The following is an 85,945-nucleotide window of genomic DNA, read 5'->3' on the forward strand; positions in this document are numbered from 1 at the left end:
AGCTGGCCCGTTTTTATTCCGGATTCTAAATCCTAAAACCTCGTCGACCTGATCTCCACTCCTACTATATGAAAATAGTACCACAGGACCTGGCCGGGTCCTGTGGTACTAATCTTAGTATGTTTTTGTTGCGGGGTGATTGATTGGGGCAACTCGCCTTCGTTTGGGCGACGAACGAGAATTAGAACGTTAACTCGCCTTCGTTCCGGCGACGAACGGGAATTGGAACGTTAACTCGCCTTCGTTCCGGCGACGAACGAGAATTAGAACGTCAACTCGCCTTCGTTCCGACGACGAACGGGAATTGGAGACTCAACTCAAATTTGAGAGGGTTTCTTCTCATATCTTGATTTATACTGCTTGATTGCCAATAATTCTTCAAGATAGTGTGTTTCGACAGTGTATGCTGCATGTTTGCCTCTTTTTATGGCTATGCAATATTTCGTCAGGGCGTGTTCTATACATCTGAGCCCAACCTGATCGGCAAGCATCCACCGGATCTGCTTTTTATCCATGGAAGCATCGGGAAATAGATTGGAATGATCGACTATAGCGCGCACGACCAGCCGCTCGGTGGTTTCGTGGTGGCCGCACTGCCGGCATTCGACTGCATACCTTTTTATCGATAAATCAACAGCGCTACAGCGGGCACAGCGAATCCCTGGCTTTATACGGCTGGGATCGAGTTCTGGGACGCGCATCGGGTCATCGATGATACATGACTTGATGGTCTCGGCGACGTCCGATGCTTCTCTACTGGCATACCCTGCTGCAATATCCGCCATATAGGGTTTCAGTATTGTTCGGTTGATGATATGCCGGTCATCTGTTTCTGAATCAGAGGTGAGGTTAAAGTCGGGATTGATGAAAATGACTTTCCCGTCAATCTGAAATGAATGCCCGCCTTTCGACCTTATATGTGTCAGCTTGCCGACAGTCCGCCTCACCTGGGCGACCGGGTCTTCAGAAATACGGTAGCCGTTGACTGACCATACAGCATTTTCCAGCCGATATAACCCTGAATAATTTTTTATCTCATTCACAGTCACTTGGCCGTCATCAATAATAAGCACATCTGCCTGGAGCACTGCATTTCCGACCTGTAGCCAGATGTCCCGGAAAATCAACAGGTGATCATGGCCGGCCGCTTCCCACAGCGCGTCATAGGCCCTCTCACCTTCGAAGCCCCGACGCAATGCCCTAAGCCTTTTCACTTCCTGTCCCGTCAAGCTACAGCGCACTTCCAACGCTTCGTAAAACAGTAGTTCCTTTGATTTTCTTCTATCTGTTATAAACATGACATGCACCTCCTACATAATATATGGAGGAAAATGCCTGATTTGCTCTTTTTATTTTGACTAATTTTACACTTTGAAGATAAAAAGCGGCACCCCATGCGATTCCCCGGAATTTTGGGGCATGGACTGCCGCAGTTTTTCTATTCTCTTATCCTGTCGTAACGCTTCAGGGAGTCTTCCATAAATTCAAGCAGTTCATCGCGCATATCGGATTTAAGCGCATATTCCATCGTCGTTTTGACGAATCCGGCCTTGTCGCCGACGTCGTAACGTGTGCCTTCGAAATCAACGGCATGGACATCGCCGCCCGACTCGATGATCGCCCGGATGGAATCGGTCAGCTGGATTTCACCGCCTGCTCCAACTTCCCCTTTTTCAAGATGATCAAAAATCTCAGGCGCAAGAACGTAGCGTCCCATGATGGCGAGTGTGGAATCTGTTACGCCCGGGCCCGGTTTCTCATGCATATCGGTCAGATGGTAAAGGTTATCCTCTTGGCCATCGTATTCGACTATCCCGTAGCGGGAAGTCTCCTCTGCCGGCACCTGCTTCACACCGATGACCGAACTTTGGCATTCTTCGTAATGGGCGATCAGCTGGCCGATGGCGGGCTTTCCGCCTTCATTATCGACGATATCATCCCCGAGCAGCACGGCGAACGGTTCGTCCCCGATGAACTGCTTGGCAGTATGTATGGCATGTCCGAGCCCTTTAGGGGATTTTTGTCTGACATAGAAGATATTTGCAAGTCCGGTCGCATGCTCAACCTTCTCAAGCAACTCGTACTTCTCCTTCTCTTTCAAGTTCATTTCAAGTTCCAGCTGATGATCGAAATGATCTTCAATGGCACGCTTGTGCTTGCCGGTGACGATGATGATATCTTCAATACCCGCTTCGACCGCTTCCTCCACTATATACTGGATCGTCGGCTTATCGAGGATCGGCAGCATTTCCTTTGGCATGGCCTTGGTCGCCGGCAGGAACCGGGTACCGAGTCCAGCCGCTGGGATGACCGCTTTTCTTACTTTTTTCATTTATGAAGCCCCTCCTTTTCCTATATTGTACTATACCAGATATTCACCTTGCAGGTACATTCTGGATAAAATAACCAGGCACAAAAAAGAAGGCTCCTAGAGCCTCCTTTTAAGCTGCTTCTGCCTTTTCCGCTTCTTTTTTGGCGGTGCGCCGTTCTTTGCGCCTGACCAGTACAATACTCACTTCATAGAGGCCGATCATCGGCAACAGAGTGATGATATGCGTGAAGAAGTCGGGTGGTGCGATGATGGCTGTGACGACCATCAAGGCGAAATATGCATACTTCCTTGATTTCCGCATGAACTCTGAGTCAAGCAGTTCAATATGACTCAGGAACAGGACCACTATCGGCAGCTGGAAAATCAGACCGAAGGGAATCGTGGTAATAAGCAGGAAGGACATATATTCATCCGCCGTCACGAGCACATCGAAATTGACCTGCCCCATCTGGATCAGGAAGAAATAGCTGATCGGGTGCACGACGAAATAGCCGAACGACACTCCGATAACGAATAGCACGAGCATGATCGGCAGGGACCCCTTCAGGAATTGGGTCTCCTTCTCGACCAGGCCCGGCCGTACAAACTGCCATAGGAACCAGCATATGAACGGAATGCTCAGCCCAAGGCTGATGGCTGCTGAGGTCTGGATGTAGAAGCGGATCACTTCAAACGGTCCAAGCACTACGATATCCGCGCCCTTCGACACTACCGGGAACCACCATCCGACGGTGGAGAATATGGTGAAGAACCAGATGACGAACACTATGGCCGACTTGAGGAGCATAGACCTCAGATCTTCAATATGGTCCATAAGCGGCGCAAAAGGCTCTTCATGCGTCACCCGCTTACGCTTCCGCGGTGGTTCTTCCGGTGGTGTCGGGGTATTATTGTCCGACCCGTTCCCATTTCCACCACCGCCCCCCGCTCCAGCGCTTTTATTTTTCTCTGCTTTGCGCTTATCGGAGGGGCTGATGTTCATATTCTGATATGGATCCATTTATATCACCTACTTATCTTCAAGACGTCCGCCTTCCTTGGCGAATCGGATCACCCCTTCAGCACAGCGGTATGCAAGTGCGCCCACAGTACCGGTTGGGTTATATCCACTATTATGCACGAAATTTCCCGCGCCGACTACAAAAAGATTATCGCGATCCCAGTGCTGCAACCAATTGTTGACGACACTCTTCTCGGGATCATCCCCCATGATCGTGCCACCTGTATTATGCGTGGACTGGTATGGAACGATGCTGTAGTCACCGAGTTCTGCAGCTTTCGATACTTCTTTCGCACCCATCTCTTCAAGCACTTCAGCCGAACGTTCAGCGAGGTGCTGGTGACGGGCACGATCCTGATCTTTGAAGTTGTATGTCAATTTGACGAGTGGCACATCGTAGTCATCCTTATACGTTTCATCGATATCGATGTAATTGTCCTTATGCGGCAATGTTGCACCTTGACCTGACACACTCAATGTACGCGTGTAGTTTTCAATGGATTCCTTTTTGAATTCACTGCCCCATGACGGCGTGTCTGGACGGATGGGATTGTTCGCAATCGGACGGCTGCCTGTCTGTGTGACCGAAATATTGCCGCCATGCAGGAAGTCGAGGTCTGAGTGGTCGAAGTTATCGCCATTGTGGTCATCGAATGCCATTCCAAGTGCACCGGCTCCCATGAACGTATTGAATTGTTCATCGAAAAAGCCCGTTGCCCCGCCGAATATCTGATAGCAATAGCTGCGTCCAAGTGTTCCTTCTTCGGTCTCCGGATCATACTGCTTGCCGATGTCCGATACTCTGAGGAGCTTGTAGTTGTTGAATACATAGCTGTTCAGTACAACCACATCCGCTGGTTGGATAAACTCCTCACGTGTACGCGTATCGACGTATTTGACGCCGGTCACGCGGCTATCATCGTCCTCATCTGTAAGGATTTCTACGACATTGGAGTGTGTACGCACTTCAAAATTGCCGGTCTCCCGAGCGGTTGGTATCACCGTGATTTCAGGAGAAGACTTCGCGCCGTACTCACAGCCGAAACGTTCACAGAAAGCACAGTATTGGCAAGCCTGGATCTTTTGGCCATCCGGGTTTTCGAATGCTTCACTCAAATTTGCTGAAGGCATCATGATAGGGCTGTAGCCGAGGCCGGATGATGCTTTTTCGAATTTCTTAAGAATCGGCGTCTTGATCATCGGGGGTGTCGGATAGGCATCCGAACGCTTGCCGCCCAATGGATTCTCTTCACCGGAAAGGCCGCACGTCTTCTCAAACCGGTCAAAATAAGGTTCTAGCTCATCGTATGTAATGCCCCAGTCCTGAAGTCTGTAACCGTCATCTTCCATCAGTTTATCCTCACCGTACTTCTCTTCCGTCATGCTGCGGATTTCGAAGTCGTAAGGTAGAAAACGCCATGTCTGCCCATTCCAGTGCGTCCCCGCCCCACCAAGGTTTTCACCGAGTAGGAACGATCCCAGCTGGCGCATCGGCAGCGCCCGCTGATCAGGTGAATTTCTGAACGTCAGCGTCTCTTTGGAGACATCCTGCATCAATTCGTAGCGTATCGCGTATTTGTATTCATCATGGATATTCTGGTAATCTTCCGTACCACGTTCCTTACCGCGCTCCAACCCCACTACTTTTAGTCCTTCCTTGGCTGCTTCAGCTGCTATGATGCCGCCTGTCCATCCAACACCAACCGTCAATACATCTACCTTTTCAAGTTCTTTTGCCATCAGCTCTTACCTCCATATAGAGATTGCGGTTTGATATCCTCAAATTCCCCGCTGTCGATCTTATCGATATACTGGTGCTGGTGTCCCGGGAACTGCTTCATCTTCCATCCTTCCATACCACGGTTGCCGCGGTACATCGGATCGCAGTAGACCCCTTCGATTGTCGCAGAACGCAGCAGGTTGAAGAAGTCCTCTGACTTTGCTGTCGCCGGGGGTACCCCCATATCCGCTTCACCCTTTTGGAAACGCGTCAGCACTTCGTCCATGTCTTCCCCGTCGAGTTTTGAAAAATCATCATCAAATGCCTCATTCGCTTCCGTATCCAGGCGCTCTATGCCTAAAGTGAACAGTTCCGCCCGCGTCAGCCGTGACTGGTAGCCCTGGGTCGGTTCCCCTTCATAGAACGGCCCTTTCATATATTCTTTGGAGTTGTTGCCGTATGCGCCTGCCAGCTGCATATCAAGGAAATACGGTGCACCGAGCTTGATTGCGCCAGGCCCCATATCATCTTCCGGATAAATGCGCTCCATAGCCTGTGAAATCGTTTCGAACTGTGCATCATTATGGAAGAAGATCCTGCCCGGGTTCTCTGCGCTGCCGTCTGCCGCGCCCTCACCCTTGTTCTCGCCACTGGTGTCTGACGCGGTGTCGCCATCGTCCAAATTATAGCCGACAAAGCCACCAAGCAAAGAGCCGCCTATGATGCCTCCTGTCGCCACACCGGTCGTTTTAAGGAAATCGCGTCTCGAAAACTGTTTGTCATCCGATCCTTTCTGAGCCATATAAAACACCCCTTTGAATTAAATATGTATACAGTATATAATAAACTCACAATCTTTTGAATAGTTAGGGGGAATATTGTGAATTTTTTTAAGTATCTGACATGGAATAACAGTCATATGGACTTGCGTTATGTCGAAAATCCATATGGTGGAGATATCAGGATAACAAAACTCTACCGGGATCCGTCTGCGATAGACCTTGAACGCATCAACCGTGAATATAGCGAGGAGGTCGCCACAGCCCAACGGGCGATAAGCGGCAATCGCATGGGCATGCTCCTCATCTTCATGGCCCTCGTCTTCATGCCGGCGCTCGTTTTAAGCGTCATCCAATCGAATGTGCTGCTGATTGCAGTTATCATCATCTATTCCATCATTGCATACTTCGTTGTGGAAGCAATCAACCAGGTGGAGATCAATCGGGTATTGTATCAGATTGATTCAGAGGAGCGGCGTACTTCAGATGCCGCATAAAAAAGGATGGACCCTATTTGGGGTCCATCCTTTTTTGTTGCGTATATAAAATTTACACCTTCTATATTTCAACTTGCATGCCGACTTCGGCCAATCTAACATTTTTAATGGAATGCTGATTGGCACTATCAAGCAACACTTCCAACGCCCCGTGGTGGGGCAGATTTGTCAGTATCGTCTTGGAGGTGTCTGCCTTAGACGCCAGGCGTCCAGCCTCTTCTGCATTCATATGACCTTCCACTTTGCCGTCATGGCCCTCATACAGTCTACAGTCGGTAATGAGCAGGTCCGCCCCGAATGCAAAACGCACCAGGCTGCCCCGGTAACATGTATCCGACGTATAGACGAGGACGGCACCGGTATCATCCGTCACCCGTATTGCATAAGTTTCCGTACTGTGTTCGTTGCGGTGGAACTCCAGTTTGAAGGGACCGACTGTATAAGTCTTTTGAGCCCGGATGGGCTGGAATGTACTATATTGTGCACGGCGGATCTCGCGTACGGGCAGACCGCCTTCCGGGCCATATATCTTCAGGTTACGGTTGGTCCTTTTATGTTCCCTGGTCAATTTGCGCGCCAATACGAAAGCTTGGATATCCCCTGCATGATCATGGTGGTAGTGCGTCAGGAATATGTGGTCGATGGCGTGGATATCAACATACTTCTGTATTTGGCCGGCTACGCCACTGCCTGCATCGATCAGCAGATTCACACCATTCTTTTGCACCAGGCAGCCGGATGTCGGTTCCGAATACTTCGGGAAACCGTTCCACATGCCCACTATTGTCACTTTCATGGCATCATCCCCCATCAGGATTATTCCATTACTTATACCCGTTTTTACACCAGACAAGCGGCAATACGGCATTTCATCATCAAAAAAGACGGGGGAATACCCCGCCAGGTCTAGGTGTTGCGCGGTTCCGACAACATTGTATTTTTGATGTTGGCACGGTAATTCCATATATTCCTGATGACAGTTTTGATCACCGCATAGGTCGGTATCGCAATCAGCATGCCGATGAATCCGGCGATGTTGCCCGCTGCGAGGACGACTGTTATGACAGTTAGTGGATGAAGGTTGAGCGTCTGTCCCATGACGTTCGGCGTGATTAGATTGCTTTCAATCTGTTGGGCGACCAAAGTAATCAGAGACACCCATATCAGCATGAATGGATCCTGAATCAACGCGAGCATAGCAGCCGGGATGAAAGCCATCCAAGGTCCGATGAATGGAATCAGATTCATGAACAATGCGAATATCGCAAGCAATAGTGCATATTCAAGCCCAATGGAGATGTATCCGATATAGAGGATGATGCCAAGGATGAAACTAACCAGCATCTGGCCTTGGATGAATGCACGTAAAGTATTGTCTATATCATGCAGCAGCTCGGTTATGAACTGCTTGAATGTGCCTTTGAATGGAGAGACCATTGCCGGCACGAATTTCTCATGATCCTTCAGCAGGAAGAAGAAGAAGAACGGAATCAGAATGAACGTAATCAGGACACTGACCGTACCTGATAGGATAGCCATGACATTGCTCGCTACGTTCGACAGCATCTCCGAACCGCGGTCCAGGGCGTCCTGGATATATTTCTGCGGATCGAACGGCAATTTATCCCGCTGGGAAAGTGCATAATTGAACAGCTGTTCTATCTCATTCTGAATTACTGGGGCACGGGAAATCAGATTCTGAACCTGCTGCGTCACCATCGGTACGATCAGGATGGTGAGGAGAGCAAGCACTAGCAGGATGATGACGAAAACTGCCAGGATGCTCGTCAGGCGCCCCGCACGCCGTTTTTCCAAGAAGCGCTGTATCGGCTCAGTTATATAATACAGGAGGCCACCCAGCAGAAGCGGGAAGAAAATCGTCGCTACTACCGTGAATATCGGTTCAAAAATGACCTGGACCCTGATGACCAGCATGATGATCAGCAGCGTAATGATGATTGCAATACCAGTTTGGAACCATACTTTATTAGTCATTGGCATAATCTCCTTACGGGTTGTTAAAGTAGAACCCATTGTATCATAAATTAGAATATCTAATAATATTTATATGGACAAATGAAATGTATACACGTAATATTGATGTTGTCAGAATCTTCAGGACAAAGGGGAAGGGGAAATATTATGCAGACAATCGTTGATTTTCTTAATGGCCTCGTTTGGAGCTCGCCTCTTGTATACGGCCTGCTGGCTGTAGGACTGTACTTCAGTTTAAGGATGCGCTTCTTCCAGATCAGACACTTCAAAGAAATGATCCGGCTTATGTTCCAAGGGGAGAAATCACCGGTCGGAATTTCCAGTTTCCAAGCCTTGGCGGTATCTTTATCCGGCCGTGTAGGTACAGGAAACATTGTCGGGGTTGCTACAGCCATCTACATCGGGGGCCCAGGTGCGATATTCTGGATGTGGCTCATTGCCTTCTTAGGGGCAGGCAGCGCATTTGTAGAATCCACTCTGGCGCAGATCTATAAGCAGAATGAAGACAATCAGTACCGCGGTGGTCCAGCGTACTACATAGAAAAGGGGATAGGTGGGAAATTCGGTAAAATCTATGCCGCAGTTTTCGCGCTTGTAACGATTCTTGCCACCGGCTTCCTGCTTCCGGGCATCCAGTCCAACTCTATAGCAGGTTCCATGACAAACTCGTTCACCATGCCACACTGGGTAATCGGTGCGATTCTTGTAGTGCTCGTCGGCCTGGTCATCTTTGGCGGTATCAAATCAATCGCCAACGTTGCAACGGCAGTGGTTCCATTTATGGCTCTTGTATATGTGTTCGTAGCCATCATCGTGGTCATCATGAACATCCAGGAAGTGCCTGCCATGTTCGCTCTTATCTTCAAAAGTGCCTTTGGCATGGAGCAGCAGTTCGGCGGTATCATCGGCGCAATGATCGCAATCGGCGTCCAACGCGGCATCTACTCCAATGAAGCCGGTCAAGGAACCGGTCCTCACGCAGCAGGTGCAGCTGAAGTCTCACACCCTGCCAAACAAGGACTTGTACAGGCATTCTCCGTATATGTTGATACACTTTTCGTATGTACGGCGACAGCCCTCATGATCCTCATGACAGGCATGTACAACGTTTCAGATGGTGATGGTGGCCTCCTAGTAGACAGTGGTGTCTATCAGGAAACGCCGGGTGGCGAGCAGAACGTAGAAGGCACAGTGGCCTATACACAGGCCGGCCTCGATAAGGCATTCAGTGGCCAGGATACTTTCCAGGCTGGTTTCGTCGGATTCGGCTCTTATTTCATCTCATTTGCACTTCTATTCTTCTGTTATACTACAATACTTGCATACTACTACATCGCAGAGACGAACCTCGTCTATCTGACGAAAGGCCGCTGGCCGATCGTGAAGACTCTGCTCGGCGTGCTGCTGATCGGCTCGGTATTCTACGGCACGATCAACTCGGCAGGACTGGCTTGGGATATGGGTGACCTTGGTGTAGGTCTCATGGCGTGGCTGAACGTCATCGGCATACTCATCCTGCAGAAGCCGGCCATTGCCGCACTGAAGGACTTCGAGAAGCAGAAGAAGGAAAAGGGATCAGGAAAGTACGCAATCTACTCTCCAGACCCAGCCACAGTCAAATCGGCAGATTTTTGGCATGTGGACTACCCGAAACGTCTTAAAGAGGAAAAGGAATATAATATGAATTACGGCGATGATGAGCGTTAAATATCATCATTGATGTTTCACACTTGCCCCCTTGTTGGTAGAATAACCAAGAGGGGGTAATTTTTATGGAAATGACACCAGGAAAAATACACAGTATTGATTTCAAATCCGAAATTTTAGGTGACACTTATGAAATCCAGTACTATATACCAAAAAACTTTTCAGACCTTTATAAACACAGGGTCATCATTACATTCGACGGCCAGGATTTCTTCCGCTTCGGACAGCTTGAACAGACGTATGAAAAGCTGCGTGAATCAGAAGAGATAGACCGGGCTATTATTATCGGGGTACCTTACCCTGACGTCGACTGGCGTTATGACTACTTCAGCCCGAACGGCAAGCACCATGAGAAATTCGTTTCTTTCACTGCCCATGAGCTGATGAGTTGGATTGATGAGCATTTCCCGACACTAAAGGTCGGCACTTCCCGAACATTGATGGGGGAATCGCTCGCTGCAAGCTTCGCATTGTCGGTCGCCATCACCTATCCGGCGACATTTTCCAACGTATTGGCACTCAGTCCATACGTAGATGATGATTTCATCAACCGCTTCGAATCCCAAAGTGCACTCATGCATCTCGACATGTACCATACTATAGGATTGGAAGAGGATGATTTTGAAAGCATCTCGAAAGATCGTGCGGATTTCCTGACGCCGAACCGTAAACTGCATGAGCATCTTTCCACCCGGCTGCTTGAATATAAATATGAAGAGTTAGACGGAGGCCACATCTGGAAAACGTGGAAACCAATTTTGGAACCAGCAATGAAACACTTCTTAAGTTAGAATATTATGGCATTTTGAGAAAACTTTGATATACTTAAGGTATAACAAAGCAGGGAGGAATTACGATGAATTTCGGAATAGCTATGTTTCCATCTAAACAGCTTCAAGATAAAGTCAACCAATATAGAAAAAGATATGATGCGCATTATGCACTGATCCCCCCACACATCACTCTAAAAGAAAAATTTGAAGCGGACGAATCCGAAAAAGAAAAAATTTCACAACACCTGAAAGAAATTGCTAAAAAGCACAAACCAACTGACATTGAAATCAAGAAAGTTTCAAGTTTTTCACCGAACTCTCTAGTCATCTATTTCAAAGTAGAAAAGAATGACGAATTGGTTGCACTGCATGACGATTTGAATGATGGCGAATTCTACGGCGAAAACAGCCATCCTTTCGTGCCACACCTGACGATTGCCCAAGGACAGACTACCCAGGAGTACGAAGACATCTTCGGCCAACTCAGCATGATTGGCATCGATCACCAAGAAACACTCGATAAAATGAGTCTCCTCTACCAGCTCGACAATGGTGTCTGGCAGGTATATGAAACATATAAACTCGGCGAAGGCTGAGTTGCAAAAAGCGTTCCAATATATTTGGAACGCTTTTTTTATTGCTTCCTTAAGCTGTATAACGTTCAGTTTTAATGTAACTCCCGTTCGTTTGCTTGACGAATGAGAATTAACACCCCAACTCCCTCTCGTCCGCTCGACGAACGAGAATTAACTCCTCAACTCGCCCTCGTTTGCTCAACGAACGAGATTTAACGCCACTCACCTCAACAACCGATACATCTCCAAATAAAAAAAGCAACACCCGGAGGTGCTGCTTCAACTATATTAAGCCATGATATGATAACCGGAATCGACATGGAGGACTTCTCCTGTGATGCCGCTCGCCAAATCACTGAGCAGGAATGCAACAGTGTTGCCGACTTCCAGCTGATCAACGTTGCGCTTAAGTGGCGCACGTTCTTCAATTTCCTTCAGGATGGATTTGAAATCTCCGACCGCTGAAGAGCTCAAGGTACGGATCGGGCCGGCTGAAACGGCGTTGACGCGGATGCCGGACTCGCCGAGGTCGAGTGCAAGGTAGCGTACGCTGGATTCGAGGGCTGCTTTAGCAACACCCATGACGTTGTAGTTCGGCATTGCGCGCTCTCCGCCGAGGTAGGTCATTGTTGCGATGCTACCGCCTTCATTCATGATTGTTTTAGCATGCTTTGAAACCACTGCCAGTGAATACGCACTGATGTCGAGGGCATTTTTGAAGCCTTCGCGGGTCGTATCGCTGTAGCCGCCTTGGAGTTCATCTTTTCCAGCATATGCGATCGCATGCATCAGACCATCGATGCCGCCTGTCTTCTCGCCGATTTCCTTGAACGCTGCTTCTACCTGCTCATCGTCCGTGACATCGCATTCCACGATGATGTCGTGGTTGCCTTCTAGGTCACCCAAGATTTTCTCCAGTTCGCGCCTGAAGCGTTCATTCAATATTGTAAACACCAGTTTTGCACCCATTTTATCGAGGGCCCGTGCTGCACCCCAGGCGATGCTGCGCTTATTGGCAACACCCATGATAACAAAAGTTTTACCTTCGAGATTCATAAGTCGTAAACTCCCTTTTTCATCACACATGGATCCTTATCCATGCGCTTATGATTTAATGTTAGTACCTACTACTAATCTACAGTTTTTCATCTCCGAATGCAACAAAAAAGAAAGGAGAGGCTCATAGAGAAAAATGCACCCCGAAGGGTGCATTCATTAATACAGTTCAAGTTCGCGCTTCAATTCTTCCACATACTCCCTAGATCCCGTCATAAATATACGGTCATCCACTTGGAGTCTGGTGTCCCCGTGGGGCACAATCGATTCCTGTCCACGCATGATCCGTAGGAAGATGATATCTGCAGTGAACGGGAAGTCACGGAGGATCATTTCATCGTAACGATAGTTATTCATCTGTATTTCATAGATGGCCGTCTCTTCATCTGTCAGTAGATCCATCATATGTGGAGATTCGATCAATCCACGCAGCAGCGTCTTCGAGCTTAGCAGTGCAGAGAAAGGCTCATACCCATGTTCTTTGATGGCCTGTTCCCTTGTCGGATCTTCGACTCTGTAGATGATCCGTTCCACTCCCCGGTTTTTAGCCATCTCCGCGACACGCCGATTGATGTCTGCCGCATTCGCTCCGACGACCACAATGTCGCTGTCGAATGCATCGACTGCATCTAGGGCCTCTTCGGAATACTCCGGTATTTCCTGGAATGAGAGGTTCTCTGTATTCCTTTCCCTGGAGTCGGAAAAGTTCTTGTGGAAAATGAGCCTGACGTTATACAGACCGCCGGCGATACTGTGCGCCACCGGCACCGTCAGCTGGTTGTTGCCGAAAATCGTCACGTTGATGACGCGGTCTTCATTCTCACCTTCCGGATAGAGCTGCTTGAAGACGACCGGAGTGATGATGCAGGCGATTACGGCACTCAGGATGAACATACCGCTCTCGGAATTCGTTATCATACCGATCTGCTCAGCGATGACTGCCGCTGCGATGATGAGTGACAGCGTCGAGGTCAGCAGGAAGCCGGCTGCCGTGACGCGCTTCAAGTCAAAATAACGCAGCAGAAATGCCACAGGGATCAGTTTGCTGAACAGAAAAGCAAACAACAGTACCGGAATCAGTACGAACACGCGACTATCCGAAAACAGCGCTGGCAGATTCAACTCGACTCCGACCATGATAAAAAATATCGGAATGAAGAATCCGTAGCCGAACGAATCCAACTTATGGACAATATCCTGATCCGGTTTCAGCAGGCTGACGATACAGCCGGCGATGAAGGCACCAAGGATATTCTCGGCACCGACGCCCTCAGCCAAGGCGACGAGCATGATGATAAGCGCAAAAACGCCACGCATCCCGATCTGCATCGTACCGTTATTCAGAGATTTGATGAACTCCGAACCGTTCATGACACGACCGAGGAAATAGAACAGGATGGCGAAGGCCACAAGTATCCCCATCAGCCACAACGGCTTACTTGCATCCGCGTAGAGCTGGGAATAGAGGGCGAGCATTATCATCGTCGTCAAATCTGCAATGACTGCAATCAACAAGATGATCTGCCCCATCCGGGTGCTGATCAGATTCGCTTCCTTCAAAGTCGGCACCACGACGCCAAGCGAAATGGTTGAGATTATGATGACGAGCAGAAAAACATCGTCAAATATCCCAAAGCCCCGCATAAGCAGTGCAAATAAGAGGCTTAGGCCAAGCATGGCTGAGAATATGCCCATTGTCAGCACCAGTATGTTCGGCAGAGGCCTTTTTAGAATCTTGGATTTCTTCTGGCTACCCGATTTCTGTGTAAAGGCGTCAAAATCAATCTCAAGTCCACTCAGGAACATCAGGAAGATGAAACCAAGTGTAGACAATATCTTCAGCCAAGGGTCGTTGCCATCGACGATATCGAAAAAGGAGTCGCCGATGATGACACCTACGATAATCTCCGCCACGACGACCGGCAGGAAGCTGACTTTCAATCTACTGATGAGTATAGGGGTCAGTAATGCCGCCAGCACAACAATGGCCAGCGACACTACGGATGGTCCGTGTTCCATAAGCTACTCCTTATATGAGGTAAGACATTAGTGCATTTGCAAGTGTGAAATAGATGAGCAGGCTGATGATATCGTTGGACGTGGTGATAAACGGCCCGCTCGCCACTGCCGGATCGATATTCAAGCGATCCATCACCAGTGGGACGAGTGTGCCGAGCAGTGTCGCCAACGTCATAGCGATCAGCAGACTGAAGCCCACGATCATACCAAGAATTGACGAATCATACAATAAGGTAATGATGGTGAACAGAAGAATGCCGCAGACCGACCCTGTTATCAAGCCAGAACCCATCTCACGGAAGGCAAGTTTAACCTTGCTTGATTCCTTTATTTCACCAGTCGCAATCCCCCGCACCGCAACCGCCAATGATTGTGTGCCGCTATTTCCGGCCATCCCGCCGATGATCGGGATGAATGCACCCAATATGGCGACCTGCGCCAGCGTGTCTTCGAAGCGTGTGAGCATAGTGGCGGTGATCATCCCCATGAAGGTCAGGCCGATCAGCCACGGCAGGCGCTTTTTGGCTGTGGAGAGGGAAGAATCCGAAGTCGGCTCGATTTCGCTCATACCGGCGAGTCTCGAGTAGTCCTCACTTGCCTCTTCATCGATGACGTCCATTATGTCATCGGCTGTAATGATCCCAACCAGATGACCCTGGTAGTCGACGACCGGCATCGCCAGGAAGTCATAGTCGCGCATAATCTGCGCCACTTCTTCCTGATCGTCCGAAACGCGGGCGGAGACGACACGCTCGATCATGATATCACCGATATAGGCATCATCATCCGCAATGATCAGTTCACGCAAAGAGAGGATACCCGCCAACTTGCGCCCTTCATCGACGACGAACAGGTAGTAGATCGTCTCCGAATCCGGTGCCTTCAGCTTGAGGTGACGCATTGCTTCCCTGACAGTCATAAGTGAAGTGAGGCTGACGAACTCCGTCGTCATGATACCACCTGCAGTATCTTCCTCGTAATTCATCAGCTTACGTATTTCCTGCGCGTCCCTCCTCGGCATCAACGTCAGAAAAGAGGTCAGCTTTTCCTTTGAAACGCCGCTCAATATATCAACTGCGTTGTCGTACTGCATCTCTGCAAGCATATCTGCAGCGTAGCGGGCGTCCATCGTTTCGAATATTTCATCGTATTCGTCCGCATCAAGCTCCAGACTGTCGAAGAACTCCCCTACCTCTTCCGGACTGAGGAAATGATAGAGCCGTTGCCGATCCCCTTCTTCAAGCAGAAGATAAAATTCACTCTGATCATAATTATGCAGGTCCAGGAAAGCCTCCCGGAAGTCATCTATACGTTCATTCCTGAGATGATCCAGGAGCACATCGTACTCCATCTCCATCTCAGTCTTCTCGATTGTCTCAACCATTTTGCCACCACCTGTTCATATTGAATTTCATTCTACATCAAAACAAAAGAAAAAAGCACCCTGCTAGTGCTTTTCCTACGATATGAAAGAATCGTGCACCCGTTTCCAGAATGGGAACGGACGGAAGCGGGCAAATCTCACTTTTTCATCAGCAACCCTGAATTGTATCGATTTGACGCCTTTATGCACAAGATTTATGTGATCGATCGTCATCTGGTAGACTTCGCTGTTGACCGGCAGCACCTGACATGTATGATGCTTAGGCAACACCAGCGGTGAACCTACGGTCCGGAAGACCCGGTTGTTGATCGACGCGATTTCAGTGATCTGGATTGCTTCCAGTGAAGGGTGGATCAGTGCACCGCCGAGCGCCTTGTTGTAGGCTGTCGAGCCGGATGGGGTCGAGATGCACAACCCGTCTCCACGGAAACGTTCGAAATGCTGGTTCCTGAGGTCGACATCCATCACCAGGGTCGTGCCGTCATCCGTCCTGAGCGTCGCTTCATTGAGTGCCAGATACCTCGTTTCGGTTCCTTCCGATTCATATCGTATAATCGTTTCAAGCAGTGGATATTCTATGACTTGGAATTCATCATTTTGGATGGCGATGATGAGCCGTTCCACTTCGTGGGGCAGCCAGTCTGCATAGAAACCGAGATGCCCGGTATGTACACCGACGAATGCCGTATGGTCGAGCAGATGTTGATAGCTGTGGAAAGCCTGCAGCAGCGTGCCATCCCCGCCGACGGAAATGACGATATCCGGCTTCTTGTCATCCAGTTCCATGTTCATATCAATCATATAGTTCATCATCTTATCTTTAAGTGCGTTCGATTTCGTGTCCCCCTTGGACACTATGAAGAACTTCATGTGTCACCCCGCCTTTCTATAGAGCGCTAGCGCATGCTGCGTTTTTTTGTGTAGTATTTTTGTGCATCCTGTATCTCTTCACGTATTTCGGACATCTCCTGATCGAGCAGATACGCCGCTTCAGCTGCATTCTGCAGACGCTTCTTGATTTCCGGTGGATATTCCCCGCTATACTTATAGTTCAATGTATGCTCAATCGTCGCCCAGAAGTTCATCGCCAAGGTGCGGATCTGAATCTCTGCTAATATGATCACCGGTCCGCCGATCCGTTCGACCGGATATTCCACGATGAGGTGGTACGAACGGTAGCCGCTTTCCTTGGTATTCGTCACATAGTCCCTTTCCTCGACGACTTTCATGTCGGTGCGGTTGCGGACTTGACTGCATATCAGCTCGATGTCGTCCACGAACTGGCACATGATTCTGACTCCTGCAATGTCATACATCCCTTCTTGCAGCTTGTCATAAGGTATATTGCGGACACTTGCCTTTTCTATTATGCTCTGTACTGGTTTAACCCGCGCCGTTACAAATTCTACAGGGGAGGCTTGGCGGTTGAGCTGGTAGTCCCGTCTCATGCCTTTGAGCTTTATCTTAAGTTCCTCCACTGCCTGCTTGTACGGTGCGAGGAACTTCTCCCATTGTTCCATCCTCTACACTCCAGTCTTAAAACGCTTCTATTGTTTGAATGTTTCCTTGACTGCCCTTTCGAATGCTTCCCCGTAGTTGTTGCCTTCGATGGTATCGACCAGGTGATCCAGCTGATCCCAGAAGTCAGTCAATATGACATCGGTGTTCAAAATGATTTCGCTGCCATGGTGATCGCGCAGCATGTGCCACGTCTTTTCTCCAAAATGCACTCTTCTGAATGCTTCGCCGTCGTCCAAAAGATAAATCAGACTCTGATCTTCCGAACCGACAGTCATGCGCGCCGCCGCTTGAAGCCCTTCCGTCTGCTCTTCAGACAAGCATTTGAGCGCTTCATCTTCGAATTTGATTTCATTAACATAAATGTCCATTTCCTCACTCCTTGCGCACCTTATTCTACCATAGTAAGTGGTATTTGATAACGACATAAACTGTTTACTTTACAGTCCTTTTCAATTTATAGATAATGTACATTAAGGAGTGGATTTAATGAAAGAACTCGAGATCGAATTCAAAAATCTTTTGACCGGCGATGAATATGGCCGGTTGGATAAGGCATTCTTCCAAAATGCCGAACCGGTCATACAGACCAATTTCTATATAGATACCCCGGATCTGGATCTTAAACACAACCGCCTATTGCTCAGAATACGTGCAGCGCGCGGCAGCCAGGTCATGACCCTCAAAGAACCGACCGATAAAGGCGTCATGGAATATCATGGGGAAGTGGATAGTGACCTAAGCTTCGACCAGAACATCCGCCAAGAGGAACTGCCCACAATAATCTGCAACGAACTGGAACGCTTCAATATCGATACGACGCAGCTCAGGATATATGGCGCTTTATCGACCGAGAGACGTGAAGTGCCGTATAAGGATGGGCTGCTTGTTCTGGATAAGAACAATTACCTTGATACAGAAGATCTGGAGTTGGAATATGAGGTGTCTAATCGGGACAAAGGTGAGACCATCTTCCAGGACCTGCTCAAGGAGTATGATATCGAACAACGCGAAGAGATAACCAAAGTGGAGCGTTTCTACAATAAATTGACGGAAATCAGGACAGGTGACAATTATGCCAATACCCTATAACGATATCGGCCGTGAAAAGCTTTATGAAATGATCGATATATTCTACGGTTACGTGGGTAATGATGAGCGCATCAACCACTTGTTTCCGGAAGATTTGACAGAAACGGCATATAAGCAGAAATTATTCCAGACCCAATTCCTGGGTGGTCCGAATCTTTACATGGAAGAATATGGACATCCAATGCTGAAGGCACGCCATAATCCATTCCGCATCACTCCAAAAGCAAAGGATGCGTGGCTTGAAAATATGGATAAAGCGATGGATGATGTCGGACTTGATGGTGATTTACGCACGTTCATCATGAAGCGCTACGAAATGACGGCCAATCATATGGTGAATACGATAGAAGAATAAGCAGGGTGAGGACATGAATAGAACTGGAGAACAGGCACTTGTATTGGAACCCGTATCCCATCAGATTGAGATATTCTACTTTTTCGATCCGTTCTCAGAAGACTGTCGCGCTCTGGAGCCCGTCATCAACCGGCTCCAGATCGAATATCGCGGACATGTGACAGTCAAAAAGATACTTGCACCTTCCCTTCAGGTCCTGACCAAATGTCAGGCCCAATCCACAACAGATATCGACAATATTGCACTGGCCTATAAAGCCGCCGAAATCCAAGGCCGCAACAAAGCCCGCGCATTTATGCGCTATGTGCTGAACCGCATAATGCCAAACCGTAACATCTGCACGATTGAACATATGGAAGAGAGCGCTCGCCTTGCGGGGCTCGATGTCAAGTCGTTCACGGCAGATGCCCAATCGAGTTCGGTACGGAGTCTCCTCAGGCGCGATCTGATGGTCTACCGTGAAATGGATGTCGAATCCCTTCCGTCACTCGTCTTCTTTTCAGGAGATGTCGAAGCAGAAGGCATTAAAGTGGAAGGTGTATACCCATACCATATCTACACGTATATCATCAATGAACTCATCGACCATGAAATAGAAAAGAACCCGTTGCCAAGCATCCACGACTACATTGAGACATATGAAGTCGTCAGCTTCCACGAACTCAAGACAGTTTTCGAATGGCGTACCGGTCTTTTATTAAATGAATTGAAAAAACTCAGATTGCAGCGGCTGATTGAAGAAGTCGAGACGGAAGCCGGCTTCTACTATCAGATACACGGCGGATCGTCGGTATTGAGAGAATAGTTTTAACAGCACACCCCCTGTCAACTGGATGAAGATTCGGCGGCCGGGGGTGTTTTTTGATTGCTGGGAGAGGTTGCCTATTCTCGTTCGTTAGGCGGACGAGCGAAAGTTAGATGCCTAATTCGCCTTCGTTGCCCGAACCAACGAGAGTTAGACACCCAATTCGCCTTCGTTGCCCAGACCAACGAGAGTTAGACGCCCAATTCACCTTCGTTCCCCAAACCAACGTGAGTTAGACGCCCAATTCGCCTTCGTTGCCCGAACCAACGAGAGTTAGACGCCTAATATCGGACGTTCTCCATTTATGCTATGATATAGTCACAAATAGAGAGGTGACACTTGATGCCGGCAAATGATTTGAAGCATCTGCTTTCACATATAGAAATCTTCCGGACTCTAACTGAAGAAGAACTGGAACTTATTATAAATATTACATCGCAGCGTCGATTTTACCGTAATTCACATATATTCCGCCAAGATGAACCGATGACCCATGTCTATTTCGTCTCGCACGGTAAAGTAAAGATCTATCGGACTGATGGGAGCGGCCGGGAACAGATTGTGAATTTTTTCCAGTCCGGCGAAATGTTCCCCCACCATGGCTTGTTCCGTAAAGACCTCTATCCTGCAAATGCTATAACGACGGAGAAATCAGAACTATTTTCCATCTCGAAAGAGAATTTCGAGGATCTGCTTATGGCCCATCCGGAAGTATCAATCAAAATGTTCCGTACCCTCGGCCAACTGATCGTCGATCTGCAGAAACGTCTGCAGGATAAAATATTCAAGTCAACCGACAAACAGATCCTCCTCCTGTTCGAGCGTCTCCTCGCCAACCATGGTGAATGGGTCGACGAAGAACGTACACGGCTACGTACAGACATGACAAAGCAGGATATCGCGAATATCATCGGCACATCGAGGGAGACTGTCAGCCGCAGCATCAGCACTTTCAAAAAAGAGAATATCCTTACAGAAGATGAAGCGGGCTATTACATCGTTCACCACCCCTCCTTGCACCTATACTTATAAAATGCATATGAACAACAAAACGTCCCCCACTCAGGGGGACGTTTTATCGTAATATTGGGATTGGTCTGTAAATAGCGTCAACACTATATACAAAATCAGGCATAGGCTGAAGAAAGCGAATCCCCAGCCGACCGTCTTCTGGTCGACCATCAGATAATTGTTGCACAGAGTGCTTTCATAGAATACATATAAGTAGCCCATGATGCTGAATATTACAGCGAGGATGATGAAGACGATGCTCTCAGTCGCCTTGCCGACCTTGGACCAACTATCCCGCAGCGGTACAGCAGCCAAGAAAGGGAGTGACACAAATTTAAACAGCTCCACTGTAAAAATTTCGAGTGATTCATCCATCGCCTTCGGGATCATCCAATATATCACGATCAGCAGAAACAAAATGATTCCGGGGATGCCGCTGCTGTTCCATTGATTGAAGAATGATCCGAAGTGTTTCTTAAAGAACGGATACATCAGTATTCCAGACACGAACAATAACGGCATCTGCATATGCATATGGAAAGCCATGATCGATTCCATCAGGAACCTGACAGGAGGCAGGGCCAAAAATATGAATAGGATCAAGCCATACCAGAATTGCTTCATGATGCTCCCCCCACCCTATGTTCCAATGCTTCCACTGCGGCATCCACGTCGCGATAATCCAATACTTCAAGCAAGCCCCCATCCGGTCCGATCAGATAAAATGATGTATTGTGTTGAAAATCGCTGTCGCCTTCTGGTATGACCGTCACGCCATATGTGTCGAGGGCGGCTTCAAGATCCTCTGATTCCGGGACACGGAGCATTCGCCACGTCTCCCCATCCGCATTGAAGTAATCGGCATACCGATCCAGTACCGGGACCGTATCACGCTCCGGGTCAAATGACATGCTGAGGAAGACAAGATCGTCCTTATGCTTCACAGCATCCAATTTTTCATATACTTCCTGCATGCTCGCTTCCATGCGTGGGCATGCAGTAGAACATGAGGTATAGATGAATGTCATCAATATGTGCTTGCCTTCGAAATGATCGAACGGATAAGTCCGTCCTTTATTATCCATCACTTCGATATCTGGAAAGTCGGGTTTCTCACTCTTCAATGATTCGATGCGTTCAGCCTCGATCGTATAGATCCGGAAGCCATCCGTCGAGATGCCGAACAGAAGGCTCGCGAGCACAAGGATGACGATGATCGAAATGATATCTTTTTTCATGATTGCCCCCTCCTTTCCGGATATTTACCAGGTCCTGTGCGGTGGAGATCCTGGAGGCGCATTCTGGATGAGGTCGACCAGCGGAACGATGTAGCCCATCGAGATGATGAGTATCGCCACGATGACCCACAGACCCCAGTTCTCAGTCCACTTCGGTGTAGGATGCGCATTATCTTCAACTTTGGAATTCATGAACGGCGTCTTCCCTTCCGGTGCGAAGAACATCAGGTGGATGACGATATAGACGATCAGCACTGCGCCCATGAAGAGCAGTATGCCGCCTGTGGCTATGAAGGTCAGATAAGGCTCCCAGCCAAGGGCCATGCTGTTGTCCCCGTAAGTGGTATAAGAAGTCCGTCTCGGTGCCCCGAAGAGGCCGACCATATGCATGACTATAGCCATCAGCACCATGCCGATTGTCCATAGGGCCGTCTGGAACATTCCCAGGTGATGGATGAACGGCGTCAACACCCGGCCTGAGAGATGTGGAATGAGCCAGAAGATGAGGCCAAAGAAGGACATCACGACTGTAACGCCTACTGTAATATGGAAGTGTCCGACTACCCAAAGTGAATTGTGGACCACCTGGTTAAGCTGGTTGTTGGTCTGCGCGATGCCGCCGGCACCACCGATGATGAAACCAATCATCGCAATCATGATGGTCAGGAACCTGACATCGCCCCATGGCAATACCCACAGCCAGCCGAGGAGTCCGCGTCCGCCTCTTTTCCGTCCTGTCCGCTCAAGCATCGCAAACATCGCGAAAGCAGTCATCAATGATGGGAAGGCGATGGAAAGACTCATGAATACATGCATGAATTTAAGCCCTTCGGAAAAAGCCGGATCCACAATCTGATGGTGGAACCCACCCGGCACATTGAGGATGACGACCAGGATGACGACCATTCTGGCGAGCGAATCGCTGAATAGGCGGCCGCCGATGATTTTCGGCAATGTCACATACCAGATTGAAATGGCGACGAGATACCAGACGTTGACGAGTGTATGGCCAAAACTCCAGAACAGGGTGCGGCTAAGCATGACGTTGATCGTCTCCGTCCATCCGAATGCCCAAGGGATGAGCATCAGGACTTCCATCGTCACCCCAATCGTCCCGATAATGACCAAGGTGTAGATGCCGACTGCGAAGAATGCAAGGAGAGGCAGATGTTGCCCTTTATTCCGCTTCTTCCATTGGAAGGCACTGATGAAAATACCCAGGCCCGCCAGCCAGATGCACAGTACGACGAACACCAGACCGATGTAGAACCATGGGGAAGCCTGCAACGGTGGGTAGAAAGTATACATGACCGTCGCTTCGCCGGCGAGCACCATGGAAACGACGAGCACTGCTCCGACCAGGAAGCTCGCCAAGCTCGACCAGCCAAGTATACGGACCGTCTTCGACAAGCCGCCGAGTACATGGTTGACAGCTGCATATAGGTAACCGTTGGTGAATAATGTCGTAAAGGCGAGGATCAGCAATATGCCGTGCAGGGTAAGGACTTCATAATAATTGAACTCAGCCGGCAGTTCGAAAAGCCCACCTCTATTCAACCCCTGCAGCAATCCGAGTGTCCCACCGATCAGCAACATGATGAAGGCCAGGAAAAAGTGGACCAGCGGAAGACGGTTCTGTTTCATTTTCGAATTTAGTGTCTGTGTCATGATCTATTCCTCCACTTTAATGTTGGCAGACATCATCTGATGCCCGGTGCCGCAGTATTCATTGCAGATCATGATGAATTCCTCAGATTCATTGAATGTCTGGGTAATGCGCTGGATCTGCCCTGGGACCACCATCGTATTCAAGTTCGTATGTGGTACATTGACGCCGTGGATGACATCTTTTGAAGTCATGATAAAGGTCACTTCCGCGCCTTTTGGTACAGTGATTTCACTCGGTTCGAATGCAAACGCCTGAAGCGTCATCACTACCTCATATTTGTTGTTGCCGACTTCATAGACGCCTGGATTATCAAATGGTGCCGTCTCTTCAACTTTTTCCGGGTCAATCGTCTCCTTGTGGCTCGGTGGGGCCATTCCTTGTGCAAATGCCTGATAGCCGGTGATAGCCATCGATATGACAAGTATGGCCACTCCGATGACTAGCCATATTTCTTCAAATTTATGAATTTTCATCTCTTCATCCCCCTTAATATCTCATGATGTAGATCATCAACAATAGAATCATCACAAGGGCGATTGTGCCGCCCACAAATACCACTGTTGAAAACAGCGTACCCTTCAAGGACTCCATTTCTTCGTCCGTTTGTTCATAAACTGTATTGAACGGTGGTTTTCTGTATTTCTGCTTCATATCGAAGTCTCCTCTCTCCATTGAAATAGCTGTCCGTCTGACTTGGTTTCAATTATAGGTGAGAGTGGACATTTTTAACGTGATATATATCACGGATAGCCAGGACGAATTTGTGACAGTTGTTGTTCATCCATCCTTCATGCGTTTTTGCCAATAAAAAAACACGGAATCCAAAAGGATTCCGTGCTTCATATATATTATTATCTTTTTTTAAAAAAAAGCAGCACACCTTCTTTAGTGTGCTGCTCAAACAAAGGGGATGGGAGAAATTTTTCACTGTTACAACAAAGGGGTATGTTTCAGTGAGAAAAATTCCATATACGTAATATACCACGGTTAAAGGCCTCAAACAACATTTTGCATGTCTTTTCACAATATAGACAAAATGAAAACGTATTCAGATTATACTTGTACAATTTTCGTCTACATGTCTACACAATTAAAGAAATCCGAACCTCAAAGGTTCGGATCCCATCATCATATTTCCTTGAGCAGTGCCTCGAACTGATCGAGCTGTGATTCGAATACTTTCATCGCGTTCTCAACTGGTTCAGCTGTCGTCATATCAACTCCTGCATTCTTGAGGACGTTGATCGGGTAATCTGAAGACCCCTTCTTCAGGAATTCATTGATATAGCGCTCAGCTGTCTCAGACCCTTCCTCAAGTACTTGCTTCGATAGGCTGGCTGCAGCTGCGTAACCTGTAGAATACTGATAGACGTAATAGTTCATATAGAAGTGCGGGATGCGTGCCCACTCTGCTTCAATATATTCATCGTACTCCATCACGTCCCCGAAGTATTTGCGGTTGAGCGCCCCGTATACTTCGTTGAGGCTTCCGGCAGTCAGCGGTTCGCCCTGTTCTTTCATAGTGTGGATTTTGTGTTCGAATTCAGCAAACATGGTTTGCCTGAATACTGATCCCTTGAAACCTTCGAGCTGCTCATTCAGTAGATAAAGTTTTTTCTTTTTATCCTCAAGGTTCCTGAACATGTAATCTGCAAGCAGCGCCTCATTGAAATTACTCGCAACTTCGGCGATGAATATGGAGTAGCCGGACATGTTAGATGGCTGGTTCTGCCTGCTGTAGTAACTGTGGACACTGTGGCCGAACTCATGGGTCAAGGTGAACAGGTTGTTGACATTATCCTGCCAGTTCATGAGGATGAAAGGATTTGTGCCGTAAGTGCCGGAAGAATAGGCGCCGCTTCTCTTGCCTTTATTTTCATAGACGTCGACCCAGCGGTTCTCCAAACCTTCCTTGACGATGCCCACATACTCTTCGCCCATCGGTTCTAATGAATTGAGCATCCATTCCTTCGCTTCCTCATACTCGATCTTGAAATCGACATCTTTCACCATCGGTGTATAGACATCATACATCTTCAACGTATCGAGTCCGAGCAGCTGCTTGCGCAGTTCAGTATACCGATGCAGCAGATGCAGATGCTCATTGACGGTCGTCACCAGGTTATCGTACACTTCCTCCGGAATGAAGTTGTTGGAGAGTGCCTGATGCCTTGCCGATTCATAGCCGCGTGCCTGGGCTTCGAAGACATGTGTGGAGACGACACCCTGCAATGTCTGGCTCAATGTATTCTTGAATGAACCGTAAGTCTTATACAAGTTTTCATAGGCTGATTTGCGCAGTTCACGGTCGCTTGATTTGAGGAGATCGATGTAGGTCCCCTGTGTGAGTGTATGCGCATTTCCCTCAGCATCAATCGCATCCGGGAATTCAAGATCAGCATTATTGAACATGCCGAACGTCGACGTCGGGTTGGAGAGCACTTCTCCTGCCTGCGCCATAAGTTTCTCTTCTTTGTCGCTGAGTATATGTTCCCGCTTCCTGTTCAATTTCTCAAGGTCGAAGGAGAACTCGGAGAGACGCTCATCCTGGCGCCATTCTTCTAATGTATCTTCGTCAATCTGCAGGATTTCAGGCACCAGGAAACTCCACGCCGTATTGAATTTGACGACCAGTGTGCGCGCTTTGGCTTCCATGCCGCTATAAGTGTCATTCGATGTGTCCTGGTCATGCTTAAGGTGCGAGTAGACGAATAATTTGCCTATCTCCTCCGTCAACTCCCGCTGGGTATGAAGCGCTTCTGATAGTTTTTCCAGGGAACCAATGCCCCCTTCGAACTTCTCCGCTTCATCAAGTCTGCCTTCTAGTTCTTTATACTTCTCTTCGAATGCATCATCCGACTCGAAGATGTTTCCAAGATTCCATGTATACTTCTCCTGTTGTTCTTCACGTGTTATTACTTTTGCCATTCTGTACCCTCCAATTTTCAGATAGTCTAATTTTCTCAATATTGCGTATAAATTTCAAGTCTCGAAACTTATTGTGAATTGTATAACGTCTTATAATCGATAAGCAGCCTGTGGATCACCTGCTCGCTTTGAGGTGTCCCCTGGATTTCCCGCAGACGTATGAAGCGTCTGAAACCATCAATCGTAAAGCCTCCCCGCTCCAGGACATACATCAGATACAGTTTCCATTCGAGGGGACTGTTCATGATCCAGCGCTCGGATTCTGTAATGTACAGCAAGTGCTTCGGCAAATCATTCGGGTTGAGCCCAAGCTGATAAATATATGTAAGAGTAGGATTCAAACGACTTTTCTGCCGGCGTTCATGTTGGATGAGCCGTTTGATATCCTGTTCATTCATCTTATGCGTCTGGTGGGGTGTCAAATTATGCTCAGAAAGCAATGCTTCCGCATCCATGTCCTCTACACTGAACAGCCATCGGCCTGCACCGATGTGATGATGCAGTACCCATTTCTTTAATTGTCTATTTGTCCCCTGATAAGTAAACAAGGCACCATGGAATTGTGTCGACAACTGGAAATGAGTTGGAATAACATGAATCCCATTGACACGAAGTGCCATCTCATCAAGCAACCATATGACGTCCATGCCGAGCGTATGGTATCCTTTTGAACGTTCGATGATGAGCATGGGAGAAATCGCAGAATATTGGATTTCGATGGCGCGCTTCCCTACAAGCAGGTCTGGAATCTGTTCTATTTCAGCCAGGTAATATTCCATTGTGACTTTATGATTTCTACTCAGTGTAAGATAAAGTTCATGTTTTGCTGATAAATGTGCCAGTGATTCCTTTTTGTAGAGATGGCGTATGCAGTCTACTATGCGATGGTGGGAGAAATGGTGTGTCTTTACATTGCCTGATTTCAATACGACCCGCTCCAGGCAGACCGGACAGAAATATTTCCTGTTCTTTACCGCTTCACTCGCAGTGACGTTGCCGCCGGTTTCATCGTGGGCTATAAACATAAAAAAACCTCCTCATCTATATATATGGATGAAAAGGTTAAAAATGATTTATTTTAGATACAGATAATTTAATTTTCTTGAAAAACTTTTCTTACTTTGCCCCTGACGTTCATGCTCATGATGATCTTGCCATATTCTTCTACAATAAGGCTGGATGTTTCAGCAGGTGCGCTATACTCGAGGAGTTTTGCTTCAATCCGCTCTGTGTCCATATACTCCATACGGTGGTCGAAGAATATTTGATAGTAATATCTGCCTTCATGGACGATAAGTAGATCTTCATACTGTGTTTCATCCACTTCGACTTCGTAAGAATACTTGATGAGGTCTTCCAAGTCTGCAAATCTAACCATTACGGGTTCCTTCGTTGTCGGAATGGTCTGGTCCTTCTCTCCTGAAATGTTTTCCAGGAATGATTCAACATCTTTATTATTTATATCCATAGGGTTCTGCTCCATTGAGAATGGTTTATCATCCTGAGATTTGGACACGACCACTTCGATTCCTTTGTCATAGGCATGCACTTGAATCCATAGCGGCCCGTCCATTGAAAATTCTTCTTCATGCTCGTGGTTCACTTCATCCATGATTGACCAGAAAAATTCTTCTCCGCGCTTGCGGTTCAACCATAGATCTTCTTTATCATAGCCGCGTTTTTCGATGTCCTGATAGGTGATGAAAAATTTGATCGTCGATTCATCAATTCTTTCAATCCTCATACTCCCACTCCTCTCCATAAAGTATGGTCTTACTTATACTATACCTTAATGTGCTAGGGTAAAACCACTTTTGGAATTGTCATATCATTATACGCCAAAATACCCACAGTTTTCAAACAATCTGCGGGCATAGCACTTTAAGTATATGACTGATCTCGAGTGCTCTTTTTTTAGAGTTCGGCGAGACGTTTTGCTTCCTTGAGGTGGAATGTCCTTACCTTACGTGGAAGGAAACGACGTATTTCATCTTCGTTATAGCCGACTTGGAGACGTTTCTCATCCATAATAATAGGTCTTCTCAACAGACCAGGGTTATCCATAATCAATGTATACAATTCCTGCATCGGCATAGTATCGATATCCACATTGAGTTTCTGGAATGTTTTAGATCTGGTCGAAATGATTTCATCCGTTCCATCTTCAGTCATGCGAAGAATCGCCTTAACCTCCTCCAATGTGAGAGGTTCAGAAAATATATTTCTTTCAGTATATGGAATTTCATGTTCTTGTAACCATGCTTTCGCTTTACGGCATGATGTGCAGCTTGGAGAAGTAAATAATGTTACCATGGGGCTCACACTCCAATTTCAAAAGATTTGTAATGCTAGTCTTTACCCGGTTCCGTTATTTTTTAATCCTAATTGATTAAATTTAATGGGAAACCGACTTCAACTTCATCTACACTTTGTATTATACTGCACGAACATTAAAATAAAATGAGAATTCCTTAATAATCACACAAATTTTCAATTAATTTATGATGTTTTTATATTTATACAAGACTATTTGCTTTATTGCAAGCAACCGAGAAGTCTATTATTATAGGAGTAATGACTAACTTAAAGGTGATGACACATGAAAACATTATTTTCCGGCGTCCAGCCGAGTGGGATTCCCACAATCGGCAACTATATCGGCGCATACAAGCAATTCGTCGAGTTGCAGGATGAATATGATGCGTATTTCTGCATCGTCGACCAGCATGCCATAACCGTGCCCCAAGACCGTCTTAAACTGCGGGATAATACAAAAAAACTCGCAGCGATCTATCTGGCTTCAGGACTCGATCCGGAGAAGATCACATTGTTCATCCAGAGCGAAGTGCCAGCCCATGCGAAAGCAGCATGGATGATGCAGTGCGTCGGATATATCGGGGAACTTGAGCGTATGACACAATATAAAGATAAAGCACGTAAACAAAACCAGCGCGACGGCATCAGTGTAGGTCTTCTTACATATCCTTCACTGATGGCTGCTGATATTCTGATCTATGGAACCGATATCGTACCGGTCGGGGAAGATCAGGGCCAGCATCTTGAACTCACCCGTACACTCGCGGAACGTTTCAACTCAAAATACAATGATGTCCTGACCGTACCTGAGGTCAAGCACCCGGAATACGGAGGCCGCATCATGAGCCTGAACGACCCTACCAAAAAAATGTCGAAAAGTGACGACAACCAAAAAGGGTTCATATCGCTTCTCGATGACCCTAAGGCAGCTGCCAAAAAGATACGCAGTGCCGTTACAGATTCAGGCAGCGACATAAAGTACGATAAGGAAAATAAACCGGGCATCGCAAACCTTCTGACGATCTATACCTCCCTGACCGACAAAAGCATCCAGCAATTGGAGCAGGAATATGCAGACAGCAATTATGGTACATTCAAATCGGATCTCGGGGAAGTGGTGGAGCAGTTCCTCATCGAATTCCAGGAGAAGGTCAACCATTACCTTGAAAGCGGTGCGCTTGATGACATCCTTGATGAAGGTGCCGTGAAAGCATCGCGCAAAGCGGATAAGATGGTCGCTAAAATGGAACGGGCCATGGGTCTCGGCAGAAAGCGGAAATAAATCTCATCATCTCCATACAAAGTGCTTCACCATAGCATATAAAAGCGCCTCCCTTCATGAAGGGAGGCGCTTTTATAATTAAACATCAGTCTACATACTTTTTGAACACAAGGCTTGCGTTATGCCCACCGAAACCGAAGCTGTTGGAAATTGCATATTCCAAATCTGCTTCCACCATGCCCTGAGAGACATAGTTCAAGTCACATTCAGGATCTGGTGTGTCCAGATTGATGGTCGGATGGACTTTGCCTTCTCTCAGGCTGAGCACTGTAATGATTGCTTCCATGCCGCCTGTCGCTCCGAGTAGGTGACCAGTCATGGATTTCGTGGAGTTTACGAGCAGCTTATCTGCGTGCTCTCTAAATACCGAACGGATCGCCATCGTTTCGAACAAGTCGTTGTATGGTGTGCTTGTACCATGTCCATTGATATAGTCGATCTGTTCCGGTTTCAAGCCTGCATCTTTCATCGCTTCCTGCATTGCACGCGCTCCACCTTCTCCACCTTCAGCCGGTGCTGTAATATGATGGGCGTCGCCAGTTGTACCGTAGCCGACTACTTCACCATATATTGTGGCGCCACGCGCTTTGGCATGTTCCAATTCTTCCAGCATGACGACACCTGCCCCTTCGCCGATGACGAAACCATCACGGTCCTTGGAATAGGGCCTGGATGCTTTGTCCGGATCTTCTGCAGTCGTCAATGCCTTATTGGCCTGGAAGCCGGCGATGCCCATACGGGTGATCGGTGCTTCAGTACCGCCTGTGACCATCGCATCAGCCTGGCCGCGTGCGATGAACTTGAACGCTTCACCGATCGAGTTCGTACCTGTCGCGCATGCCGTGACCGTTGCCCCGTTCGGTCCCTTCAAGCCATGCTTGATGGACACCTGGCCGCTTGCCATGTCCGGGATCATCATCGGTACGAAGAACGGGCTCACCCGGCGTGGTCCTCGTTCATACAAGACTTTAAAGCCATCTTCCAGAGCCTGGATGCCGCCGATGCCGGAACCGATCCAGACACCGATGCGTTCACGGTTGTCGTCTGTAATGTCGAGGCCGCTGTCTGCGACCGCTTCATCAGCAGCCACCATGGCATATTGGGTGAAGCGATCCATGCGGCGCGCTTCTTTCCTGTCCATATAGTCTTCTACATTGAAATCTTTCAGTTCTCCTGCCACATGGACATTATATTCGCTGTTGTCTATTCGTGTAATCTTATCTATCCCATTTACTCCCTTTAGGGCATTCTCCCAGGTTTCAGGCGCTGTATTCCCAATCGGCGTCAGCGCTCCAACCCCTGTTACAACTACTCTTCTCTTATCCATGAGTCTCCTCCTTATTATCTCCCCAGGTCAGGCAAATTGCACCCCAGGTCAGCCCGCCTCCGAAGCCGACCAGTACGAGGGTGTCTCCGTCCTTTATCTTACCATTTTTAACTTCATGATGGATACTTAACGGTATTGAAGCGGCTGAAGTGTTGCCGTACCTATCAACTGTTACACTCATACGGTCTTCAGGCAGCCCCATGCGTTCGCGTGCAGCATTCATGATGCGTATGTTGGCCTGATGCGGCACCAGCATATCAATATCTTCCTTAGTAAGACCTGCTTTTTCGGTAACGTTGACACTCGATTCTCCCATCTGTCTGACCGCAAATTTAAATACTTCGCGGCCGTTCATCCGGATGTCGCCGGTGTCTTCGTCATCGTACAGATAAGAACCGCCTTTACCGTTGCTGCCGAGTTCAAAGGAGCGTATGCCATATCCTTCGGACACTTCCCCCATTACTACAGCACCAGCTCCGTCGCCGAAAAGCACTGCAGTGGAACGATCGTCGAAATCGGTGATGTTGGATAGCTTATCTGCTCCGACCACCAATACATTTTTATATGTGCCGGTTTCGATGAACTGACTGGCTGTCACCATGGCATAGATGAATCCAGTGCACGCAGCGAGCTGGTCCATTGACGGTACCGCTTCAAGCCCTAGCTTATTTTGGATTGTCGTCGCTACCGTCGGAAATTTATGATGTCCGGTCGATGTCGCAACAATGACCAGATCGATGTCTTCCTTGGCGACTCCGGAGTTTGCTATCGCCTCCTCCGCTGCTTCATACGCCATATCACTCGTTTCCATTCCTTCAGCAAAACGCCGTTCTTTTATACCTGTCATTTCTGTAATCCATTCATCTGATGTATCCAGAATTTTTTCGAAATCATGATTGGTGAACACTTTTTCCGGCACGTAGGTTCCGAGCCCCAATACGCCAACATTTTTCATTAGACCACACCTTATACTCTCATATTATAACTAGGTACTAATTTATCATAATGAATTATTCTGCACAACAAAAATGCACCCATGCTCTGCATGGGTGCTACCTGGGTGCAACCTTATTCAGTTACGCCCCATTTGTACGGAAGTGTCTCTTCATCGTATCCTAGTTCAATACCGAAGTTTGTAACCCTCTCATTGACAGGTACGACATATGCCCTATAAAGAGTCGGTACGACCGGCATTTCCTCGACCATAAGTGCTTGCCATTCGTTGTAGATTTCTTTCCTCTTCTCTACATCAAGTGCATCAGGCGAGTTGCCATCTTCCATCAACTTAGTGCTTTCTTCAGTTTCGTAACGTGGATAGTTGAATGCCACATCCGGGCCATACAGGCCATACGGGTCTACATCAGAGCCTACGCCCCATGCACCTTGGTAGATGTCGACTTCAGGATCGTCGTTTTCAAGCATGTCGTAGAATGTATTGAATTCTATCAGACGATCATTTGTCAGACTGACGTTCAAGCCGATATCCTTCCAAGATTGGATGTAGTAGTTTGCGAGCGGTTCAGCAGTGTCTCCACCGGACATTGAAGCGAAGTTCAATTCGAGTGGTTCGCCTTCTGGTGTTTCACGGAAACCGTCATCGTCTGTATCTTCATAGCCTGCATCATCCAGAATCTGTTTCGCTTTTTCAGGATCATATTCTGGTGTTTCGATGCTGTCATCGTGCCACTCAGCGTGGTAAGGCGTGATCAGTGTAGTTGCTTCCCAACGAAGGCCGTTGTAGAAACGTTTACCTACAGCTTCATTGTCCATCGCGTGCCACATCGCGCGGCGCAGTTCTTTATCGCCGACTTTGGATTCTTCAGGTTTGTAGTCCACTTTACCTTCTTCTTCGTTCCACTCACCGAGCTTGAAGCCGATATAAGTGTAGGCACCATCGATATTGGCAAGCCACTCGACACCGTCCATCTCAGCTACGTCCGGATATTGGTCGGTCGGGAAGTTGATTGCATAGTCTACTTCACCTGTTTCAAGAGCATTGGCGATTGATGAAGGTGATACAACACTCAACTCAAGACCTTCAAGGTTTGGTTCACCTCTCCAATAATCTTCAAACTTACTCATTACGATCGATTCTCCAGGTGTAATGGAGTCTACTTTATATGGCCCAATGCCAAGTGGGTTTTCGCGTGTTTGAGGTGCTTCAGCCATATCTGCAATCTCAACGCCTTCGTAGTGGTGCTCAGGCATTGCGTAGTACCAGAAACCGCCCGCTGTAAGTGATGGTGCGATTTCCTTATATGTGAATACAGCAGTCTGATCATCGATTACCTCGATGCCTGAAATGGAGTCTGCATCTCCTGCTTTATACTCATCATAGCCTTCAATCAGAGTGAATCCATCGGTTGCACCGCGGATACCCGGATAGTCAGGATGACCGATGACTTCGTATGAGTATACATAATCATCTATTGTAACTGGTTCCCCATCATGCCATTTGACGCCTTCTTCCATTGTGAACGTCACTGTCTTGTCGTCTTCATTGACTTCAAAGTTCAATGCCCCGTCATTTGTAAACTGGAAGTCTTCATCCATTGTAAGCAATGGTTCATCAAACAATCCCAATACTTCAGCATCTGGATTACCTTGATACAAGTTCCAGTTCAATGTGCCTTCAAAAGGCGTATCTGAAGTCAGACCGACTTTCAGTGTGCCTTCCCCAGTTGCTTCTCCATCGTTGGAGACAACTTGGTTGAAGTCTTCATAATTATATACTTCTCCAGACTCCCCTTCTGCCTCACCTTCATCTTTCGATTCTTCTGATGAGCCTTCAGAACCGGAGTCGCCGGAGTCTTCTGACGTTTCTTCTTCCGATGATCCCCCGCCGCATGCAGCAAGTGCCAATACAAGTACCAGCATCATGAAGAACATCAATTTAGACCATGAATATTTCCCCATCTTATTTCCTCCCTATTGATGAAATTAAAACAATATATACTCAGTTCAGCTCTGGGCTGAATCTTAGTATCAAAAATGCCATGCATTCGTGGATATGTAATGTAATCCATCCACAATATTATCACAATTGTCAGAAATATCAACGACTGTCAGTTAAAGTTTTCCATTATAAGTGTATTATTGCATTAATTTTTTCGTCTTTTGAAAATTTTCTGTTAAGTTTTTGAAATCGCTTACAAGTATATTGAAACTTAACCCCCAAACTAATGGGGGTAGAGCCTAACATTATGCTTTACGTTGTCTTGCATCTCCAGCGCGTCTCATCGCTTCTCCTATATTCCGCACGCATAGCATCAGAACCAGAATCATGATGGCAGCCGGTACCCATATCCAAGGTCTATGCTGGAGTGTCTGGGAATTGGTTGCATAGGCCATCAGTGTTCCAAGTGATGGGTAATCTTCCGGAAATCCGAATCCGATGAAAGATAACCCTGATTCAATCCCGATATTTGCTGCCAGAGACAGCGTGCCATTGACGATGATGATACCGACAAGGTTCGGGATCAGCTGGGTAAAGACGACTTTCATGTGGGAACTGCCAAGCGTCTTAGACGCGTTGATATAGTCGAGCTCCTTTTCCTGCATGGCCAATGAACGCACCAGCCTAGCTGTGCCTGTCCATAGGAATGCCGCCATTATAAAGGAGAATGAGAAGATGTCATAGGATGGCGAAATCGTTACAAATACGATGATGATCATCAGGAAAGGCAGTACCATGAAAAAGTCTACAACACGCATCATGGCGTTATCAATCTGGCCTGCAAAGTATCCCGATACCACTCCATAGACGACACCGAAACCAACACTCATCAAAGTGACCAGCATACCGATCGCCAATGAGTTCCGTGTCCCTATGATCAATTGGCCAAAAATGTCCCGTCCGCCATAATCGGTTCCAAGCCTGAACATATCATTCGGCGGCTCATTGATGGCGAAAAGGTCGACCGTGACGATTTCCTGACGGTTCAGGAACATCGTCAGACCAAACACATAGGCGGTGATGATGACGAATAGGATCAGTGAAAAGAGCGCGAGCTTATCTGCAATCACTTCCTTCATGATCACTTTCCACCCGGGCGGACTCTTGGGCAGATTTTTGGAGTCCAGTGCCCCGTGTCCCGCCGCCCCATGCGGGATGTCTGCCTTGACTGTCATGTCCATATCGCCCTTTTCGTATTCATGGGCTTCATCATCATGCGCTTCGAACGGATCTCCCTGGACCGGACGCTCTTCTCTTGGGTCATTATTCAAGCGGGACTCTTCATTTTCATGATCTATATTTTTATTGTAGTTATCTTTATTAGCCAATTTTTACGCTCCTTCCTATTTTATTCGGATCCTAGGATCAACGATGCTCAAAATGATGTCGGACAACAGCGCACCTAAGATTGCCAGGATGCCGTAGAACAGGATCAGAACATTCGCTACACTGAAGTCGCGTGTCGAGATGGAATCCAGGAACAGCCGGCCCATGCCAGGGTAGCTGTAGATCATTTCGATGAAGATTGAACCGCCGAGAAGGGCCACAATCTCATAGCCGAAGAATGCTGCGATCGGCAAGATTGAGTTTCTGAAGATGTGTCTATTGTAGACGGACGATTCTTTCACACCTTTCGCACGCGCAAGTATGATGAAGTCTTTCTGCTTCGTTTCTATGATGCCGCTCCTCAAGTACTGCACTGTGCCGACGAGCCCGATCAGTGCTATTGCGAAACTCGGCAGTACGAGGTGGTTTATCTTGCTCAGTATATAATCTATCGAACCTGGTTCAAGCCCTGGGCCGACTGAACCGCCGGTTGGGAACCAACCGAGGCTGTAACCGAACAACCATAGGATGACCAGACCGAATATGAACTGTGGTGTAGCAAATCCGAGGTATGTATACCCGGTGATTGTATTATCAAGGAGAGAATCATTGTAGCGTCCTGAAACGAGACCGAGCGGCAAGCCGATCAAGTAGATCAGGATGGTGGAGAACAGTGATAACCATACTGTGTTCATCAACCGGTCCCCTATGACGTCCATGACAGGTCTCTGGTGGAATATCGAAGTTCCGAAATCTCCCTGGAACATGGCGAATATCCAGTCCCTGTATTGGATGTGCCAAGGGTTATCAAGTCCAAGCTCTTCCCTTTTGGCCTGGATGGCCTCTGCAGGGATGTTCGGATCAAGCAGACCTGAGAGTGCATCCCCCGGCATGAGCGAACCAAGAAAGAATACGAGGATGCTCAAAATGATCAGCTGCGGGAAAGTGATCAGCAACCGTCTAATTGTAAATTTCAGCATATATTCATCAACCTTTCACCGGTAGCGCAACTCTGTGCGTCTTTGAAATGGACTGCAGCGGGAAAGCCCGACCTTCTTCGTCGAGGTTTTCGTCGAAATTCTGATCGTACTCTTCTTTGATCTTCTGGCGCAGGGCCAAATTCCTTTCCACTTCATCCACGTCCGTATCAGGAATCGCTGCAATCAGCCGTTTCGTATAGATGTGCTGAGGGTTGCTGAAGATTTCTTCAGTCGTGCCCTCCTCTACGAGACGACCATGGTACATGATGCCGATATGGCGGCACATATGGCGGACTACTCCCAGATCATGGGCGATGAACATCATCGTCAAGTCCATATCCTTTTGGATGTCCTGCATGAAGTTGAGCACTTGGGCCTGTACGGACACATCCAGTGCCGACACAGGCTCATCTGCAATGATGAGTTTAGGGTTCAATGCAATCGCCCGGGCCACACCAATCCTCTGGCGCTGTCCACCCGAGAATTCATGCGGATACTTATAAAGCGAGCCTGGTGGCAGGCCGACCCGGTTCAACAGGCCGAGGACTTCGTTGATCAGTTCTTCCTTCGACCTTTTATGGTAGTTCTTGATGGGCTCTGCCACTATATCGAAAACGCGTTTACGCGGATTCAATGAAGAGTAGGGATCTTGGAATATCATCTGGATATCATCACGCACATTCACTTTACGGCTCTTTTCGTTAAGCTTCTGGCCATCAAAATAAATTTCTCCGGCGGTAACGTGGTTAAGGCCCATGACCGCCTTGCCAGTCGTAGTCTTGCCTGAACCCGACTCACCGACTAGACCATATGTCGTACCTTCCGGTATGCTGATGCTGACGCCATCAACTGCTTTGACATAGTCTTTGACCGTATTGAAGAACCCACCCTTTATCGGGTAGTGGACTTTCAGATCTTTTATCTCCAGTAGATTCATTACACATTTCCTCCCCGGGTGGCCATTTCATACTCACGCTCATCAATGTCTACATAAGTTTCCCCTGCCCCTTCCAGGCTGAAGTTCTTATAGCATGTGCAACGTACATGATGGCCTGGTGCGATTTCACGTAACTGTGGATTGTATTCGTGCTCTGAAGCAGGAACCCAAGGAATGCGCGGCGCAAACCGGCAGCCTGTGCGGTCCATCTTGTCGAGTGCAGGGACGACGCCCTGGATGACATGCAGCTTCTTACCGAGCATATCTTCAGTCGGCAAGGAATTGAGCAGCGATTTCGTATAGGGATGCTGTGGATTCTTGAACAATTCCCTGACAGGCGCCACTTCAACGATCTGACCGGCATACATAACTGCGACACGGTCCGCCATTTCTGCGACGACACCGAGGTCGTGTGTGATGAGTAGGACACCTGAATTCAATTCTTCCTGGAGTTCCCTGATGAGGTCCAATATCTGGGCCTGGATTGTGACGTCAAGTGCCGTAGTCGGCTCATCCGCTATCAGCATCTTCGGACGGTTTGCAATGGCGATGGCGATGACCACACGTTGGCGCATACCACCCGACAATTCATGGGGATAGGCTTCTCCCACCCTTTTTGGCCGCGGGATTCCCACTCGGTCAAGCAGTTCTATAGCATATGATTCCCTTTCATTCTTTGGTTTGGTGTTATGTATCTTCAGTGTTTCGATAATCTGCTGTTTGACCTTCATAAGCGGATTCAATGCTGTCATCGGATCTTGGAAGATCATAGCCATATCGCCACCGCGTATTTTATTCATTTTACCTTCATTTTGTTTCAGCAAATTCCGACCAAGAAAATTCACTTCCCCTTCCATGCGTGCTTTAGTATGAAGCCCCATAAGTGAAAAGGCCGTAGCACTCTTACCCGAGCCTGACTCGCCTACTAACGCAAGCACTTCATTCGGTTTAATATTCAATGAAACATCGTCTACTGCCGGAAAGTATTCGCCGCCTATTTTAAAGGCAGTTGTAAGATTTTTGACCTCTAACAAATTTTCAGACATTCTATTTCACCCATTCTTCCTCTGTTTCATAATGTACTCCATATCGCTTTACTGCTTTTGTGACCTTAAATCTGAGGCTGCTGGAGATCGACTCGCAGTGGCTTATATCCATCAATCGCAAACATGTAATATTATTCCGGATAAATAATACTTGTTCTGTAGCAATAAATGGCAGATTTTGTGTCTCTAGTACTATTGTAAGTTTCTATATTTCAAAACGCAATAACCATTTTTTGAATTGTAGCAATTTTTAACTATTTCCAAGAGTTAAATATACACTAGAAAATAATGCTTTTCAACTGTATTTAAATAAAAACCAGCAAATTATGAAATCGCTTTCAATAAAGTGTATTTCTGTCTATAGATTTAATATTTTATGAAAATAAAATTCAAAGGAATATTTTCGATAGATTGCCACTATACATGTAATTCCATTTAAGGTATCATTAAAATATATAAATTTGTAGTGGAGGCAGGACCATGAAGTATCTTATCAGTTTTATCTGGGCTCTAATGTTAACCCAGATGGTTAACTTCGTAATCAACAGCCTTGGCGGCGGTGGCCCACTGAATGTCTGGAGCGGTTTACTGCTTGCAGTGATCGTCACGCTGACAATCTTTGTTCTGGATTTCATGCTCAAACCTGAAGATACCGACGAAGTACAGCATAACCATTAATCACCATAAAAAACGACCTGCCATATACGGCAGGTCGTTTTTTATGCTTCCATTCAAATTCTGAGACTGAATGCTTCCGTCTCCTCAACCAATTTTGCGACCAATGACTTTACCGGCAACTGGCGCGCCATATTCTTACCCTGACCGGCAAGCAGCATCGCATACTCGGTAGAGCCCGCTGTCTTTGAAGCGTCTTGGATGGGCTGGGTCAATTTTCTATGCACAGGATACTCGACCACGTGCTCATCATGTTCGGTCATTTCCTGTATAAACCGGTTCTTGACTGCCCGCGCCGCACGTCCTGTGAACAGACGCGTCAAAACTGACGGTGTATCGCGGTCTTTTGAGAGCGCCTGCTTATGCACTTTATGTGCCCCGCTTTCTTCTGCAGAGAGAAATGCCGTACCAAGTTGGACACCTGAAGCTCCAAGAATACGTGCAGCCGCTATCCCCCGGCCATCCATGATACCTCCTGCCGCAATAAGTGGGATATTGGTGTGATCTTGTGTTTCCGGGATTAAGGTCATCAGACCATTCAAGCTGTCTTCAACACCCTTCAGGAAAGATCCACGGTGCCCGCCCGCTTCAGCGCCTTGCATGACAACCGCATCAAATCCTGCACGTTCGATTTCCTCTGCTTCACTGACGGTGGTGGCAGTAGCGAGTACAACAATGCCTGCTTCCTTCAACCGTTCGATATGACGATTATCCGGAATCCCGAATATAAATGAGCAGACCGGAACCCGGTCTTCAATTACAGCATCAATCTGCTGCTCGAAGCGTAACTCAACCGACTCAGGTGTCGCCGGGGTGACTGGCTCTTGTTCAATCCCCAATTTATCATAGACCAGCTTCAGCGTGTCAAAAGCGCGCGCCATATCTGCGGTCGTCACTTGGAAGTCCCATGGAACAAAAAGGTTCACTCCAAACGAATGCGTAGTCTTCTTTTTAACTTGCCGGATCAGCTTGCTAAGTGCCGGTGCTTCGAGGCTACCGCCGCCAATCATGCCGAGTCCGCCTGCATCAGACACCCCGGCCACCAGCTCCGCTGTTGTGATGCCTCCGGCCATCGGGGCTTGGATTATCGCATGTTTTATCCCAAGCATTTCCTTTAGCATCGCATTATCACGTGTATCAATCATTTATCAGCCCTCCTGGCAGTTGCCTGAAATGTCTTTACGTCATACTTTGACTGTCTATACCCCGTTTTAGTGCCTACTATACAATAGTGGACCAATACTTTATCATTAACGCAATACCAATTTTTTATTGAAGGGGGAAAATATGAAGATTCTTCCAGCAATCCGCTCCTTAAAAGATTTTGAAAAACTGATTGGAAGTCCCTATAGATCATGCGTCGTATTGGATATCCATATCGGCCATCTCGACAGTCATATCCGCACCATCAAAAGTCATGGATTCGAGGTCTATCTTCATCTGGATCTTATAAAAGGTTTGGCCGTCGACACCGCTTCCCTTGAATACATCCATCAGAAATATAAGCCGACCGGCATCGTGACCACACGGGGGAGGATCGTCAAAAAAGCACGGCAGCTAGGCATGAAGACCATCCTGCGTGTCTTTGCCATCGATTCTTCGGCCATAGAAAAAAGCATCGAACTCATCGATCAATGTCACCCCCATCTGATAGAGGTGCTGCCCGGGGTCGTGCCAAAAGTCATCCACCTCTTCAAGCAGGAGGTTGCGGCCGATGTCATCGCCGGCGGACTGATTGAAACGCAATCCGAAGTGGATGATGCCATTATGGCAGGTGCCAGCTATGTCACGACAAGCAAAACTTCCCTGTGGTTCGATAATATATGAATACGTCTCCAACAAATAAGTTGACACTTCCGGCTCATTAGGGTAATTTTAGAAGTAAGTTAATATGACACGGAGAAAAAGAGCCCACATCTGTAGCTTTTGACATAGCTACCAGTGTGGGTTTTTTTATGTTCTATTAATGAATTCGACAAACGAAGGAGTGGAAGCAATGAATGAACTCGTTGCAGAATTTGTAGGTACAGCCATATTGATCATTTTTGGGGGAGGTGTTGTCGCCAACGTCACTCTGAAGGGGACTAAATCAAATGGCGCCGATTGGGCAGTTATAGCATTCGGATGGGGATTTGCCGTAACATTCGCCGTCTATGCCATCGGACAGTTCTCAGGAGGTCACATCAACCCTGCAGTAACCCTTGGCTTCGCCGTCGCCGGCGCATTCCCATGGGCCCAAGTCATCCCTTATATGATCGCCCAAGTACTCGGTGGCCTACTCGGAGGCATCATCGTTTGGCTGCATTTCATGCCGCACTTCAAAGCAGAAGAAGATGCCATGACGAAATTGGATGTATTCTCTACATCCCCGGCTCTACCGAATTATGTCGCAAACTTTGCGAGTGAAATCATCGGCACTTTCATACTGGTCATGGGACTGCTCTTCATTGGGGCTAATGACTTTACAGAAGGGCTTAATCCACTGATCGTCGGTTTCCTGATCACCGCAATCGGGCTGAGTCTCGGTGGCACAACGGGCTACGCAATCAACCCGGCACGTGACCTTGGCCCGCGTCTCGCCCATTTAATTTTGCCGATACCCGGCAAACGTGATTCCAATTTCCGCTATGCAGCCGTACCAGTTGTTGGACCTTTGGCTGGCGGTGCACTTGGAGCTGCGGTCTATAACAGTGTTTTCCTAGGAAAATCCGATATTTTTCTTTTCTTAGCTATTATCGCCGTTGTTTTGGTTCTCGTTTCAGGGGTATTTCTTAATAAGAGCATCCTTAAGGATGATGCAGCTAAGATGATGTAGTAATACGCAATATATACTCATATAAAGGGGTTTTATAATGGAAAAGTATATTATGTCACTCGATCAGGGGACAACAAGCTCGCGAGCCATCCTTTTTAATAAGGAAGGTGAAGTCGTCGCTACAAGTCAAAAGGAATTCAATCAATATTTTCCGCAATCCGGTTGGGTGGAGCACAATGCCAATGAAATATGGAGTTCCGTACTCTCGGTTGTAGCAGGTGTTCTATCAGAAAACGACATTAAAGCAGAACAAATCGAAGCAATAGGCATCACCAACCAGCGTGAGACTACAGTCGTATGGGATAAGAATACGGGACGCCCCATCTACAATGCGATTGTCTGGCAATCTCGCCAGACCGCTGAAATATGCGATGAATTGAAGGGACAGGGACATGAAGAGCTGTTCAACCGTAAAACCGGATTGCTGCTCGATCCCTACTTCTCAGGAACCAAAATAAAATGGATATTAGATAATGTCGATGGTGCCCGTGAAAAGGCTGAAAATGGCGAACTGCTCTTCGGCACGATTGATACATGGCTCATCTGGCGTTTTACAGAAGGCGAGACGCATGTAACTGATTATACGAACGCCAGCCGTACGCTGCTCTACAATATACATGAGCTTGAATGGGATAAGGAACTGCTTGATATAATCGAAGTACCTGAAAGCATGCTGCCGGAAGTGAAGTCTTCCAGTGAAGTATATGGCAAGACCACCAAAAACCATTTCTTTGGTCAGAATGTACCGATTGCCGGAGTCGCAGGTGACCAGCAGGCAGCGTTGTTCGGTCAGACATGCTTCAATAAGGGAGATGCCAAAAACACATATGGCACAGGGTGTTTCCTGCTTATGAATACTGGAACCGAAGCGATACAGAGCGACAACGGATTATTGACCACCATTGCATATGGATATAACGGAGAAGTCAAATACGCATTGGAAGGTTCCATATTTGTTGCAGGTTCGGCCATCCAATGGCTAAGGGACGGACTACGCATGTTCAGTGACTCCAAACAGTCCGAATCCTATGCAAATGCAGTTGAGTCCAATGGTGGTGTATATCTCGTTCCGGCCTTCACAGGTCTCGGGGCACCGTATTGGGACTCAGAAGCACGGGGTGCTGTATTCGGGCTAAGCCGTGGCACAGAAAAAGAGCATCTTGTTCGCGCCACACTCGAATCCCTCGCCTACCAGACGAAGGATGTCCTGGACGCAATGCAGAAAGACTCGGGCATTGATCTTGAAACATTGCGCGTCGATGGTGGCGCGGCAGCAAATGATTTCCTCATGCAGTTCCAATCTGATATTCTCGGCACCCCGGTAGAACGTCCGGAAGTGCTCGAGACCACTGCCCTCGGTTCTGCATATCTTGCCGGCCTAGCAGTAGGTTTCTGGGATTCCACCGATGAGATCAAATCTGTTTCTGATACTGACAGCGTATTCGAGGCTAATATGGAACAGGAAGAACGTGAATCACTGTATGATGGCTGGCAGCATGCTGTCGCTGCCACCCAGGCATTCAAACCTAAACAAGGTACAGCAGAAGACGACACAGAATAGAACAGTCACCAGTCTTTACTTCAATCAATATAGGAGGTAAATCAATGTTTAATACTTTAACGCGTAAAGATCAGCTTCAGCATATGGAAAAAGTCGATTATGATATCGTGGTAATCGGCGGTGGCATCACAGGGGCAGGCATCGCCCTGGATGCTGCCAAACGCGGCATGAAAGTCGCACTTGTCGAGATGCAGGACTTTGCAGAAGGCACAAGCAGCCGCAGCACGAAACTTGTGCATGGTGGTTTGCGCTACTTGAAACAGTTCCAGGTCGGCATCGTACGTGAAACGGGGCTTGAGCGTGCGATCGTCTATGAGAATGGACCGCATGTTACTACACCGGAATGGATGCTGCTCCCTTTCCATAAAGGGGGTACTTTCGGCAAAACGACTACAAGCATCGGTCTCCGTGTCTACGATATGCTGGCAGAAGTCAAAAAGAACGAACAGCGTAAGATGCTCAGCGTCGACAAAGTTCTGGAAAAAGAGCCCCTCGTCAGACAGGAAGGTCTGCTCGGTGGTGGGTATTACGTCGAATATAAGACCGATGATGCACGCATGACACTTGAGGTCATGAAAAAGGCAGCGGAATTCGGCGCTGATCCAATCAACCATGTGAAAGCCGCAGGCTTCGTCTACGATAATGGTAAAGTAGTCGGCATCCATGCCGAAGATAACATCGGCGGAGGCACCTACCAGATTCTCGGCCGCCGTGTGATCAACGCCGGCGGGCCTTGGGTTGATGAAGTCAGATCGATGGACACTGTTTCAGAAAAGGGCAAAAAGCAACTCTATCTTTCAAAAGGTGTCCACCTGGTCTTCAGTCAGGAAGATTTCCCGCTCCGCCAGGCAGTCTATTTCGATGCAAAATCTGATGGCCGTATGATATTCGCAATTCCGCGCGACGGTAAGACCTACGTCGGCACGACCGATACCCATTATGAAGGGGATAAGCAAAATCCAGTTGCAGATGAAGATGACCGGAAATATGTTCTGGATGCTGCAAACTATATGTTCCCGGGGCTTGACCTCGATGAATCGAACATCGAATCCACTTGGGCCGGCATCCGCCCGCTCATCCTTGAAGAAGGAAAAGACCCTTCAGAAATTTCTCGTAAAGATGAAATATGGGAAGCAGAGAGCGATCTGATTACAATCGCAGGTGGAAAACTCACTGGATACAGGCATATGGCTGAGGAAATAGTCGACCTTGTCGCTAAGCGCCTATCGAAGGAATATGGGCTGAAGTTCAACAAGGCCGATACAAAAAATCAGCCAATGTCAGGAGGAGATGTCGGTGGCAGTGAAGGTTTCGATGATTACGTCGCTCGAATTGCAGAACGTGCCCCATCGTATGGCCTCTCCATAACGAATGGACAGCGTCTCGCAAACCATTACGGCAGCAATACAGAGCACCTCTTTGAAATTGCCGGTGGACTTGGTGAAGCGTCCGATCACTATAATCTGCCAAAAGATGTGCACGCACAAGTCATCTACAGCATACAGCATGAGATGGCAAACACCCCTCTCGACTATTTTGTCAGACGTACCGGCGACTTGTACTTCGAGATTGCACAAGTCGATAAATATAAAGATGGTGTCATCGAACTGATGGCTGATATATTGGATTATGATGAAGACAGAAAGAAAAAATATGCTGAAGATCTGGAACAGGCTTGCCGCGAAGTAAGGGGCGAGACCTCAGTAGGAATGGCATAACATAAATAGGGCCCGCCTTCAAAAGGCGGGCCCTATTTATGTCTGATGCTTCAATTCTACTTAACTTGATGATTTCCTGAAGCGTTTTAGGAAGTCCTGCAATCTTGGATTCTCAGATTGGTTGATGACTTCTTCTGCCGTGCCTGATTCTGCGATGACGCCGTCATCCAAAAAGAGCACACGATCTGCGATCTCGAGCGCAAAATCCATTTCATGTGTGACGAGCACCATGGCCATCTCATCATGCTCGGCCAAATCCCTGATCACTCCGAGCACTTCTCCGACAAGTTCCGGGTCCAAGGCTGATGTCACTTCATCAAACAACATGATTTTCGGCTTCATCACCAGTGCCCGTGCCATGGCGACACGCTGCTTCTGTCCGCCTGACAAGTTCGCCGGGTAAGCATCGTATTTATCTCCAAGCCCCACACGGTCAAGCATCTTCCTGGCCTCTTCCTCCGCTTCCTTCTTCTTATATTTCTTCACTTTTACAAGAGGCATTACACAATTGTCCAGGATTGTCTTATGGGGGAAAAGATTAAAATGCTGAAACACCATGCCGATGTCTTTCCTGACTGAACGCAGATGTTTTTCATTGGCTCTCTTCTTTTTTCCGCCGACTTCCATCTTCCAAAGGTTTTCACCTGCTACGATGATATCTCCGTCCGTCGGCTCTTCCAGAGTCATCAGCAATCTTATGATCGTCGTTTTCCCGGAACCGCTTGGTCCGATTATCGCAATTTTTTCAGAAGGATAAATATCCAGGTTGATACCCTTTAAAACATGTGTATCTCCAAATGATTTATGGACATCATCGTACTTTACAATTGGTTCCATTACTCACTCACTCCCACTTTCTTCTGCTTCTTATCAAATCGTCTGTTCATCTTGCCCTCAAGTTTGTTGATCAGCAATGCTGATGGATAGCTGAGCAGCAGGAACAGAAGTGCCACGATGGTCAGTGGTTCAATGTAAGACCAAGTCTGTGCGCCGTAGCTTCTTGCGATGCTGAGTATACCGACTACCCCTATCGTTGCAGCAAGCGGCACTTCCTTAAACAGTATGATCAAGTAGTTGCCGAGCATCGGTATCGTCGGTGGTAATGCCTGGGGCAGGATGACATTCAACCATCTGTCTTTCGTTGAAAGGTTAAGTGCGGTTGAAGCTTCACGCTGACCTTTTTCCACGCTGTCGATGCCTGAACGGTAGACTTCACTGATGTATGTTGAGAAATGGATTCCCAAAGCCAACATGGCAGCTACAAATGGTGTGAATGACATGCCTACATAAGGCACCATCGGCCATGCAAAATACAGAAAGAATATCTGGACTATGGGAGGTGTGGACCTTATGAATTCCCTGATCCAGTAGATGATGAGGTTGAATGGCCGCCACGGTGTAGACTCCAGCACAAGCCAGATAAAACCGGCAAGCATTGCCAATAGATAACTTACAACAGTCAGGCCAAGAGTTATTTTAAGTCCTTCCAGAATAATCGGAAATGCTTCCAGAAATGTTTCCCAGCTCCAATATTGTGAATTCATCAGCTCGCCACCCCTTTCCTGGCGATTTTCTCACCTTTTTTAGATAGCCAGATCAATGGCAGTGCAATGATGAAATACATGACAAGCACCATGAAATAGGCAATTGGGCCTTCTGAGAGGTTGGAAGACCTATAGATATCCCCGTAGTAGAGGATGTCACTCAAACCAATCAATGAAACAAGTGCTGTCCCTTTAAGTATCTGAATCGAGTAGTTTCCAAACTCAGGCAGCATCAACCTTAGAGCCTGAGGCAGGATGACTTGTCTCATTCTTTGGAATCTCGAAAGGTTTAATGCGATCGATGCTTCTGTCTGACCCTTATTAATGGAGAGGATCGAGCTTCGCACCACCTCAGACATATATGCGCCATAGTTCAATCCAATGGCAATGACACCGACCCACCAATTGCTGCCAAGATCGATATTAAAGAGCATCGGAACAGCATAATATAACCAGAATAACTGCACAATCAGCGATGTACCTCTAAATATTTCCACATAGAAAGCCGTAAACCCTCTGAGCAGCAGATTCGTCGATAGACGTGAAAGCCCAGCGATGAAGGCCATTATAAAAGAAAATAAGGCTGCGACTAGAAATATGCTGATTGTCGTCCATGCCCCCTGAGATAGGTAGGTCAGTATATTCACCCAGTTTTCAAACATATTTCCCCACTCCTCTATTAAAATAAAGGCCCAGAGGGGTATCCCCACTGGGCCTGAAAAGATTATTCAGCTTCACAGAGTTCCTCGGTCGTCATTCCACCGACTTCAACCCTATTGCTTTCTGCTTCAAAACCTTCGGCATCATCAAGGATCTGATCAATCGTGCCATCTTCTTTAAGTGTCTCCAGTGCTTCATTGTAAGCATCACGCAGCTCTGCATCATCGAGGTTGAACGCCGCAGCACCGAAACTTGGAATGCCTTTGATATCTGGCTGTTCGAAATCATCGACGATCTCTACGTCCTCGCTATCCAATGATTCATAGGCTGCTCTTAGAGTTGCTTCAGTCGCTGCAGTAACATCGGCATTGCCTGATTGTACAGCGGAGAGTTGCCCTGGAATGTCGCCAACCGACATGATCTGGCTTGGATCTACACCCTCTTGATCAAGGAAATCAAACTGCGTAGTGCCCTCCATCAAAGCAACCTTCACATCTGGATTATCTGCTATATCAGCATAGCTTTTAATATTTTTCGGGTTGCCCGCCGCTACGACCAGACCCTCTCCGTATTGCATTTCAGGTTCTGCAAACAGAGCATTCTCACATCTGTCCGGCAATATCGCCATACCAGCAGTAATAACATCATACTGGCCGGCCTGCACACCCGGTATCAACTCGCCCCAGTCAGTTAGATGACCTTCGACATTGTCGATGCCCATTTCAGAGAATACAGCCTTGGCGATTTCTATGGCTGCGCCTTCAAGCTCTCCGCTCTCTGAATTTTCATAAGCATACGGGGGTTCATTTGCAAACCCGATATTTACAGTACCACTCTCTTTCAGTTCATCCAATTTACTTGAACCAGAATCGGATTCTTCTGAATCGCCGTTGCCGCATGCGCCCAATATAAATATAAATCCAAGTGCGAGTAATAGTGGAATTTTTTTCAATGAATTTCCTCCTAATAATTATTTGGATTATTCTGCCATGTAAGTTGTACATTTTTAGTATACAGAACTGAGTTTTCCTGTCAAATTCAATAAGTGCTCCTTAAGTATCGATTGTCCCCTGCAACGTCTATCACTACTAGCTTTTCAAGCTGGACCTTTGTCATTGAAATTGTTCCATAAAAAAAGCACCCCCTCGGGGAGTGCGTTCAATTACATATCAAATTTTAATCCGTCATCATCGTAATCGATCTTGACATGGAGTCCTTCACTTAAGTCGGCTGCAATGAGTTTTCTTGCGAGTGGTGTCTCTATGTGCCTCTGGATAAACCGTTTAAGTGGCCTTGCACCGAATTGCGGTTCGTAGGCTTCCTCTGAGATCCAATCTTTGACCGCTTCGGTGACTTCGATGGTCATATGCTGATCATCAAGACGCCGGTTCAGATCTTCAAGCAATTTCTGCGTGATCAGTTTCATATCTTCTCGGGACAGTGGTGTAAAGATGACTATATCATCCATCCGGTTGATTATTTCAGGTTTGAAGTATTGATGCACTTCACGCATGACAATCTGTTTAGTATCCTCTGAAATCTCACCTTCTTCAACCACTGTATCGAGCAGATGGTTCGAGCCGATATTTGAAGTCATGATGATGATTGTATTCCTGAAATCAACAGAACGGCCCTTGGAATCTGTGAGTCGGCCTTCATCAAGCAGCTGGAGCAGAATATTGAATACATCACTGTGCGCTTTCTCGACTTCATCGAGCAATATTACGGAATACGGTTGACGCCTTATTGCTTCGGTCAATTGTCCACCTTCTTCATGTCCGATATATCCAGGCGGGGCACCAATTAATCTGGAGACGGCGTGTTTTTCCATATATTCACTCATATCGATCCGTATCATGTGCTTCTCTGAATCGAACATCGTTGCCGCAAGGGTTTTTGCAAGCTCGGTCTTACCCACACCTGTCGGTCCGAGGAAGAGGAAGCTGCCGATTGGGCGGTTCGGGTCTTTAATGCCTGCCCGGGCACGGATGACTGCATCGGATACGAGATCGACCGCTTCATCCTGGCCGACAACCCGTTCATGCAGGATATCTGCAAGTTTCAGTAGCTTGTCCTTTTCGGTTTCGACAAGCTTCGATACTGGAATACCCGTCCATTGGCTGACGATATATCCTATCTCATCTTCTGTGACGACTTCGCGGATGATGCGGTTCTCACCGGCACTTTCTTCCTGCAACGCTTCTGCCAGTGCATCCAGCTCCTTCTCGAGTTGCGGCAATCTCCCATGGCGCAGTTCTGCAGCTTTTTCAAGCTCATAGTTATTTTCCGCTTCTTCCAGTTCCTGGCGGACCCTGTCGACTTCTTCACGCTTGTCGTTCACTTTTTGAATCTGGTCCTTTTCACGTTGGACGCGCTGAGCCAATGTCTGCTGCTCCTCGCGCACTTCCGACAGCTCCTTCTGAAGTTCTATCAGACGGTTTTTGGAAACCGCATCATCTTCCGATTTAAGTGCCTGTTCCTCAATTTCAAGCTGCATTACACGACGGTTTATCTGATCGAGTTCCGTCGGATTGGAACCCATTTCAGTTCTGATTGTGGCGCTTGCCTGATCCATCAGGTCGATCGCCTTGTCCGGCAGGAAGCGGTCTGTAATATAGCGATCGGATAGTTCTGCTGCAGCTACCAGGGCGCGGTCCGTGATTCTGACGCCATGATGCACTTCGTAGCGTTCCTTAAGGCCACGCAGTATGGAAATGGTATCCTCCACATCAGGTTCCGGCACCTGTACCTTTTGGAAGCGGCGTTCCAGGGCCGAGTCTTTCTCGATGTACTCACGGTATTCATTCAGTGTGGTCGCACCGATGCAGTGCAGTTCGCCGCGTGCAAGCATGGGTTTTAGCATATTGCCGGCGTCCATCGCCCCTTCGGTCTTACCTGCACCGACGAGCATATGGATCTCGTCTATGAACAGGATGATGCGCCCTTCTGACTCCTTCACTTCTTTCAGGACTGCTTTAAGGCGCTCTTCAAATTCACCGCGGTATTTTGCGCCTGCCACCAATGCTGATAAATCGAGTTCGAAGATTGTCTTGTCGAGCAGGCTGTCCGGCACATCCTTGCGTACGATGCGCTGGGCCAGGCCTTCGACGATGGCTGTTTTACCGACTCCCGGCTCTCCGATGAGCACCGGGTTATTTTTGCGCTTGCGGCTCAGTATGCGTATGGAGTTGCGGATTTCCTCATCCCGGCCGATTACGGGGTCTACATTCCCGTTCCTGACTTCTTCGACGAGGTCACGACCGTATTTTTCAAGCGCTTCGTACTGCACTTCCGGGTTTTGTGTGGTCACATGGTTTCCCCCTCTTGCTTTATTGATGATTTCTTTGATCACTTCCACCTTATTGCCGACTGCTTCCTTCAATATCTGTTCCTTTTCCATGCCTGCGAGCAGGACATGTTCGATGGAGACGTACTCATCCTTCATTTCCGTCATGATTTTTTCGGCGCGGTCCATCACCTGGGAAAAGCCGCTCGACATATATTGTCCGTACTGCACATTGTCGCCTTTGACGACATTGTACTTCTTCAATTTTTCATCATACTGTGCAATGATTTCACCGGTATTGATGGACGCCCTCTCCAATACATCCTTGGCCATGCTTTCATCCACTGTCAGCATAGCCTTCATCAATGCTTCCGATTCAATCGACTGCAGCTTCAGATCAACCGAAATGGATTGCGCCTGTTCTATAACCGATTGCACGGTATAAGTCATTCTGTTGATATCCATATGTTTCACCTCTTTTTAAAATCTGCCGTGGCAGTGTTCTTAAGTAGTGTTTGACCTTTTTTGACCTTAACTATATTATACACCTATGCATTCATTTTTCAAGCAATTGATGGCTTTTAGAGCGAATTTATTCTATATTATAGTATAGGAATTTTAGGAGGGACAGTTTTGGATATCATTGAACTTATACGCTATATCTTTCTTGGCCTGCTTCAGGGTTTCACCGAGCCGATACCCGTTTCATCGAGTGGCCATCTTGTCATTGCACGTGAATTGCTCGGAGTCGAAGCCAAAGGACTTTCCTTTGAAATATTGCTTAATACAGCATCCCTTATCGCAGTCCTCTACATATACAGGGCGGACATCACTGAAATCATCGTCAACTTGTCGCGCTTCATTTTTAAAGGGGCACGTGATGAAGAGGCGGCAGAGGATTTCCGCTATGTCCTCTACCTCATCATCGCCACCATCCCGGTCGGCATTCTGGGTATTCTCCTGAAGGATATCATCGGAGATAACGTCTCCATGCTGACAGTCGGCTTCATGCTGCTTGTCACAGGCCTTGCCCTCTGGTTCATCAAAAATAAGCGTGGTCAGAAGAAGGACGGGGATATCCGCTTCCGGGACGCCATCATCGTCGGGGCGGCGCAGTGTGTGGCACTCATGCCCGGCATCAGCCGCAGCGGCGCAACACTCGTCGGTGCCATGGCGGTCGGCATGAACCAGAAGAATGCTCTGCGTTTTGTCTTCCTGCTCTATATCCCCGTCTCCCTCGGAACAGCACTGATCTCGGTCGACGACCTCGTCAACGATCCGAATCTGTCTGCGTTATGGATCCCTTACCTGCTGGCTTTCATCTCCAGTATGATAGCGACTTATATTGCATTGAAATGGTTGCAGAACATCATGGAAAAAGGCAATCTCGCACTTTTCAGCTACTATTGTTTCGCAATCGGTGCGTTCGCCATCATCTACCATCTCGTTGCATAAAAAAAAGCACTCTGACGAGTGCTTTTTTCATGCCTTTAGCTGACACCGAGCGCGATTTTCGCGTAACGGCTCATTTTATCTTTATCCCATGGTGGGTTCCAGACGATGTTGACTTCAGTCTCTTCCACTTCCGGCAATTCCGAAAGTGCCTGTTTGACTGAATCGACAATCTGCGGCCCCATCGGACAGCCCATTGAAGTCAATGTCATCTCGACACCAGCATTGCCATCTTCATCGAGATGTACGCCGTAGACCAAGCCAAGGTTGACTATATCGATGCCAAGTTCAGGGTCGATCACGTTCTCGAGTGCGCCCATCATGCTTTCTTCCATCATTTTATCCATTTATCTCACTCCTTCCAGAGTATATACTATTAATATATCAAAAAAACCGCACTAGATAAACATAAATGATATGATAGTTTTATGAATATTAACAAGGAGATTTTGCATAATGGAAAAACATCTTATATGTCTCGACCTTGATGGCACATTGCTGACGGACGAAAAAGAGATCAGCCCATTTACCAAAAAGGTCCTGCTCGAACTTAAGAAGAAGGGGCATGAACTGATGATATCGACCGGCCGTCCCTACAGGGCGAGCGAACCCTACTACAGGGAACTGGATATGACCACTCCTATTGTCAACTTCAACGGAGCGTTCGTCCATCATCCAAGCGACCTCTATTTCCGGACGGTCCACGAGGAACTCGATCTCGAAGTCGCCCAGGAGATAGTGCGCCGGGTGCCTGACCTCAACATCCAGAACATCATTGCTGAAGTCAAGGACAACGTCTATCTCCACTATCATGATGAAGTACTCTTTGAAGCCTTCAGCATGGGCAACCCGGAGATAAGGATTGGTGACCTTACTCAGACCATCGAATCGGGGCCGACCACAATACTGATTCAGGCAGAAGAGCCTGAAGTGCCGAACATCAGACAAGCACTTGATGACCTTTTTGCGGATACCATCGAACATCGGCGCTGGGGTGCACCCTACCCTGTAATAGAAATCGTCAAAAAAGGCATCAACAAAGCAGTCGGCGTCAATTATGTTCGTGGCTACATGGGCATCGACCAGAAAAACATCATTGCATTCGGCGATGAGGACAATGATACCGAAATGATCAAATATGCCGAACATGGCGTGGCTATGGGCAACGCCATAAAAGAAATACAGGATGCAGCTGATTATGCGGCAGACACAAACAACAATGACGGCATCGGACAATTTCTGAATGATTTTTTCAAATTACGTCTATAAAAGGAAGGAGCGGTTAATATGAAATTGCTAGTGGACAGCTGTTCAGATATCCCCCTGCAGCAGCTTAAGGAGATGGACATCGAAATGATTCCGTTGCGCATCACCATTGGCGACAACGATTACCATGATCAGTATGAGATTTCGAGCTCGGAAGTGCTGGAAGCCATCACAGAAGGCAAGCGTCCATTGACGAGTCAGGCAAACCCAGAAGATTTCACCAATATATTCCGTAAATATACAAAAAAAGGAGAACCCATCCTATATATCGCATTTTCAAGCGAGCTGTCAGGCACTTATCAGAGTGCCCTGATAGCCCGTGATACAATTATCGATGAGCTTCCGGAAGCGGACATCACAATCATCGACACTAAGTCTGCGAGTTATGGCCTCGGCATGATAATAGAGCGCGCCCATGGATATTTGAAGGAAGATATGGAAAAAGACGTTATGATGGCACAGATAGAACAAGATGTGAAGAACATCCGCCATTTCTTCACAGTCAACGACCTTGATTATCTTGCCAAGGGAGGTCGTCTGTCAAAAGGCCAGGCATTCCTTGGAGGATTGCTCAACATCAAACCACTTCTTCATGTCGAAGATGGGAAACTTGTGCCCCTTGAAAAGCACCGCGGCATAAAAAAGGTGTTTTCAAGCATGACCAAGCACCTCCTTGCCGACAACGTCACACATGAAGTGCATCTGACCCATTCAAATGCGGAATCCCAGGCAGAACAGCTGAAAAAGAAGATACTCGAAGATACAAATGTTTCCGATGTGAAAATTTCAACCATCGGACCTACCATAAGCAGCCATACCGGGAACGGTACTGTGGCAATGTTCTATTTCAATGAAGGAGTGTAAAAATGGCACAAGTCATAATCGTCGGGGGAGTTGCCGGGGGCGCTACAACTGCCGCCCAACTCCGTAGGCTCGATCCGGAAATCGATATTACCATCTATGAAAAAGGCCCGCATATCAGTTATGGAAACTGTGGGATGCCCTATCATGTAGGAGGGGAAGTAGAAAGGCGTGATCAACTCATCGCCGCTACTCCCGAATCCTTCAAGGAGCGCGATGTCATCGTCAAAACACGGCATGAAGTGGTTGGCGTCGATTCGGATGCCAAGACAGTGGATGTCAAAAACCTTGAGGACGGCAATGTCTTTAAAGCACCGTATGACCACTTGGTGCTATCACCTGGGGCCAGTCCCCGGATCATCCCTGCTCTTGAGAATGTCCCTCAGGCATTTGTCCTCCACGCCCTTCATCATATGGACGCCATAAAATCGTATATCGAAGAACATGACATTGATCATGTCGTCGTCGTGGGTGCCGGTTACATCAGCCTTGAAATGGTCGAAAACCTCGTTCAACGCGGCATTCATGTTACGCTCGTGCACCGCAGCAAGAATATATACAAACCCCTTGAGAGCGACATGAGTGATTTCTTCCTGGAGGAACTTCACAGGCACGGCGTGGAAGTGAAGCTCGAAGCGGAAATCGAAAAAGTAGAAGGTGGCACTGCTGCACTGTCGACCGGCGAGGAGATTTCTGCTCCTATGATCATCGCTGGCATCGGCATTAACCCTTCAACCGGATTCTTAGAAGATTCGGGCATCACATTGAATGATTCCGGCCATATATGCACCGATGACCGCGGCCGGACGAATAAAGATTGTGTCTATGCGCTCGGAGATTCAATCGAGACGTTCTATCAGCATGTGGAAGATCGGCGCGTCAACGTCGCCTTGGCATGGGGGGCCCATCGCCTGGCGTTCGTCATCAGCAACCAGATCAGCGGAAACCAAGCCGTACGCTTTGAAGGCCTCCTCGGTACCAACATCATGCGCTTCTTCAATTATGACATTGCAGGTCTTGGCCTATCTGAAGAAGAGTTGAAAGACTACCCTTATTTCACCGTCGACCATACACAAAAAAGCAAAGCAGGATACATGGCAGACAGCAAGCCGATACGAGTCAGGATATACGCCCATAAAAAGGACGGCCGCATACTGCGCGCTTCGGTCGTCGGCACTGAAGGTGTCGACAAACGCATCGACATCCTTGCCGCCCATATCAGACTCGGTGGCTCTGCTACAGATCTCGCCAATATAGAAGTCGCCTATTCCCCACCCTATTCCAGTCCTAAAAGTGTCCTGAACATGGTGGGATATAAAGCCATCGAAAAAATGAATGAATACCGCTGAAAACAAAGACCAGCCGGGCTCCGTAATGGAGCCGGCTGGTCTTTTATTGATCAATCTTCTATCTATTGTCCATGCTGATTACTTTCTTTCCTTTGGCCGGCGCCTTCTTGCGACCAGCCAGACGAAGATGCCGAAGCCTCCGAAGATGAGCAGGCCTGCATATATATAGCCATTGTTCATCCCGGTTTCTTCAATGATGGCATAGAGCTCGCTCTCTTCACGGTCCAATACCGCAAGGAACGCCTCATTCTTCATGTCACTGCCACGGATCAAGTCGCCGATGAGCATACCGCTCAGCATCTTACTTTCATCTTCACCTTCAAAGGGCACTTTTACGTTTTCTGTGGCGGAAGTGCTGTTTATGTTCAATACAAAATCGACGTCTGATGTATAATAGCGCTGCACGAAGTGACCATCCTCATTTTTGATCACTTCGGTCTCTCCTTGGTAGATCTGGGGATGTTTTTGCGTCACTTCATTGATCGCTTCAATCTCATCCACCAGTTCCTGGTCCGTCCATAGATCCATCTGTCTGTGGACAATCGGGATTTCATCGCCGTTCAATGCGATTTCAGTACCATACTGAAACGCGATAGGCCCCTGATAGGCATACAAGTAAGTGGTCAATTGATTGATGCGCGTGCCGGGGAACATATTTGCCTCCACTACATTATGGGTGAACCGCTCACTGAACCAATGGTCTGCAAGAAGCAATGTACCGTCTGTCGGGTAGGCAGGGATTTCACGGTCAGGCTTACTGAAGCCATATGATAAGGCTTCCTGCAGATCATTTGAAGCAGCGTGGTCGAAGCCTTCCAATGTGATATCATCGTCCCCGCTGATTCCATAGGTTGTGACATCTTCAGGCAGAAATTCCTTGGCATCGATGCCATCCTGGATTACCGTCATGCTGAGTCCATCGATATTATAATCCTCAGTGAATTCACGGGCCATTTCCTTGTATCGTTTTTGGTTGTCGGCGTTTTGGAGGTCTATGAATTCTGCATCTATCATACCGTAATAATCCTGTTGGATATCATTCAATACGGGCGCATCAAAAGCTGTATAACCTTCAGCCAAAGTGGCCGGCATATCGACGATGACATCCATACCCCGCTCATGCGCTGCATCTATCAGACTTTTAAACGCTTCCGGTCCACCGAGAGCTTCTTCGATCTCACCATATTCTCTAACGGCATAGCCCAGATAATCATCTTCGGCCCGGTCGAATACAGGAGACAGCATCAAGGCGCTGAACCCCATATCCTTTATGTAGTCCAAGTTGCTTTCGATACCTTGGAAATCACCGCCGAATGGCAATGGTGTTTCTTTCTCGTCAGTTACATTGATATCATTACCGTCATCTCCACTCATGAACCGGTCGACAACGATGGTATAGATTCTGGTGTTGGTTGTCTCTGCAGATGCTGTGTCATAGGTCAAACCGAATGCCATCAACAGCATCGCCATATATATCATAGTTTTCTTCATTGCGATCCTACCTTCTGCTTTTATAGGTTCAGTATACTAGATAACGTTTTAAAAAAGGTTCATTTCAATAAACGTTCACAAATTTCCATGAAAAAAGGCACTCCTAAAGGAGTGCCTCTGCCATTACTGGAACATTGCGCTCAAAGGACCCATCGGCAAGTAGATGCCGAGTGCAATCGTGATGATCAGGAATACGATGAGTCCGATCATAAGATTGCGGCCTGTGCCTTTTTTACGCTGCTTGATGATAGCCATTTCCATCAGGCCGATCGTAACCAATCCAAGAAGGAATTTGATGCCGTAGAGCATCTGGTTGCCACTGCCGAAATCGAGGAACAGCATAAGTCCACTGAATAGGATGATCAGATAGACCAGCCTCAACACCATGTGCAGCGGCTTCGAGTATTTCGATTGGCCATCTGGATAATCGATTGAATTATAAGTGATGAAAAACAGGATGATCGCAAGGACCAGTGCCGTTAAGTGCAGATGTATCACATAAATCTTCCTTTCAAATATGAATCATCAATATTCTATCATATTTAAGAGGAAATTACTTCCCAATATGCGTAGTGAGGGTACCGATGCCATTGATTGCGATGCGCACCTCGTCACCCGGCTGCAGGAATTTCTGCGGATCCATTCCCGCACCGACTCCTCCCGGGGTACCCGTTGCGATGACATCGCCCGGCTCAAGCACGACGAATTTGGAAATTTCCGCAATGAGTTCGTCCAATTTGAGGACCATCTCCTTCGTGCTGCCGTCCTGGCGGATTTCATCGTTCACTTTAGTCACGATGGATGTCTCTTCCGGGTTCGGAAGTTCATCTTTAGTTACGATGAAAGGCCCCATCGGACAGCCACCCTTCAAGCTCTTCGACAAGAAGGCCTGCTTATGCTCCTTCTGAAGATCGCGTGCAGTAATATCGTTGATGATTGTATAGCCATATATATAATCAAGCGCCATTGAACTTGGAACCTTCTCGGCACGTTTGCCGATGACTACACCGAGTTCCCCCTCATAGTCGAGTTGGCTGGTGATATCCTGATGGTTCGGTATCGTTTCCCCATCTCCCACAAGACTCGTCGCCGCTTTGGTGAAGACATAGAGGCTTTGTACCTCATTGTTCATTTCCTCTGCATGCGACTTGTAGTTTCGTCCGAAAGCAATCACATTATTCGGAGGGGTTACAGGCGCTTTGAATGTAATTTCATCGAAAGGCGCTTTATATTGGTCCGGATTTTCGGAAGCTTCCGCTTTTTCCACAAGTTTGCGGACTAATTCCTGGAAGTCGAGTGTATGATATTTTGAGATGCCTTCCAGAAGTGTTTTTGGATATGCTTCTTCCGAGCCGAATGCCTCAAACAATCTTGGCAGGATCCACGCACTCTCTTCACGCTTTACTTTAACGCCGTAATACGTATGGTCCTGATAATAGAATGTTAGAAATTTCATGGAATACGCTCCTCTTATTATGTGTATTTATTATATTATAACATGTCTCTCTCGTTTTTCATGTCATTTTCAGAATTATTCGCAAACAAATACTCGATTCCTTTAACATTATACTTTTCCATGACAGCAGAGAGCACGAGGAGAAAGATGTAGGCTGCTGAAGCAAGCCATATCATGGAAGAAATCTCCATTTCTCCATACATGCGCATGCCAATACCATAGAAGACAAGCATGAACATGATATTCGATAACACATAAAGCGTGACGATGTATCTACCGGCACGGCTGAACACGCCGACGATTCTCGCTGGCAGGACTATAGTGGCATAAGCCAGCAGGAAGAAATAGCCGAGGGCGAGGACAGGGCCACCAAAGTTTTCAGCAAGCAGTCGTCCGCTGTAGCTGCCAAGCGTCAGTACTTGGGCCATCTTCATTGCGATCCCCCCGCCTGCCAGCACGACGAAAAGTACGATGGCCATCACGGGCCCGGCAGCAATCATACGCACAACATCAAGCTTGCCGAAGGAAAGTCCGATGAGCAGCCATGGCAGGACAGTGAATATGAGACCATATAAGCTGCTCAATGCATTCTGTGAAAATATTTCAATATTCATCGCGACAATCGCAAAATAGTCCGTGTCGCGGAAGACGGAAGTGTACTCGCTCACATCCTGCATCGCCGTATAGATGATGTCTGTCGGAGACCCTATATTTGTAAGGAAACCGACAAGTACATTCGTTGTCAGATGTACAGCAAACAAGGCTAAGCCGCTAAACAGCGGTGCGCTCCAGTGCGCCCTCACGAATAATACCGTCACCAGGCCCATCAGCGCCAGGCCGGGAAGGAAATCGAATGCATGGACAAAAAATGTATGCACTATACCCAGGGCCAATAGAAATCCGAGCACCTTGGCCAGATTCCCGACTCCGACCCCTCTATAGGAATGGATGAGATAGCCGCCCAACAGTGCAATCAGAGGGACGACTGCTCCTCCGATGAAGATATCAAGCGCTAGGAAAGTGCTGAGATTGATTCCGTGCAAGTATTCGTATGGGTTCACTGCATCGTAGGGCATCATGAAATATAATCCGTTCATCAGGAGGGCAAGGAACAAGGCAAAGCCAAGTATACTTCTGGCCCTCATATTATCAGTCATCAATTTTAACCGCTCCATACTCAAAGAAATATAGGTATACAGTAACATTTTTATTGAGGGCCTGCATGATGGATCGCCTGTATATGTCCATCTGTGTACGGTAACGATCGATCAGATCATCCACTTCATCCCCCGGACGCAGCCGGTCTGTCTTATAGTCGATGATGACATAGCCCTCCTCCATCTCAAGCAATACATCGACGATTCCCTGGACCATCTGGCTGCTGAAGTCCGAATATCCGATTGCTGCCTGGTTCATGATGAAAGGCGTCTCCGTATATATCTCCAGGCTGTCATCCAACAGCTGGCGCATATCGTCATCAGACATGAAGCGATTCATGTTGATCATCATCTTGTCGCGGTGGGCATCCGTAATCAGAGGGTCTTCTTCAGTATGCACTCTGATCATATCGAGCATGAAATCCTCAAGCGGCCCCTCTTCTATTTTATCCATACCGCTTATTTCATCGTACCGGTTCAGAAGATGCATCATCAATTCGTGCATCATGGTACCAAACACAGGCGCTTCCATCGAGCTGCTCCTGAAATTGGGGGCCCTCAAATTCGGCGTGCGGTCATGCCGGATAACCGCACTATCATCTGGCGGCGTTTCATTCCGCCTTTTTATTTCCGTTACCGATTCCTTATATACGGTGCGCGTCGCCGCCTGATCCGGATAACGGTAAAGGATGCGTTCCTTAAGCAGTTGGTTTCCGCTTGTCTTCAACTGTTCGATGTCATCAAGCGTAATATGCTCCTTCGATTGCCTGACTTCCTTGATTTCTCCGATCTCCGCCATTTCAAGTGTCTGGTTTGGGATCTGATCCAGTACGGGGGCCAGCAGGTCCCTGATGTTCTGGATGGCCAGACGGTCATCTGCATGGACCATGCCGCCTTCATAGCTGAACTTATCCTTCCGTTCATCTTTATAGACAAGTGGAATGATGAGCTGGTGGACTGCACGGGTCAGCGCCACATAGACGAGACGCATCTCCTCACTGATCCGCTCACGGCGGACCATCCGCCTAAGGACTTCCGAATGGATGCTTGGAAGTACTGCCTGATGCTTCGGCATATAGCGTTTGAATGCGATGCCCGCATCAGGGTGCACTGCCGCCTTCCTTGACAGATCCATCATATTCAGTTGGCGATGGAGACCCGCATAGATGACATAGCCGAACTCCAGACCTTTCGATGCATGGATGGTCATGACGCGCAATGTGTCATCTCCATCTGAGACTGTATTCTCCTCCCCGAAATCCTGACCATCTTGGATCATGCGGTGAATGTACGCAATAAAGTCATAAAGTGACAGATGCGACATCTTTTCAAACTCCATGGCTTTTTCGATGAAGCCGTTCAGGTTCGCCCGCCGGGTCAGACCGCCACGCATGCCTGCGAAATATTCCAGTATATTCAGTTCGGCATAGATTTCATCGATGAGTTCCGGCACGCTCATATACCGTGCGTGGGAACGGAACATTTCAAGCGCCTCGCTCAGGATTCCTATCTTTTTCATGACGACTGCAGAGCCTTCATATGTCAACACTGCCTCATACAAGTAATCCTCGTCCGAACGTGCCCGGATTTCAGCAATATCATCTTCCGAAAAGTCGAACATGGGGAGCCTCATTACACCGACGAGATGGTCGTCCTGCAGCGGATTGTCGATGATCGACAGCAGGCTGATCATCGTGCGGATTTCAAGAGTATCCAAGTAACCCGAACGGTTGTTGACAAAAACAGGCAGCTCAGCTGCAGACAGCAGTTTGCGGTACGCTTCATTATCCCGCGTATTGCGGGTCAGAATCACGATATCCTGATAGTCGACGCCTTTCTTCCTGAGCTTGCGGACGATTTCTGCAATATGGAGGATCTCCGCATCACTCCCCGTCCCTTCCGCATTTTCTATAATGTGGCATTCCGATGCCAGCGGTGGGGCATCCAGATAGTTCCCTTGAACAAGCCGATGGGTTTCGTCGTAATCGACTTCCCCGACTTCCTTGTCCATAATACGTCCGAACACATCATTCGTCACATCAATGACTTCCCCCCGTGAACGGAAGTTATGGTTCAGACTGATCAGCCTGCCGCTTCCCGGATTTTTGAAGCGTTCCGCCTTCTCAATGAATAGTGAAGGGTCTGCCTGCCTGAATTTATAGATGGACTGTTTCACATCCCCTACCATAAATAGGTTGCCGTCCTGTTCGTCCCCCGACTTCAGCGATTGTATAATCGCTTCCTGCACACGGTTGACATCCTGATATTCATCGATCATGACTTCCTTGAACTGTGCACGGTAGCGGCGTCTGATGTCACCATCTTCAGCACCCAATATGGCCAGGGCATAATGTTCATAGTCCGAAAAGTCCATTTCATTGCGTGCCCTCTTTTCGCTCTGGAACCGTTCGAGTACTTCCAGTGCGATTTCAATCAATGTGTTCCTTATGCCATTGAGGGGCGACAACTCCTCCTTGACGAGGGAGAAGGTGTAGGCGGGTAGTTCACGTATTTCCTGGTACCGCTTCTTAACCCGGTTCTGGACGTCGAGCAATCGTTTTTTCTCATCTTCATCTTCGATATTGCGGATGAACGCCGAGCGGCCGTCCTTGAGCATATAGAGCGGGAGCTCGACCGGCTCACCGTTGCCGTTGGTCTCCATCGCTTGGCGCACACTCTTCTCAAGTGTTTCCAGCCCGTCAAAGGCATCCCGCACTTGCGTTTCTTTTATGGAAGTGTGTACCGCTGTCCTGTAATGCTCAAAAAGCCGTTCAATATCCGGGTACAGTGCGGCGAGCTTCAGGCTGACATCATGGTTGTGGGAGGCCAGTATGCCCTGAAGATACGCTTCATCCTGATACTGGTCCAGGTTCTCCTCGAGATACCCTCTCGGATCTGGACTCGCCACAGCGGTATGGTACAAATCCCGTATCGTGTTCTGGAGCCCGTCGTTGCTCTTGTCGGATGACAGCATCATAGCCAGCTGGTTGAAATCCGTATCCGCTTTTTTATAATAGGTTTCCAAAACATTCGAAATGGCCTGTTCAAGCCTGATTTTCATTTCGACATCACCCAATGTGCGCATATCAGGCGGCAGTCCGATTGCATTATAGTGCATCTGGATAAGATGTAGGCAGAAGCTGTGGAGCGTCTTGATATGGGCTTCTTTGAGCTTCAGGATTTCTGCATATATGGCCGGGTCGCGCTTATCCTGGTAGGCTGCCTGCAGCGCCGCCTCGATTTTATCTTTCATGTCCCGGGCGCTCATATTGGTGAATGTCGCCACGAACACTTCATCGATGCTGTATTTCCCGCTGAGCACCTTACGGATGATACGTTCGACGAGGACGGTGGTCTTACCGCTTCCCGCTGCCGCCGCCACCAATACATCAGACCCCTCATATTCAATTGCCTCGAGCTGTCTATCCGTCCACTGGACCATCTATGGCCACCTCGCTTTCAAATTCACCTATCGATTCTTCATCATAGGCGCTGACTCTTATATCTTCACGGTTCATCAGAGCATCGATATGGCATGCCGACTTGAAGTCGCACATCTCACAAGGCAGCCTTCCGCCTTCCATCTCCATCGGCGATACGCGGACATCACCACTGTAGATTTTGTCAGTTGCCTCCCGGTACATCCCCAATACGTGCGTCGCATAATGGGTAAACAGATGAGGACTCATATACCGGTGCCGGGTCCGGCCGTTGATCTTCCCATTCTTCGTGACCGATACGGGGAGGTAGCGGCCATATTCCTTGAAATCTTCAAATTCCGACAGCATGCCCTGGATGCCGATGGAACGCTCGTCGATGATGCCGTCATATTCTGGATGCTCGTTGATGAACATCCCGTCTGGGCGCATGCGCTTTTGGCGTTCCGTTTCGACCGTCTCGAGCGAGGCTTCATCATCAAGCGCAATGAGCGGATCACGCACCGGAAAGAACAACATGCTGTTTGGCATTATCTTTTCTTTGCCGAAATGCTCAGGACCATGCTTCATCAGCACGTACATATAGGTGATCATCTGAAGTTCAAGCCCGTTCAATATGCCTGCACGGGATATGCTCCTCGTACTCGACTTATAGTCGATCAGATTGACGTATGCAGAGTCCCCGATGTCATACATGTCGATGCGATCGATCTTTCCGCGCAGAAGGATCTTGTAGCCGTCATCCGACGTCAGCGTCACCGCTTCCATTTCACTGTCTCTGAAGCCGAACGACAGCTCTGCATCCTTTATCTCGTATTCTCCACTCGCTTCCATATCCTTCATGAAGAGTAATAGGCGCATGATGGCATCCCCGGCACGCTTTTTCAAGGACTGGTAGTAGCCTGTGCGCTCGAATATACCGTATTGGATCGCTTTGGAAAACCGTTCTATCCCGTGGTCCACGGCGCGCTCTATAGTCTCTTCCTCATGCAGCAGCGTATAGTCCAGTTGCTTCACGACGTCATACAGCACCTCGTGGTACAAGTTGCCGAGCTCAAGTGGCGCCACCTCATACGGCTTGCGTATCCGGAGCTTCAGTCCATAGCGGCTGAAATGTTGGAATGGGCATCTGAAATACGATTCGAATCTCGACACACTGGCCTTCATCTCATTGGAGTAGAGCGCTTCCGCTGTCTCCCGTGCCAGCGGCTCTGCCCGATTGTCATGCGTAAGGTTACGCCTGAGGCGGGGATAGACATCATGCCAACGTTCCTCGGCCACTATCTGATAGGCCTCAATCCATCCCCTGTACTCCGGCAGCGAAAGGAATGCTTTTGGTCCGTCGACCGGAGCCGTCATCATTTCACGCATCTTAAGATGCAGTAAAGGCTCCATGCTGTCGATCGAAGTAATCAGGCGCCTTGGTGCGAAGCGGTCATATTCATTGGTCTTCCGGTATTCATAGTGCCTGACGCCTGCTTCTCCCGGCAGCAGTTCCGCCATGAAGGGGCTGATCTTGGTGCCGTCCCCTGACGGCAATGTATTCGACCAACTCAAATACAATCCTTCAGTCGCCCTTGTCACACCCAGGTAGAAGACGAAGCGCTCATCTTGGGCCAAAGTCCGGGAGCTCGGTGACAGTTCGATATCGGCATGCTCAAATACCACTTTTTCTTCATCTGTAATGATGTCCGTGCTTGTCGTCTCACGTGGCATGACGTCACGGTTCAAGCCGATCATGAAGATGTACTTTTTGTTCTCCACCTTGGAGAGGTCGAGTGACCCCACCATCACCTGGTCGATGGTTGAAGGCAATAGACTGAACTCTGCATTTTTTAAGCCATCGATGAGCGTTTCATAGAAGATGGTGAAGGAGACTTCTTCATCATCAAAGACGACATAGGCATCATCGAGTAGGCGGATGAACATATTGTAGGCCTGTTCCGTCTCGTCCCGCCTTCCGACTTCACCTGCCGCATCAAGCTGCTCGATCTCGCCGACCAGCCTGTCTGCGATTCCTTCATCAATGATGAAATCATAGATGATGCCGATATAACTGCGCACCGTATCCGCTTCCCTGAATGCCTGATACAATGTTTCAAGCCGTGTCAGCATACGGTTCTTGAAGTCGATCATGCCTGCATGCTCTTCCCCTCTATCGACGCGCCGCACCCCAAAGTCGGTGACTTCAGTCTGATAGCGGAAATGGTCATCATCGAACAGTTGGGTCCCTTCGATGCCGCGTTCCAATATGAAGTTCTCAAGCAGGTCGACATAACCGCGTTCAGCCTCTTCATGCAAGTATCCGGCCTTCAGCACGTTCATGAATGCAGAAGCCTCATAATGCTTCATGTAGCACTCGAGCAGTCCCATCACAAACTGGATGAATGGATGCTTATACATTGGTATCTTGCGGTCTATATGATAGGCGATATCGTAGCGCCTGAACACAGACTGGAGGACGGGTTCGTAGTTAGGATCCCGGTGGAGCACACCTATATCCTTATAGGCCGCTTTTCCCTGAAAGACGAGATCCTCTATTTCACGCGCCACATCGTTGACTTCCTCAGTCACCGTCGGTGCTTCGGTAAAGGTAACGCCGTCATAGTCGAACATCTTCTGATTCTGATCGAAGTAGCGTTCTATCTGGATCAGTCCGGCCCTATCCGAGCGTCTGAAATCTTCACCGAAGTGCGTGAAATCAAGCTTGTTATGCCCCATGTAGTAGCGCAGGCGCTCGATCACCGCATCAGTTTTCCGAAAAAGCTGTTTGTTCGTGCCCTCGTGTGTAAGCAGCAGATTGATCGTCCGCACCCTTGTCTCAAGTGCCTGGATCAATGCAAATTCGCTTTCCGTAAAGTTATGGAAGCCATCTATGTAGATAACGGCATCTTCAAGTGACCGGATCGGCACATCTGAATACAACAGTTCAATGAATTGATCTGCTATGTTGATATCCTCTATCTGAAGTTCGTTGATGCGGTCTTCCCATCTGCGGTAGATCATCTCCAAGTCGTGCATCTTATCGGCGACACGGCCAGGTGGCGCATCTATCCGCTCGAAATCATCAGGCGCCACCCGGTAGGCCCTCAATTCACTCAGCATATCCAAAACCTTATCCGAAAACTTTATGTACTGTGCGCTGTTTTTATAGAAGCGGAGCGCCTGCTTCATCTCATTCATCATCTTGTGGAGCAGCATGATGTGCCCGCCTGACGATAGAGCATCACGCGTCGAATGCCCGGTTTCATTAAACACATGCCACATGAGCCGGGTAAAGCTGAAGACAGCTGTACGCAGGCTGCCGACACCTGGATTCTCCACTGTCGGATTGGTGATTATGTTCTCATACCGCAATGTGTTCTGGGTAGGTGTCACTATATATATGCTGGAGCCAAGAGGCGCCATCTTTGTAATCTGGCCGATTTCATCGAACATCTGCCTGGTCTTCCCTGTGCCGCTCACTCCAGTCCAAATATTGATTCCCATATACTCACTCCTTCAAGTAGACAAAAGACACCCGAATAAGGGTGCCTATCAATCGAAATTAGTGCCAAACCTGTTCAGTGGCCAAAAACGCAACTGCACTTCACCTATGATCTGTTCCCGATCCACCATGCCGAAGTCACGGCTGTCACGGCTGATGGGACGATTATCCCCAAGTACGAGGAATTGATCTTCCGGAATCTCTCCACCTTCCACGTCAAGATCGGAAAGCGTAAAATCATCCATGTAGGAATCCCCTGTATTCACCACATAACTCTCTTCAAGAGGCTCCCCATTTACATATACCTGCTTATCTTCCATCTTCACCGTATCCCCCGGTGTACCGATGACCCTTTTGACATAGGCTGGCCCTGCCTCAGAATTGAAGACGACCACATCCCCTGTTTCATACCCACCGAAATATTCCACGATTTTATTAGCTATGACCCTATCTCCATCTTCGAATGTCGGATCCATACTCAAGCCATCGACCGAGTAGGATACGAAAAGAAAGGATCGGATCAAAACAATCAGGACGACTGATACGAGGATGGCCATCAACCATTCTCCAACTTCCTTCTTCATCCGCTTCCCTCCTATTTCTTAAGTTTACTATTGATATACCTCTGGTACCATTTTGAAAAGAAATACAGCACCACAAGGAAAATGATTGACAGCGTCAACTGCAGCGGCGAAGTGAAGAATGATGTAATATCATATCCGACGATGGACATCAGCAGTATCATAATCGCCTTGGCCACTAGCAATATATATAAGTATACGACTTTTTTTATGTTCGATAAAGCGGCTATAAGATTGATGACTGAACTTGGCGTAAAAGGCAGGGACAGAAGGATCAGCAAAAAGGAGAACCCTTTCAGATCGATGAATTCAAGCATCCCCTCCAACCGCTTATGCCTGTGGATATACTTCTGGGCAGGCGCACGGAGGAAGTAACGGATCGTAAGAAAGACAAGGTAACTGCCGCCGACCGTCCCCGAGTAGCTAAGGAGGAAACCGATTATGAAACCGTAGGAATTGATGTTTATGATAACAATCGCAAAAAGCGGAAGGAACGGCAGGAACGACTCGATCAGTGTCAGAACGAATCCGACTAGGGGTCCGAGTGCTTCCACTTCGGCAAAAAGCGATTCCAAGCCTTCCTGGGTGGTCAAATTCTTAAGTAGGGTTTCAAGTTCCAATACGCATAACCTCGCACATTTAATAAAGGCTATATTACAAAGTAATATAGCCTAATCTTCCACCAATTATATAGTTTTTATCGAAGTCTGTCATTCAATTGTTCTCTCAATGATTCATAACCTGATTTGCCAAGGAGTGCGAACATGTTCTGCTTGTATGCTTCAACACCTGGTTGGTTGAACGGATTGACGCCAAGAAGATAACCGCTCATCGCACACGCCATCTCAAAGAAGTACACCATGCTGCCGAACGTATAGGCATCAAGACGGGGTACTTCCACCATCATATTCGGCACTCCTCCGTCGACATGGGCCAGGATGGTCCCGCGCATCGCCTGATGATTAACTTCATCGACGGTCATGCCTGCGAGGTAGTTCAGACCATCAAGGTCCTGGGATTCTTCTTCGATGGTCAGTTCGCTGAGAGGTGTTCCAATGCTTATGACGGTTTCCATGAGCGTGCGCCGGCCTTCTTGGATATATTGTCCCAACGAGTGCAGATCAGTGGTGAAGTTGGCACTGTGCGGCAAGATGCCTTTGTTGTCCTTCCCTTCACTTTCACCAAACAGCTGCTTCCACCATTCTGCAAAATACTTGAGCCGCTCATCATAGTTGATCAGCATCTCCACGTTATAGCCTTTGTCATAAAGGGCGTTCCTCACCACAGCATATTGGTATGCAGGGTTCTTTTCAAGCGCCGGTTCAGCCAGTTCCTCCATGGCGTCGGCAGCGCCCTGCATCATGGCATCGATATCTATGCCTGAAGCGGCGATCGGCAACAGTCCGACTGCAGACAATACCGAGTATCTGCCACCGACATCATCCGGAACGACGAACATTTCATAGCCTTCTTCACGAGCGAGTTTATTCAAGGCGCCCTTCTCCTTATCCGTAGTGACATAGATGCGGCCCTTTACATCACCATGTTTTTCCTCAAGGAGCTGCTTGAAGATGCGGAATGCGATTGCCGGTTCGGTCGTCGTGCCTGATTTGCTGATGACGTTGATCGAGAAATCCTTGTCCTCAAGATAGGTTTTCAATTCGTTCATGTAGTGGCCAGACAGGTGGTGGCCGGCAAATATTATTTCCGTCCCCTCATGTGAAAAAGTCGGCTTCAGCATTTCGATTGCTGCTTTGGAACCCAAGTATGAGCCGCCGATGCCGATCACAAGCAGGACGTCGGAATCTTTCTTGATTTTCTCGGCAGAAGCTTTGATGCGTGAAAATTCTTCCTTATCGTAGTCTTTCGGCAGCCCGACCCAGCCGAGGAAGTCGCTGCCAGCCCCCGTCTTGTCATGGATCATCTCATGCGCTTTTGAGACGAAAGGAGCAAGATTTTCAATTTCTTCCTGGTTCATGAACCCTGCAGCATTGGAATAGTCAAATTTGATATGTGTCATAGTAGCCTCCAGAATATTTTATCCTTCGTTACTATTGTAGATAAAACACAGCGCGTTTTTCAATCAATTTGTCGCATCGCTCCGATTCTGGCTCTTCCCGGGATCAGGCCGGCTATCTTTTCGCCCTGCCCGGCATGCATGAGTTCGACGATCCGGCTGCCGACTATGACGCCATCGCAATGCGCACCAATCTCTCTAGCCTGCTCCCGCGTCTTGATGCCGAATCCGGCACACACAGGGACCGGGCTCACCTGGCGCACAGCTTCCAGATGCGCACCCAATGAATCATCGAAGCCATCCCTGACACCGGTCGTACCATTGACCGTAACGGCATAGACGAAACCTTCCGCCGTCTCGAGCACTTCTTCCATGCGTGCTTTTGAACTGGTCAGCGTGACGAAGCGGATCAGTGCAACATCTGCATCCTTCAACGGTGTTTCGAATTCTGCCGATTCTTCATAAGGGACATCCGGGATGATCACGCCTGAAATGGCCGCTTCTTTACACAGCGTGGCAAAATGTTTGACGCCAAGCCGCAATACCGGATTCGCATAAGTCATGACGACAATCGGAATGTTCACTTCATCTTTAAAGCCCGCAACCGCCGTAAGCACATCCTTCAATATGACACCTTCTGCCAATGCCCGCTTTCCGGCTTCCTGTATCGCCGGACCGTCCGCTACTGGATCGGAGAACGGGATTCCGAGTTCAACGATGGAAACACCGGCCGATTCGAGCTGCAGTATCTGATCTTTAAGGTTCGACAGCCCACCGTCTCCAGCCATGATATACGCGATGAACGCCTTATCCCCAGCTGCTTCCAGATGTTCAAATTGTTGTGCAATGCTTTTTCTGCCCATTAGTATCCACCTTCCTGACGTGCTTTGATTTCTGCTACATCCTTGTCGCCACGTCCAGATAGACATATGACGAGGATTTCATCACCGGTCATCTGACCGGCCATCTTGATCGCATGCGCTACCGCATGGGCACTCTCAAGTGCTGGTATGATGCCTTCTTTATGGGATAGTATCCTGAATGCCTCCAATGCTTCCCCGTCTGTAATATGGGCATATTCTGCACGGCCGATTTCTTTCAGATGGCTGTGCTCCGGGCCGATACCGGGATAGTCGAGCCCTGCCGAAATGGAATAGGCCTCCTGCACCTGACCTGCTTCATCCTGTAGCAGATGCATCTTGGCACCGTGCAAGATACCAACGCTCCCCTCATTCAGAGAAGCCGCATGGTGGTCTGTCTCTATGCCGTCGCCGGATGCTTCCACACCAACAAGGCGGACATCCTCATCATCTATAAATGGATGAAACATGCCGATCGCATTGCTTCCGCCGCCGATGCACGCCACTATCGAATCAGGCAGGCGCGCTTCCTTATCCAGCATCTGACGCTTCGTCTCCTTGCCGATTACGGATTGCAGATCACGCACGATCATCGGGAATGGGTGCGGCCCCATCGCTGAACCCAGAACGTAATGGGTATCCTCCACGTTGGCGACCCAGTATCTGAGGGCTTCGTTGACCGCATCCTTCAGCGTTCCCCTGCCCTGATCGACACTGACGACCCGGGCACCGAGCAGTTCCATGCGGAAGACGTTTGGTTCCTGGCGCCGTATATCTTCTTTGCCCATGAAAATGACGCAATCCAGATCAAGCAGTGCACAGACCGTCGCTGTTGCGACACCATGCTGGCCGGCCCCTGTTTCTGCAACCACTTTCCTTTTCCCCATCCTTCTGGCAAGCAGCGCCTGACCGATCGTGTTGTTGATCTTGTGTGCACCGGTATGGTTGAGGTCTTCGCGTTTAAGGTAGATCTTCGCCCCTCCTGCATATTCTGAAAGCCTTGCGGCATGGTAGAGCGGCGATTCCCGTCCCACATAGTTTTCCAGGTAATGGCTCAGTTCCGCTTGGAATGCTTCATCATGCTGCGCATCTTCATAGGCTTCCGTCAATTCTTTGAGGGCGTGCATAAGGGTCTCTGGCACATAGCGCCCTCCGTATTCTCCGTAATGGCCGTCAGCATCGGGCTGAGTATAGATTTTTTCCACTTTCATCTCCACCTTTCATTGTTCTGATCAATTCAAATATCTTATCTTTGTCCTTCACGCCATGTGTCTCGACGCCACTTGATACATCGACGGCTGCGGGCGCAACCACATGTTGTGCTTCCTTGATGTTGCCTGCATTGATGCCGCCGGCGAGCACCAGACGGGAATGGTCGAGCGCCCTACCCTCGAGTGCCGACCAGTCAAACTGTCGTCCGCTCCCTCCACGGTATTCTGCCGGTGGGCTGTCGATGAGTATATGGCAGGCGTCATACCGGAACATTTCTGCAATGGGCATACTGCCGATGGAAAACGCTTTGATCACTGGCATTTTCAAGCCTGCAGTATATGCACGCGACTCATCCCCGTGCAACTGCACATAATCGAGGCCCACCGTTTGATGGATATGTTCGATATATTCAGCCGGGGCATCGACGAAAACACCCACGCATTCGACTCTGCCTCTAACTGCTTCCGCCATTTTTTTAGCCGCGTTGATGTCGACTTGACGAGTACTGGGTGCAAACACGAATCCGATCATATCGGCTCCTGCTTCTGCAGCCCATCTGGCTGCTTCGACCGTCTGGATGCCGCATATCTTAATCTTCACCTACAGCACCCCTTTCAGGGCGCGGATTGTTGTGGCCGGGTCCTCTGCAGCCATCAACGTCTCCCCAACGAGTAGTGCTGCGGCACCGGCCACCCTCATCCGCCTGCCGTCTTCTGTTGTACGGATGCCGCTCTCAGCGATGAAGTGCACCGGATGATGACCATATGCTTCAAGCAGTTTTTCTGTATTTCCCAAATCCACTTCAAATGTCTTTAGGTTGCGGTTGTTGATGCCGATGAGTGCGGGCTGAATCTCCAATGCGCGCTCCATCTCTTCTGCAGTATGCACTTCCACTATGCATTCAAGGCCATAACTGGAGGCATATGCAAACAGCCGCGCCAGCATTTCGTCGTCCAACGCTGCCACAATCAGAAGGATGATGTCAGCTCCATGCCGGTATGCCCGGTCGATCTGCCGCTCGTCTACGATGAAATCCTTGTTCAGTAGAGGCAGCCCGACCACTTCCCGGACCGCTTCAAGGTCCGCCATTGACCCTTTGAAATATTCAGCATCGGTCAACACTGAAATGGCATCCGCACCGCCTGCTGCATATTTCTCTGCCTGTTCATCAGGCTTCATCCCGATATTGATGTCCCCTTTCGACGGGGAGGCCCGCTTCACTTCCCCGATGATGCCCATCGTCCCGGCGGTGTCAAGCCGATCCTTCAAGGAGATGGGCGTTCTGTCCAATATCTTTTCCTCGGCGGTGAGGCGTGTCATTTCCCGCCGTTTATATGCAATGATGTCATCTAATATTGTAGTCATTCAAAGTCCTCCTCTTTTTGAATACGTGACGAGCCGGTTGAGTTTGGCCAGGGCATGTCCAGATGAAATGCTTTGCCGCGCCATTTCGATGCCTGTCTGCACGGAGTGGGCCTGTTTGGCGCAGTACAGCCCGATGCCGGCATTCAGCAATATCGTGTCGCGCTGGGCTGGTGTCGCTTCATCAGTCAATACGTCCTTCAGAATCTGCGCATTCTCTGCACTGCTGCCGCCGTTGATTTCTTCCCGTGTATAAGAGGGGAGGCCGACCGACTCCGGAGTGAAGGTCATATCTTCGATTTTTCCGTCATCTAGTATGGTCATATGATTTTCACCGAGCAGCGAGGCTTCGTCCATTCCGCCCGCCCCATTGATGACTACCGCTCGGCTCCTTCCAAGTCTTTTCAGCACTTCTGCCATCGTCCTCACCTTATCCTGCCGATAGACACCGAGAAACTGGTAATCGAGTGCCACCGGGTTGATGAGTGGCCCGATCAGATTGAATATCGTCGGCACTTTAAGGTCGTTACGCACTTTCATGATGCGTTTGATCTTTGGATGGACATGGGGAGCAAAAAGAAAAGTGATGCCATTGTCATCCAACAGATGATCGATATCACGCGGCTGAAAAGACAGCGATACGCCCAGTTCCGCCAACACATCCGAGCTCCCGGTCCTGCTTGTGACGCTTCTGTTGCCGTGCTTCGCAACTTTTACGCCTGCTCCTGCGAGGACGAAGGCGGAGGTCGTCGAAATGTTGAAGCTGTTGGAACCATCCCCGCCTGTCCCGCAGTTATCCATGACACCTGGAACATCGCGCAGTATGGGCATGGCATGTTTCCTCAACACCTCCACAAGCGCCGTAATCTCGACCACGGTCTCCCCTTTGGCTTTCAAGCCCATCAGAAAGGCCGCTATTTCACTGTCGCTCACTTCGTCTGTCAGCAGTATGGAGACTGCCTCTGCCATTTCCCTGCCGGTCAGATCGGCGCGTTCCGATAATTTTGCCAAGTGTGCCTTCATGCTGCCGTAATGTGTTCTTGCCAGTACTTCTGCCATCATATTTTTCCCTCCCTAAAATAAAAAAACTCCATAGACCTATTGTCTATGGAGGACGATTCACCGCGGTGCCACCTCGCATTGGGCGGACTCGCCACCCCTGCTCTTGCCGCGTAACGTGTGGCAGACGGATGCATGCTGATCAGGCCCATTCATCGACGTTGCATGGACCGGTTTCCAGCTCCCCCGGTTCTCTGTACCATGCAGTACGCCACTACTTGTTCTGATATGCATCTTCTTCAATTTTTAAATACAAAAAGCTCCCCTGTCACTGTAAAAAGGACGGGGAGCCGTGGTGCCACCTTTATTGATCGGTCAAGCCGATCCGCTCAAGATGCAGCATAATGCTGCATCTTCCATGTAACGTTGGAAATACGCCGGGGATTTAATCGTCCACCGGTTGCACAGAAGTCCATTCACACTGCCATTGCACCGGTTCACACCACCCACCGGCTCTCTTTTGCAACTTGGCAATTGCTACTTGTCTTCATCAATCAAAGTGATTCATTTAATTGAAAATCATATTACTACAATCAAATTATGATTGCAACCCTATTTCTGAATTATTTTATGAGTCCAATTATTTCTCCACATCTTTGAACTCATCTTTTATGCAGTTCATCGCTTCCTCCAGGACAGATCTCGGAGAAGGGACGCATATCCTCTGGAACCCTTCCCCCTCTTTGCCGAAGTTACTGCCGTCCTGCAGCAGGACATTGGCCTTATTGTAGATGCGGTCATGCACTTCCTCATCCGACAGGCCATAACCGCTGAAATCCATCCACAGCACATACGTGCCGGCAGGGTGCTCCACTTTAACGGTTGGCATTTCTTCTTTCAGGAAATTGATGACGAAATCTATATTGCCATCGATATATTCCCTCACCTGTTCCAGCCATTCATCTCCCTCATTATATGCTGCAATCAAAGCAGATACAGTGAATGGACTCGGCATGCTCGTCCCCTGAGCCTCCTTGAACTGCTGCCTCTTTGCCTCATCGGTGATGACGACATTAGTGCAGTGCAGGCCGGCCAGATTGAATGTCTTGTTTATCGCAGTCATGGAGATGATGTGATCTGTATGATCAGACGTTTTCGCAATCGGCGTGAATGTTTCCCCGATGCGTATCAGATCTCCATGGATCTCGTCGGCTATGATGATGACGTCATTCTCCCGGCAAATTTCAGATAACCGCTTCAGATCTTCTGGACTGAATATGTTACCCGTCGGGTTATGCGGACTGCACAGGATGAACATGGTGACATCTTCCTTTTTGGCAAGGACTTCGAAATCATCGAAGTCGATATGATGATGCCCTGCCTCATCCCTGATAAGCGCGTTGTTCTCCACGACACGCCCATTGCCTTCGACAGCTGCAGTGAATGGTGGATAGACAGGCCGTTGTATGATGATGCCGTCACCCGGCTTCGAATAGGCTTTGACGGCGACATTCAATGCATGGACCGTGCCCGGGGCATAAATTATTTCTTCTTTATTTATAGTCCAGTCGTATCTATCTGAAAACCATTTCTGTATCGCTTCATAATAAGCATCCGGGGCTAATGTATAACCGAATATTTTATGATCGACGGTTCTGTGCAGCGCATCGATGATCGGCTCCGCCACCTGAAAATCCATGTCGGCCGTAAATAATGGGATGGTGTTTTCATCGTAGTGGTCCGTCATCCCCATTTCCTTGAGCAGCTCGCCACCATCCCATTTTATGGCATATGTTTCCCTTCTATTTACAGGTGTATCAAAATCATATTTCATCAAAATCGCTCCTTGTCGTAATTCTATTATCACTCATCCTTTAATTATAACGCTTCAAAAGATCAGTTTGAAACAATTGAATTGAAGAGCCCTTCAGTCTTGCCATCTGACGCACGGCTCACAATCGAATTGGCTCATCGACTGCCTTGATCAACTGATTTTCCACATCACTCAGCATGCTCAGTCACTTTTCAACGAAGCAACCATCTATTCTACAGATTTGTCTGTTCATTTGGTATAATGGAACGTAATAGTTACCTCTACTTAGATTACAACTCTCCGTTGCTGTATCCTTCTATACACTGACTGGAAGCACCTAGTCGCTTTTTTTCGCTGCTCTGAACATCTCGGTTGTAATTCTCATCACGCCTTCATTGAAGACACGTTCATATATCATGCCGAGCCGCTCTTCAGTGATATCCTCTTCATTTTCGACCCAACGCTGATACATGCCGATCATTCCAGATACATGGTATTCAATGATGTATTCATAGTCTGATAGCTCCTGGATGCCGATATCGCCTGCAAAATCCAATATCACCCGCCTGAAGCGCGCCTTCAGTTCATACTGGAAGCCGGGGTCTCCCTCCGGCCCCAGCAATATGGCGATGCGCGCCCTGTTTTCCCTGATGCAATGGGAAACATTCTCGAACGATCTCTCAAGGGGGGTGTGGTCATCACTGAGCATCTTCAAACGCTCGATGATGGTTTCCTCACTTGGCAGGAGCAATTTCTTCTCCGTCTCCAGCACTTCGTAGACGTCTGCAAAATAAGTGTAGAATGTCCCACGGTTGTATCCAGCGAGGTCCGTGATTTCCTTGACGGTAATCTTATCAAGAGGCTTCGAGACGTACAAGGTCCAGAATGCTTCAACGAAATTATGACGGGTTTCTTCTTTACGACTTATTTTGGACATAATATTTCCTCCTTTCCAACACTCCTCATTGGATTGTAGGTTGAATCATATATATAATTTAACTAATATTGTCATAGTACAACACGTTGTCGGGTTACAATATACATCTCATATTATACAGGAGTGAAGCCACTTGAAGCTAGCCGATTTTTCAATAAAAAGACCAAAATTCACCATCGTCATCATGATTATACTCATCCTTCTCGGAGCCGTTTCCCTGACCAGACTGCCACTGCAGCTGCTGCCGAATGTCCAACCGCCAATCGCTGCAGTGGCGACCAGCTACCAGGGGGCTGGACCTGAAGAAGTGATGAAAGATGTGACGAAGCCGCTCGAGGCAGAACTTTCTACAGTCAGCGGTTTGACTAATATATCCTCCCAATCGCAGGAAAGTTCTTCTGTCGTCCTTCTTGAATTCGGATACGACATGACGATAGATGAAGTCGAAAATGAAATCGTACGTACGATAGAAAATACAAGCCTACCCGAGGAGGCAGGAGATCCATCCTTCCTGGAGTTCGACATTACGATGCTCCCGAGCCTGACTCTTGCCGTATCCTCTGACAATAAATCAGTCAGTGAGTTTCAGGGTCAGGTTGAGGATCTCATCAATGAACTCGAAAACATCAATGGTGTGGCCTCGATCAGTGAAACTGGCAGCATTACTGAAGAAATTTCAGTAGCGCTCGATACCGAAGCACTCGAGAAGTATCAGCTGAGCCAAAGCGATGTGGCCAACATCATTGAAGCCAATAACATTTCTATACCGAACGCCACAATCGTCGATGAAGAAGAAAAAGAATCCATCACAACCCGGACGGTAAGTGAGATCGACGGAGTCGAATCACTCGAGGAACTGGTCTTGGCGGATCTGCCTGAAGGCGCCGGCACACTCACTCTCGATGATGTAGCAGATGTCGCCATAACGGAACAGGATGACGCTGTCATCACCCGCCTGAACCAGGAAGACGCTATGCAGATTGAAATGAGTCTTGCATCCGATGCGAACGCATCGACCGTCAACGGGGAATTCCAATCTGTCCTTGACGAACAGCTCGACAAGGAAGAATTTGAGGACCTCAATGTTGAAACGCTATATGATGAAGGGGAGTATATAGACCTCGCCATCAACAGTGTCTACCTATCATTGATAAGCGGTGCAATACTTGCGATGATTGTCCTTTTCGCATTCCTGCGCAATTTGAAATCACCACTCATAATCGGTATTGCCATACCGTTTTCCGTCATCACTACATTTGCTCTTTTGTTCTTTACGGACATCAGCATAAACCTGATGACGCTTGGTGGCCTGGCACTCGGCATCGGTATGCTCGTCGATAACGCCGTCGTCGTCATAGAAAATATATACCGCCATCTGTCGATGGGTAAGACACCGAGGCAAGCAGCAAGTGTGGGGACGAAGGAAGTGGCTGGTGCCATCACCGCTTCTTCAATGACTACAGCAGCAGTCTTCCTGCCTGTTGTCTTCGTCAGTGGCCTAGTCGGCCAACTGTTCACGCCATTTGCTGTAGCCGTAGTATTCAGCCTGTTGGCTTCACTTTTTGTCGCCCTGACCGTGGTCCCGATGCTGGCCAGCCGCATTCTGGATGCACCGGATGACAATGAAGAAGAGAAAAGACGGGACCGCCGTTATATGAAAGGGCTCAGGAAACTGTCCCACTGGTCACTCAACAATCGCCTGACAGTCCTCATACTGACAGCGCTGATCCTTATAGCCGGCGGCATTGGCATCTATATCCAAGGCTTGGATCTTTTGCCGGAGAGCGATGAAGGTACGCTGACGGTTGAAGTGGAAATGCCGCAGGATGCCATCCTTTCCGAAACAGAAGAGACCATTAAGCTTATAGAAGAAAAATTTGAAGATTATCCGGAAATCGATACCTATATGAGCACCATCGGCTCCACTTCTACGATGAGTCCGGTTGATGAGAGCAACGTCGGCAATATAATGGCTACTTTAGTCAGCCCGGGTGAACGCGGCATGACGACCAATGAATTCATTAGCGACATAGAAAATGAAATTGAAAGCGTCAATTCTTCCGCCGACATCAGTGTCAACCCGATGTCTCAGGCAGGTACAGGCTCTGATCCAAATACACTTGCGCTGAATGTTGCAGACGAAGATCCGAAAAGGCTCATGGAGTCTGAGGAGACCATCATAAAAGCATTGGAAGATGACGCTGATATCGACAATGTCACTTCAAGCCGCGAAAACATGTCCCAAGAACTCCAAGTACGTGTGGACCGTGCAGCAGCCAGGGAAAATGATCTGCAGCCTGCAGAAATAGGCTCAGCAATCTACGAGGCCACTAATGGAGTCCCGGCCTCCACCGTCGACGAAGGCTCTGAGTTCCTGACGATCAATGTCAAATACCCAGACGACGTCACAAGTAGCATTGAGGCCTTCAAGAACATCCAGATTGCAAATAGCCAGGGCGAATATATCGCAGTGGAAGATGTCGCTGAATTGGAAGAAGCAGAGATGCTCTCCCTCATCAACCGCGATGACCAGAAGGAAACGACGGAACTCACTGTTTCATATAAACCTGAAATGAGCCTCAATGAGGCAGGCAGTCATGTTGAGAGCATCATTGAGGATACGGATTTCGCAGATGAAACAGAAACGTCAATCGGTGGGGATCTGGAGATGCTGAGTGACGCAATCCCTCAACTATTGCTTGCGATAACGCTCGGCATCATCTTCATCTACCTTGTAATGGTTGCCCAGTTTGAATCCTTCAAACACCCATTCGTAGTTATATTCTCATTACCGCTCAGTATCATTGGAGTGATGTTCTCATTGATCATCACAAATAATCCATTGAGCGTCATTGCCGTGGTGGGAGTCATCCTGCTGCTCGGTATAGTGGTCAACAACGCCATACTGCTGGTCGACTACATCAATCAGCAGAAAGCCAAAGGCATGACCACGCTCGAATCGATCGAAAAGAGTGTCCAGGACCGTTTCCGCCCGATAGTCATCACGGCGCTGACGACCGCACTCGGTATGCTGCCGCTTGCACTTGCCATTGGTGAGGGGGCAGAACTCATTGCACCGATGGGCATCGTAGTAATAGGTGGTCTGATCAGCAGTACGTTCCTGACGCTGTTCATCATTCCAATCATCTACAGCTACTTTGATTCTGAAACACGCAAGATGAATAAAAAGTACATGACACCGGACGGTGAAATCATCACCCAAAGAGAGATTGATGCACAAAAACGTAAAGAAGAAGCTGCTTCGTCAGAAGATGAATATGGCTATACTTCTGATGACGACGTTCCAGAAGACGGCGATGAAGCGCCGAACGTTCAGGAAGACACCCCACCGCGGGATACATCCGGAAATGATAGGGACTATATCAAAGAGATGGAGTCGCTCATCAACAGGATGAAAAATGACAGAAGAAAATAAGCATACAAAAAAACGATTGCCTGTTTAGGGCAATCGTTTTTTTATTGATGACGCTCAGGCCCATCCCCTGAACCTTACTGCTTCTGATACGCGTCTTATACCTAACGTGTAGGCCGCGAGCCTCATGTCCATCTGACGTGATTGGTGCAGGTTATATATGGCTTCAAAAGCAGTTGTCATCTTACCTTCCAGCAGCTGCCTTATTTCTTCTTCTTCCCAATAGAAACCTTGTTTATTCTGCACCCACTCAAAATATGATACCGTCACACCGCCGGCTGAGGCAAGGACATCCGGAATGATCAGTACACCTTTTTCAGTCAATATTCGCGTTGCTTCCTCCGTAGTGGGGCCATTGGCTGCCTCACAGATGATTTCTGCCTTAATATCCCAGGCATTGCTTTCAGTAATTTGATTTGCGATTGCTGCTGGAATGAGGACGTCGCAGTCCACTTCGAGCAATGCTTTATTTGTAATGGATTCTGCAGGTAGTTTTTCCGCCAGATTAACTTTCCCCCGGTTTCTCAGCACATAATCGATATCTATTCCTTCAGGGTTATAGAGGGCACCTGAAGATCTTGATATTCCGATGATCTTTGCACCTTTATCATGCAACATCTTTGATATGTAACCTCCAGCATTGCCAAATCCCTGTATGACGATGCGTGCATCCTTCATGGATATACCCACCTTCTCCATGGCCTGCTCAACACACATCACCGCACCCATTGCGGTCGCTGTTTCGCGTCCTTTCGATCCTCCGACTGCAAGTGGCTTGCCTGTGATGAATTCGAATGGATCGTCGGAGTGCTTCACGCTATATTCATCCATCATCCACGCCATCGTTTGCGCATCCGTATAGACATCAGGAGCCGGAATGTCCTTTGTCGGCCCTGCAATCTGAGAAATCGCCCTGACATATCCACGGGAGACTTCTTCTTTTTCCCTACTGCTCATATTCCTTGGATCGCAGACCACCCCACCTTTGCCACCGCCGTATGGTATATCTACAATGCCTGCTTTTAGTGTCATCCACATCGCAAGGGCAATGACTTCTTCTTCCGTGACATCAGGATGGAAACGGACGCCACCTTTAGTTGGGCCCGCGGCATCATTATGTTGGGCACGGTATCCGGTGAATACTTTTACAGAACCGTCATCCATTTTTACAGGTATACGCACTTTGAGCATCCTGAGCGGTGCTTTAATCAATTCGTACATTCCTTCATCGTATCCAAGATTATCCAATGCCTTATAGATGACTGATTGTGTTGATGTAATCAAATTCGAGGTTTCTGTCATGATCAGTTCTCCTTTTTCTCTTTCACCCTATTTTATGGCAAACTGAGTTAGACTCTCATCACACACATATTTCAGGTGAATATTCGAACATTCATAATAATACAAAAAATTCAATAAATCAACATTTTTATGAATATCCATACAAAAGAGGCCGGACAGATTATCTGTCCGGCCTATCCTTTATTGGTGTCTATTCTATGCCCAGCCTCTGTAGCGCGCAGCCTCGGCTGTTCGTTTCAGACCTATGATATACGCTGCAAGCCGCATGTCGATATGGCGGTTTTCATGCAGGTCGTAGATATCATTGAATGCTTTTTTAAGCTTGATTTCAAGCTTTTCATTGACTTCATCTTCATCCCAATAGTAACCTTGGTTGTTTTGGACCCACTCGAAGTAGGAAACCGTAACACCACCGGCTGACGCCAATACATCAGGCACGATGAGCTTGCCGTTATCAGTCAAGATTTTCGTCGCTTCTTTAGTGGTCGGGCCATTGGCCGCCTCACAGATGATCTCCGCTTTAATATCGTCTGCATTATCTTCTGTGATCTGGTTTGCAATCGCAGCAGGTATGATGACATCACAATCGATTTTGAAGAGATCTTTACCAGGCAATGCATCATCGAACAGATTCGTCACTAGGCCGAAACTGTCGCGCCGATCAAGCAGATAATCGATATCCAGGCCCTCTGGATCGTGCAACGCACCATTGGCATCCGAAATGCCGACGATTTTAGCGCCCCTGTCAAACAGGATTTTTGAAAGGAAACTTCCGGCATTACCGAAGCCTTGAATGACTACGCGAAGATCTTTCAACTCCATGTTGCGTTTCTCCAAAGCCTGTTCCAGACAGATGATGACCCCCATCGCAGTCGCACGGTCACGCCCTTGGGAACCACCGAGGACGATTGGCTTACCGGTAATGAAACCAGGAGAGTTGAATTCGTCAATCATGCTGTATTCATCCATCATCCACGCCATGATCTGGGAGTTCGTAAATACATCAGGTGCCGGAATATCTTTTGTAGGCCCAACAATCTGAGAGATTGCACGGACGTAGCCACGGCTTAAACGCTCTACTTCCTGGATGCTCATCTCACGCGGATCACACACAATTCCGCCTTTACCGCCACCATAAGGTAGATCGACGATGCCTGATTTCAAGGTCATCCACATTGAAAGTGCCACAACTTCCTCTTCATTAACATCCGGATGGAAGCGTATGCCGCCCTTAGTCGGTCCAACAGCATCGTTGTGCTGGGCACGGTAGCCGGTAAATACTTTAACTGAACCATCATCCATGCGCACCGGGATGCGCACTGTCAAAAGACGCATCGGCTCTTTGATCAGTTCATACATACCCTCATCAAAACCGAGTCTATCCAAAGCCTCATGGATGATCGCTTGTGTGGAAGTGATAAGATTTGATTTCTCTGACATTTTTATCCGCCTCTTTTTTTGGAACTGTTTTCATAATCATTGTACCATATTCGTTACTATTTAAAAGCGTTATTTCCAAGTACTATTTTGCCAGCACTTTTTTGATTTGAACGATGGCCCAGTCGAGATCTTCCTGGGAGATGATCAGTGGAGGTGCAAAGCGGATGACTGTTTCGTGAGTTTCTTTGCAGAGCAGTCCGAGCTCTTTTAGTTCTTCGCAATATGGTCTTGCCGCTTCAGTCAGCTCGACACCGATGAAGAGTCCACGACCGCGCACTTCCTTGATTACAGGATTATCGATTTTTTCCAGTTCTTCTTTGAAATATTCACCGAGTTCGCGTGATCTTTCAACGAGGTTCTCATCATTCATGACATCAAGCGCCGCTTCCGATACTGCACAAGCAAGCGGGTTCCCCCCGAATGTGGAGCCGTGGGAACCTGGATTGAACACACCAAGTACTTCTTCGTCGGCCAATACGCAGGAAATCGGGAAGACACCGCCACCGAGTGCTTTACCGAGGATATATACATCCGCATCCACATTGTCCCAGTGCGTTGCAAAAAGCTTACCGGAACGGCCAAGGCCTGCTTGGATTTCATCTGCCACAAAAAGTATGTTGTTTTCATCGCAGACTTCGCGTACCGCCTTCAGGAAGCCTTCAGGTGGTATATTGATGCCCGCTTCACCTTGGATCGGCTCCAGCAGGATTGCTGCAGTGTTTTCAGTGATCGCTTCCTTGATTTGGTCGATATCACCGAAGTCAACGAGTTTGATGCCGTCGAGCAACGGACCGTATCCACGGCGGTACTCCGGTTCAGAAGAAAGCGATACTGCTGCCAATGTACGGCCATGGAAGTTCTGGTTCATGGCGATGATTTCCGCTTTATCATCTTCTACACCTTTTACATCATACGCCCAGCGGCGCACTGCTTTGATTGCCGTTTCCACAGCTTCGGCACCGGTGTTCATCGGTAGGGCCATTTCCTTGTCGGCGAGCTTACATACTTTCTCATACCAAGGTCCTAGGCGATCTGAGTGGAACGCGCGGGAAGTGAGCGTCAGCTTGTCCGCCTGGTCTTTTAAGGCCTTGATTATCTTAGGGTGTCTATGCCCCTGGTTGACTGCGGAGTATGCACTCAGCATGTCCAGATATTCATTGCCTTCAGGGTCCTTCACCCATACGCCTTCAGCCTCTGAGAGTACGATTGGTAGAGGATTGTAGTTTGGTGCTCCGTATTGTTGTGTCTGCTCGATAATTTCCTGTGATCTAGTCATTCTATCTTCCTTTCTTAAAAAGGCGGGTAAGCCCCCGTTCACTTTTTGTAATTTTCATAATCATGCTGCCAAATTGCATTATAACATTTCAGAAGTCGTTTTGCCTTGCATATGAAGAGTCAAGTAGTCCGGACCACCCGCTTTAGAATCCGTACCGGACATTTTGAAACCACCAAAAGGTTGGTAGCCGACGATGGCCGCAGTACATCCGCGGTTGAAGTATAGATTTCCTACATGGAAATCTTCACGCGCCTGTTCGATGTGGTGGCGGTCCGTTGTGAATACCGCTCCTGTCAGGCCGTAGTCTGTTGCATTGGCATATTCGATAGCCTGATCGAAATCCTTGGCTTTTGTAAATCCGACCACTGGACCGAATATTTCTTCCTGCATGATGACCGCATCATGCTTAAGGTTTGAGAAGACGGTCGGGTGGACGAAATGTCCCGTTTCATTTTCAGTTTTGCCGCCGATCTCCAATTGGCCTTCTTTCTTACCGATTTCGATGTACTTCGAAATCTTTTCAAGGGAGGCATCATCGATGACTGGTCCGACATTCACATCCGCTTCCGGATTACCCACTTTCAGATCCTTCGTTTTGGCTACAACCTTCTCAAGGAGTTCATCATGTATATCTTCAAGAGCAACCACACGGGAGCAGGCGGAACATTTCTGACCGCTGAAACCGAATGCAGAGTAGACGATTGCCTCTGCTGCTTCTTCAAGGTCCACGCCGGAATCGACGACTATCGTATCTTTACCGCCCATTTCTGCAATGACACGCTTCAAGTGCGTCTGGCCCTTTTGGACGACGCCTGCCTTTTCGTAGATCTTCGTGCCTACATCACGGGAACCAGTGAAGGAGACGAAACGTGTATCCTTATGTTCGACAAGGTAGTCCCCGATATCCTTCGATGATCCTGGGATAAAGTTCACGACGCCTTCAGGCATACCTGCTTCCTCCAGCACTTCAATGAACTTGTATGCCACTATCGGTGTTCTTGAAGATGGTTTGAGGAGTACTGTGTTGCCTGTCACCAGCGCAGCAGCTGTCGTACCCGCCATGATTGCGAAGGCGAAGTTCCAAGGAGAGATGACAAGTCCGACACCAAGCGGAATATAATTGAATTGATTATACTCACCAGGGCGTGATTCCACATGTTCGCCATCTTTTATCTTAAGATGATTGCGTCCGTAGTATTCCAGGAAATCGATGGCTTCTGCTACATCCGCATCCGCTTCCTTCCAAGGTTTTCCTGCTTCTTTTATAAGCAGCGCCGTAAATTCATACTTGCGCCTGCGGACGATCGCCGCTGCTTTGAACAGGACATCGGAACGGAACTCGAACGAATATTTCCTCCATGATTCGAACGTCTCCAATGCGGTGTCCATCGCTTTTTGTGCATGCTCTTGATTGGCCTGGTACATATAGCCGATCGTCTCCGCCTTATCAGCAGGGTTATAGGATTCTTTCTTGTCCTCAGTCGTAATGCGTTCCCCACCAATGATCAACGGATAATCCTGACCGAGATAGTCCTTGACTGTAGCCAGACCTTCTTCCAGTTTTTTACGGTTTTCTTCTTTCGAGTAATCCATAAAAGGTTCATGCTTGTACGGTATCATCTAAAGATGCCTCCTTTAATAATAAATGCCTATCATAATAATGGACTTTAAGTAGGACTTTTTCAACCCTTTTAGGACCTATTTTAAAAGCGCTTACACACAGCCTGCAAACGTATTCATCGACACGTATAAAAACATACTAAGATTAGTACCACAGGACCCGGCCAGGTCCTGTGGTACTATTTTCATATAGTAGGAGTGGAGATCAGGTCGACGAGGTTTTAGGATTTAGAATCCGGAATAAAAACGGGCCAG

General features: G+C 48.1%; 76 protein-coding genes and 1 other annotated feature. Of the genes, 19 read left to right on the top strand and 57 right to left on the bottom strand.

What is annotated here, in order from left to right; translation table 11 throughout:
- Positions 1–317: 317 nt before the first annotated feature.
- The 5 genes from ABD734_RS10535 to ABD734_RS10555 all read right to left on the bottom strand — a co-directional run bounded on the left by ABD734_RS10535 (position 318) and on the right by ABD734_RS10555 (position 5,854).
- The gene (locus ABD734_RS10535) at positions 318–1,298 is read right to left on the bottom strand and encodes a nuclease-related domain-containing protein (RefSeq protein WP_344704094.1); all 981 of its coding nucleotides are present in this window, start codon (positions 1,296–1,298) and stop codon (positions 318–320) included.
- 140 nt (positions 1,299–1,438) lie between these two features.
- Positions 1,439–2,332 (bottom strand): UTP--glucose-1-phosphate uridylyltransferase GalU, encoded by an 894-nt coding sequence (gene galU, locus ABD734_RS10540; protein WP_344704096.1) that lies wholly within the window; start codon positions 2,330–2,332, stop codon positions 1,439–1,441.
- 109 nt (positions 2,333–2,441) lie between these two features.
- Positions 2,442–3,332: a twin-arginine translocase subunit TatC gene (tatC, locus tag ABD734_RS10545; RefSeq protein ID WP_344704098.1), complete on the bottom strand. Its 891-nt coding sequence runs from the start codon at positions 3,330–3,332 to the stop codon at positions 2,442–2,444.
- A gap of 9 nt (positions 3,333–3,341) precedes the next feature.
- A complete protein-coding gene (locus ABD734_RS10550) occupies positions 3,342–5,072 on the bottom strand; it encodes a GMC family oxidoreductase (RefSeq protein WP_344704100.1) in 1,731 nt (576 codons plus the stop codon).
- Entirely contained in the window at positions 5,072–5,854 is a 783-nt protein-coding gene (locus ABD734_RS10555) for a gluconate 2-dehydrogenase subunit 3 family protein (protein ID WP_344704102.1), read from the bottom strand. The genes ABD734_RS10550 and ABD734_RS10555 overlap by 1 nt, the downstream gene beginning before the upstream one ends.
- A 78-nt stretch (positions 5,855–5,932) precedes the next feature.
- Here ABD734_RS10555 and ABD734_RS10560 point away from each other — a divergent pair, with 78 nt between their 5' ends.
- Complete coding sequence (locus ABD734_RS10560) at positions 5,933–6,328, top strand: hypothetical protein (RefSeq protein WP_344704104.1); 396 nt, start codon at positions 5,933–5,935, stop codon at positions 6,326–6,328.
- A 61-nt stretch (positions 6,329–6,389) separates the two neighbouring features.
- Here ABD734_RS10560 and ABD734_RS10565 read toward each other — a convergent pair whose 3' ends face one another.
- Positions 6,390–7,124, bottom strand: a complete 735-nt coding sequence (locus tag ABD734_RS10565) for an MBL fold metallo-hydrolase (protein WP_344704106.1) — start codon at positions 7,122–7,124, stop codon at positions 6,390–6,392.
- Positions 7,125–7,234: 110 nt separating this feature from the next.
- Positions 7,235–8,323, bottom strand: coding sequence for an AI-2E family transporter (locus ABD734_RS10570; RefSeq protein WP_344704108.1), 1,089 nt, complete (start codon positions 8,321–8,323; stop codon positions 7,235–7,237).
- A gap of 144 nt (positions 8,324–8,467) precedes the next feature.
- On the opposite strand from ABD734_RS10570, the gene ABD734_RS10575 reads away from it, so the two are divergent.
- From ABD734_RS10575 to ABD734_RS10585, 3 genes are all read left to right on the top strand, one after another.
- Positions 8,468–10,030 (top strand): alanine/glycine:cation symporter family protein, encoded by a 1,563-nt coding sequence (locus ABD734_RS10575; protein WP_344704240.1) that lies wholly within the window; start codon positions 8,468–8,470, stop codon positions 10,028–10,030.
- A gap of 65 nt (positions 10,031–10,095) precedes the next feature.
- On the top strand, positions 10,096–10,821 hold the full coding sequence (locus ABD734_RS10580; RefSeq protein ID WP_344704110.1) for an alpha/beta hydrolase-fold protein: 726 nt from the start codon (positions 10,096–10,098) through the stop codon (positions 10,819–10,821).
- Positions 10,822–10,886: 65 nt separating this feature from the next.
- Entirely contained in the window at positions 10,887–11,399 is a 513-nt protein-coding gene (locus tag ABD734_RS10585) for a YjcG family protein (RefSeq protein ID WP_344704112.1), read from the top strand.
- Positions 11,400–11,666: 267 nt separating this feature from the next.
- Here the strand turns inward: ABD734_RS10585 and fabI are convergent, their stop codons facing one another.
- The 6 genes from fabI to ABD734_RS10615 all read right to left on the bottom strand — a co-directional run bounded on the left by fabI (position 11,667) and on the right by ABD734_RS10615 (position 17,726).
- On the bottom strand, positions 11,667–12,434 hold the full coding sequence (fabI, locus tag ABD734_RS10590; protein WP_344704114.1) for an enoyl-ACP reductase FabI: 768 nt from the start codon (positions 12,432–12,434) through the stop codon (positions 11,667–11,669).
- Between the two features lie 159 nt (positions 12,435–12,593).
- Entirely contained in the window at positions 12,594–14,453 is a 1,860-nt protein-coding gene (locus ABD734_RS10595) for a cation:proton antiporter domain-containing protein (protein ID WP_344704116.1), read from the bottom strand.
- Positions 14,454–14,463: 10 nt separating this feature from the next.
- Complete coding sequence (gene mgtE / locus ABD734_RS10600; protein ID WP_344704118.1) at positions 14,464–15,837, bottom strand: magnesium transporter; 1,374 nt, start codon at positions 15,835–15,837, stop codon at positions 14,464–14,466.
- Positions 15,838–15,912: 75 nt separating this feature from the next.
- Positions 15,913–16,707, bottom strand: coding sequence for an NAD kinase (locus ABD734_RS10605; protein ID WP_344704120.1), 795 nt, complete (start codon positions 16,705–16,707; stop codon positions 15,913–15,915).
- Between the two features lie 26 nt (positions 16,708–16,733).
- Positions 16,734–17,357, bottom strand: a complete 624-nt coding sequence (gene yjbM, locus ABD734_RS10610) for a GTP diphosphokinase (RefSeq protein ID WP_344704122.1) — start codon at positions 17,355–17,357, stop codon at positions 16,734–16,736.
- Between the two features lie 27 nt (positions 17,358–17,384).
- Complete coding sequence (locus ABD734_RS10615) at positions 17,385–17,726, bottom strand: UPF0738 family protein (RefSeq protein ID WP_344704124.1); 342 nt, start codon at positions 17,724–17,726, stop codon at positions 17,385–17,387.
- Between the two features lie 118 nt (positions 17,727–17,844).
- Here ABD734_RS10615 and ABD734_RS10620 point away from each other — a divergent pair, with 118 nt between their 5' ends.
- The 4 genes from ABD734_RS10620 (at position 17,845) to ABD734_RS10635 (ending at position 20,639) form a co-directional block, all read left to right on the top strand.
- Entirely contained in the window at positions 17,845–18,447 is a 603-nt protein-coding gene (locus tag ABD734_RS10620) for a CYTH domain-containing protein (RefSeq protein WP_344704126.1), read from the top strand.
- Positions 18,431–18,802, top strand: a complete 372-nt coding sequence (locus ABD734_RS10625; protein ID WP_344704128.1) for a globin domain-containing protein — start codon at positions 18,431–18,433, stop codon at positions 18,800–18,802. Before ABD734_RS10620 ends, ABD734_RS10625 begins: the two co-directional genes overlap by 17 nt.
- A gap of 13 nt (positions 18,803–18,815) precedes the next feature.
- Positions 18,816–19,607, top strand: a complete 792-nt coding sequence (locus ABD734_RS10630; RefSeq protein WP_344704130.1) for a DsbA family protein — start codon at positions 18,816–18,818, stop codon at positions 19,605–19,607.
- 342 nt (positions 19,608–19,949) lie between these two features.
- Positions 19,950–20,639 (top strand): Crp/Fnr family transcriptional regulator, encoded by a 690-nt coding sequence (locus ABD734_RS10635; protein WP_344704132.1) that lies wholly within the window; start codon positions 19,950–19,952, stop codon positions 20,637–20,639.
- 30 nt (positions 20,640–20,669) lie between these two features.
- On the opposite strand, the gene ABD734_RS10640 is transcribed toward ABD734_RS10635, so the two are convergent.
- The 9 genes from ABD734_RS10640 to spxA form a co-directional block, all read right to left on the bottom strand.
- Positions 20,670–21,242, bottom strand: a complete 573-nt coding sequence (locus tag ABD734_RS10640; protein ID WP_344704134.1) for a hypothetical protein — start codon at positions 21,240–21,242, stop codon at positions 20,670–20,672.
- Positions 21,239–21,856, bottom strand: a complete 618-nt coding sequence (locus ABD734_RS10645; protein ID WP_344704136.1) for an SCO family protein — start codon at positions 21,854–21,856, stop codon at positions 21,239–21,241. The genes ABD734_RS10640 and ABD734_RS10645 overlap by 4 nt, the downstream gene beginning before the upstream one ends.
- 24 nt (positions 21,857–21,880) lie before the next feature.
- Entirely contained in the window at positions 21,881–23,524 is a 1,644-nt protein-coding gene (locus ABD734_RS10650) for a cbb3-type cytochrome c oxidase subunit I (RefSeq protein WP_344704138.1), read from the bottom strand.
- Positions 23,525–23,527: 3 nt separating this feature from the next.
- Positions 23,528–23,998, bottom strand: coding sequence for a cytochrome c oxidase subunit II (locus ABD734_RS10655; RefSeq protein ID WP_344704140.1), 471 nt, complete (start codon positions 23,996–23,998; stop codon positions 23,528–23,530).
- 13 nt (positions 23,999–24,011) lie between these two features.
- The gene (locus ABD734_RS10660) at positions 24,012–24,176 is read right to left on the bottom strand and encodes a hypothetical protein (RefSeq protein ID WP_344704142.1); all 165 of its coding nucleotides are present in this window, start codon (positions 24,174–24,176) and stop codon (positions 24,012–24,014) included.
- 477 nt (positions 24,177–24,653) lie between these two features.
- The gene (pepF, locus tag ABD734_RS10665; protein WP_344704144.1) at positions 24,654–26,453 is read right to left on the bottom strand and encodes an oligoendopeptidase F; all 1,800 of its coding nucleotides are present in this window, start codon (positions 26,451–26,453) and stop codon (positions 24,654–24,656) included.
- Between the two features lie 68 nt (positions 26,454–26,521).
- Entirely contained in the window at positions 26,522–27,478 is a 957-nt protein-coding gene (locus tag ABD734_RS10670) for a competence protein CoiA (protein ID WP_344704146.1), read from the bottom strand.
- Positions 27,479–27,546: 68 nt separating this feature from the next.
- Positions 27,547–28,197, bottom strand: a complete 651-nt coding sequence (locus tag ABD734_RS10675) for an adaptor protein MecA (protein ID WP_344704148.1) — start codon at positions 28,195–28,197, stop codon at positions 27,547–27,549.
- Between the two features lie 170 nt (positions 28,198–28,367).
- Entirely contained in the window at positions 28,368–28,766 is a 399-nt protein-coding gene (gene spxA / locus ABD734_RS10680) for a transcriptional regulator SpxA (RefSeq protein ID WP_344704150.1), read from the bottom strand.
- 286 nt (positions 28,767–29,052) lie between these two features.
- Between spxA and trpS the strand changes: the two genes are divergently transcribed.
- Positions 29,053–30,051, top strand: a complete 999-nt coding sequence (gene trpS / locus ABD734_RS10685; protein WP_344704152.1) for a tryptophan--tRNA ligase — start codon at positions 29,053–29,055, stop codon at positions 30,049–30,051.
- Between the two features lie 85 nt (positions 30,052–30,136).
- Here trpS and fabF read toward each other — a convergent pair whose 3' ends face one another.
- The 7 genes from fabF to ABD734_RS10720 all read right to left on the bottom strand — a co-directional run bounded on the left by fabF (position 30,137) and on the right by ABD734_RS10720 (position 38,623).
- Positions 30,137–31,378 carry a beta-ketoacyl-ACP synthase II gene (fabF, locus tag ABD734_RS10690; RefSeq protein WP_344704154.1) on the bottom strand — a complete coding sequence of 414 codons (1,242 nt, stop codon included), beginning with the start codon at positions 31,376–31,378 and terminating at the stop codon, positions 30,137–30,139.
- A complete protein-coding gene (locus tag ABD734_RS10695) occupies positions 31,371–32,333 on the bottom strand; it encodes a beta-ketoacyl-ACP synthase III (protein ID WP_344704156.1) in 963 nt (320 codons plus the stop codon). Before ABD734_RS10695 ends, fabF begins: the two co-directional genes overlap by 8 nt.
- Positions 32,334–32,446: 113 nt before the next feature.
- Positions 32,447–34,294, bottom strand: a complete 1,848-nt coding sequence (locus ABD734_RS10700) for an oligopeptide ABC transporter substrate-binding protein (RefSeq protein ID WP_344704158.1) — start codon at positions 34,292–34,294, stop codon at positions 32,447–32,449.
- Positions 34,295–34,579: 285 nt separating this feature from the next.
- On the bottom strand, positions 34,580–35,662 hold the full coding sequence (locus ABD734_RS10705) for an ABC transporter permease (protein WP_344704160.1): 1,083 nt from the start codon (positions 35,660–35,662) through the stop codon (positions 34,580–34,582).
- A gap of 15 nt (positions 35,663–35,677) precedes the next feature.
- Complete coding sequence (gene opp4B / locus ABD734_RS10710) at positions 35,678–36,640, bottom strand: oligopeptide ABC transporter permease (protein WP_344704162.1); 963 nt, start codon at positions 36,638–36,640, stop codon at positions 35,678–35,680.
- A 7-nt stretch (positions 36,641–36,647) separates the two neighbouring features.
- Positions 36,648–37,577 carry an ATP-binding cassette domain-containing protein gene (locus ABD734_RS10715; protein WP_344704164.1) on the bottom strand — a complete coding sequence of 310 codons (930 nt, stop codon included), beginning with the start codon at positions 37,575–37,577 and terminating at the stop codon, positions 36,648–36,650.
- Positions 37,577–38,623 carry an ABC transporter ATP-binding protein gene (locus tag ABD734_RS10720; protein ID WP_344704166.1) on the bottom strand — a complete coding sequence of 349 codons (1,047 nt, stop codon included), beginning with the start codon at positions 38,621–38,623 and terminating at the stop codon, positions 37,577–37,579. Before ABD734_RS10720 ends, ABD734_RS10715 begins: the two co-directional genes overlap by 1 nt.
- 480 nt (positions 38,624–39,103) lie before the next feature.
- On the opposite strand from ABD734_RS10720, the gene ABD734_RS10725 reads away from it, so the two are divergent.
- On the top strand, positions 39,104–39,301 hold the full coding sequence (locus ABD734_RS10725; RefSeq protein ID WP_344704168.1) for a DUF2929 family protein: 198 nt from the start codon (positions 39,104–39,106) through the stop codon (positions 39,299–39,301).
- Positions 39,302–39,354: 53 nt separating this feature from the next.
- Here ABD734_RS10725 and ABD734_RS10730 read toward each other — a convergent pair whose 3' ends face one another.
- Positions 39,355–40,443, bottom strand: coding sequence for an NAD(P)H-dependent flavin oxidoreductase (locus tag ABD734_RS10730; protein WP_344704169.1), 1,089 nt, complete (start codon positions 40,441–40,443; stop codon positions 39,355–39,357).
- A 142-nt stretch (positions 40,444–40,585) separates the two neighbouring features.
- Here ABD734_RS10730 and ABD734_RS10735 point away from each other — a divergent pair, with 142 nt between their 5' ends.
- The 4 genes from ABD734_RS10735 to ABD734_RS10750 all read left to right on the top strand — a co-directional run bounded on the left by ABD734_RS10735 (position 40,586) and on the right by ABD734_RS10750 (position 45,392).
- Complete coding sequence (locus tag ABD734_RS10735; RefSeq protein ID WP_344704171.1) at positions 40,586–41,125, top strand: glycerol-3-phosphate responsive antiterminator; 540 nt, start codon at positions 40,586–40,588, stop codon at positions 41,123–41,125.
- A 169-nt stretch (positions 41,126–41,294) separates the two neighbouring features.
- Positions 41,295–42,113: an MIP/aquaporin family protein gene (locus tag ABD734_RS10740; protein WP_344704173.1), complete on the top strand. Its 819-nt coding sequence runs from the start codon at positions 41,295–41,297 to the stop codon at positions 42,111–42,113.
- Between the two features lie 37 nt (positions 42,114–42,150).
- The gene (glpK, locus tag ABD734_RS10745; protein ID WP_344704175.1) at positions 42,151–43,674 is read left to right on the top strand and encodes a glycerol kinase GlpK; all 1,524 of its coding nucleotides are present in this window, start codon (positions 42,151–42,153) and stop codon (positions 43,672–43,674) included.
- Positions 43,675–43,718: 44 nt separating this feature from the next.
- Positions 43,719–45,392, top strand: coding sequence for a glycerol-3-phosphate dehydrogenase/oxidase (locus ABD734_RS10750; protein ID WP_344704177.1), 1,674 nt, complete (start codon positions 43,719–43,721; stop codon positions 45,390–45,392).
- 60 nt (positions 45,393–45,452) lie between these two features.
- On the opposite strand, the gene ABD734_RS10755 is transcribed toward ABD734_RS10750, so the two are convergent.
- The 5 genes from ABD734_RS10755 to clpB all read right to left on the bottom strand — a co-directional run bounded on the left by ABD734_RS10755 (position 45,453) and on the right by clpB (position 51,347).
- Positions 45,453–46,229: an amino acid ABC transporter ATP-binding protein gene (locus ABD734_RS10755; RefSeq protein ID WP_344704179.1), complete on the bottom strand. Its 777-nt coding sequence runs from the start codon at positions 46,227–46,229 to the stop codon at positions 45,453–45,455.
- Positions 46,229–46,936, bottom strand: coding sequence for an amino acid ABC transporter permease (locus ABD734_RS10760; RefSeq protein WP_344704181.1), 708 nt, complete (start codon positions 46,934–46,936; stop codon positions 46,229–46,231). The genes ABD734_RS10755 and ABD734_RS10760 overlap by 1 nt, the downstream gene beginning before the upstream one ends.
- Complete coding sequence (gene ehuC / locus ABD734_RS10765; RefSeq protein ID WP_344704183.1) at positions 46,936–47,598, bottom strand: ectoine/hydroxyectoine ABC transporter permease subunit EhuC; 663 nt, start codon at positions 47,596–47,598, stop codon at positions 46,936–46,938. Before ehuC ends, ABD734_RS10760 begins: the two co-directional genes overlap by 1 nt.
- A gap of 62 nt (positions 47,599–47,660) precedes the next feature.
- Positions 47,661–48,548, bottom strand: coding sequence for an ectoine/hydroxyectoine ABC transporter substrate-binding protein EhuB (gene ehuB / locus ABD734_RS10770; RefSeq protein WP_344704185.1), 888 nt, complete (start codon positions 48,546–48,548; stop codon positions 47,661–47,663).
- Positions 48,549–48,758: 210 nt separating this feature from the next.
- Entirely contained in the window at positions 48,759–51,347 is a 2,589-nt protein-coding gene (gene clpB, locus ABD734_RS10775; RefSeq protein WP_344704187.1) for an ATP-dependent chaperone ClpB, read from the bottom strand.
- Positions 51,348–51,515: 168 nt separating this feature from the next.
- Between clpB and ABD734_RS10780 the strand changes: the two genes are divergently transcribed.
- Entirely contained in the window at positions 51,516–52,337 is an 822-nt protein-coding gene (locus ABD734_RS10780; protein ID WP_344704189.1) for an undecaprenyl-diphosphate phosphatase, read from the top strand.
- 35 nt (positions 52,338–52,372) lie between these two features.
- Here ABD734_RS10780 and ABD734_RS10785 read toward each other — a convergent pair whose 3' ends face one another.
- Complete coding sequence (locus ABD734_RS10785) at positions 52,373–52,681, bottom strand: metal-sulfur cluster assembly factor (protein WP_344704190.1); 309 nt, start codon at positions 52,679–52,681, stop codon at positions 52,373–52,375.
- 109 nt (positions 52,682–52,790) lie between these two features.
- Here ABD734_RS10785 and ABD734_RS10790 point away from each other — a divergent pair, with 109 nt between their 5' ends.
- From ABD734_RS10790 to ABD734_RS10800, 3 genes are read left to right on the top strand one after another with little or no spacing between them, the layout of a single operon-like run.
- Positions 52,791–53,603 (top strand): Cof-type HAD-IIB family hydrolase, encoded by an 813-nt coding sequence (locus tag ABD734_RS10790; RefSeq protein ID WP_344704192.1) that lies wholly within the window; start codon positions 52,791–52,793, stop codon positions 53,601–53,603.
- 18 nt (positions 53,604–53,621) lie between these two features.
- Positions 53,622–54,464 (top strand): DegV family protein, encoded by an 843-nt coding sequence (locus ABD734_RS10795; protein ID WP_344704194.1) that lies wholly within the window; start codon positions 53,622–53,624, stop codon positions 54,462–54,464.
- A gap of 2 nt (positions 54,465–54,466) precedes the next feature.
- Complete coding sequence (locus ABD734_RS10800; protein WP_344704196.1) at positions 54,467–55,810, top strand: CoA-disulfide reductase; 1,344 nt, start codon at positions 54,467–54,469, stop codon at positions 55,808–55,810.
- Positions 55,811–55,888: 78 nt separating this feature from the next.
- Here ABD734_RS10800 and ABD734_RS10805 read toward each other — a convergent pair whose 3' ends face one another.
- From ABD734_RS10805 to ABD734_RS10885, 17 genes are all read right to left on the bottom strand, one after another.
- Entirely contained in the window at positions 55,889–57,301 is a 1,413-nt protein-coding gene (locus tag ABD734_RS10805; RefSeq protein ID WP_344704198.1) for an alpha-amylase family glycosyl hydrolase, read from the bottom strand.
- 123 nt (positions 57,302–57,424) lie between these two features.
- On the bottom strand, positions 57,425–57,799 hold the full coding sequence (locus ABD734_RS10810) for a YisL family protein (protein ID WP_344704200.1): 375 nt from the start codon (positions 57,797–57,799) through the stop codon (positions 57,425–57,427).
- Positions 57,800–57,854: 55 nt separating this feature from the next.
- Positions 57,855–58,757 (bottom strand): fumarylacetoacetate hydrolase family protein, encoded by a 903-nt coding sequence (locus tag ABD734_RS10815; RefSeq protein ID WP_344704202.1) that lies wholly within the window; start codon positions 58,755–58,757, stop codon positions 57,855–57,857.
- Positions 58,758–58,792: 35 nt separating this feature from the next.
- Positions 58,793–59,914 carry a DUF418 domain-containing protein gene (locus tag ABD734_RS10820; protein ID WP_344704204.1) on the bottom strand — a complete coding sequence of 374 codons (1,122 nt, stop codon included), beginning with the start codon at positions 59,912–59,914 and terminating at the stop codon, positions 58,793–58,795.
- On the bottom strand, positions 59,907–63,356 hold the full coding sequence (gene addA, locus ABD734_RS10825; protein ID WP_344704206.1) for a helicase-exonuclease AddAB subunit AddA: 3,450 nt from the start codon (positions 63,354–63,356) through the stop codon (positions 59,907–59,909). The genes ABD734_RS10820 and addA overlap by 8 nt, the downstream gene beginning before the upstream one ends.
- Positions 63,337–66,840 (bottom strand): PD-(D/E)XK nuclease family protein, encoded by a 3,504-nt coding sequence (locus ABD734_RS10830; protein WP_344704208.1) that lies wholly within the window; start codon positions 66,838–66,840, stop codon positions 63,337–63,339. Before ABD734_RS10830 ends, addA begins: the two co-directional genes overlap by 20 nt.
- A 48-nt stretch (positions 66,841–66,888) precedes the next feature.
- Positions 66,889–67,422, bottom strand: coding sequence for a signal peptidase I (gene lepB, locus ABD734_RS10835; protein WP_344704210.1), 534 nt, complete (start codon positions 67,420–67,422; stop codon positions 66,889–66,891).
- A gap of 11 nt (positions 67,423–67,433) precedes the next feature.
- Positions 67,434–68,039, bottom strand: coding sequence for a TVP38/TMEM64 family protein (locus ABD734_RS10840; RefSeq protein ID WP_344704212.1), 606 nt, complete (start codon positions 68,037–68,039; stop codon positions 67,434–67,436).
- A 77-nt stretch (positions 68,040–68,116) separates the two neighbouring features.
- Positions 68,117–69,439 (bottom strand): glucose-6-phosphate isomerase, encoded by a 1,323-nt coding sequence (locus ABD734_RS10845; protein WP_344704214.1) that lies wholly within the window; start codon positions 69,437–69,439, stop codon positions 68,117–68,119.
- 59 nt (positions 69,440–69,498) lie between these two features.
- Positions 69,499–70,299, bottom strand: a complete 801-nt coding sequence (trpA, locus tag ABD734_RS10850) for a tryptophan synthase subunit alpha (RefSeq protein WP_344704216.1) — start codon at positions 70,297–70,299, stop codon at positions 69,499–69,501.
- Positions 70,299–71,507 carry a tryptophan synthase subunit beta gene (gene trpB, locus ABD734_RS10855; protein WP_344704218.1) on the bottom strand — a complete coding sequence of 403 codons (1,209 nt, stop codon included), beginning with the start codon at positions 71,505–71,507 and terminating at the stop codon, positions 70,299–70,301. The genes trpA and trpB overlap by 1 nt, the downstream gene beginning before the upstream one ends.
- On the bottom strand, positions 71,470–72,108 hold the full coding sequence (locus ABD734_RS10860) for a phosphoribosylanthranilate isomerase (protein ID WP_344704220.1): 639 nt from the start codon (positions 72,106–72,108) through the stop codon (positions 71,470–71,472). The genes trpB and ABD734_RS10860 overlap by 38 nt, the downstream gene beginning before the upstream one ends.
- A complete protein-coding gene (gene trpC / locus ABD734_RS10865) occupies positions 72,109–72,873 on the bottom strand; it encodes an indole-3-glycerol phosphate synthase TrpC (RefSeq protein WP_344704222.1) in 765 nt (254 codons plus the stop codon).
- Positions 72,874–73,893 (bottom strand): anthranilate phosphoribosyltransferase, encoded by a 1,020-nt coding sequence (gene trpD / locus ABD734_RS10870; RefSeq protein WP_344704242.1) that lies wholly within the window; start codon positions 73,891–73,893, stop codon positions 72,874–72,876. It abuts the gene before it with no gap.
- Positions 73,894–73,989: 96 nt separating this feature from the next.
- A complete protein-coding gene (locus tag ABD734_RS10875) occupies positions 73,990–74,163 on the bottom strand; it encodes a hypothetical protein (protein WP_344704224.1) in 174 nt (57 codons plus the stop codon).
- A gap of 41 nt (positions 74,164–74,204) precedes the next feature.
- Positions 74,205–74,432 (bottom strand) — a binding site (T-box leader).
- Positions 74,433–74,509: 77 nt separating this feature from the next.
- Positions 74,510–75,703, bottom strand: coding sequence for a MalY/PatB family protein (locus tag ABD734_RS10880; protein ID WP_344704226.1), 1,194 nt, complete (start codon positions 75,701–75,703; stop codon positions 74,510–74,512).
- 316 nt (positions 75,704–76,019) lie between these two features.
- Positions 76,020–76,619 (bottom strand): TetR/AcrR family transcriptional regulator, encoded by a 600-nt coding sequence (locus ABD734_RS10885; RefSeq protein WP_344704228.1) that lies wholly within the window; start codon positions 76,617–76,619, stop codon positions 76,020–76,022.
- Positions 76,620–76,752: 133 nt separating this feature from the next.
- Between ABD734_RS10885 and ABD734_RS10890 the strand changes: the two genes are divergently transcribed.
- On the top strand, positions 76,753–80,055 hold the full coding sequence (locus ABD734_RS10890; RefSeq protein WP_344704230.1) for an efflux RND transporter permease subunit: 3,303 nt from the start codon (positions 76,753–76,755) through the stop codon (positions 80,053–80,055).
- 54 nt (positions 80,056–80,109) lie between these two features.
- Here ABD734_RS10890 and ABD734_RS10895 read toward each other — a convergent pair whose 3' ends face one another.
- The 4 genes from ABD734_RS10895 to pruA form a co-directional block, all read right to left on the bottom strand.
- Positions 80,110–81,354: a Glu/Leu/Phe/Val family dehydrogenase gene (locus tag ABD734_RS10895; protein WP_344704232.1), complete on the bottom strand. Its 1,245-nt coding sequence runs from the start codon at positions 81,352–81,354 to the stop codon at positions 80,110–80,112.
- 195 nt (positions 81,355–81,549) lie between these two features.
- Positions 81,550–82,794, bottom strand: coding sequence for a Glu/Leu/Phe/Val family dehydrogenase (locus tag ABD734_RS10900; protein ID WP_344704234.1), 1,245 nt, complete (start codon positions 82,792–82,794; stop codon positions 81,550–81,552).
- Between the two features lie 82 nt (positions 82,795–82,876).
- A complete protein-coding gene (locus tag ABD734_RS10905; protein ID WP_344704236.1) occupies positions 82,877–84,070 on the bottom strand; it encodes an ornithine--oxo-acid transaminase in 1,194 nt (397 codons plus the stop codon).
- Positions 84,071–84,148: 78 nt separating this feature from the next.
- The gene (gene pruA, locus ABD734_RS10910) at positions 84,149–85,690 is read right to left on the bottom strand and encodes an L-glutamate gamma-semialdehyde dehydrogenase (protein ID WP_344704238.1); all 1,542 of its coding nucleotides are present in this window, start codon (positions 85,688–85,690) and stop codon (positions 84,149–84,151) included.
- Positions 85,691–85,945: the final 255 nt, after the last annotated feature.

Origin of the sequence: Salinicoccus jeotgali, from assembly GCF_039538805.1 — a bacterium.
Lineage (GTDB): Bacteria > Bacillota > Bacilli > Staphylococcales > Salinicoccaceae > Salinicoccus > Salinicoccus jeotgali.

Coding starts and splice junctions, on each gene's coding strand:
- ABD734_RS10535 (WP_344704094.1), bottom strand. CDS start 1,298: ATGTTTATAACAGATAGAAGAAAATCAAAGGAACTACTGTTTTACGAA.
- galU (WP_344704096.1), bottom strand. CDS start 2,332: ATGAAAAAAGTAAGAAAAGCGGTCATCCCAGCGGCTGGACTCGGTACC.
- tatC (WP_344704098.1), bottom strand. CDS start 3,332: ATGGATCCATATCAGAATATGAACATCAGCCCCTCCGATAAGCGCAAA.
- ABD734_RS10550 (WP_344704100.1), bottom strand. CDS start 5,072: ATGGCAAAAGAACTTGAAAAGGTAGATGTATTGACGGTTGGTGTTGGA.
- ABD734_RS10555 (WP_344704102.1), bottom strand. CDS start 5,854: ATGGCTCAGAAAGGATCGGATGACAAACAGTTTTCGAGACGCGATTTC.
- ABD734_RS10565 (WP_344704106.1), bottom strand. CDS start 7,124: ATGAAAGTGACAATAGTGGGCATGTGGAACGGTTTCCCGAAGTATTCG.
- ABD734_RS10570 (WP_344704108.1), bottom strand. CDS start 8,323: ATGACTAATAAAGTATGGTTCCAAACTGGTATTGCAATCATCATTACG.
- ABD734_RS10580 (WP_344704110.1), top strand. CDS start 10,096: ATGGAAATGACACCAGGAAAAATACACAGTATTGATTTCAAATCCGAA.
- ABD734_RS10585 (WP_344704112.1), top strand. CDS start 10,887: ATGAATTTCGGAATAGCTATGTTTCCATCTAAACAGCTTCAAGATAAA.
- fabI (WP_344704114.1), bottom strand. CDS start 12,434: ATGAATCTCGAAGGTAAAACTTTTGTTATCATGGGTGTTGCCAATAAG.
- ABD734_RS10595 (WP_344704116.1), bottom strand. CDS start 14,453: ATGGAACACGGACCATCCGTAGTGTCGCTGGCCATTGTTGTGCTGGCG.
- mgtE (WP_344704118.1), bottom strand. CDS start 15,837: ATGGTTGAGACAATCGAGAAGACTGAGATGGAGATGGAGTACGATGTG.
- ABD734_RS10605 (WP_344704120.1), bottom strand. CDS start 16,707: ATGAAGTTCTTCATAGTGTCCAAGGGGGACACGAAATCGAACGCACTT.
- yjbM (WP_344704122.1), bottom strand. CDS start 17,357: ATGGAACAATGGGAGAAGTTCCTCGCACCGTACAAGCAGGCAGTGGAG.
- ABD734_RS10615 (WP_344704124.1), bottom strand. CDS start 17,726: ATGGACATTTATGTTAATGAAATCAAATTCGAAGATGAAGCGCTCAAA.
- ABD734_RS10620 (WP_344704126.1), top strand. CDS start 17,845: ATGAAAGAACTCGAGATCGAATTCAAAAATCTTTTGACCGGCGATGAA.
- ABD734_RS10625 (WP_344704128.1), top strand. CDS start 18,431: ATGCCAATACCCTATAACGATATCGGCCGTGAAAAGCTTTATGAAATG.
- ABD734_RS10630 (WP_344704130.1), top strand. CDS start 18,816: ATGAATAGAACTGGAGAACAGGCACTTGTATTGGAACCCGTATCCCAT.
- ABD734_RS10635 (WP_344704132.1), top strand. CDS start 19,950: ATGCCGGCAAATGATTTGAAGCATCTGCTTTCACATATAGAAATCTTC.
- ABD734_RS10640 (WP_344704134.1), bottom strand. CDS start 21,242: ATGAAGCAATTCTGGTATGGCTTGATCCTATTCATATTTTTGGCCCTG.
- ABD734_RS10645 (WP_344704136.1), bottom strand. CDS start 21,856: ATGAAAAAAGATATCATTTCGATCATCGTCATCCTTGTGCTCGCGAGC.
- ABD734_RS10650 (WP_344704138.1), bottom strand. CDS start 23,524: ATGACACAGACACTAAATTCGAAAATGAAACAGAACCGTCTTCCGCTG.
- ABD734_RS10655 (WP_344704140.1), bottom strand. CDS start 23,998: ATGAAAATTCATAAATTTGAAGAAATATGGCTAGTCATCGGAGTGGCC.
- ABD734_RS10660 (WP_344704142.1), bottom strand. CDS start 24,176: ATGAAGCAGAAATACAGAAAACCACCGTTCAATACAGTTTATGAACAA.
- pepF (WP_344704144.1), bottom strand. CDS start 26,453: ATGGCAAAAGTAATAACACGTGAAGAACAACAGGAGAAGTATACATGG.
- ABD734_RS10670 (WP_344704146.1), bottom strand. CDS start 27,478: ATGTTTATAGCCCACGATGAAACCGGCGGCAACGTCACTGCGAGTGAA.
- ABD734_RS10675 (WP_344704148.1), bottom strand. CDS start 28,197: ATGAGGATTGAAAGAATTGATGAATCGACGATCAAATTTTTCATCACC.
- spxA (WP_344704150.1), bottom strand. CDS start 28,766: ATGGTAACATTATTTACTTCTCCAAGCTGCACATCATGCCGTAAAGCG.
- trpS (WP_344704152.1), top strand. CDS start 29,053: ATGAAAACATTATTTTCCGGCGTCCAGCCGAGTGGGATTCCCACAATC.
- fabF (WP_344704154.1), bottom strand. CDS start 31,378: ATGGATAAGAGAAGAGTAGTTGTAACAGGGGTTGGAGCGCTGACGCCG.
- ABD734_RS10695 (WP_344704156.1), bottom strand. CDS start 32,333: ATGAAAAATGTTGGCGTATTGGGGCTCGGAACCTACGTGCCGGAAAAA.
- ABD734_RS10700 (WP_344704158.1), bottom strand. CDS start 34,294: ATGGGGAAATATTCATGGTCTAAATTGATGTTCTTCATGATGCTGGTA.
- opp4B (WP_344704162.1), bottom strand. CDS start 36,640: ATGCTGAAATTTACAATTAGACGGTTGCTGATCACTTTCCCGCAGCTG.
- ABD734_RS10715 (WP_344704164.1), bottom strand. CDS start 37,577: ATGAATCTACTGGAGATAAAAGATCTGAAAGTCCACTACCCGATAAAG.
- ABD734_RS10720 (WP_344704166.1), bottom strand. CDS start 38,623: ATGTCTGAAAATTTGTTAGAGGTCAAAAATCTTACAACTGCCTTTAAA.
- ABD734_RS10725 (WP_344704168.1), top strand. CDS start 39,104: ATGAAGTATCTTATCAGTTTTATCTGGGCTCTAATGTTAACCCAGATG.
- ABD734_RS10730 (WP_344704169.1), bottom strand. CDS start 40,443: ATGATTGATACACGTGATAATGCGATGCTAAAGGAAATGCTTGGGATA.
- ABD734_RS10735 (WP_344704171.1), top strand. CDS start 40,586: ATGAAGATTCTTCCAGCAATCCGCTCCTTAAAAGATTTTGAAAAACTG.
- ABD734_RS10740 (WP_344704173.1), top strand. CDS start 41,295: ATGAATGAACTCGTTGCAGAATTTGTAGGTACAGCCATATTGATCATT.
- glpK (WP_344704175.1), top strand. CDS start 42,151: ATGGAAAAGTATATTATGTCACTCGATCAGGGGACAACAAGCTCGCGA.
- ABD734_RS10750 (WP_344704177.1), top strand. CDS start 43,719: ATGTTTAATACTTTAACGCGTAAAGATCAGCTTCAGCATATGGAAAAA.
- ABD734_RS10755 (WP_344704179.1), bottom strand. CDS start 46,229: ATGGAACCAATTGTAAAGTACGATGATGTCCATAAATCATTTGGAGAT.
- ABD734_RS10760 (WP_344704181.1), bottom strand. CDS start 46,936: ATGAATTCACAATATTGGAGCTGGGAAACATTTCTGGAAGCATTTCCG.
- ehuC (WP_344704183.1), bottom strand. CDS start 47,598: ATGTTTGAAAACTGGGTGAATATACTGACCTACCTATCTCAGGGGGCA.
- clpB (WP_344704187.1), bottom strand. CDS start 51,347: ATGGATATCAACAGAATGACTTATACCGTGCAATCGGTTATAGAACAG.
- ABD734_RS10785 (WP_344704190.1), bottom strand. CDS start 52,681: ATGGATAAAATGATGGAAGAAAGCATGATGGGCGCACTCGAGAACGTG.
- ABD734_RS10790 (WP_344704192.1), top strand. CDS start 52,791: ATGGAAAAACATCTTATATGTCTCGACCTTGATGGCACATTGCTGACG.
- ABD734_RS10795 (WP_344704194.1), top strand. CDS start 53,622: ATGAAATTGCTAGTGGACAGCTGTTCAGATATCCCCCTGCAGCAGCTT.
- ABD734_RS10800 (WP_344704196.1), top strand. CDS start 54,467: ATGGCACAAGTCATAATCGTCGGGGGAGTTGCCGGGGGCGCTACAACT.
- ABD734_RS10805 (WP_344704198.1), bottom strand. CDS start 57,301: ATGAAGAAAACTATGATATATATGGCGATGCTGTTGATGGCATTCGGT.
- ABD734_RS10815 (WP_344704202.1), bottom strand. CDS start 58,757: ATGAAATTTCTAACATTCTATTATCAGGACCATACGTATTACGGCGTT.
- ABD734_RS10820 (WP_344704204.1), bottom strand. CDS start 59,914: ATGACTGATAATATGAGGGCCAGAAGTATACTTGGCTTTGCCTTGTTC.
- addA (WP_344704206.1), bottom strand. CDS start 63,356: ATGGTCCAGTGGACGGATAGACAGCTCGAGGCAATTGAATATGAGGGG.
- ABD734_RS10830 (WP_344704208.1), bottom strand. CDS start 66,840: ATGGGAATCAATATTTGGACTGGAGTGAGCGGCACAGGGAAGACCAGG.
- lepB (WP_344704210.1), bottom strand. CDS start 67,422: ATGAAGAAGGAAGTTGGAGAATGGTTGATGGCCATCCTCGTATCAGTC.
- ABD734_RS10845 (WP_344704214.1), bottom strand. CDS start 69,439: ATGACACATATCAAATTTGACTATTCCAATGCTGCAGGGTTCATGAAC.
- trpA (WP_344704216.1), bottom strand. CDS start 70,299: ATGGGCAGAAAAAGCATTGCACAACAATTTGAACATCTGGAAGCAGCT.
- trpB (WP_344704218.1), bottom strand. CDS start 71,507: ATGAAAGTGGAAAAAATCTATACTCAGCCCGATGCTGACGGCCATTAC.
- trpC (WP_344704222.1), bottom strand. CDS start 72,873: ATGACTACAATATTAGATGACATCATTGCATATAAACGGCGGGAAATG.
- trpD (WP_344704242.1), bottom strand. CDS start 73,893: ATGAAGGCACACTTGGCAAAATTATCGGAACGCGCCGATCTGACCGGC.
- ABD734_RS10875 (WP_344704224.1), bottom strand. CDS start 74,163: ATGCATATCAGAACAAGTAGTGGCGTACTGCATGGTACAGAGAACCGG.
- ABD734_RS10880 (WP_344704226.1), bottom strand. CDS start 75,703: ATGAAATATGATTTTGATACACCTGTAAATAGAAGGGAAACATATGCC.
- ABD734_RS10885 (WP_344704228.1), bottom strand. CDS start 76,619: ATGTCCAAAATAAGTCGTAAAGAAGAAACCCGTCATAATTTCGTTGAA.
- ABD734_RS10895 (WP_344704232.1), bottom strand. CDS start 81,354: ATGACAGAAACCTCGAATTTGATTACATCAACACAATCAGTCATCTAT.
- ABD734_RS10900 (WP_344704234.1), bottom strand. CDS start 82,794: ATGTCAGAGAAATCAAATCTTATCACTTCCACACAAGCGATCATCCAT.
- ABD734_RS10905 (WP_344704236.1), bottom strand. CDS start 84,070: ATGACTAGATCACAGGAAATTATCGAGCAGACACAACAATACGGAGCA.
- pruA (WP_344704238.1), bottom strand. CDS start 85,690: ATGATACCGTACAAGCATGAACCTTTTATGGATTACTCGAAAGAAGAA.